Consider the following 114,329-nt stretch of genomic DNA (forward strand, 5'->3'; position numbering starts at 1 on the left):
CTCGTTGGCCCGTCTCACCTAAGTGTCGATTATCCGGTAAAACGCACCGGATGGTTTAATTCCCAAAAGTCCCTTATTGTGCTTGCCACAAACAGGGTAAATATCTGTTTAATGCTCGGCCTTAGGGCACGTATTATTCACTGTTGAAGTTGTCCTAAATATGAGCACACAAAAATTCCCGAATCTTATAAGAGAAAGTCTTGGTGATGTTGCCGAGATAGGCTAGATCGTTTTATTGTATGCCTCCCGTTTGAGCGGAGTGGTAATATTTGCTCTATATATATGTAATCCAACGAGGAACCTGAGATGTTTAAAGGATCAATTCCAGCACTTGTCACCCCTTTCAAGGATGGCAAAGTGGATGAGAAGGCCTTCCAGGAATTCGTGGATTGGCAGATAAAACAGGGCTCCCATGGGCTTGTGCCTGTGGGAACAACCGGAGAAAGCCCGACTTTGACGTTTGCTGAGCATAAGCGTGTTGTTCAGATGGCTGTTGAAGTCTCCGCTGGCCGTGTCCCGGTTATGGCGGGTGCTGGATCCAACAACCCGGTTGAAGCTATTGAATTTGCACAGCATGCTCAGGAAGTAGGGGCAGATGCGATTTTGTCTGTTACGCCCTACTACAACAAGCCTAACCAGGCTGGTTTGAAAGCGCATTTTACTGCAATTGCGAAGTCCGTCGACTTGCCAATTTTCATCTACAATATTCCTGGGCGCTCAGTTATTGATATGCAGAGCGAGACCATGGCTGAATTGTTCAACGAAGTTGACAATATTGTGGGTGTAAAGGATGCAACGGCGAACCTTGCTCGTGCATCTGAGCAACGCCACCTTTGTGGTCCTGATTTTATCCAGCTGTCTGGTGAGGATATCACAGCGCTTGGCTTTATGGCCCACGGTGGTAAGGGCTGCATTTCTGTAACTGCAAATATTGCACCAGCTTTATGCGCGCAGTTCCAGGAAGCTTGTATGTCTGGCGACTTTTCAACAGCGCTATCCATTCAGGATCGTTTGTCCCCACTGCATGAAGCTTTGTTCATTGAACCAAACCCAACAGGGCCTAAATATGCATTGTCCTTGCTCGGTAAAATGGAAAATGAACTGCGGGTGCCTTTGGTCACAGTCAGTGAACAAACGCAGGAAACCATTCGCAAGGCTATGGTCCATGCAGGCCTGATCAATTAATCTACCTGTTCCGCGTGGGCGCTGCAGTGCGCGCGGAACAACTTTAAAATGTATAAGGATAAGAAATGGCTGCCAAAAAAGGTGGCGTTCCCGGGCGCAAGGTTGTTGCGGATAACCGGAAGGCCCGTTTCAACTATGAAATTGAAGATGTTTTTGAAGCTGGTATTGAGCTGAGGGGAACTGAGGTTAAGTCTCTTCGCCAAGGCAAAAGCAATATTGGTGAAAGCTATGCTGCGGAATACCAGGGTGAGATGATGGTCTACAACGTCTACATTCCTGAATATACGCAGGGCAACCGCTTCAATCATGAACCGCGTCGCCCGCGGAAGTTACTTATGCATCGCCGCCAGTTGAACAAACTTTTCTCTGCTGTTCAAAAAGATGGCAAGACCATTGTTCCGTTGAGAGTTTATTTCAATGAGGATGGACGGGCGAAGATGGAAGTGGCTTTGGCTCGTGGTAAGAAAGATCATGACAAGCGCCAAACGGAGAAGACCCGTGACTGGAACCGCGAAAAGCAGCGGTTGATGAAGAACCGGGACTGATCCGGTTTGTGGAAGTAGTCGGAGTGTGTTGATGAAGGTTGTTGTTGCTTCCCAAAATCCAGTGAAAGTGAACGCGACACTTGAAGCGTTTCAGGCGCAGTTTCCGGCTGACGAGATTGAACTGATCTCGCAAGATGTCCTCTCCGGCGTTTCTGATCAGCCTATGAGTGATGAAGAAACGCGGAAAGGTGCTATGACACGCGCCGAAAACGCACTGGGCGCTCATACTGATGCTGACTTTGGTGTTGGGCTGGAAGGCGGCATTTGCGAAGTGAGCGGGATAGCCTACACATTTGCCTGGATGGCTGTCCTTTCCCGTGAGGGGCAGATTTCAGCTAACCGGTCCATGTTGTTGCCGCTTCCCGATAAAGTGATGGCGTTGGTGCGCTCTGGTGTCGAGCTTGGTCATGCACTCGATGAGATTTTCGGAACGCAGAATATCAAACAAAAGGGTGGAGCCTTCGGGCTGCTCAGCGGAGGGCGTCTAACGCGCACTTCAATCTATGTTGATACCTTATTTTGCGCTCTTCTCCCGTTTCGGTCTCCCGCTTTTATGTAGCTCGAGCCCATCTGGTTGAGTGAACAACATGTTCGGCTGATCTTCGGTGATCCCAGTATGATTGAGCAGTAAAGACAACTTGAATTCCACCGTTTTCCGGACAATCGAACATACTGACTTTGATAGCTTCAAGAGGTGGGAATAAGCACCAAATGGGGCAAGTGCAGGGACGCGTATAAAACGGCTTTATGAGCCAAGCGCATTGTTGAGCAACTTTGCATAGGAGCTTGGGCTGATGCCAACGTTGCCTAAGATGTGGAGGCTGGAAAGAAAAGTAGCGGGTTCACAGGAAGCCAAACGCCGTCAGTAGGCCGTTGCTGGCGAACTCACGCGGCTGCGCAAGGATAATAAGCGTTTGTAAGAAAACAAGATCTTACAAAAGGCCTCTGCTTTTTTCGACGCAAGGAAGCGGAAACAATCCAGGTCAAGCATATTTCATTAGCACCCGCGCCAAAGGCTGCATGGCTTGAACACTATGCCGTCTTTTCGACGTCTCCCATAGCTGGTTATACAGATGCAAATTGCAGAATCCTGAGCGCTTGACCCGGGCCGCCCGCAATGAAAACCACAGGTGGTTCTCAGCCAAACGGCGGCTGGTTCCTTTTCCACCAATCGCGCATGGCATAAAAGACGCTCTCTAGGTCTTGTGCCAACGGTGTGGCGCTATATTCAACTCGTGGTGGAACCTCAGCATAGATTTGGCGTGTGACCAGCCCGTCGCGTTCAAGCGCTCTTAGTTGGTTGGTAAGCATAGTCTGGGTAACGCCGTCAAGCTGACGCTTTAGCTCCCCGAACCGCTGGGTTCCATTGAAGATCAGAATTTGCAGGATGATAAGTTTCCATTTCCCTCCGATCAGAGTGACTATGTCTGGCATGGGACAGGGCAATTGACACATACCTGCAGCAGTCGCGGGTATCGGTGATGATATTCTATTTTCAGTCATCTTTGCTTTCTAACTCCATTAGTATCAAAAACGATACTACCCCAAAAAAAACTGCCTACTTGTGCATTGATACCAGTCGGTTAGGTTCCTGGCAATCATCGCGATTGAGCGTTGATAGGACCGGAGTTTGTTCCGGTGAGATGATTAGAGAGCGTAGACATGAACACTATCGATTTGGACATTGCGAACCGCGTTGAATGCATTCTAGAGACTTGGGGTACTACCGGGAATGGCATGCCGAGTGAAAAGACCTGGCAGATAATCGCAGGTACTTCACAAGACCAGCGGTTGACATTGGTAAACTTCTTCAAGTTTAGAGACCGTGCAGCCTATCCGGCGTCGTACACGGAAGGCGATACGGATATCAGCGGCGAAGAGGCATTTCAGCGTTATGCAAAAATCAGCATGCCCAGCCTCGAGCAAGTTGGCGGACGCTTCTTGATGGTGGCACCATTTTGTAAAACCTTCATCGGTGCGGATCAGGATTGGGATCTTGTCGCAATCGGCAGCTACCCCAGCCAGACAGCCTTGTTAGCGCTCTTTGAACTTGAAGAATATCGCAAGGCATATGTTCACCGCGTTGCCGCGTGTGCCGAACAAACGGTCTCCCTTTGTCTTGGGTGACGCATATTACAATCTAAAAGCGATGAGCTATTATACTGATCCATATCCGGAGGCACCGAAGTAATTTCAGCATTCTTGTGGCGTAAATAGTTCGTAGATTTCGCCACGAGCCTATATCAGGTGCTATCTCAATTGGGTTTCGGCGGGCGAGTAGGCCGGCAGGAACAGGAACCAGCACTGATGACGTTTGAGCGCGCGGCCGATCTGGCGACTTTGTAGGTAGAAAGGTTGTCCAGTATGACAACGGTGTATGGTGGCAGTTGCGGAGCACGCTGGGTCTCAATGTGGGTTGTGAAGGCCTCTTCATTTATTGGCTTTCCAATTACCACGGCTTGATCATTTCGTTTTAGGAAAGCTTGGCACTGAAGGTTTGCTCTTCCAGAATGCAAACCTAGGCTTGTCAAAGGCGCGTCTCCTTTTGGGGAGTGCGCCTATTTGAGCGTTAGATTGGTTTGAACGTGGTCCCGTCAATGTTTCCAAGCCTTGGAGGTATTCGCTGTATGACGGGATGACGCTGCTCAATCCGCTTTAGCCCTAGCTCGAACAAATCTGATTGGGTGAGAAACACTTCATTTTTTCAAATGGATTTTTTGCAATCAGATTTTAGTTTTTCGAGTTTGCACCTTTCACGCCTCTCCCGGTACTTCAGATCAAATGAGAGCATCAGTGTCGGGTTCTATTTGGTGTTTGTACGCGGTGAAACGACCGGAAAGGCCAGCATACTGGTGCTATCTGGTTAGCCATAAAAGAAAAGGCCCGGATAATGCCGGGCCTTTTGTGTTTTTAGATAGAGTTGCCGCCGAACTTGTTGGTTCTTGGGAAGCCATTTGGAGGCAAGCGTCCTGCTTGTCCTCGGTCTCCGCGCCAATCCTGCAATTCATCGAGTGTGCGTTTGAAAACGCGACCAGATGCATCAAGCCATGTCAGTCCTTCTTTTGAATCGAAGGTCTTAATGTCTGAAATGCCGCCATCTCTATAACGCTGAAGGCGCACGCCCCGGCCTCTGGTCATGACGGCGATCTGTGAGAGCGGGAAGGTGAGCAGCTTCCTGTTTAAGCCGATCACAGCTACATAATCTCCGTTCACCGGTACGCACAGTGTTGCTTTGGCGGGTGCTGTTACATTGAGCACCTGCTTGCCCTTTCGGGTTGTAGCAGTCACATCTTTTTCATGCACCACGAAGCCACGCGCTTCATCGGTAGAAATCAGCAGCTTACGTTCTGGGTCGTGCACAAAGGCGCTTACAACTTCCTGTGTTTCGTCCATATCCAGCATCAACCGGATCGGCTCGCCATGGCCACGGCCACCTGGTAGCTTATCAGCGCCGAGGGTATAGAACTTGCCGCCACTGGTGAAGATCAGGACTTTGCTGGTGGTTTCTGCATGGAAGGACATATGCAGCTGATCACCCTGCTTGAAGGTGAGGTTGGTGACGTCTTGTACATGCCCTTTTAGGGTTCTGATCCAACCTTTTTCTGAGATTACAACCGTGATCGGTTCTTTCTCAATCATAGCTTGGTGGATCTCTTCCAGATCATGGTCAGTTGCAGTGCTGAAGTCTGTTCTGCGCGCGCCGATTTCCGTTTCAGGGCCATAGGCTTTGCCGATCTCGCCTACTTGCTTGGAAACGCGGTTCCACAGTTTCTTTTCGGAGGAGAGGAGGGCTTCGAGGCCTGCTTTTTCCTTGGAGAGTTTGTCGTGTTCTTTCTTGATCTCGAACTCTTCGAGCTTGCGCAAGGAGCGCAGGCGCATGTTCAAGATAGCTTCCGCCTGAACGTCTGTCAGCTCAAACGCCTGAATGAGAGACGCCTTCGCATCATCTTCTTCGCGAATGATGCGGATGACTTCATCAATGTTCAGGTAGGCAACCAGATAGCCTTCCAGAACTTCCAGACGGTGGTTGATCTGATCAAGGCGGTGATTGGAGCGGCGGACCAGTACGTCTTTTTGGTGCTCAAGCCATTCCTGAAGAACTTCCTTCAGGTTCATGACCTTGGGGACGACACCTTTGGACAAAACGTTCAAGTTCAGAGAGAATCTGTTTTCCAGATCCGTCAGCTTGAACAGGGAGGCCATGAGAAGTTCAGGGTCAACGTTCTTGTTGCGCGGAACCAGAACCACGCGCACATCTTCAGCGGATTCATCGCGAATATCATCCAGCAGCGGCAGTTTGCGTGCCATGAGGAGTTCTGCGATTTTTTCGATCAGACGGGACTTTTGAACGACATATGGAATTTCGGTAACAACAATGTTGTAGGTACCGCGTGGGCCTTCTTCCTTGTGCCACTTGGCCCGGGTGCGGAAGCTGCCACGACCCGTTTTATAGGCTTCAAGGATAGAGCCTTTGTCGTTGACGATCGTACCGCCAGTTGGGAAGTCTGGTCCTTTGATGAATTCCAAGAGGTCTTCAACTTCGGCATCTGGATGTGTGATGAGGTGCTGGCTGGCGTTGCACAGTTCGTAAGCATTGTGTGGCGGTATGGAGGTTGCCATGCCAACGGCAATACCTGTTGACCCGTTTGCCAGCAGGTTAGGGAAGCACCCCGGCAGGACGACCGGCTCGGAATCCAGCCCGTCATAGGTTTCGCGGAAGTCGACAGCATTCTCGTTCAGCCCATCGAGAATGCGCGTGGCAACATCAGTCATGCGCGCTTCAGTGTAACGCATTGCCGCTGCACTATCACCGTCGATGTTACCGAAGTTGCCTTGCCCGTCTACCATCGGATAGCGGACCGAAAAATCCTGTGCAAGGCGGACAAGAGCGTCGTAAATAGCCCCATCACCGTGAGGGTGATATTTACCCATAACATCGCCGACAACACGCGCACATTTCTTGAAGCCCTGATTAGGATCGAGCTTGAGAAGGCGCATTCCGTATAAGATGCGGCGGTGTACGGGCTTGAGGCCATCGCGAACATCTGGAAGTGCGCGGTGCATGATGGTTGTCAGAGCGTAGCTGAGGTAACGCTCTTCCAGTGCATCTTTAAGATTGATTGTTTCTGGGCCATCATGGCCAATCACTTCTTGTCCCATGACACTTGGTTATCGTTCTTGGCTTGTTCTTGCAATGGCGAGGCCACGCTCTGCTCATGAAATCCTCAGAAAACAGCGCTTTTTAAAGCTGAAAAGCTGTTTGGTGAGCTTGTGTTTTGCGACTCACTATATGGATTACATAAATCGACGCAAACAACCTGTGATAGCAAGAGTTTCAGGATGGTATGGACACTAATCGAATTTTCAGCATTCGCTTAAGAAGGACTGATTAATGCTGAGCTAGTCTAAGGGATGCAGATGGCAGGAAATTGACACAGCTTGGGAGGAAAGACATTGAGTTACAGAAGGTCTCTCTTTTTATTTGCCGTCATTGCTTTGTTCAGCGTTGGTCAAGAATACACAAGCGCGTTTGCTTGTTCTGGAGCGTCTGCAACAGAACGTAGTTCTCAGCAACGCGTTGAAGATGGTGAGCGGGCAGGTGGAGAGCGCGTTGTTTTGGGGGAGCGGCCAAGCTTGTATCAGCCGCCTCCAGAAGATCAGCACCCTTATGTGCCGCTGCCTGAGAAGCGCTATATACCGCTTGCCGGTGATAGCACAGGGCCGGTGATCATTCTGCCTGGCGGGAACGGCCCGCAGCGCGATTAACGCTTACACGGCCCTACTGGTCATTGAGAGCAGGGGAGGCTTATTTTGACAGCTCTGCAAGGTCTTTCTTGAGCGCTGTCATGTAGTTGTCTCTCGCATCTGGCCATGAGATGTTGCGCGGTTCGTATATATATTTGAACAGGAAATACCCGGTCAGCGTGAAACCAGCTTCCATGTCTTTGGAGGAGATTTGGTTTGACGTTGCCAAGCGTGACTGGGGGGCTTTCATGAAATCCGGCAGTTTCAAGAGTTTGTCTGCATAGGGTAAGCCTGCCGCCTTGCTCACGGCGCGGCCAGACTTGGGAGAGACCCAGATGAGTTCGTCGGTTTCTCCTGTTGCCGCGCACTGCGATAAATCCAGACCAAATCCCAACTCATTGAGCAGTTCAAGCTCAAAGCGTAAGACCAGCGCTGCGCCGATTTGTGGGTCGTCGAGGTGATCCAGAATGATATCCAGGGCATGAAACAGGCTTGGGTGTGGGTCTCGCTCTGGAAGGAGGCGAGTTTGTGCGCACAGGCTTTGCAATCCGTGAATGGATCTTGCTGTTTGCATGAGGTGTGCGGCGCGCAGCTGGAGCGGTTCTACTGTGAAGAAACCCAGATGTTCATCGAGCCTGGCACGCCATGTGAGATTGAGATGGTTGCCAAGCTGTAGGGCAGGTTGCTGGCGGCGTGATCTGCCGCCACGAACCAGACCAAGGCAGCGGCCTCTGTCTGGTGTCAGAACTTCAAGCAGGATGTTGTTTTCACCCTGCTTGCGTGTTCCGATGACGATGCCTTCTGCCTGCCACTGCATAAAATTGCCTAGTGTGGGAAGTCCAGTCCCATGTTGCGATAGCGCTCTGGATCATCGGACCAGTTATCACGCACTTTCACAAATACAAAGAGATGGATTGTGGTCTCAAAGGCTTCTGTGAGCTCTTCACGTGCAGCTTTTGAGATCGTTTTGATGGTCTGGCCGTTCTTACCCAGAACGATTGACTTTTGACTGTCGCGTTCTACGAAGATTGTCTGTTCGATACGGATGGAGCCATCTTTCTTATCTTCCCACTTATCTGTTTCGACAGTGGAAATGTAAGGTAGCTCTTCATGAAGGCGCAGGTAAAGCTTTTCACGCGTGATTTCAGCTGCCAGCATCCGCAATGGGATGTCTGAAGCCTGATCTTCTGGATAGAGCCATGGGCCTTTAGGCATTTGCTCAGCAAAGTACTTCAGGATGTCCTTGGTACCAGAGCCATTGATAGCGGACACCATGAATGTCTGGTCGAACTTGGTGTACTCGTTGGCTTTTGCTGAAAGTGCCAAAAGTTGGTCGCGCTTGGTGATATCGATCTTGTTGAGGATCAGAACTTTCGGGAGTTTGATGTGCTCCAGTTCGTTCAAAATACGCTCGACAGACTCATTGATGCCTTTCTTGGCGTCGATGAGCACAGCGATCACGTCAGCATCCTTAGCGCCGCCCCATGCGGTGTCAACCATTGCACGGTCAAGACGGCGTTTTGGACGGAAGATACCTGGTGTGTCAACGAAGATAACCTGGCTGTCGTCTTCGATCGCAACGCCGCGTACGATCGCGCGCGTTGTTTGCACCTTGTGGGTGACGATTGAAACTTTTGTGCCAACCAACTGGTTCAGCAACGTCGACTTGCCCGCATTTGGCGCGCCAATCAACGCGACAAAGCCAGCGCGTGTGTTTTCGTTTAATTTGCCAAGGTTGAAGTTCATACCCTCTGGCAGGTCATTGTTGTTGTTTTCGTCGTTCATTTAAGACCTATTCGTTCCATACGCCTTCGCGGCGCAGGATGTTCTCGGCAGCGGACTGTTCTGCGATGCGCTTTGAATTTCCGACGGCTTCGCCGGGATCAACGCCTTCCACATTCACGCGGATCTTGAAGATCGGAGCGTGGTCCGGGCCGCTGCGAGCGACTGTTTCGTATAGCGGAGTAGGGCGTCCTTTAGACTGTGCCCACTCCTGAAGAGTTGTTTTAGCATCTCTCAACGGACCTGTGTAGGATACCATTCTTTCAGCAAAATAGCGCTTGATGAAACTTTCAGCTTCGTCAAATCCGCTGTCAAGGTAAATTGCTGCGATCAGGCTCTCGCACATATCTGCAAGAATAGCCGTTTTGGTTCGTCCGCCAGTGTGCGCCTCGGCTTCGCCAACGCGCATGTGCTGGCCAATATCGATTGCTCTGGAAACTTCAGCGCATGTTTCTCGCTTAACGAGCTGGTTCAGGCGACGTGCAAGTTCCCCTTCATCTGCTTTAAGGAAGTTCTCTTCCAACATTGTTGCAATAGCAAGGCCAAGCACACGATCGCCTAAAAATTCTAGACGCTGATAGCTTTGTAGCGATGCTTTTGCAACAGGAAGAGCGCTTGCATGGGTTAAGGCCCGTACAAGAAGCTCCTTGTTTTTGAAGTGATAACCGATGCGCTCTTCCAGAGCTGCGTCTGATACCGGTCTTTTTCTTCTGCTCATGTTCCGGCTAATTCCTTCAAAGGCTGCTTTGCAGGTGTGTTAGAGTACATCACCAATCCGGTCCCAACGAACAGTCCAAGGCCATTTCCAGAACATCCATGCTGGCTGGTTATCTTCTATAGAAAAGAAGATGATTTCTGCCCGGCCCATAAAGTTCTCAAATGGAACGTAGCCCACTTCGCTGAGAACGCGACTGTCTTGAGAGTTATCTCTGTTGTCGCCCATCATGAAATAATGGTCTGCTGGGACATGGTAAACTCTGGTGTTGTCCAAGCTTCCGTTTTTGGTCAGGTCCAGGGTCTGGTAAGAAACTCCGTTTGGAAGTGTTTCTATGTACCGTGGTACCTTATCGATGCCGCCGCGATTGTTTTTTTCAATAAAATCGTCGATGCGTTTACGCTCAACAGCTTCACCATTGATGTAGAGAACGCTGTTCTTAACCTGAATCTCGTCACCAGGCAAACCGATCACGCGTTTGATGTAATCAATTGAGGTGTTCGTTGGTAGCTTAAAGACTGCGACGTCGCCACGTTCTGGCGGTGAGCTCCATACTCGGCCAGTAAACGGTGCCAGGCCGAACGGGAAGGAGTACTTTGAATAGCCATAGCTGTATTTGGAGACAAACAGGTAGTCGCCAACCAGCAAGGTGTCTTTCATGGAGCCCGTAGGAATATAAAATGGCTGAAAAAGAAATGTTCTAACAACCAGAGCGAGCAGCAGTGCCTGAGCGATGACCTTAATGGTCTCATATACGCCGCCTTCCTGCTCCTTTTCTTTGGATTGGCTCATGTTCATCCTTCGTGGTAAGAGAATACTTGTTTGGTCCGGCGCCCATCACTTAGTTCAGTGCTGCAGTCCCTAGACAATAAAATTCATATATGGTGGTTCTATTAGCGCTTCACAGCCGCTTCTGCAATCCAGTTCATTTACGTTTTCACGGCTTGACGTGGGGCCAATCCTGCGGCCAGGCCGAAATTACGACGAATGCCTGAGCTAGTGGGTAATCATCGGTGATTGTAAGGTCAATTCGTGGCGAAAAGCCCTCTGGCACCAGTTTATCCAGTCTTTCTTTTGCCCCTGCAGTCAAGTTAAGTGTCGGTTTGCCACTTGGCAAATTGGTGACGCCCATCTCTTTCCAAGCCACACCCATTGAAAGCCCGGTCCCCAACGCCTTTGAGCAGGCTTCTTTGGCAGCAAATCGCTTTGCATAGGTGGCAGCTTTGTTGGCGCGCCCTTCAGCCTTTGCGCGCTCAACCTCAGTGAAGACACGCTTTGTAAAGCGCTCTGGAAAGCGAGAGAGTGTTTTTTCGATGCGACGGATGTCGCAAAGATCGCTTCCGATACCAATGATCATTTAGGCCTCGTTGCTTAGAGCTAGCTGCTTAGGTCGCATTTATGCATCATGCTCTAATTCATTGTTTGATGCGTATCGCCGTCTGAAAACCGGCACAGCTTTGGTAAATACCCACTCGCATCTATATTGGTGTGTGATGAGGGATATCACAAGGCTTTGGCGAAATCTGTTCATGCCCACCGACTGTCATAGAAGCAGTTCATGCCTTTTCAGTGATGATGGAAAAGGGAGCGCTGACAATCACGCGTTATTTGTTGTTTGAGGATTTTCTTGTTTTAGCGGACAATTTTCTCTTTAGGCGAAATCGGTGCTCGCGGGCCTTTTGGTAGGTTGAGACCGAGGCCAAAACGACAAAGTAGAAAAATATGCCTGAAGCCAGTGCAAGAGGGACAGAGCCGATGAGCATTGGTTTCAGGATCGGCCAGATTGTGTCGAGAGACTGGGATAGCATGGAGTGGTCCAGCTTCTGACTCAGGTCTGGAAGCGGGCGGTCTTCGCGGTCTAGAATATAAAGGCCAAGTTTGTAGGTGCTGGCCCAGATAAACGGGAACGTGAGCGGGTTGCCCACCGCTGTGCCCAAAGCTGCTGCGAGCAAGTTGCCGCGCAAAACATAGGCGAGAAAGAAGCTGAGAATAAAATGAAAGCCAATTAGGGGGGTAAAGGAGGCGGCAGCGCCCGCTGCAAAGCCAATTGCTATTTTCCTTGGGCTGGCAGAGAGGCGAAGGACCCGTTTTGAAAAGTACTTGAAAGAGCGTGACCAACTGTGACGCGGCCATACGGTCACGCGAATGCGTTCTATTCTCGTTGGTTTATCCCGCCGCTTAAAAATCATTTCGGTTCAAGTGCTTTGCTTATTTTTCTCGTGCCACCTAAATGGCGTGATCTGGGTTTGCTTGTATAGCCGGTATCTCAGCGAGTTCCTTTGGTACATTATCGGCTGAATACACCGGTAGTTTCAGTGGAGCAAGAGATATTAGCGGTACACCTAAGTCGGTATCCCTCAAGCTTCTGTCGATAAAACAGGCAATACCAACTGTATTAATGTTGAGTGACTGCAATGCCTGGATTGTGGATAAACACAGGTGGGTCGTCTCCACAACATCTTGAATTATAAACACATTTGACTTTTGGGGGATGCTAGCGTGACCCGTGGTGAGGTTGCCGCTTTCGCGCCTGATCCAGAGGGCACTCTTTTGCATGATCCTTGCAGTTTGGTGAGCAACGATCAAGCCGCCTAAACTGGGGGCAACGAAGTGAGTGAAATTGAGAAGCTCGTTTGCAGCAATTTTTTTCACCAGTTCGGAAGAGAGTATTTCGATCTTCTCTGGGTATTCCAGCAGCTTCTGTCGCTGTAGGTAAGCTGAGCTGTGCCATCCTGAAGGAAGGATGAAATGGCCTTCCTTCAGTGCTTTTGTTTCTCTGAAAACGTCTAGGACTGCGTTTGGCCCCATGGGTTTTCCTTTAGGTTCAGCCGTTAGCCATTTACCCTTTGTGCTTCTGAGACATTGGGTTTGGCACGCAGCTGGTTCAAGATCAGATTCAGGTGCTTTAAGTCCCATACCTCAAGATCAATTAGCATCTCGTGAAAATCGGAGGCTTTGCGGATCATTTTGATGTTATCGATGTTTCCGCGGTGGTCGCCAATTACCTTTGTAATGGCGGCAAGCGAGCCGGGTTCGTTGACTGCAAAGACGCTAATTTGTGCCGGGAACCGCTCTGGTGCATTTGGGTCAACATCCCAGCGCACATCAAGCCAGCGTTCCGGTTGGTCGTCGAATTCCTTCAAGTCTGGCGATTGAATTGGGTAGATGGTGATGCCGACGCCTTGTGTCAAAATGCCGACGATACGATCACCAGGGACTGCGCCGCCGCTTGGTGCAAAGCGTACGGGCAAGGAGCCGGATACGCCGCTGCGGATGGGCAGCGAGCCTTCGTTAGCGCCTTGCTGTGGCCCTTCGGGTATCTTGAACTTAACAGAGCTGCCCTTGTCCAGATCGAACCAGCCTTCAGAGGCTGTGCCTGCTGCTGGAGGCGAGCTTGGGTTCCTCTCGGCACTTTGAACGGGCGCGTAATCCGGGTAGGCGACTTCCATGACGGCGCCTGCCTGAATGTCCCCGCGTCCAACTGCGACAAGCAGGTCAAGAGTGCCTTCCATGTTGAACTTTTTGACGTGGGCCTCAAGAGCCGCCTCATCAAAGTCTTTTCCTGCATGGGAGAAGGCACGTTCCAGAATGTGTTTGCCGAGACCACCATATTGCTGGCGGGCGGACGCCTTTGTCGCCTTACGAATGGCCGAGCGCGCCTTGCCTGTTACGGCAATGTTTTCCCAAGCTGGCGGTGGTGTTTGGGCTTGCGAACGCACAATGTCGACTTCATCGCCGTTGGTTAGCTCTGTAACGAGCGACGAGATGCGACCGTTGATTTTACAGCCAACGCATGTGTTCCCGATGTCCGTGTGAACTGCGTAGGCAAAGTCAATCGGCGTTGCTCCGCGCGGCAGTGCAATTAAGCGCCCCTTTGGCGTGAAGCAGAATACCTGGTCGTGGAAGAGTTCCAGCTTTGTATGTTCCAGGAATTCCTCTGGGGATTCCCCTTGTGCAAGCAGGTCGATAGTGCCGCGCAGCCAGCCATAGGCGCGGGACTCCGCTGTCATTGACTGGATGTTGCGACCACCGGTGACGCCGTCTTTGTAGAGCGCGTGGGCTGCGATGCCGTTTTCAGCAATGCGGTGCATCGCATGAGTGCGGATCTGCAGTTCTACACGCTGGCGCTTGGGGCCAACAACGGTGGTGTGAATGGAGCGGTAGTCGTTCTGTTTCGGCGTTGATATATAGTCCTTAAACCGCCCAGGCACGCATGGCCAAGCGGTATGGATCACGCCCAGAACGTGGTAGCAATCTTCTGGCGTTGGAACGATCGCGCGGAAGCCGTAAATATCTGACAGCTGCTCAAACCCGAGGGACTTTTCTTCCATTTTGCGGAAGATTGAGTAGGCGCGTTTTTCCCTGCCACTGATTTTGGCTTTGATGCCTTGCTCAGCCAAGCGCTGGGTCAGGTCCTCTTCAATATCAGTGATCAGGCCCTCATTCTTGCTGTGCAAGATTGTCAGGCGCTCACGTATCGTCTCGCGGGCGTCCGGGTAAAGCGTCTCAAAGGAAATATCTTCCAGCTCGTCACGAATATCCTGCATACCCATACGGCCTGCGAGGGGCGCATAGATCTCCATGGTCTCTTCAGCAATGCGCAGGCGTTTGTCCTCGCGCATATGGTGAAGGGTGCGCATGTTGTGCAAGCGATCTGCGAGCTTTACCAGGAGGACGCGCACGTCATCTGCAATAGCCAGAAGGAGTTTGCGGAAGTTTTCGGCCTGTTTTGCTTTGCGTGAGACCAGATCCAGACGCTGAATCTTGGTTAGTCCCTCAACAAGCTTCCCGATTTCTTCCCCAAAGAGACGATCAATTTCTGTGCGTGTTGCATCTGTATCTTCAATGGTGTCATGAAGAAGCGCAACAGCAATGGTTGCATCATCCAACTTCATGTTGGTGAGGATGGCTGCAACTTCGAGAGGGTGGGATATGTATGGATCGCCAGACGCACGGGTCTGGGTGCCATGCTTTTGCATGGCGTAAACATATGCCTTGTTGAGCAGCGCTTCATCCGCATTCGGATTGTAGCTGGTTACTTTCTCAACAAGTTCGTATTGACGCATCATTTTCGGGCGGCCGCTTCACTTTAAAATAAGCTAAGGCCGAACCAGAAAATGCGAGGCGCCGGCACGGCCGACGCCGACATCTTGCAGAGGGCGGTTAGTAGTCGTCGGAGCGTTCCGGCGGTACTAGTCCTTCCAACCCTTTAAGCATTTCCTCTTCAGTTATGCGGTCAAATTCAATGTCTGTATCATCAACTGCATTGATCTGAAGTTGTTGTGGGTCGCTAGGAACCATTGGCGCTGCTTCTGCCTCCGGTTCGTCCACTTCAACGAATTTTTGAAGAGAGTGAATGAGGTCTTCTTTCAAGTCCTCTGGGCTCACTGTTTCTTCTGCAATTTCGCGAAGCGCAACAACCGGGTTTTTATCGTTATCGCGGTCGATTGTCAGCGGCGAGCCACTGGAAATCATCCGGGCGCGATGGCTGGCAAGCAGAACCAGCTCGAACCGGTTTTCGACCTTGTCGACGCAATCTTCGACGGTCACACGTGCCATTCGATCACTCCGTAATATCTGGGAATTCAGAGGCCACTCATAGAATGCTTCTTGTTTTATGGCAAGAGCCGATTCTGCATTTTCTGTGAAACTCCTTTACATCTTATTGTGGAAGGAGTGATTTGTACCTATTTACAGCTTAAGATTAAGCCAGAGAGAAATAGGGGCTTTTGGTCTTGCGAGCATGATTTACACTTAAACACTATTGCAAAAGTTTGCTTTAGTAGTTGGCTTTGTAGTGGGTTCGGCTGTCGGTTACTTTTTAGGGGATACAAGTTTTCGATTCTTCAGGTTTGAATTGTGGTCTAATTCAGAACTCCAGATTGGAATTGGAATAGATGAAAAAAAGTAAGGCAAAATTCTTAACTTATTTTTTTGACTGGCAATTCTTGGAGCGAGAATATCCGAAAATTTAGTAGGAAAGCTTGTTTTTATTGGAACTTTTAGTATCGATAACCGGAAGTTCCTTTAGTGCCTACCTTAAAATCACAATAAAAAATGGGAATATCTGGTGGGTTCCTGTTAATTTATGCAAGATGACATCTGTAAATTTCTTTCATCTTGTTTTAGTTTCTGAACGGTGAATCGCGCTGCATTGGTCGGCTATTAAATGGGCCAGTGCAAATTATACGCTGTGGGGCAAGGTTTTATGTTTGTCCGTAACGAATGTGTATCCGATTTAACGTAGAGTGCGACCGGGTCAATTAGAATGGCATACATTCTGGGCGTGTCACGACAGCAAATCGACATGTCTGGAAAGGGATTGCTTATAACAAGTTACTGACTTCCGCGTCCGTGCAGCGAAAAGGCTAAAAATAATATGTTTGATCCCCGCGAAAAGATTGCTTTATTCATTGATGGAGCTAACCTTTATTCGACAGCGAAAGCTATTGGCTTCGATATCGACTATAAGCGTCTCTTGAAAGAATTCCAATCAAAGGGCTATTTGCTACGCGCGTACTATTACACCGCGCTGGTGGAAGAACAGGAATATTCATCCATTCGACCATTGATCGACTGGCTGGATTACAATGGCTACAAAGTAGTCACTAAACCAGTGAAAGAATTTATCGATTCTGCAGGGCGTCGTAAGATTAAAGGCAATATGGATATTGAGCTGGCAGTTGATGCCATGCAGTTGATTGATCATGTTGACCATATCGTTTTGTTCTCTGGCGATGGTGACTTCCGTTCCCTTGTTGAGGCATTGCAGCGTCGGGGCCGTAAGGTTTCCGTTGTTTCAACGCTTCAGACGCAGCCTCCGATGATTGCTGACGATCTGCGTCGTCAGGCTGATCACTTCATCGAGCTTTCTACGCTTATGCAGCGTGTAGGGCGCGATCCTAATGAACGCCCGCCTCGCGTTGTTGAAGAAGAAGATGATGAGATCGGAGACGACGACTACTAAGATTCAAAGTAGTCGTACACGTTTTTACAAGCCGGTGAGGGAGCGTATGCACTCTCACCGGTTTTTTTACGTATAGAGTTGATTTTGCAGAACAGTGTAAACCGGAAAATGCGCCCACGGGTGATGCTTCTGCCTCAGACAGGATGCTGTGTGTGAGGACATAGAGGCTCGTGACTTATCGGAGCCTATCATTGCGACCTGAGGAGGTGAAGCTCTGGTGATGGGTGGTTGTGAGGTGCGCTCTGAGTTGGATCCTGCCCAGACCAGCAAGGTCCGAAGCGCAGCAGGGGTCCGTCTGGTTTTTACTCTTGGCTTACGGTTGCCGTTCCCAGCCTACTGATCCCAAGTGTTCTTGCGGCTTAAAGCGTTCTTTATATTCCATTTTTGGTGAGCCCTCGACCCAATATCCCAAATACACATAGGGAAGGCCAAGGTGCTGGGCTCTCATAATGTGGTCCAAAATTATGAACGTTCCAAGGCTTCTCGTTGTTTGGGTGTGGTCAAAGAATGAGTAGACCATGGAGAGGCCATCGCAAAGACGATCAGTCAGGGCGACGCCAATCAATGGCCCTTCGCCTTCGCGAGAAGTGGGGGTGTCTGGTTTTGAGCGGCGATATTCAATGACAGCTGTCTCTACGTGCGTGTCTTCAATCATCATTGAATAGTCAGTTGGAGACATTTGCGTCATGCCGCCATTGAGGTGCCGTGCTGTCAGGTATTCGTGAAAGAGATCAAACTGCTCTGTAGAGGGGCCGGGAGGGTGCTCGGCACCTATGAGGTCCTGATTGTCCTTCCAGACCCGCTTGAGAGATTTTGTCCATTGGAACTCCTGGGCGCAGACGCGTATGGAAATGCAGGCACGACATTCTTCGCAGGCTGGACGATAAGCGATATTCTGCGAGCGCCGGAAGCCTCCTTGTGTGAGCACATCATTGAGCGCAGCAGCGTTGGGCCCGACGAGATGCGTGAAGACTTTACGTTCTTTACGATGCGGCAGGTAGGGGCAGTCAGTTGGTGCAGTCAGGTAAAACTGCGGACTATCATAGGCTTGCCGTGTCACCTGGCGTGGCCCTCTTTCTCTATTTCCTACAGATTATAATAGTAAGGAGCCGCAAATGAGAAGGTCAACCATATGATTATGGCAAGAGGGGTGCCGGCAAACAGAAAATCTGAGAAGCGGTAATGCCCTGGGCCCATAACAATAAGGTTGGTCTGATAGCCAATTGGAGTTGCGAACGAGCAGTTTGCAGCAAAAATCAGGCAGACGATGAAGGGTTCAACGGGCACTCCTGTGCGATGCGCCATTTCTATTGCTATGGGTGTGAAAAGCACTGCTGTTGCGTTGTTGCTGAGTAAGTTGGTCAAAATGGCAACGACAGCAAATAGGAGCGAGAGAACAAAAGCAGGTGAGCGTCCATCGGCGATATTGAGGAGCGCCTGAGCGATAGCGTTGTCGCCTCCCGTTGCCTCAAGGGCGAGTGAGGCGGCGATAGAGGCGCCGATAAGCATGAATATTCGGCTATCGATTGTACGCAGCGTTTGGCGGATGTTGAGACACCCAAAGCTGACCATGGCGAATGTTGCTGCAACGGATGCGACCATAATAGGGACAAGCCCTGTGACAGCAACCGTGATCATGGCTACGAATATCGCAAGAGCACGGCGCGCGTATTGGCGCTGAGGGAGCTCTGCTGCGGACCAGTCCATGAGCAAGACATCGCGATTTCCGCGTAGGCGATTTATTTCTTCGCGGTTACCTGCAATCAGCAAAACATCACCAGATTCCATGCGGATATCGGTCATTGGCATGCGTGGCATACGGCTGCGTCGCTGTAAACCTGTTACCACACAGCCTGTGTCTGCGTGGAAGCTGGTCATGGAGAGCGTACGCCCAATTAAGCGAGAACCCGGGGCAATAACGGCTTCGGCAAGGGTTAGAGTGCCGGTCGGTGTTGCATGCTCAGCAGTGCTGGTGGGGCTTTCGTTTGCGTCTGCTGGTAAGAGGGGGTGGCGTTGGCTGATGGCTCGGGTGAGGATGTCTCGTGTTGCAGCGACGATGACGGTGTCGCCCGGTTGCAGCTGTACCTCCTCAAAGGGAGGCAGCAGGGGGCGTTCGCCGCGCTGGATCAGGCGGACTGTCATATCGCGCAGTGCTGGGAACATGCCAGCAACGGCCTTCTCTCCCACGAGCGGGTGCCCGTAAACTACTGGAATTTGTGCAATAAACTGGCGCCCATCTTTGCCGGTAAACTCTTCTGCCATGGTTTGGCGGGGTTTGAGAATACGCGGGAGAACCAGGAGAACATAAACGGCGCCAACGGCGGCCAGAATTGCTCCAAATGCGGTGAATGTGAAGAAGTTGATCTGAACTTCACCAGTTGCATTGGCGACGTTGGCTACGAGCAAGTTGGTGGAGGAGCCGATCATTGTCGTCATGCCGCCCAGAATCGTAATAAAGGAGAGGGGCATAAGAAATCGTGAGGATGAGGTGTTATGCGCGGCCGCCACGGTGGTCAAAATTGGAAGCGTGATCACAACAACGGGTGTATTGTTCAAAAACGCGCTCATAACGCCGACGATTATGAGCAGGGGGCCGGTGGCAAGCCAAAGGCGCTGTTTTGACAACTTCAGGATTGCCTGAGCTGGTTTATCCAGTGCATCCGTTTGAAAGAGGCCTTGTCCGACAATGAGTAGGCAGATGACGGTGATCAACGCCTGATTGGAAAAGCCGGAGAGGAAGTCCTCCGGTCTGATTTGAATTCCGTTCAATGTCTGGGGAAACGCCATGAAAATCAGCATGAGGGCTACAATTGAGCCGAGTGCTACGAGTTCGATGGCAATGCGTTCCAGCGCATAAAGGATAATTGTGACGCCGATGACCGCAAAAGTCAGGATCATCGGAATGTTCAGGTTCTCCATGCGCGTCCCCGCTCGTGTTTTCTTTTCACACGTTATTAGAGGGCCACGGCAGGTTCGTCACTCATCGTTGTGTCAGCGCTGAGCTATCGATGCAAACTATCCACCGGGGAATTCATAATAACGGCACCAAGTAGGATATCATGAAGCAGTCGCTTCTGGTCACTAAACAATGAGACCAAGAGGACAAAGGGGCTTAGTACTGTTACTGAAAAATAAAAGAGCAGGGCATGGATTGCTGCAAATAGCGGGTATGGACGAGACCCATTATTCAGGCGCATTTCCACGCCGAAGGCCCGCATTCCAGGGGTTGCACTATTAAATCCCCCTAAGGAAAATGCGGTGTAGGCGAGGGCAACAAGTGGCCAGATTGCGGGAAATAATAGCCATGCCAGGCCTAGTGTCAGGATTCCAAGGAAGCCGACGACAAAATAAGCGATGATCGATAGAATTGTGATTGCAACAATGTCGATCAAACACGCAAAAACCCGCTTCGTCCGCACACCGTCAAACAGTTGTGGATTAAGGTAGGGATCGTAGTAGGTGCTGGGTGGCGTGCTCACATCTTGGCTCATTCTTGCCTCGGTCGGGTTAAACTATGCTGGAGCCTTCCCCAGCGTCTCCCAATAGAGTTGGGTGTGCATTTTTCAAGTTTCAAGCGGGGGTAGTACACTATTTTATGCCCCTAGCTTGGGAGGAGAGCGGAATCTATATTCATGCTGCGTGTCCAGAGCAACCTTCGGCGGTTGCTGAGCATCCCTTGCGTCCTGTGAATTTGCTTTCACAGGACGGGTTTAAAATCTCATCTCTCCAGAAGACAGGTGAGAGACGTGAATATCCCGCTTTTCCAACGCTACAATAATCTCATCGGCATGTTTGCTGTCGCGTGTTTCAATGGCGACGTCCAAAGTTGCGCCTTTGACCGAAACATCAAGAAAGAGCCGGTGATGGGAGACTTCCAAGATATTTCCGCCAAGCTCACCGATCAGCGTTGATATTTCGCCGAGGATGCCGGGGTTATCAGGAATGGTGCACCGGATGTGAATGATGTTCCCAAGGCGGAGTAACTGACGCAACATAATGGAGGCCAGTAAGCGCGGGTTTATGTTTCCGCCGCAAAGAACAAGGCCTACTTTTTTGCCTGCAAAGCGCTCTGGGTGGGCGCAAATGGCAGCAAGGCCTGCCGCGCCTGCGCCTTCTGCAACGGTTTTTAGGCGTGTGAGGAAGACATTGATGGCTTCTTCTATCTGGCTTTCGGAGACCAGCAGGACGTCATTGACAAACTGTTTGCAGAGCTGCTGAGTAAGGGTGCCGGGCACCTTAACTGCGATCCCTTCTGCCAACGAGTTGCCGCCGCATTCCATTGACCGGCCACGAAGGGCTGCATACATGGAGGGGTACAGGTCACTTTCAACACCGATAATTTCAATATCAGGTTTGATCGCTTTGGCTGCCACTGCCATGCCGGAGATCATACCGCCGCCGCCAACCGGGACGACCAAGGTGTCCAGATCAGGCTGTTCGCGCAACATTTCCAGAGCAATCGTGCCCTGACCGGCGATCACTTCCAGATCGTCAAAGGGGTGCACCCAGGTGTAGTTGTGCTCTTGGGCAAGCCGGTCGGCTTCATTTTTCGCGTCGTCGACGGTTTCGCCTGCGAGAATGACTTTGGCGCCAAAGGCTTTGGTTGCTTCGACCTTCACATACGGCGTGCCATTTGGCATGACGATGAGTGCGGGAATGCCAAGGCGCTGTGCATGAAGTGCCACTGCCTGGGCATGGTTTCCAGCAGACATGGCAATGACGCCGCGGCTCTTTTCTGTATCGCTCAGGTGAAGCAGTTTATTAAGGGCACCTCGCTCTTTGAACGCATTGGTGACCTGCATGTTCTCGTATTTAACGAACACAGAGGCTCCGGTAGCAGCATCCAGTTGAATGGCAGGTAGGAACGGTGTTTTTAGCACCGCGCCCTTAATGTTGTTTGCAGCCTCTTCAATGTTTGAAAGGGTGAGAAGAGGTTGATCCACCTTTGGCATGTTTTTTCTCGCAGGTGTTTTGTGTTTGGCTTTATTTGCCGTTTAGCTTTTTCGCAATTTCAGGTGCAAAGTATGTTAAGACGCCATCTGCGCCTGCACGTTTGAATGCCATCATGCTTTCCATCATGGCTTTTTCTTTGTCCATCCAGCCATTTTGTGCCGCTGCGCAAATCATCGCATACTCGCCAGATACCTGGTAGGCGTAGGTCGGTGCGAGGAAGGTTTCTTTGATGCGATGCAAGATATCAAGGTATGGCATTCCCGGCTTCACCATGATCATGTCAGCGCCTTCTTCCAGATCCAGCTCGGCCTCTTTGAGTGCCTCATCCGTGTTGCCCGGGTCCATCTGGTAGGTGCGCTTGTCACCTTTCAGGTTTGCGTTTGAGCCAACAGCGTCGCGGAACGGGCCGTAAAAGGCAGAGGCATATTTTGCAGAATAAGCCATAATCTGAAGGTCGTCGTAGCTGTTATTATCCAGCGCGTTGCGAATTGCGCCAATGCGACCGTCCATCATGTCGGACGGGGCGATAATGTCAGAGCCTGCATCGGCCTGAATAAGAGACTGACGGCAAAGCTGATCGACGGTTTCATCGTTGACGATTTTGTCACCGACCATCAGTCCGTCATGCCCGTGGGAAGTGTAAGGATCAAGGGCGACGTCTGTCATCAGGCCAACAGGAAAGCCTTCAGCTTTGATCGCACGTAGGGCGCGGCAGGTCAGATTGTCTTCGTTCAGCGCTTCGCTCCCCATTTCGTCCCGAAGGTCGGGGTCTGTATTGGGGAACAGGGCGATGACCGGAATGCCTAGCTCGGCTGCCTGCTCGGCGGCGCGCACGGCTCTATCGACTGAGAAGCGCTCAACGCCTGGCATGGATGTTACCGGATCGGATTTATTTTCGCCGTCAATCAGAAAAATCGGCCAGATCAGGTCGTTAATGGTGAATGTGTTTTCACGGATCAAACGGCGAGACCAGTCGCTTGAGCGGTTGCGGCGCATGCGGCGACCGTTCAAAATCGGGTTCATATCGATGGAGGAATGCGATTTATTGGCAAACGACATGGTAACTCACTTGAATGACTGGTTGTTTGGCGCCGGGACTTTCTAACGCTCTGACTTAATTAGAACTACTAGGACATTTGATGTCAGATAGCACGGTGTGGTGGCTTGATAAAACTCAATTTCTTTATGTGTTCCATAGCTTCTTCAAAATTGCAGAGGGTTTTTAGGTTTTGTAGGCGAGTTTTTGGTGGATGGTGCTTTTATCCCCTCCGCACTTTCTTGTCGCAGCGGGAATAAGGTGAGAATCACTGCCACTTGTCAGACTGACCTTAGGTTTGCGTGGTTTTGTGCGTTGGTTTGAAAGGAAACGGTGCCGCGAACGTTGTTGTGTACTGTGTGCTGTTTGCTCTGAGTAATTGGTCTTATCTTGGTCTTTTCGAGAATTGACGCAGTTTTGGCGCGAAGGTACCGATTGACGCAACTACTTCAACACTGGGGCTTGCAGTTGCGGGAGGCTGTGAGCTGAGAGGACGGATTCCATGGAATTTGAACTGAACGAAGATCAACGTGCATTTGTCGATATGGCTGCTGGTTTCGCTCAAGAGGAGATGGCGCCGTTTGCAGCTGAGTGGGATGCTAACTCTCACTTTCCGCTTGATGTGCTTCGTAAGGCTGCGGCTCTCGGGCTGGGCGGGCTTTATGTTCGCGAAGATGTGGGCGGTTCTGCGTTGGGGCGTTTGGACGGGGCGTTGATTTTTGAGGAACTGTCCAAAGGGTGTGTGTCTACCTCCGCGTTTCTTTCCATTCACAATATGGCGGCTGGCATGTTGGACCGGTATGGGTCTGATGCATTGCGGCAGAAGTTTTTGCCTGATCTGTGCACTATGGAAAAGGTTGCAAGTTATTGTCTGACTGAGCCGGGCGCGGGCTCTGATGCGGCATCGCTGCGGACGCGGGCTGTGCGGGACGGGGACCACTATGTCCTGAATGGCTCTAAAGCCTTTATTTCTGGAGGCGGCGTTTCTGACATTTACGTGTGCATGGTGCGTACAGGAGAGGAAGGTCCAAAGGGGATTTCCTGCATTGTGGTTGAAAAGGACACTCCCGGGCTTTCATTTGGGGCAAACGAGCACAAACTTGGGTGGTGCAGTCAGCCAACAGCGCAGGTCAACTTTGAAGATTGCCGTGTACCGCTGGAAAATCTGGTTGGTCAGGAAGGGCAGGGCTTTTCCTTTGCTATGGCCGGGCTTGATGGCGGGCGATTGAATATTGGGGCTTGTTCTCTTGGGGGCGCGCAGTTCTGTTTGGAGCGGGCCTTGCAGTATATGGACGAGCGCAAACAGTTTGGGCGCCCGCTGGCGCAGTTTCAGGCCTTGCAGTTTAAGATTGCGGACATGGCAACGGAGCTGGAGGCCGCTCGTTTGTTGCTGCATAAAGCAGCTTACCTGCTTGATAAGAAAGACCCACAAGCGACACGGATGGCTGCAATGGCCAAACGACTTGCCACTGACACAGGCTTTAAGGTGGTCAATGAGGCACTGCAGATCCATGGCGGCTATGGGTACTTGAAGGATTACCCGCTGGAGCGCCACTTGCGTGATTTGCGCGTTCACCAAATCTTGGAAGGCACCAATGAAATTATGCGCGTTATTGTGGCGCGCGAGCTTATGAAGGCATGAGTTGAATACCGCTCGCGCCGATTGCCTTAACTGGAGGTGCTGAAGGCTCTTTAAGTTTTTGTATTGGTGCGTATTCTTGGTTTAAGGCCGGTATCAGTCTTATGGATTGTGCAACGTGCGAAGAACCGGCGCACTGCGCAACAGGACTATGTGGAGGAAAGTTTGTTGGAAGTTACTGATGTTCTCTTTGAGGAGAAGGGCCACGCTGGTCTTATCATTCTCAATCGCCCGAAAGCGCTTAATGCCTTAACGCATGAAATTGTTGTTGCGATGCACCGGCAATTGGAGCACTGGCTGGATAATGATCGAGTCAAGCACATCCTCATTAAGAGCAACAGCGAAAAGGCTTTTTGTGCGGGCGGGGATATCCGTCAGGTCGCCGAAAACGGGCCAGACAAGATTGACGAGAGCCTTCCGTTCTTCGCTGATGAATACCGGCTTAATGCATATATGGAGAGTTATCCCAAGCCATTGATTGCGTTGATTGATGGTATTGTGATGGGCGGAGGTGTCGGTATTTCTGTGCATGGTGCGTACCGGGTGGGCAGCGAAAAGACGCTGTTTGCCATGCCAGAGACTGCGATCGGTTTCTTCCCTGATGTGGGCGGCAGTCACTTCTTGCCAAAACTGGCAAAGCACACTGGAATGTACTGCGCGATGACGGGGGAGCGTCTTAAGCAGGCGGATTGTTACTCCGCCGGTATCTTAACGCATGCCGTTCATTCAAAAGATATGGCAGGTCTGGAGGAGGCGCTGTGTGCCACTGAGGACGTGAACCCTGTATTGGCGCGCTATGCGTTTGATCCGGGTCCTGCGCCGCTGGATGCTAAGGCGGATGTGGTGGATGCGTGTTTTGGTGCGCAAAGTACCTTGGAAGTCATTGATCGTTTGCAAAAACTGCTTGGCACCGAACATGATGAATTTGCCTCAGGTGCGTTGGAGACGATCAAGAAGCGGTCTCCGCTCAGCATGGAGGTGGCTTTTCAGCAGGTGCGGCGCGGTGCTGGGCTTTCCATGAAAGAGTGCATGGTGATGGAGCATCGCATTGTCTCTCAGATTTTGCTGGGTAAAGATTTCTATGAGGGCGTGCGAGCTGTGATTATCGATAAGGATCATACACCTAATTGGCAACATTCCAGCCTAAGCGAAATAAAAACAGTTGATGTAGAGGCCCATTTTATGCCACCGAAGGGGGGCGACCTCGTATTCTAATCGAGGTGTAGGACCTGCTGGCGTTGGTTGAGGTAGATGTGCAAAGTGGAGCTTTAGGTATGCCTGGCGTTTTTGTTGAACTGATGAAGAGGGTGCCCTCATTTCAGTTTTTGCTACATGCGTATATCCGGCTACTTGCTGTCTTGATGTTGTTTGCAGGGCTTAATTACTGGAGCGTCATTCTTGGTGCGAGCCTGATTGACGGTTTCCTGTTTGAGAATGTTGGCATTCAAGTTCAGTCGACTGTCGTCTGCTTTGCCATTCTTGACCTTGTGACAGCAATCGGCCTTTGGCTTCTCTCCAGCTGGGGAACGGTGATGTGGCTGTTTCGCTCTCTTGCGCAGGTGGTTATGTACTCCGTATTTCCGATGGTTTTTGGACGTAGCCCGGGTGAGGTCGTATTCTACATCAGTGCAATCGCGCTTTACCTCGTATTGCTCTATCTTGCCGAACGAGAGGAACGAGCCTGACTGACGCGAAAAGTTGCGTCAGCTTAGTAACTCGTTGAAATCTAAGGTTGTAGAAACAGTCGTTCACATGGAATTGATATGAGCGTGCCAGGGTCATCAGCTTCAGGCAAGTTTTGAATGTTCAAAATCCAAATGGACGACGATTTTCAGGAGGTTGCAATGGGAGAAACTGTTCTTCGCGTTGCTTTTGTCGGCCTCGGCAATATGGGCGGTCCTATGGCTGCAAATCTTGTCAAAGCCGGTCATGAAGTCGTCGGTGTAGATTTGTCTGAGGAGGCACGTGCTGCGTTTCAAGCTGTTGGTGGGCAAGTTGCCACATCAGCTGTGGAAGCCGTGCGGGAAGCTCAGGCCGTTGTTACGATGCTGCCAGCAGGAAAGCATGTTCGATCTGTTTATACGGGCGAGGGCGGAATTCTTGCGCATGCACCCAAAGGTACGTTGTTTATCGATAGTTCCACTATCGATGTTGACTGCAGCCGAGAGGTGGCAAAAGCAGCGAGTGATGCCGGTATGGACATGGTCGATGCTCCGGTTTCTGGCGGTATTGTTGGTGCCGCGAATGGCACATTGACCTTTATGGTTGGTGGGCCTGAAGGTGCATTTGAGCGGGCAAAATCGCTTTTGGATATTATGGGGGCCTCAATTGTTCACGCAGGTGAGGCAGGCGCTGGGCAGGCGGCAAAGATATGCAATAATATGTTGCTAGGTATTTCGATGATCGGTACCTGCGAGGCATTTGTTTTGGCTGAAAAGCTGGGTCTTGACCCACAAAAGCTCTATGACATTTCCTCTAAGTCCTCAGGTCAATGTTGGTCTTTGACCAGTTATTGTCCGATTCCCGGACCGGTCCCGACATCGCCAGCAAATAATGACTATACGCCAGGTTTCGCTGCGCCGATGATGCTCAAAGATTTATTGCTGGCTGAAGAAGCTGCAGATTCGAGTGGAGCCAACACGCCTATGGGTGAAAAAGCGGCTAGGCTCTATGAGGAATACTGTAACAATGGCGGGGAAAACGTCGACTTCTCTGGTATAATCCACTTGCTTCGAAAGTCAGGGTAAACAGAGGGTTAACGGAAAGCTCTACACGCTTGCTAGTAGTTAAGAAATAATTCATCGTGTCTCTTAAGCGGTTCTTAGAAGCGGTCGCGTAAATTTGCTTCAAGTGCTGATAAAAATACGAACGCACGAAAAATATGGACATGAGGCGCAACCAGATGATCAATACAAACAGGGCCGTTGAGGTCGTGGCGCAAGAAGAAACGGTAGGGCTCAAGCCCGCCTACCTTGAGGCACTGACGCTCATCGAGCGTTTGCATCGCCGACTCCTTGACGTCATTAAAGATGAGTTTGACCGGATGGGTCGTTCTGATGTGAACAGTGTGCAGGCACTGCTTCTGTTTAACATTGGCGACGCCGAGTTGACAGCAGGCGAGCTTCGAACTCGCGGTTATTATCTTGGTTCGAACGTTTCTTATAATCTGAAGAAACTGGTCGAAACCGGATACATCAATCATGAACGTTCTCAGATGGATCGTCGCTCCGTGCGTGTGAGCCTGACGGATAAAGGGCGTGAAATCGCTCAGATTGTTGACGACCTTTACAGTCGGCACATTCTTTCTGTTGAACAGGTTGGTGAACTTTCCACTGAGAGTTTTGAGGAGCTGAACCGGTCCCTGCGTCGTCTGGAGCGCTTCTGGACAGATCAAATCCTCTATCGCCTCTGATATTCTGGGCGAAACTAGACCTTCCAAAAAACACCGCTCCCTCGTCGGGAGCGGTGTTTTTGTATGTGCGCAGTCGTGGCCAGTCCCACGTAAGGTGTTTGTGAATAACTCTGCCCGTTTGTTGCTTTCTTGCACTAGGTCAGAGGGAAGGCGTTTTGTTACGTTACCTTTTTTCTGGCTGGGGTATATAGCCATTAAACGGACACATTAAGTGAGGAAGACAGCCGTTCACTTTTCGGGCTTAAAATTTCCGTTGGTTAATATACATGAGAGAGTTTCTTGTCTGCCGTGTGCAGGATGCAGGGCACTTTCATTAAATTTCCAGCAGAAGTTCCTCCATTAGATTTGGCAGAAGTATTGCGAGTTTGCGCAGATAATGTCATTTAAACTGCAGTGTTAAAGCTCTGTTAACTAAGTTTGCATGGAATCTTACCGGGCGACTGATTGCTAGGAGAATTTATTCGTGTTGGCACCTCTTTTGAACCGCAGCAAAGTTGGTCTTGCTCTTGTGGTGAGTACGGGCCTTTCTGCAGGTATGATGTCTGCACAGGCGCAGGTTCAGGTTCCTGAATTGCTTTCCTATAGTGGGAAGACCCAGCAAGCTGCCAGTCAGTCTGCGCCCATTGTCCCTGAGCAGCGCGTTGTCGTGCAGGGAACGGAGTGGGAGGACACTTTCGATGAAGGTGTTTCCTCTTTGGAGCAAATCGATTTCGTAGCGCCGATCATCTCAGAGCAAACCAGCCAATATATGATCGATGCGATTCTCGATTATGAGCGCATCGCGCTCAATGGTGGTTGGCCTGAGGTTTCCACTAAGAAGATTTTGCGCATTGGTATGCGTGCGCCAGCGATTGTAGCGCTGCGCCAGCGGTTGATTGCTTCTGGAGATATGGCTCAACATGCGGGCGTTTCAGATGTCTTTGACAGCTATGTTGATTCTGCTGTTCGTCGGTTTCAGTTGCGCCATGGTCTGACACCAGATGGTGTTGTTGGCCGGTCAACCGTGATCGCGATGAACGTGACTGTCGATGTGCGTTTGCAGCAATTGCGAACCAATCTTGAGCGCGTTTCTGATTTGGCTAAGGATGTTACAGACACCTATGTGAATGTGAATATTCCAGCTGCGCGCATTGAAGTTGTTGAAAATGGTCGTGTGCGGTCTCGCCATACCGCAGTTGTGGGCAAGAAGGATCGTCAATCACCGATCTTGAGTTCAACGATTTATGAAGTGAATTTCAATCCTTACTGGACTGTTCCCGTCAGCATTATTCGGAAAGATCTGATTCCGAAGATGCAGAAGGATCCAGAGTATCTGTCCAAAAATAACATCCATATCTACGACTGGTATGGCAAAGAAAAGCAATGGCAGGAGATTGACTGGAATACAGATGAGGCCACCCAGTACCGGTTCACACAGGATCCGGGCGATGGAAACTCCATGGGCAGCATCCGTATCAACTTCAACAATACCCATCAGGTTTACTTGCATGATACGCCAGAACAGTCTTTGTTCGGCGAAGGGTACCGGTTCCATTCCTCTGGTTGTGTGCGTGTTCAAAACGTGCGTGAGCTTGTCTCTTGGCTGTTGGGCTCTACGACACCTGAGTGGACGAGAAGCCGTGTAGATAGCGCCATTAACTCCGGTGAGCGGCTGGATGTTAAGATGAAAAGCCGTATCCCGTTGCATATGTCCTATGTCACAGCTTGGGCGCTGAGTGACGGCATGGTCCATTTCCGCGATGATATCTACGACAAGGACGGTCTGTATCAAGCCAGTGCTGATCCAACGGCTCAGGCCACGCTGCGTTAAATCTCAGTAGATTTAAAACTTTGAGGGCGTTTGTGATGTGATGTCATGAACGCCTTTTTCTTTGGGAAAGTCAGGCCAGGCGATGATGCGCAGACCCTGCGGAGCTGTTAAATAAACGGCATAAATTACGAATCTGTGAGATGCAGAGTGAGGAGCTGTATGTCTAAGCTGGGGCAGGTCTATTTTGAAATGCGCGTGATCGGAAACTCCGTGCGCATGACTGCAATTTGCGCAAAGACCGGTGTTGAGGTGTTTGTCGTGGGACCGCGCACTGCGCGCGATTCGCATCTGAAGCAACTGGCCCTTCGAAAGCTTGAACGTAAATTACAACTTCAGGATGCCTAATTGGGGTGTTTTGGCTTGTCTCCTAAGCACAATTGATCAATTCGATAGAACAACTCTTGGTTCGCTATGGCCTATATGTTAATGGGCTAAGCGCCCGCACCTACAATATGTCGGGATGGAATGCGAAACGCCACAAGGTCCGTTTCGTCAGTGTCTTGCTCCAACCTTGTGATGAGGTCCGCCTATGTCCGTATCGGATAGCCCAACTACGCAGCCGCTCTACCCAGAGTTCTTTACAGGTAGCCTGGCTTCTGGTGACCCAGATATTCTTGAGGCAATCAACAACGAGCTTTCTCGTCAGCAAAACGAGATTGAGCTTATTGCTTCGGAAAATATCGTTTCGCGCGCTGTGCTGGAAGCACAGGGCTCTGTTCTGACCAACAAGTATGCTGAGGGCTATCCGGGCCGTCGCTACTACGGCGGTTGTGAATATGCCGATGTTGTTGAGCGCTTGGCAATTGAGCGTGCAAAGAAAATGTTCGACTGTGATTTTGCCAATGTGCAGGCGAACTCAGGTTCCCAGGCCAACCAGTCTGTTTTGCTTGCTTTGGCCAAACCAGGCGACACTTTGCTCGGCATGAGCCTTGATGCAGGTGGTCACCTGACACATGGTGCTCGTCCAAACCTATCTGGCAAGTGGTTCAATGCAATTCAGTACGGTCTGAACACCGAAACTGGCCATATCGATATGGATCAGGTGCGTGAACTTGCAAAAGAACATAAGCCAAAGATCATCATTGCTGGTGGTTCCGCTTACTCCCGCGAAATCGACTTTGCTGCGTTCCGTGCAATTGCTGATGAAGTAGGTGCGTTCTTCTGGGTCGATATGGCTCACTTTGCAGGCCTTGTTGCAGGTGGTCAGCACCCAAGCCCATTCCCGCATGCGCATGTTGCGACCTCCACCACCCATAAGACCCTGCGTGGTCCTCGTGGCGGTCTGGTTGTCACCAACGACACTGACATTGCGAAAAAGATTAACTCCGCGATCTTCCCTGGTCTTCAGGGTGGCCCGTTGATGCATGTGATCGCCGCTAAGGCTGTCGCCTTTGGTGAAGCGCTGCGTCCTGAGTTCAAGACCTATGCAAAAGACGTTGTTGAGAATGCACAGGTGCTGGCGAAGACACTGCGTGAAGGTGGTCTTGATATCGTTTCTGATGGCACTGACACCCACCTGATGCTGGTGGACCTGCGCCCTATGAACCTGACCGGTAAAGACGCTGAGATTTCTCTGGGCCGTGCAAACATCACTTGTAACAAGAATGGTGTTCCGCTTGATCCTCAAAAACCAACCATCACCTCCGGTATTCGCCTTGGTACGCCAGCTGGCACGACTCGCGGCTTTGGTAAGGAAGAGTTCCGTGAAATTGGTCGGTTGATTACTGAGGTTTTGGAAGGTTTGCGCAAGACAAACTCGGTGGACGGCAACGAAGCTGTGGAAGCACAGGTCAAAGAGAAGGTACTGGCCCTTACTGCACGGTTCCCAATCTACACAAACTAATTTAAACGAGAAGAACCGCCGCATATCCCTTCGGCGGTTCTTCAGTGTTTGATTAAGGAGGCAGGCGAGATGCGTTGTCCATATTGCGGGGGTGATGACACCCAGGTGAAGGATTCGCGCCCAACCGAGGATAATACAGCTATCCGTCGGCGCAGAGTCTGCCAGACTTGTGGTGGTCGTTTCACCACCTTTGAGCGCGTTCAATTGCGTGAACTGACCGTCATTAAGCGGAATGGCCGGCGTGTTCCATTTGATCGTGAAAAGCTGATGCGTTCTGTTTTGATCGCAACCCGTAAGCGCCCTGTGGAGCCTGAACGTATTGAACGTATGGTGAGCGGGCTTGTTCGACAGCTAGAAAGTTCTGGTGAAAGTGACGTTGTGGCGGAAGATATCGGCCATTTGGTCATGGAGGGTTTAAAAACCCTTGACGATGTTGCTTATGTGCGGTTCGCTTCTGTTTATAAAAATTTCCGCGAAGCCAAAGACTTTGAGGCTCTGCTGGATGAGCTTTCCGATGCGGATGTGGATCCGCTAATGATGCCGCCACGGACATAAGTTCTGGTTTTGCAATAGCGCTGGCTAGGGGGGTGCTTTGTCTGGTCATACAGCATTAAATGCAAAAGAACGTTTTGAGCACGAGCGCTTTATGGCGGCCGCGCTTAGTTTTGGCATTCGCGCAAAGGGTCGAACATGGCCCAACCCCCCCGTTGGCGCAGTTTTGACAAATGATTTCGGCAATGGTCCCGTGATTGTAGGTCAAGGGGCAACACTGCCTGCTGGTGGCTCTCACGCCGAGGTGCTGGCGATCAAAGATGCTGGTGAATATGCGCGAGGGGCAACTGCCTACGTGACGCTTGAGCCTTGTGCGCATTATGGCCGGACCGGTCCTTGTGCGCGTGCTCTTGTTGCAGCTGGTGTGAAGCGCGTTGTGTATGGCACCGTAGACCCAAACCCAGCGGTTGCAGGTCGTGGTAAGCGCATACTGGAGCAGGGCGGCGTTGAGGTTATTGTTGGCATCTTGAAAAAAGAGTGTCAGCAAGCCGTTCGTGGCCATATCTGCCGCATCCTGAATGAACGCCCGTTTGTGCAGTTGAAAATGGCGGTATCTCAAGACGGCTTTATCGGTAAACGCGGTGCGGGTCGGATGGCGATTTCTGGTGATTTGTCGGTCAAGATGGTTCATGCCATGCGCGCGCAGATGGACGCAATCGTCATTGGAATTGGTACGGTTTTGGAGGATGATCCAGAACTTTCATGCCGCTTGCCGGGTATGGAGCGCTATTCCTCGCAACCTGTTGTGTTTGATAGCCAAGCGCGCATTCCCCTTGCTTCAAAGCTGGTTCGCAACGCGGAGGAGAACTCTCTTTGGATTATTGTGGGTGAGCATGCACCGGACCACCGCGTAAGTGCGCTGGAGCGGGAAGGCGTGACTGTGATTGTCAATGACAGCCTTAGAAATGGCAAGCTATGCCTTGATAAGGCATTGGAAGCCCTTTACATGCATGGTCTCTCTCAGATTATGGTAGAGGGGGGCGCAGAGCTTGCGCATAGCCTGCTTCAACAAGACCTGGTCGATGAGCTTTTAATCTTTCAAAGTAAAACCAAAGTTGGTGCAGATGGTATTCTACCCTTCGGGTTTGAAGGTCTGGACAGTTTGCGAGACGGCTATAACAAGCAGATGTTGCGCTTTGTTGATGAAGATCTGTTGTGGCGGTACACGCCAAAAGAGAGGTTTTAGGTGTTTACGGGCATCGTGAGTGACGTTGGTACAATTCTTCAGCTGGAGAAAATCGCGGCTGGCCAAAGAGCAAAGATTGGAACCGTTTACGATCCTGACGGGATTGAAATTGGGGCCTCTATTGCCTGTTCAGGTGTGTGCCATACTGTAGTGAGTAAGGGCCGCGACAAAGACCAGAACTGGTTTTGCGTTGAATCTGCTGCTGAGACACTGGCTTTGACCACTGTTGCAAATTGGCGTGTGGGCCAGCGGATTAATCTGGAACGTTCCTTGTCTATGGGTGCGGAATTGGGTGGCCACCTTGTTCTGGGGCATGCTGACGGCAAAGCGAAGATTGTGGAACACACCCAACACCCGGAAAGTGTTTACCTGAAGTTTGAGTGTGCTCCCGAGTTTGCGCGGTTTATTCCCAAGAAGGGTTCTGTTGCGCTTGACGGAACCTCGCTGACGGTGAACGAGGCTGAGGGAAATACGTTTTCTGTATTCCTTATTCCACATACTTTGGAAGTCACAACCTGGTCTGACAGGGCACAAGGCGATGAGGTAAATCTGGAAGTCGACATGATGGCACGGTACGTTGCGCGTCTTGCAGAGTTTCCAAGTCTTGCAGAAATTGCAAAATAGCCTTATAGCCAAAAAACACATCAGGAAATAGCTGGACATTTCGCTCGGGGCATGGTTCCTGAGCGCACATGCACGGGCACTGCTAGACCCGTGCCCGATACCTTTTTTATCTGACTGTTCAGGTGTAAAAGGCTCGGCTTTAGGAGAATAAAAATGAGCGCGGTTCCGCACATCCTTGTTATTGAAGCACGTTTTTACGATGATTTAGCTGACGCCCTGTATGAAGGGGTTGAAGACGTGTTGGAGCGGGAAGGTGCCCGGATTTCGCGTTTGGCAGTCCCTGGTGTATTGGAAATTCCTGCTGCCCTTTCCATGGCGTTAACCGCAATGGAAAACGGAGAAGCAGATTACGACGGTTTTGTATTGCTCGGTGTTGTAATTCGCGGTGAAACCACCCACTACGATATCGTTTCTAACGAGTCTGCTCGTGCCATCACAGATCTTTCTGTGGATGCAAATATTGCAGTTGGTAACGGTATTCAGACTGTAGAAAATAATGACCAGGCATGGGCGCGTGCAAGCGTTTCTAAAAAGAATAAGGGTGGGGGAGCTGCAGAAGCTTGCCTTGCTATGATTGACGTACGCGACCGGTTCGGTTTGTAAGGTTTAGAATGACAACTGAAAACAACAAGAAAAACGCTGAAGTGAAGCCTGCGAATAAACGTGGGGTTGCTCGTCTGGCAGCAGTTCAGGCCGTTTATCAAATGGAAATGACAGGGGCGCGTCTCAATGACGTGCTCAACGAATACGAAGCTTTCCGTCTTGGTCAGGATATTGATGGCGATCAGTATCGTGATGCAGACGCGTCCTGGTTCCGTGACTTGGTACAGGCTGTGTTTGAAGACCAGCTTCGTATTGATCCGCGTATCCATAGCGCACTTTCTGAAGACTGGCCACTGAAGCGTATCGACACCACTTTGCGTGCGATCCTTCGCGTTGGTTGTGCTGAGTTCCTGCGAAAGAAAGACGTTCCAGCCCGTGTGATCATCAATGAATACATTGATGTGGCGAAATCCTTCTATGAGGGGGATGAAGCAAAGCTGGTCAACGGCATTATGAACCGTTTGGCCCGCGAGCTGCGCCAGTCCGAATTCGAAGATTGATTGTATGAGCGAGAAGTCTGTCAGTTCCCGACCGGGAGAATTCTCGCTTATTGAACGCTATTTTGCGCCGCTTGCCACCAGCGCAGGCGCCGCACACTTGCAAGATGACGCCGCAGTCTTTGCCCCTGATCCTGGATGTGAATTGGTTGTTACCAAGGACATGCTGATGGCAGGGGTTCATTTTTTTAAGACTGACCCTCCTTTTGAAGTTGCGCAAAAAGCGCTGGGTGTGAACCTTAGTGATCTTGCTGCCAAAGGCGCGGAGCCCAAAGGGTATCTGCTGGGCCTTGGCCTTTCCAAAGACATTAGCGAAGAGTGGGTTGCTGAGTTCTGTCGTGGCTTAAAGCTGGTTCAGGACCAGTTTCAGATTGACCTTTTGGGCGGTGATACTATTTCGTGTCCTGATGGGCCGTTGCTTTCCATTACTGCGTTTGGGCAGGTGCCAACGGGCAAGGTTGTTCGGCGTAATACTGCTGTTGCCGGTGCGCATTTGTATGTGACAGGCACAATCGGTGACGCAGCGCTTGGCCTGAAGTTGCGGCTAGATGAGGAACTTTCTGCCAAATCCGGCCTTTCTGCTGAACAGCGTGATTTTCTGCTGAAGCGATATTTATTGCCAGAGCCACGCGTTGAAGCAGCACAAGCTCTGCGCGATTATGCCGTGGCTGCGATGGATGTTTCCGATGGGCTGATTGCTGACCTTGGGCATATGTGCGCTACCTCCAAGGTGCGTGTACAGTTGCGGTTGGACGATGTGCCGTTCTCCGCGGCAACTTCTGCGCTGATTATGGCGGATGCGGCGTTTTTTGAGGCTGCGATAACAGGCGGGGACGACTATGAGATCCTCGCTGCAGTGATGCCTCAAGATGCACATGGATTTGAAGAGGCGCTTCAGGCGGCTGGCTTGCAGTGCTCCCGGATTGGAGAGTTGCTTGCGCCAGACACATCTGAACCTGCGATCGCGCTGAGCTTGAACGGGAAAGCCTACGCGCTTGACGGGGCCGCTGGTTTTACCCACTTTTGATTGGGGTGGGCAGTCTTATTTTTTGCTGCCTTCAAGATTCTTTTGAGTTTTTGAAATGAGAGAACGCCCTGCTGCACGACTTTTTGGGCTTGATGAAGACAACCGCCTGCTTTTATTTCGTTATGACTGGACGCTGAGGGACCCTAAAGTTGTCACTCACTGGACCACGCCTGGCGGCGCGCTTGATGACGGAGAAACTTATGAGGAAGCTGCGCACAGAGAGCTTTTTGAGGAGACCGGCCTTAAAGTGACGGTTGGGGAGCCTGTTTTTCATCGTACAGCTCAGTTTCAGATGGGAACAGGAGAGTGGGTTAATGCAGAGGAGCGGTACTATATAATTCGAACGTCCTGCTTTGAGATCCCTCGTGAGCGTATCGATCACCCAACCAGTACGATTAAAAAGAACTACCGATGGTGGAAACTTGATGAACTTCAGCAAAGTGAAGATGTCATCTACCCTGAGCAACTTGCAGATGTGATTGTGCAGCTGTGCAGCAGGCCTGAGCATATGAATAAGCTAGGGCCCATCGTCTTTTCCTGAAACAAATTAAACTGACAAAGTTGATTTCAGATGTCTGTAAAACTGCAAGGCATAACATTAGCTGATAAGCCAATATTGGTGAGTTTGTTCCAGCTATATCTTTACGAAATGTCGAAATCCGTTGGGCTTGAAGTAGCTGATAACGGAAAGTTCGATTATGACCCTGAAATCATTAATGCCTATTTCAATAGGCCTGAACATCACCCGTATTTCATATTACACAACAATAGGCTGGCTGGGTTCGCGCTCGTAAGACGCTATCCTCACGACACTCGTTTGATCGATATGGGGCAGTTTTTCGTATTGAGAGCACATATGCGACAAGGTGTTGGGCGCGCTGCGTTCGATCTGTGTGTGAGAGCACACGCTGGCCAGTGGCAGGTGAGAGTCCTTCCCGAGAACGTACCTGCGCAGACGTTCTGGAAGAGCGCTGTGTCTGAACTGACTGGTGGTACGTATGCGCATGAGACATCGAGCTATCAGGGTAAAGACATGATCTTTATAACTTTCGCTTGCTAATTCGTCGGCGGATTTGTTTGAGGCGGACCCGAACAAATATTTTCAACAGCTAGCAAATGAACGTTTTGCGCGTCACGCATAATTGAGAGCATCAATGACGCATGACGTATTCTCATCTTATGATGCGTATATATCCTAAAGCCGATAGTGATATGACGGGTAAGGTGGTTGCTCATTGCGTAGAATTGATTAGGTTGGCGCTACCTACCTGCATTTGAAAGTACACATTATGGGAAATTCTGTCGCGGCTCCGTTTGTTGATGACGGTTTGGCAAAGCGTAACGCGCTGCTTTTGGCATTCACCCAATCGTTTGCAGGTGGTGTTCCTCCCATAATTTTTGCGACAACTTCCATCTTGGCCTCGACACTTCTGGTGGAAGATAAGTCCTTAGCAACATTGCCCGTGACAGCGTTCGTATTGGGAACCGCGATTGGTACCATGCCTGCCGGCATGTTGATGCGTGCCTTTGGCCGCCGCGCCGGGCTGGCTGGAGCCCTCATTTTTGGTATGTTATGCGCTCTGCTTGCATCTTATGCTGCGTATATAGGGAGCTTTTCGCTGCTTTGCCTCTCCACATTGGGGAGCGGGTTTGTGATGGCCTTTACTCAGCAGGCGCGATTTGCTGCAGCCGATACGGCCAGTCCTGCATTTAAGCCCAAAGCGATCTCCTGGGTTTTGACGGGCGGTATTCTTGCTGGTGTGGTCGGTCCTCAAACCGTCATTTTGACCCAAGGCATGTTTGAGCCGTTTCTGTTTGTCGGGACGTATCTGGCTCAAGCTGTTTTGTTGGCTATCGGCCTGGTTTTTGTCGTGTTTTTGAAAATACCACTGCCTGCAAAACTGGAAAAGCACGAACGTGGCCGTCCGCTACTGGAAATTTTGAAGCAAAAGAAGTTCTTTGTGGCTGTCACAACGGGCATGATCGGCTATGCGATTATGAACTTGATTATGACATCTGCACCACTGGCGATGGTGGCTTGCGGGTTGTCGACTGATGATGCTGCACTTGGTATTCAGTGGCATGTGATTGCCATGTTTGCACCTAGCTTTATTACGGGTAGTTTGATCGGTCGATTCGGCCATGGGCCTGTTATTGGTGCAGGTTTTGTACTCTACGCAATTTGTGCATTGGTCGGACTGACAGGATTAGAGCGCTGGATTTTTTGGAGTTCGCTTGTTTTACTTGGGCTTGGATGGAACTTTTCCTTTGTTGGAGCCTCTGCGTTGCTTACTCAAACCTATCGCGCAGAAGAACAAAACCGCATACAGGCGGTAAACGACTTCTTTGTCTTTGGTTTAGTTGCAGCTGCATCGTTTTCCTCAGGGAAATTATTGAATGTTTTTGGGTGGGAAACTGTAAATATGATGGTGTTCCCATTCGTTATCATATGTCTATTTCTTGTTATGTCACTGATGTTTACTGAGAGACGTGAAGTTAAAGTTTGAATAATTCCAAGTAGATTCAAGCCTCTCAACATACGTATTTCCTTCCTCTACCGTGTAAATGCAACTTGACGGATAGTGACATGTATATACCGTCATCGTGTTCGTTGATTTACACGATTGCAGTGCGGATTTTGCTACGAACACAAACATAAGTAGCAGGGTACCCTTAGGGGAGGAAATATGACTGAACTTATCGTTACCATCGCGTGCGGTTTGCTATCTGTCGTTTATGGCATTTGGGCAATTCAAAATGTGATGGCTGCTGACACCGGGTCTGCGAGGATGCAGGAAATTGCCGGTGCCATTCAAGAGGGTGCGCAAGCATACCTCACTCGTCAGTACACTAGTGTTGCACTTGTTGGCGTTGTTATCTTCGCCATAATCGCCTATTTGCTGTCCATCACAGTCGCCATTGGATTTGCTATTGGTGCCATTCTTTCTGGTGCTGCAGGTTTTATTGGAATGCTCGTCTCCGTACGGGCTAATGTTCGCACTGCGCAAGCTGCAAGTCAGAGCCTTGGGGCAGGCCTGTCAATCGCATTTCGCTCCGGTACAGTTACCGGGATGTTTGTTGCTGGCCTCGCTCTGTTGGGTGTTGCCGTTTATTATCTGATCCTCACCGGACCTATGGGTATTGACCCAACATCTCGCACAGTTGTTGATGCTCTGGTGGCTCTTGGCTTCGGGGCATCGTTGATTTCCATCTTCGCCCGTCTTGGCGGTGGTATCTTTACAAAAGGTGCTGATGTTGGTGGAGATCTTGTTGGTAAGGTTGAAGCTGGCATTCCTGAGGACGACCCGCGTAACCCAGCAACAATTGCAGATAACGTTGGCGATAACGTCGGTGACTGCGCTGGTATGGCTGCTGATTTGTTTGAAACCTATGCGGTGACACTGGTTGCCACGATGGTCTTGGCAGCTATCTATTTTGCAGGTACGGCTGAACTTCAGGCAGCAATGCTTTACCCAATGCTGATTTGTGGCGTTTGCTCTGTCGCATCCATTATCGGAACGTTCTTTGTTCGCCTTGGCGCTTCCAACTCCATTATGGGTGCGCTCTACAAGGGCTTTATTGCGACTGCGGTTGTCTCATTGATTATTCTATATCCGCTGACCTACTGGGTCTTTGGAGGGATGGATACACTGCTGACGATGAGTAACGGCGTCAGCTTTACTCCGTTGGATCTGTTCTTCTGCGGTGTTTCCGGCCTTGTGGTGACAGGTCTGATCATCTGGATCACCGAGTATTATACTGGTACGAATTTCCGTCCTGTGCAGGCGATCGCACGTGCATCTGAGACAGGGCATGGTACCAACGTTATTCAGGGTCTGGCGGTTTCCATGGAATCCACCGCGCTTCCAGCACTGGTTATCATTGCAGGTATTATCGTGACGTTTCAGCTTGCTGGATTGTTCGGTATTGCAATTGCAGTGACAACAATGCTGGCGCTGGCGGGTATGGTTGTGGCGCTGGATGCTTTTGGTCCTGTGACTGATAATGCTGGTGGCATTGCGGAAATGGCTGAGCTTCCTGCTGAAGTGCGTAGCACGACAGATGCACTTGATGCTGTTGGTAACACCACTAAAGCGGTGACCAAGGGCTATGCAATCGGTTCTGCTGGTTTGGGTGCCTTGGTGCTGTTTACAGCTTATACCGAGGATCTGAAGTTCTTCGTCGCCAACTCTGATCGGTTCCCTTACTTTCAGGGGATGACTGAAGCCTCTATCGATTTCTCACTGTCCAACCCGTATGTGGTGGTCGGTTTGTTCTTTGGTGGCCTGCTTCCCTTCCTGTTTGGCGGAATGGCTATGACAGCGGTTGGCCGGGCAGCGGGAGCCGTTGTTGAAGAGGTGCGTCGTCAGTTTAAAGAGCATCCAGGTATCATGAAGGGTGAGGTTCGCCCCGATTATGGCCGTGCAGTTGATATGCTGACTAAGGCTGCGATTAAGGAAATGATCATTCCGAGTATGCTGCCTGTGCTGTCTCCAATTGTTATCTACTTCTTGATTGAAGCAATTGCTGGCAAAGCAAATGCCTTTGCATCCCTAGGCGCTATGCTGCTTGGTGTGATTGTGACGGGCTTGTTTGTGGCGCTTTCCATGACCGCTGGTGGCGGAGCATGGGACAATGCCAAGAAGTATATTGAAGACGGTCATTACGGCGGTAAGGGCTCTGAAGCTCACAAAGCTGCTGTCACAGGCGATACGGTCGGCGATCCTTATAAGGATACTGCTGGCCCAGCTGTAAACCCAATGATCAAGATCACCAATATTGTGGCTTTGCTGCTCCTGGCAGTGCTGGCCCACTAATAGACTCTGGTTGATCCGATTAAAAACCCGGCGATGAACTCGCCGGGTTTTCTTTTAGCTTAGTTGGGGTAGAAGGGCTTCCAGCTTCGCGCGCAAATCTTGCGGAATCGGGATGGCCTTTCGTTTCTCCAAATCCATATGGACGCCAAGAAGTTGTACAGAGGCTACTTCTGTATGGTCTTGTGCCTTGTACATAATGTGTTGGAAGCGAACGGTCTTGTCAGAAACCTCCAAGAAGCCGGACTTGATGTAAAGAAGTTCGCCTGCGGAGACTTCAGCCATGAATTTTGTTTTGGCTTCCAGTGCAGCGACGGCTCTTTTTTCAGATTTAACCGTATCTTTAGAGAGGCCCACACTGGTGAACAGGTGCCAGCTTGCTTCATCAAACTTGGCTGTATACCACGTCACGTTCATGTGGCCTAAAACGTCTTCCTGGTGCGGGTCAACAAACCCTCGGTATGTCTCAATCATCTCAAATTCCTTAAAAATATTGTGGTTATCACTTTAGGAAGTCTGAGAGATCGCGTCATTTATACTGTGGGATATGTTTTTGCGAAATTGCAAAAAAAAAGGCCGATGTTCTGCGAGGAACATCGGCTCAAATTTGCATTTTCTACCTAATTTCTTAGGTCTCTAAGAGTTTTTACAGGCCAATCGATGGGTTCGCCGCACCGCGCAGAATCTGTGTCAACAGACCGTAATCGGCACCACCGGTGCGTGTCTTTCTACCAAGGTAATCAAAGACTTTTCCATCCTCAATGCCGTAATCGGCAACAGATTTAACGTAACCATCCCTATCAAAATAAACTGCGACAACACGCTGGTCTACGATAGATGGAGACCAGAATGCCACTGTTTCGCTCTTTTGCGAGATATAATAGTAAGCTTCGCCGTCCATGTTAGATGTGGTGGACGGGCTCCCAAGGAGAAGTTCCACCTGCTCTCGGCTGGAACCAACTTGAACATCTTGAATTGCATCAGGTGAAACGACCTGGCCATGCGTTAACGTCTGGGTGAAGCAGCCAGCCAGAGGCAGGCTCAAAAAAGCGAGGAACACAGTATGGCGTGCAAATGCGAACATTCCAAACATCCTGTTGGCTTGCATTATGCAGCAAAATGCAGCAAGCAAGCGGTTTAGATTCAGACTTGTGCTTATGGCATCCTCGTGGCAGGGACACAAGTAACTCGATAAGCTCAAGAGAGGTGCTATGATCTTCGGTTTTTTCCGTCGACGTAAAGACACATCCGTTAGAATAACATATGAGCGGATTGTCGCGCAGGCGCGGCAACCAGTTTTCTATGAGCGCTATGGTATACCTGATACGAGCGAAGGTCGCTTCGAGATGATCGTTTTGCACGCTTTTTGTGTCTTCCACCGGTTGCGGGAAGAAGATACGGTCGCACGAAAGTTTGCACAGGCTGTCTTTGATTACTTTTTTGAGGATATGGATCAGAGTATGCGCGAGCTTGGTATAGGGGACGAGGGCGTACGTCGGCGTGTTCGGGTTATGGTAGAATCGTTTTACGGTCGGGCTTCCAGTTATATGGAAGCTCTGGAAAACAAGGATGATACGGCTCTCTTTGACGCGTTTGAAAGAAACATCTATGGGCAAAGCTGCGAACCTGTTGCGGTCAGGGCGCTGGTTCATTACATGCATGAGGCGGTAGCAGGTCTTGCTGTCCTTCCTACTAAAGAAATTCTCGCGGGCGACATTGAGTTTGTGGCTCCAAAAACAGAACTAATAAGGGAAAGCGCCAGCGATGGCTGATACTGATTACCCGTGGGCTTATCTATTCGATGCGACAAGGCTTGGAAATAAAACCAAGCATCTTAAACTCACTTTGAACGAGAGTGATCGGGCGCAAATAGCTAAAGCCTATGACTTGATTGAGTTGATTGAGCTGGAAGTAGACCTTGATTTGCGGCCTTGGCGCCGAGACGGTCTGGCTGCGCGTGGTCACATTCGTGCAAATGCGGTACAGCGGTGTGTTGTAACGCTTGAGCCGGTTGAGTGCGTGATTAATGAAGAATTCGATCGTACATTCTTACCAGAACAAGATTCTCGAGGACGTCGTCGCCGTGACGACGATACCTTAGAAGTTGATCTGGACGTTAATGAAAGCGATCCACCGGATTATTTCGAGGGACCGCAGGTGGACCTTGGGGCCATCATTTGTGAACATTTTGCTTTGGGTTTAGACCCTTTTGCACGGGCGAAAGGGGTTGAAATGGACGAGAAATATGCTCCAAACCCAGAGGAAGAACAAAAACAGGATGAAGAGCAAAAACCTTCTCCCTTTGCTGCACTTGAAGCCTTTACTGGAAAAATAAATAAATCTTAGATTGCTGCAAAGGTTTTTTAGAGATGAGTGTTGCGAGACGTTTATGATTGAGTATCTTCGCGACACGCATTTCCATTGTACTTAGGAAAATGCTCTTAAATATTCCATGGTCTGCCTGTAAGCGGCCAGACTTTGTTGGGACAAGGCAAGAAGTTGGAAATGTCTAAAAAAATATGTATTTCTCTTGATGCTATGGGAGGGGATTACGGTGTCGACGTGGTGTTGCCCGCAGCTGATATGGTATTGCAACGCTGCCCGAGTATCGAACTCTTGCTTTTCGGGGACCTTAAAGTCATCGAGCCTATGCTTGAGGAATACCCTCGTTTGAAACAAGCTGCTCTACTGCGTCACTGCGATGTGTCCATTGGTATGGATGAGAAGCCAAGTCAGGCGCTACGCAAGGGCCGTGGCAAATCCTCCATGTGGCAGTCCATCGCGGCTGTGAAAAATGGTGAAGCTGATGTTGCTGTCTCCGCTGGTAATACAGGCGCGCTGATGGCTATGGCCAAGTTTTGCTTGCGCACCATGTCTGGAATTGAGCGGCCTGCACTGGCTGCGATATGGCCGACAATGCGCGGTGAATCCATCGTTCTTGATGTGGGCGCAACGATTGGTGCGGATGCCCAGCAGCTGATTGACTTTGCTATCTTGGGATGTGCAATGTCGCGTTCTATCCATGGTATCAATCAGCCAACTGTAGGTCTTCTCAACGTTGGAGTTGAAGAGGTAAAGGGTGTTGAGGAAGTGCGAACTGCCGGCAAGATGCTACGCAGCCTTTCTCCGCCAAACCTTGTTTACTCTGGTTTCGTTGAGGGCGACGATATCGGCAAGGGTGCTGTTGATGTTGTCGTAACTGAAGGATTTGCCGGAAATATCGCGCTCAAGACTGCCGAGGGTACAGTAAAGCAGTTTACTGGTTACCTGCGCGCTGCTATGAACCGTACCCTTATGTCTAAGATTGGTTATCTGTTTGCCCGTGGTGCGTTTGCACGCCTGCGTGCCAAGCTGGATCCTCGTAAAGTAAATGGGGGTGTGTTCCTGGGTCTGAATGGTATTGTGATTAAAAGTCACGGTGGATCAGATGCCGAGGGTTTTGCAGCTGCCGTTGAACTGGCCTACGATATGGCCAGAAATGAACTGATTAAAAAGATCTCAGACGATTTGGCAAACTACCATCGCGGTCGTTTCTCTGAAGCTGAAGATAATTGAAGGGTTTAAAGTGAAGGCACTTCGCTCTGTATTCTTAGGCTGCGGCAGCTATCTGCCGGAAAAACAAATCACTAACCAGCAGCTTACTGAGTTTGTTGACACGTCTGATGAATGGATTGTTCAGCGTACCGGAATCAAAAACCGATATGTTGCAGCGGAAGGAGAGTTTACCTCTCACCTGGCTGTGAAGGCGGCTCAAGCAGCCTTGGAAAGTGCTGGTGTAGATGCGCAGGACATCGATATGATTGTTCTGGCAACTTCGACACCTGATAATACTTTCCCTGCAACAGCTGTTGCCGTTCAAAACGCACTTGGTATCAATCACGGCTTTGCATTTGACGTGCAGGCCGTGTGTTCAGGCTTCGTTTATGCCGTAACTACTGCGGATGCGTATTTGCGTGGTGGTCTGGCAAAGCGTGCGCTCGTGATTGGTGCTGAGACGTTTTCTCGTATTCTTGATTGGGAAGATCGTACGACCTGTGTTCTGTTTGGAGACGGTGCTGGTGCTGTTGTGATGGAAGCGCAAGAAGGCGAGCCCTCTCTTGATCAGAGCGGCGTTCTTACATGTCACCTGCGTTCTGACGGACGTCATAAAGACAAGCTGTACGTTGATGGTGGTCCTTCCACCACCCAAACGACAGGTTACCTGCGGATGCAGGGACGCGAAGTCTTTAAGCATGCTGTTGGCATGGTTACCGATGTGATTGAAGATGCCTTTGACGCGACTGGTACCACCGCTGATGATCTGGACTGGTTTGTGCCTCACCAGGCGAACCAGCGTATCATTGATGCCTCCGCTAAGAAGCTCGGTATTGCACCTGAAAAGGTCGTGAAGACAGTTGCAGAACACGGCAACACTTCGGCTGCATCGATTCCTTTGGCACTGGACAGCATTGTTAAAGCTGGCAAGGTGAAAAAGGGCGATCTGATGATGTTGGAGGCCATGGGCGGCGGGTTTACCTGGGGTTCAGTGCTCCTTAAGTGGTAAAAAGCGACAAAAAACCCCAAAGGGTTGCAATTCTTAGCAAATGAGCTGTTGACGCTGACGTCGGTTGGCCATACCGTAACTTGTTGAAAGCAAGCTTTATTCTTACGGATCATGGCTTTACCTGAGGAGGGTGGAATGGGTAGTCACACTGTAACCCGCGCAGATTTGTGTGAAGCGGTTTATCAGAAAGTCGGCCTATCTCGGACTGAATCTGCTGAACTTGTGGAGCAGGTACTTGCAGAGATCTCTGCCAGCCTTGAAAAAGGCGATTCTGTCAAATTGTCTAGCTTTGGCTCTTTTATCGTTCGCTCGAAAGGTGAACGCATAGGCCGTAACCCAAAAACAGGCGAAGAAGTTCCGATTTCTCCTCGCCGGGTGATGGTATTCAAGCCAAGCAATGTTCTTAAGCAGCGCATTAATGATGCTCTGGTTGAGGGCGTCAGCTGATTTGCTGCCCCAAAATATTTAGGTTTAGAGGGTTTGCATCGTGGAGAAGAGCGCCGACGCGTTCCGCACAATTAGTGAAGTAGCAAGTGAACTGGATTTACCGCAGCATGTTTTGCGGTTCTGGGAAACACGATTTACACAGATCAGGCCTTTGAAGCGAGGTGGTGGTCGACGCTACTACAGACCTGACGACCTTGAGCTTTTGCGCGGTATCCGCCATTTGCTCTACGGGGAAGGCTACACGATTAAAGGCGTGCAACGTATTTTGCGTGAGCAAGGTGTGCGCGTCGTTATGGATGTCTGGAAAGAAGGGGCTGGTGTTGTAATTCCAGCCTCGGCGAGTACAGCTGTACCGGCGGGCGTTGCCCCAGATCCTTCCCTGGTTCGTGAGGGCTCAGTTCACAGCGCGGCAGAAGCTGTAATGGAACAAGCTGTTCTAGTGCCTGCAAGGCAGGTGTTTGAACCGCAGGAAAACTGGGTTGCTGACAGTTCAGGGGCTGACATGCAAGCGGAATTTCCGCTTGAAGATGAAACTGAACCTCAGATGCCATTGCCTTCCGGTTTGTTGCCGGATGACGAGCCTTCGACCCACGGGAAGAGTGGACATGGAGCCTTTGGCTTTATGGACCGTTTGATGGGCTCTGACAGAGATGAGGCTTCTGGCGCGAAAGGGTTGTCCAAGGACAATGTAGACCGGCTGCAATCCACGCTCTTTGAGTTGTTGGAATGTAAACGTATGCTAGATCAGGCGCGCTGATTTAATGAAATGTGAGACTCAGGTGATACAATATAAACACCTGAGTTCACGATACACTATGGTCAACCAGACCTGCTTTCCCATTGCATTTTATAGGTTTTGCTAGGGTTGCGTGATTGGTCAGGCTCCCTTGGTGGAGATTGCGCGTATATGACTTCACATAGGCTTTTGGCTTGTCGTCTCAGGGCATTGTCAGGTTGTTTGGAGTTCTGAACTTCTGTAAATGCATTCCAGCACTCTGCCTTGACGTTTTCCTCGGCTTGTAGGTGCGCACTTCCCACGTAATATCATTGGCGATGCAGGTGCAGGTATTACGCAGGCACGGTCAGATCTTGTGCAAACATCATCGCGTTGCCATCAGGGTCGTAGAAGGTTGCAGTGCTCACCATGCCTTCGATGGTTTGGGTTGCGCCATCAAACCTCACGCCTGCGGCCTCCAAAGAACTGCGCGCACTCTCAATGTCACCAATGCCAAAAACCGGAACCGTGTTGCCGGGAGTAGGCTTAGCCTGCTCGCCGAGACCAAGAGTAACGCCAGCCGTTTTGGTCTTCATCTCGCTCCAGCCGGCCTCATCAATGTGATGAACGAGCTCAAAGCCGAGCATGGCGGTGTACCACTCAGCGCTCACATGACGATCGCGAACAGAAATCGCGAGGGTAATTGTATTTTCCAAAGAAACCAGAGACATCATATTTTCCTTTTGCTGAAAAATAAAGTAACTATACTTTATGGACATTACGACACTTGTCAAGCTCACGTCTCGGGCTTGGTCTCTAAATATTCTGGCTCTCTTGCATTCCGGCGTTCCCGGCAGACAGGCACCGCTGCTGGCTGCATCGGGCGCTGGCCGCACGTCGTTTTCGGCAAGTCTTGAGCATCTGACCCAGCTAAAACTACTGGAGAGGAACCCTGGTCACGGTCACCCGCTGCGCCCCGAGTTCCGCTTGACCCCGGCAGGCATCAAGGCTGCCGAAATCGCCAGCAAGATTGTGACTGCAGTTCCGAATGAGAAGGAGTTCGCCCTGCTGCGCAAAAGCTGGACAGTTCCCATTTTAGCACTCACCGCTGCTCCGCAGCGCTTCTCGGGAATAAGAACGAACCTGGTACCAATCACTGATCGCGCGCTGTCTACCTCGCTGGTTCAACTGGAAGAACGAGAGTGGATCAAACGCGACATCAATACTGCTGCCCGCGTCCCATTCCCCACCTACTGTGCGGCAAACGCCGGACAGCAAATTAACTGTGCAATCGATCTACGGGTGTGAGGGGGCGAGTGAAATGCCGTGGCATGAACACCGCTCAGCCCAATCACGCTGGGATATCAAACTGTGCGACCCTTTTTGCTGCGTGACCCTTTGATAAATGAACTAAAAAGAGCGTTCGAGACCTTCATCAGAGCGACGTCACCAACGTCAATCAACTTGGCAATGCCCTTTCAATGTGAATACAGAGAGACAAGCGTGGTTGCGGAGGTTTTTCCTCTGTTCGTGCTCCGAATGATTCCTTCTGACAAGCTATGTAAAAATTGTGTTCTGTATATTTTGTATAGCTAACACGTGCGCAAAATAGGAACGAATTGGTGAAATCAAAAGATCGGCAATGGTTCAAAGGTTCGTGAGGGCGCAGTTCACAGTGCGGAATAAGCTGCAATGGAACAGGTGGTTTTAGTGCCTGAAAGGCAGGTGTTTGAACCGCATGAAGACTGGGCTGTTGACAGTTCAGGGACTGACATGCAGGCGGATTTGCCGCTTGAAGAAGAAGCTGAGCCTCAAATGCCATTGCCTTCCGGTTTGTTGCCGGATGACGAGCCTGCGACCCACGGGAAAAGTGGACATGGAGCCTTTGGCTTTATGGATCGTTTGATGGGCTCTGATAAAGATGAGGCGTCTGGCGCAAAAGGGTTGTCCAAGGACAATGTAGACCGGCTGCAATCCACGCTCTTTGAGCAGTTGAAGCTATCAGTGGTGCCTTAGAGAGGCACTAATCATTATTTTTTCTAAGGAAACTGGCAATTACTGACTGGACGTACTCGTTCACGCCACGAATGAGTCAATTTTTGCTCGCTAAACCATGTAAACTATCAAGAAGAAGCCAAAGTCTAGCCTTTTTTCACTGAAGAATAGGAGGGGATGGGCGAGTCCTCTCGGTTTGTTAGTGTTTCTAGGTTTTTGATTGATCGTGCTTTGATGAAGTTTATTCATGTTTTGCCGAGGATCATTTCTTACGCTTAAAGTGCGGGCTCTATCTGTTGTGTTGAGGTGATTTTTCTGTGGCACGGGGGGTTATTCTAATGGATCCGGCCTGGAATATAAAAGTGGGTGAATATGGTAACCATTGAGAGCAGTGCGAGCATTACCGCTTGGGGCGAGAGGACTTTTGGTCAGGTTTCTGATCTTACTGCATTAATTGAGCGGGCAAGGGAAGAGCTGGAAGCTTTGCAGGTGAGCGTGGAAAATGGCGATAGCACGCGCGACGTTGCATCTGAAGCAGCTGGTATAGCGATTTTGTTGCACCGCCTTGTGGGGCTGCATGGTGTTGAGCTTTCTTTCGCTATTGATGAAAAGATGGCGCGCAACCGCACACGCATCTGGTCTTTAGCCGGTGATGGAACTGGGCGCCACGTCGCTTAAGCTTTCAGGACTGAGTTCAGCATGCGTTTGATGTTTCGCCGCTTCTGGCGCGCTGCTTTGGGCATGTGCAAAGCAACATTGATGGCGGTTTTAAGGGCTTGGGTAGCTTAAGTCGCACCAAAATATGTTTTGGAAGATAATGGTCGGGTAGGCCGGATTTGAACCGACGACCCCTTCACCACCAGTTTAGGCTTGGTAGTCCAACCTACTGTTTTCATTGAAGTAAAACCCTCTATATCATCCCATTTTTCCCAATCAAACCAAGTCAACTAAAATCAGCTTGGGACGTATGTCCCAAACTCCAACGCCTCGGAAACTTTGGCAAGAACAAAAATGCCGATGCTCGGTAATCTCCTCGCTTTTCTGTCCGCTCTTTCAAAGGCCCTTTCGGGTCTTTTTTCATATCTGGAGCGACGCGACCTCAAGAAACTTGGGGCCTATGAGCAGCAAGAGCGGGCCAATGTGGAGGGGGATATAACCCTCTCCAGCATTGATGAGGCGGCAAGTGAAGTCGGCTCTATGACGCCACAAGAAAAGCTAGAGGAGGCCCTGAAGTGACAAGGTTTCTTCTGTGCTTTCTATTCGCTCTTGGGGGCTGTGAAAGCTTGAGAATTCCAGAACCCGTTCAGACTGAATGGTGCCAGGCAACCAAGCTTATTCTTGAGAGGTCAAAACATGATCTCAAATTCCAAAAGGATGAGTGGGTGCATATGAGGCCACCAACACAAGACATGCTCTTAATTACCAAAAAATCCTATCAGGAAAGATGCCCTCCATGAACAAGCCTACTGATCTGGCAACAATACCAATTGCGGGCGGGGCGGTTATGTCTGGCTTCGACGATTGGGCCTCATGGCTTGCGCTTGAGATCCAGCCATATGTTGCCTTGCTTGGCGCCGCGTGGCTGATTTTTAAACTTGCCACCGGAGTTTACGACCGGCTGAGCGGGCAAGATAAGCCGTGACAAACACACTCAATGGCCCGCTGCTGATTGCTGCGGGCTTTACTATTCTTCGCATATATTGAGGCGGTGCATGCCAGCAAATCCCGTACCAGACAAGATACTATTGGAAGCGGTTAAAGCGCTTAGATATAGGGTGTGTTAAAGATTTCATCTCAGTGGATTGCCGGAGGGTATGCGACAACTAATCCCTTTTCGATTGAAACAGCAGGATTCTAAGGTCAAAGTATTACTTGTAGAATTGGGTATGCAGATTCCGTTAGTCTCTTGCAAAACTAAGAGCGACGAAGTACCTTCACCGCTGCAAATCTGACTTCGATATTTACAAATTAATCGCGGCCTCTAAGGCTCAAATATACGATTTAGTCACAGGTAAAATGCTTTCAAAAATAGACAAAATTAAAGTTGATGATATCGACCAACTCCTGTTTACGAAGCACACGAAAGGTTCTAGCCGCTTGCTGATTTATTTCAGTTCGGCGGATGCGAAGAATATTCAGGGTGTATCAAAGTTCTCTCCCTACGATACTGATATTCTTTTTGTGCGTGACCCACGTCGCGGCTGGTACAATCTCCCGATTGATGGGCTATCGAGCGATGCAGACGAGTTGCATGATCAATTAGAACGCCGTATCGGAAATTATCCTAGGGGGAGTATCACTACATCAGGTAGCTCTATGGGTGGGTATGCGGCCCTTCTGTTTGGGATAAAGTTGGGTGTTGGCCGGATTGTATCAGTCGGTCCGCAGATTGTGCTTCATCCTGAGATACCGCACTCCCCTAAAATTCCGGTCAAATACAATGATCTATCGAAGCTTATAGAGACAAAGACTGAGAAAACGCAGATAGACATCTGGTACGGTGCTGAGAGCGGTCTTGACCTTTATAACATCCTGCGCGTCCGCAACACAGGTAGTGTTCGCCTTCATGCTGTGCCAGGCGCAATGCATAACATCCTTTCCACGTTCAAACGCCGTGGGCAGATGGAATCCTTTTTCGAACATACTGCCACTGGAAGTAATTTCAGTGTACCGGAACAGACAGTTAGAAACGCTGACATCATCGTTGAAGCAGCTCATAAGTTCTTTCGTGAGAAGAATTATCAAGATACGATTGATACTCTTTTGCCTGTGGCTGACGATATATGCTTGTCAGCCGTTTATTTTCTAATCGGCAATTCTCATTTTCGTATGGCGCAATACAAAAAGGCTCGCGTGTTTTTTGAGCGGGCGGCGACGGTCTCAACCAAGAATTATGATGCGCACTATTACTTAGGTTTGGCGCTAGTAAAGCTCGGCAAAGACGTGGCTGCAGAACGATCATTCGCACGTGGGCTTGAAACCTACCCCTCCCCGAATGGAGTTCGCCTTGCAAAACTAGCTTCAGCGCAGTATCGCATTGGCTCTTTCGAGGATGCCATAAATAACCATCTGAAAGTTGTTGAGTTGGACAGCCGTCAAACAAAATCGCACTTCGAACTTGGAGTGATGTTCATGAAGCTTGGCCGCGATCAAGAAGCGATGATGCACTTTAGTCACCACCATAAAAGTCAACCAGACTTTCTGCCGACAATAAGAAAGCTTACGCAACTTAGAAAGAAAATCGCGTCGGATGCATGAAAAGTTCTCAACTGCAGTTGCTCAGTAATAGTGCTGCTACTAAGGCCGAATAGCCTAAAGCCTGTATTGCGGGCGAATTATCAAGATAGGTGAGGGCGTCGAAACGAGCCCTGCCGTTAGACCTAAAGCAGCCCTGCCTAGAGCGGGGCTTTTTCATATCTGGTATATGGAGGCTCAATGCCTACACCTCCCTTAACGGACGAACTATGCCTTGAAACCGCAAGGGCTTTTGCGGAATACGGTAATAAGGCTGCTGCAGCAAAAGCCCTCGGGATTCCGCGCAGTACATTCAACAATCGCGTTAAGTCCGCTGCTTTGAGAGGGTTAGTTGACCTCTACCCCAATGTACCGGATGGCTTTGAAGTTTCCTCTCAGAGCGTCACAACAGACGGGCAGGGCACGGTTAAGGCTCGCAGTACCAGAGTAACCCGCTCCAGCGGTGAGCCGTTTGAATTACCCGCTGATATGGCGATTAAGGGTGTGTCTGCTCTTGTAGATGGTGACGGGAACCTCAAGCAAAAGTGGATCAAGACTGACCGCAAAGCCGAGGTTGCACATGCAGCACTCAAGGCCATGCTGGACGGGTTCAAAGATGAGGTTCCCAGAAGCGCCCCTTTGCCATTGCCAGAGAGCACAAATGATAAGCTTGTCTCAACCTACATCTGCACTGACTACCATATGGGTATGATGGCTTGGGGGGAAGAAACCCAAGTTGCAGACTGGGGCCTGAAACTAGCTGAAGAGTTGCTTATCAAGTGGTTTGGGTCTGCAATTGCATCGGCACCGGATTCACAAACAGCCATTTTTGCGCAACTTGGAGATTTCCTGCACTGGGACGGCATGGCAGCGGTAACGCCAACCAGTCACCACTTGCTAGACGCTGACACACGGTTTCAAAAGCTGGTACGGGCGGCAATACGGGTCCTTCGTCAAATTGTCTCCATGCTCCTGCAGAAGCATGAGCGTGTGCACTTACTCATGGTGTCCGGCAATCACGACATGTCCAGCTCGGTTATGTTGCGCGAACTGCTGGCAGCGCTCTACGAGAATGAGCCGCGTGTAACCGTAGACCAAACCTCAGACCTGTTCCATTGCTATGAGCACGGCAATACATCCCTGTTTTTTCACCACGGAGACAAGCGCGGTGTAGCTCAGGTTTCTACAACGCTTGCCGCAAAATATCGGGAAGTGTTTGGCCGGACCAAATACAGCTACGCGCATATAGGCCACTTCCACCATAAAGACGTGCTGAAGGCCAAAGAAGACAACCTGATGGAAAAGTGGAGCAGCACCGAACGCTTGCGCCACCAGACGCCCATTCTGCAACTTCTGGCTACGTCTCGGGAAGGTCAGCGCAAGTCATCACCTATCACGCCGATTACGGCGAAGCGGGCAGGGTTACAATTACACCGGAGATGGTTCAATGAAGCAGGATCAAACATTAAAGGCAGACGCCGGAAAGCTGCAAATGCGTTTGCTATTTGCCTATCTCTGGGGGCCGCTTGCTCAAGTGTGCGCTGTCCTGACTTTTGGTGCCCAAAAATACAGCGCCAACAGCTGCCAGAGCGTGGAGAGGGAAAGAAACTGGGATGCTCTTTATAGACACCTCAGCGCTTTTCATAGCGGGGTATGCAAAGACAAAGAAAGCGGGCTGCACCACTTGGCACATGCTGCCTGCAATATTCTTTTTCTCTTATGGTTTGAAACTAAAGATCAGACTTTAACAAGGTTCGATACGCCGCCAGTCGGGCGTAGAAATAAGCCGCAATGAGTTGTGGAAAATAACCGTTTGGGACAAACGTCCCGAGGAGCCACTTTACTTTTTATAGCTAACTCATTGAAATATTTGGTCGGGTAGGCCGGATTTGAACCGACGACCCCTTCACCCCCAGTGAAGTGCGCTACCAGGCTGCGCTACTACCCGAACCTTTAAGATACTTGCCCTGGATGCAAGACTGCATTTGCAAGTATTCTTTTTTAGAGAGCGATCTAAAGCTGCTCTCTACAACTTTCCTACCTAATTCACGGTGTCTGATCAAGGCTCAAATGAGTGTGGTCTTATCGTGCTGGTGGAAAACGCCTGTATCTGGAGATACCAGCTTCTGCTGAGATCACAGCCCATAATATACCAAGCAGCAAAAAGTAGTGACGCCAGTGGTCGCTGTCAATAATGAAGCTAACACAAGCATGTAGGAGGAAAGCAACATATGTACAGACGATGTATTTTTGCCAGGGAAGTGGTTTAAAGACCAACGGCGTTGCCTTAAAAACAGTCCAGAAAATAAGGGTAATATAAGAGAGTCCGCCGAGCCATCCATAGGTTGTAAAGGCTTTGAGGTAGGCGTTGTGCTCGTCCTCGGGAAAAATGCTGGAAAAGCCACCAGCACCCAGCCCCAATGGCGCTTCTGTGACGAGTGTGAAGCCTTCTCTCCAGCGTCCGAACCGCCCTAATCGTGCCCCATCATACTCCTGAACTAACTTTGCGCGCTGTGTGAACATCTCAAAGATGGAATCAACAGACAGGAATGCAAGCATCATGATGATGAACGCAACACCCGCCAGCCCAAACAAGCCCAGCAACTTCAGGCGTGAGTAGGATCTGCGCTCGTTGATGAACACGAGCAGGAAGACGAGAAGGCTTCCGCCAAGGGTCATGCCCCATGTTGCACGGGAAAACGAGAGGAAAGCACCGAGCAGTAGAATTAGGAGCAGGACCGCGCTCAATATGTTTTTGCACAGCGGTCTGGTTAGAATATCGTAGACAATAAAAAGGGTGGGGAGTAGCAGGAACGGGCCATATACGTTTGGGTCTTTAAAGGTTCCCTTGGCGCGTCCGTATAAAGTGAACTGATCGTACGCACCTGAAAAGAGGTTGAAGTATCCGGCCAGCGCTAGCAGTGTGGCAAACACTGCGGCAAGCATATAGCCTTTCTCAATCGCCTTGAGTCGTTCCATATTTGCAGACAAGGTTGCTGCATACAAAATGGATGAAAAGGCCAAGAAGACGGTGACTGCATAAAAGATCACGGCTTCTTTTGTGTTTGATGCTGCTGGCAGCGCCAAAATACCGCCCAGGATGTAGAAGCAGAGCAGAACCAGCAAGGGCAACTGATCTTTGCGCAACTCAAGCCCCGCGCAGGACCAGCCAATCAAAAGAGCGGCAATCAGAAGGTCATAGGGCGCTGGTTCAATCATGACCAGAGCGCTCACAGAAGCTGCCAGAAACAATAGTGACCTTGCTATGGTTTCTGTGCTGATGATCAGCGGAACATGCCAGAAGGGGCGAGTGTTCTTTACTGTGCTTTGTGAGCGCGGCAGGTCGGTCAATACGCGTTTTCCGTTTTCAGAAGGCTGAACGGTGTTTTAAGCAAGATATAAAGGTCAAAGAAAACCGACCAGTTTTCAATATAGTAGATATCGCATTCGACACGTTTCTGGATTTTGTCTTCCGTGTCAGTTTCTCCTCGCCAGCCTTTTATCTGCGCCCAGCCTGTGACGCCGGGTTTAACCTTATGGCGCGCAAAGTACCCATCCACGACGTTTTCATAGAGCCGGTTTTCGGCTTTTGCAGAGAGTGCATGTGGGCGCGGGCCGACAAGAGAGAGCTGGCCCATCAGAACGTTAACGAGTTGGGGCAATTCATCGATGGATGCTTTGCGGATGAAGCGGCCAACTCTGGTGACACGCGGATCATTCTTCGTCACCAACTTGGAAGCCATGCTGTCGGTTTGATTTTGGTGCATGGATCGGAACTTGAAGATATCTATAAGCTCGTTGTTAAAGCCATAGCGCTGCTGGCGGAAAATGACCGGTCCGGGGCTGTCCAGCTTGATGATAATCGCGGTGGCGATCATGACCGGGAAGAGGAGCAACAACGATAAGCTTGCAAAGAACAGGTCAAAGGCGCGCTTGGTAATTGTGTCCCAATCTGCAATTGGTTTTTCTAAAACATCAACAAATGGAACCGCGCCAACAAAAGAGGACGCTCTTTGGCGGAAGCGGAGCTTGTCGGCATGGGCAGACAGGCGAATATCAACTGGCAGCACCCAGAGTTTTTCTAGCAACTGCAGGATACGCTTTTCGGCTCGGATCGGGATCGTGACCAGCAGCATATCAATTTGTGCAATGCGGGCAAAATCGACGAGATCAGAAATGTTTCCGAGCTTTTGATAGCCAGAGACACTTGGGGGAGAACGGTCATTTGCGCGGTCATCAAATATCCCGCAAATCTCAATATCGTTGTTTGGCTGGCGTTCAAGCTCAGCGATTAGGTCAGCAGCTGACTGTCCCCCGCCAACAAGCACTGCGCGGCGACTTAATCGGCCAGTGCGGGTCCAACGCACGATGAAGCTGCGGATGATCATCCTGAAAATTATCAGTAGGATCGCGCCGGTGCTAAACCATTTTAGCAGGAACGTCTGCGGTATCTCTGCGGATGGAAGAAGAAGTAGCAGAGAGGTGATGAGCGCTGCAAAGACCAGTGCCCAGGCCGTGATCAGCCTCATTACCTGTGAGATGACTTTGTGGAGCGCGTTTGCCTGATAAAGGTCTGCCATTTGGAAGAGAATGACGCCAACTATGGCTGCCTCAAACATTGCAAATGTAAGCCAGAGCGGTGATATGTCGATCGGGGCGCCGCCCAGATATGCAAGAGTACCAGTCAACAGGATTAGGCTTGCATCCGCGCACCGCAAGACACCATCCAAGACCTTCTTGGAAATGGTGTTGGAGCGCAACATTTCAGCCACATCCTGCGCATCTCTGGAAAGACTGGTTTCTTCAACATCAGTGCTATGTGAATGGGAGGCAAGCTGTTCCTCTGCCTCGGAAATTCCGTCCAAAGAAGCATTGGTTTCAATTGGATTGAAGCGGTGTTTTACCATTGTGCTGTGCAACTAGTTGAGTTTGTTTTTTGAGTGCAAACAGGGCTGCTGCGCACGCTGGGAAGCGTTTGTCAGTTCTTCGTTTGCGCCCAAAAGAGGGTGGTAAAGATGGGTGATATCCTGCGCCATTTGCGCCAGTGTGAAATTTGTTTTGAGGTGGTTTTGCAGCTGCTGACTGAGCTGGGTCTGGTCCTCACTGTGAGCGAGAGCCCATGATATAGCGTTGACTAGTTCTTGCTGGTCATCTGGTGGGATAAGAGCGTCGCTATGCTCGCCAAAAATCTCCGGGATGCCGCCAACACGTGTGGTGATCAATGGTTTTTGCGCTGCAAGAAGCTCTAAAACAACATAGGGCAGGGCCTCTGCGCGTGAAGGAATAACTGCGATTTTGCCAAGGGGAAGGGCTTGTTCTAACGGCAAATGCCCATAAAAACGCACTGAGTCTTGTAGGCCGCTTGCATTGACCATTTGCTCAAACAAGAGACGGTCAGGTCCTTCGCCAACAATTGCCAGTTTGGGTTTGCTCTTGTTGGTCCTATGCAAGTCATCCAATGCGTTGATGAGGAGGTCTACCCCCTTCAGCTGCCGCAGCTCGCCGATAAACAACAGCTCCGCTGCATCCTTGTTTATTTCTGTGCGTTTAAACTCTGCTTGCAGTAGTCCGTTGTGGACGATTTTGTGACGGGGAGCGTTGCCGCCAAGGCCTACTTTTTGTTGGTAGGCGGCCTTTTCAAACGCGCTGGTAAATACAATCGTGTTCGTCAGCGGTCGCAGGAGTTTTTCAAGCGTAATATATACTTTGCCAGCTGGCGTTGTTGTATCATAGTGCAGGCTTCCGCCGTGCGGGCTGTAAATGCTCTGTGCTTTGCGGCCACTCAGACGTAGTGCTGCACTGATTGAGCGTGCCCAAGCGCCGCCTTTGGCTCCATGGCCATGGAGAACATCAGGTCTTGCTGGTAGCAGATGCCTTAGTAGCTTGTAAAAACTAACTATGTCCGTTGGTGAGAGCGAGCGTGCCATGGGAGCTGTTAGCAAGCTGAGGGTGAGCTGTGGTTTAAGTTTGTTCAGCTGCTGTAACGAGGACGGGGAGATGTCATTTGAGGCGCAGATGATCCCAAGCTCATGCCCCATACCGATTTGTTCTGTTGCCAGATCCAGCATATGGCGAAACGCGCCGCCGATTGGCGCGCGTATAAAATGAATAATTTTCAGCTTGCTCGTAAACATCTGCAACAAACTCCCCACCGCGCCTGCTTTTAAGATGCTCCCCAGCACAGACCGCTACGCAATTAAGTTTATTGTAAGCTTAAAATACTGTTTGACCTGTTAATCGACAGGGTTAATGAAGTTTAAACTCTAGATTTTTGATAAATAAAACGCAACTTTTGATTGGGTGCAGTGCGTAATTAGAAGAGTCTTTCATGCACATATAGTGTGTCGCCTGGGCGCACTGGGGCTGTAATGAGAACCCGGCCACTTTGGATTTCGCCGTTGATCTGACGTGTCAGGTCAACATCCTCCTGACGGGCCCTTGCTGTAAAGCCACCTGCTGTTGCAATGATGTTTTGAACAGTCATGCCAGGAAGAAAGGCATATTGGCCAGCGTTATTGACTTCTCCCATTACAAAAATAGGCCCGTACACCGCCACCTCAACAGAGACATCGGGGTCGCGGACAAAACCACCTTGTAAGCGAGAGCGGATTATATTGGCGAGTTCGTCTGGTGTTTGGCCGGTTGCACTGACCTGCCCAATCAGAGGAAACGCGAGGTTACCAGCCTGATCAATCTTGTATGTGTTTGACAAGTTGGCTTGTCCAAAAACGATGATACGGACTTCGTCGCTGGTCGCAAGTGTATAGGGCTGAACCAGCTCCTCATGAAAAGCAGGTGCTGGCTTTTTATAGGATGAACAACTCGTTAACAGAGTTAAGCCAGCAATAAGTGCCAATGAGCGGGGCCGCATTACAAATTCCCTCAAATTCTATTGGTGTATATTTCGTCTTACAAGGTTAATAGAGTATAAATATTGTAAATATCTTCCAATTAATTTTGACGAATTTGTTGGGTGCTATGTCAATTCTTTCCAGCATTTGATCGTCGTGCTTAATAACTTGGTTACCCTGTCTATGCATTCTTATGGATAGAAGTTTGTAATGTTCTTTGTGAGTCAATGGGGAAGCTGGCTGTGCCGCAAGAAGATGTCTTTCTTGATATGGGCGTGCTGTTTAAGAAAGTGCTGATAGGGCTGCTGTGGGTTATCCCGTTTGCCGCTCTTGTCGCCTTTGGCGTATTCTATTTCGCCAGCCAGCAAGCAGCCAAATACACCAGTGAATCCAAAGTTCTTATCGATACTGCGAAGATCGTGCTGCCCGGACAGGTCCGCAACAGCGAGCAAGAGCGCTCGTTGCTGGACAAGGAAGGTATTGCAAGCCAGGTGCAGTTGCTTCGCTCACGGGACCTAGCACGCCGGGTGGTGCAGAACTTACACCTTGAAAACAACAGGGTGTTCGCTGCAAAGAGCGAAGTGGGCCTTTTCGATCAGCTCATGACGTATGTGGGTCTGGAGCTGAACGTAAGCCAAATCAGCGAAGCGGAGTGGGTTTTAAACCAATTCACGCGAAACCTAAATGTGTATCAGGTTGATGGATCGCGTGTGATTGCGGTGCGCTTTTCCAGCAAAGACCCGGAGCTTTCTGCTCGCGTTGCGAACACGGTCGTTAGCGAGTACCGAATGTTGCAAGATGATGCAAAGCGGGCTGTAACCAACAACACGGCGGATGCACTTGCTCCTCAAGTTGATCGTCTTCAAAACGAGGTTGAGGCTGCACAGCAAAAAGTTGCGCAGTTTAGGGCTGGGGCTGATTTGTTGCTTGGCTCGGAGAACCGTACTTTGAATCAGCAGCAGCTTGCGGAGCTGAATTCTCAAGTCTCGGCTGCCATTGTGGCAAAGTCGCAGGCGGAAGCGCAAGCCAAGCAAATTAGGTCTTTGCTCAGCAATGGTGGGTCTTTGGAGACGGCGACCCAGGTGCTGAATTCCACGTTGATCCAGAGACTGCGAGAACGTCAGCTTGCGCTTGAAAACCGTATTGCTGAGTTGTCGACCACACTGCTGCCAAACCACCCTCAAATTAAAGCTCTGCGTTCCCAGCTGACCGGATATGACCGTCAGATTCGGACTGAAGCAGAGAAGATCGTTATTGGACTTGAGAACGATACAAAGATTGCCCAGGACCGCTATGTAACACTGAATGCTCAGGTGAATGAGCTGAAGAAAGAGGCTGCGCGCTCTGGGGCTGATCATGTTCGGTTGCAGGAATTGGAGCGGCAAGCACGTTCAAAAGAGGACCAGCTCAATCAATTGCTGGTCAGTCTGCGTGAAGCGGAAGTTCTGCAGGGTGTTGGGGTGCTGAATGCCGATTCCCGCGTTATTTCTCGCGCTTCCGTGCCAAGCGAACCATCCGGGCGCAAGCCATCCGCCCTTGCAGCAATTGCAGGTTTTGCCGCCTTCTTCCTTGGGGCCTTATGGAGCATTGTGCGCGCCCTGATTTCAGGCGAGGTGCTGCGCCGCGAGTCTTATCAGGCACCTGTTGCACCTGCTGCTAACCCGAAAGAATTTACCGGCACTGCGACGTCAAATGCGCTTGAAAGTGTGGTTGATGCAGCAACCCGCAGTCATGCAACAGCTGCTCCTGTTGTTGAGCTGAAACCTGCTTTTGAAGCTGAGCATGCTAAGAAGGTATCACCTGCTGATGTTCGTGGGGCTGAGGTTGTAAAAGAAAAGCTGTCTGCGCTTCGTGAACAAAAAGTGAGCGATCTGGACGCTGATGAGGTCAGCAAGGATACTGAGTTTGAAGATGAGTTTGAAGAGCATGAAACCTCCGCGCCTTCTTTAACGCTTGCAAAAGTTAAAGCGGACAACTCTCACCGGGCGGGTAAAGTTGGCCGTGTTGTTGTCTTAAGTGTTGAAGATGCAAGCCTTTCTTCTCGTGTTGCGTTGAGCTGTACGCGCAAGATTGCAGCAAAAGGCATTATGCCTGTGGTGGTGGAAGTGCGCTCGGAAGGCGGCGAGGGCGCTCAGTCTATCTTGAAAGAGACACCACTAGAGGATGTTGAGGGTGTTACCAGTGATGAGGAGAATATGAACCTGGAGAAGCCGGGGTTCTCTGAGTTGTTGGAGGGGGAGGCTGCCTTCACAAATGTTATTCACCGGGACCCTGTTTCTCGTGCACACGTGATACAGTCAGGTATTATTCCCATTCGCGATGAGGTGGTCTATGGCGGGCGGTATAACCTAATAATGGAAGCGCTTGACCTGACTTATGATGTGATTGTTGCTGATCTTGGACTGATTGACCCAAGTTTGATTTGCGCTCAAATGCTGTCTGAAGCCGATCGCGTGATTATTGCGACGGATGGATCACCAGCTGGCCCAGAACTGGAAACAGCACTGTCCGTTTTGGAAAAGCATACCAAAGCACCTGTTGAGGTGGAGCGCGTAGTCAGTGATGAGGTTGCTGCCTGGCATCAATTGGACATGGCAGCTTAACGGCTGTCTGTGTATCTCAGCCTCTCAACTTGCACTAGCTTTGCAAGCGAGCAATGAGGGCACGGATACGGCGGTAGAACTGCCAGAAACTATGGTTGCTTCTTAGCTTTCGTTTGGAATGAAGTTTGGCTCGCTCCCATGCAGCTGCAAGCTTGCCTTTGAGTGTGAGCGGTTCAATCCAGTCCCTCAGGTGCTCCGGTTGTGCCCATGTAAGTTTGAAGCTTTCTTCTCCAAGCCCAAAGTCAAAGACTTTCATTCCGTCCTCACACATCTGTTTAATGACGTGCTGCATGAGCAGATCGCCGGGGCTATAGCGCATTATGTCCCCGCTCGTGATGGAGGTGCAATAATAATAATAGCAATCACCTGAGATGAGCCCCAGGCACGTGCTAATGACTTCTCCATCCAGTGACAGGCTGTAAACGGGGCCTTTTGTCGGACTTTCTGTTTTTTGAAGGCTTGCGAAAGCGGTGTGTACGAACTTTTGGTATGCAGGCTGGGAAAAGGCCGTGGGAACGCCGGTTTTTGCTTGCCTGATCTCTCGTTGCACAATCATGGCCTGCACAGCTGTTACCGTGTCTTCCTGTGAGGAGTGGGCTTTGAATTCCAGCTTTCCCAGTGACTGGAGCTTGTTCAGTTTGCCGCGGTGCCTTTTGCGAGTGGTTTTTGAGCGTTTGGTTTTGACAAAATCCTCAAAAGGTCTCGCTAATTCAGCAGGGTAAGTCGCGTTTGTACTAAGGTTGTCATGTGGCCGCACCAAAGGATTGTCATAGATATCCAGGTGACATGCCATATTGCCAAGCTGGATGAGGTCGACGCCCCATGCTTTGAGTTCTTCGACCAGACGGTGACGCACTAAGTGGATGTGTGGCGCATCTAATAGTTCTTGAGACCAATAACCGGTGTTCTGGTTAGAAATAGCCTCTGCGAGCCAGCGTACTGTTTTGGTGCGCTTGTGTTGATGGAGCGCAAGCGGTAGCAAAATATGAAGCTTCCTATCAATGTGCCCGGTCAGGATTAACGCCGTTGCGTTCTCAAAAGGTGCTATATGCTCCGCCCAGCTTTGGCACCATTCATAAGCATGGTAAGCGCTTCCATAGGCCTGCTTTTCCAGCGCAAGCCAATCCGCACGAAGCTTTGTGAGGTCATTTCCTTTATAAATTTGAAGGGTGAGCTTTCCCGGGTCCAAGTCTCTATTGTCGCCAGCAGGTTGCGTGTTTGTTTTTTGTACCGTGACTTGGGAAAATGCCATTGGAAATGCCCTAATTAACTTGCAAGTAACGATTAGTGCCACTCTCTGAATGAACCATAAATAGGCAGATAAACCTAGATTGAAATTAATCGTAAATAATTGCCAGTTACAAATATAGTGAAATTTATTACGGATCTAGAGGTTCGCCGTGCGGATATCTTTGAAGCATTTTGTTATAGATTGCGCCAGCTACTTGTTCAGCAGCCGGGGACCTGCCAGACTCATCAAGGGTATGACAGCTGGCGATGGTGTCATCTTTACTCTTCATCGTGTGTTGCCTGCATCCGAACGCGCTTTTCAGCCCAACAAGCTGCTAGAGATCACGCCTGAATTTTTGCGGGCCGTTGTGTTGCAAGTACGCAGTGCAGGATACGAGTTTGTATCATTGGACGCGGCGTTGGAGCGCCTGCAAAATGAAGATAAGAGCGACAGAAAGTTTGCGGTACTGACCTTTGATGATGGCTACAAAGACATTCTTGAAGTTGCCTATCCTGTCCTGAAAGCCTTAGAAGTTCCGTTTACGATTTTTGTGACGAGCGAATACAGTAACCATCGCTCGGAGCCCTGGTGGGCAATTCTGGAGCAGCTTATTGCTGAAAATGAGCGGCTCACCCTTGCAGATGAGGGCAAGGTCTATGCTTTTAACTGCGGGACTTTAGAACAGAAAGAGGCCGCTTTTGAGGCTGCTCGTAAGGTTCTGATTAGCGATTTGTCAGAAAGAACACAGCGGCGTGTCATTCGTGATGCGGCGGACAAACATGGGCTGCATTGGCAAGAGCTGTGCCGTGAGCTCTTTTTGTCCTTTGAAGAGTTGAACGATTTGGCTGAAGACCCTCTTGTCAGCCTTGGTGCGCACACGGATACGCATCCAATGTTGGCACGCCTCTCCAGTACTGCGGAAATCAGGCAGCACATACTCTCTGGTATGGAAGAGATGAACGCACGGCTGGGCAGTCAGCCGACAGTGCTCGCTTACCCCTATGGATTTGCAGCAGCAGTTGATGAGCGCTGTGAAGGTGTTGCAGAGGAACTGGGGTTTAAAGCGGCAGTTACCACACAGCCAGGCACATTGACGACAGGCAGTCTGAAGCGCCGCTTTCGTCTGCCGCGTGTTTCCTTAAATGGCTTGCATCAAAATCCACGGATGGTTGATGTTTATCTAAGCGGTGCCGCCTTTGTGGCATACCATGCCTTTGCGCGCGTTCGCGCGCTTGTGAAGAGAACTTGAAAACCAGTTTCTCTAGCGTTTTTTGTAGGTCCAGCTGATAATCATTCCAGCTGGAACGATCCAGATCAGGCCTGCAATGGCGAAGAAGATTAGCTTTATAGACCAGTGTTTGCCTGCCATTGTCATGTCGCCGATGACCATCGCGATAAAGCAATAGACAAGAACAAACGTGACTAGAAATACCATGCCGATGAAACGGCGCGCTGGCGAAATCATATAGTTCTCCTTGAAGGCCTCTTTTGTCGACCTTTTTTTTCCGCGCAAGCCATAGTCCAAAATGCATATATATTTCAAGAGGATCTTGGTTGTAAAACCTCACTCAAGCTTGGCTCGTCTGCGATTTATCATTCTAAGTTCCTGACAGAACAACGCTATTGCTTTGGAGGTATGGGGCAAAAATTCTAGGTAATTTGTCTAGACTGCTGTGTGGATCTGCGTATTTTTCCTGATTTGGCCATCGATCTGGCCTATACAGGGGCAAACAAGTTCTACGAATAGGTGCTATGATTACTCCGTTCCACAGTTCAGGTCTTTCCCCTCAAGACCTTTCCAATCGCAGGCAAATTCGTGTGTGGTTGCTGTTTATCTGCTTTTTGATTTTAGCCATGGTTGTTGTTGGCGGAGCGACCCGACTAACGGATTCTGGCCTTTCCATCACAGAGTGGAAGCCAATTCATGGTGCCATTCCGCCATTGAATATGGCTGAGTGGGCGGAAGAATTCGAAAAATATAAACAAATCCCCCAATACAAACTTCTTAACGAAGGCATGACGCTTGAAGAGTTCAGAGGTATCTTTTGGTGGGAGTGGGGGCACCGGTTGCTGGGCCGTGTGATTGGTTTTGTTTTCTTCATTCCGCTGGTGTGGTTCTGGGCACGCGGGCAGGTCAGCACCTGGCTTAAGCCCCGGCTTTTGCTCGCGTTTGTGCTTGGTGGGTTGCAAGGCGCAATCGGCTGGTGGATGGTTGCTTCGGGCCTCGTCAACCGCGTTGATGTTAGCCAATATCGCCTTGCCGTCCATTTAAGTGTAGCTGCTATTCTTTTTGCTTATCTTTACTATCTCGCAGGTGTTTTAAAGCGTCGTCCAGAGTTGAAGCATGACGGTTGGAATGTGTTTGGCAATGGATTGTGGGCCGCTTACGGAATTGTGGCTTTGGTCCTGTTTCAGGTTTTCCTAGGTGCATTGGTTGCAGGTCTTAATGCAGGGCTGACATTCAATACATGGCCGCTGATGGATGGGCAGATCATTCCAGGTGGTTTGTTTGTCATGTCGCCTTGGTGGTCCAACTTTTTTGAAAATGTGATGATGGTCCAGTTCCAGCACCGGATGGTCGCCTATGCACTGGTTGTTGCTGTCTTCGCACAAGGGATCTCCCTGATGCGCGAAAACCGGGATGGCGCGCTTAAACGCAATGCGAGCTGGTTGATGGTCGCAATTATCCTGCAGGTTGGCCTGGGTATTGTCACGCTGCTCAGTATGGTTGCGATGGACCGCGCCCTAGCACATCAGGCAGTGGCACTAATTGTTCTGGCTCTTGCTATAGAGCAGGTTTGCCTGCTGCGCCGCGAAAAGGGTGAAGCGCTGAGGATGTGAATCCGAATGCGGGAATAAGTGTTTGAAATAATAGGAAAAAAGGCGCCTGACGGGCGCCTTTTTTGTCGCTTGTGGTGTGGTTTGTATGCTGAATCACATAGTGACTATAACGTATTGATTTATAAGATAATTACGTCTTTTCGAGTGCTTGTTTCAGGTCAGCGATAATATCTGCTGCATCTTCAATGCCAATGGAGACCCGAACGACGTCTGGCCCTGCGCCAGCTGCGATTTTGTGCTCATCTGTCAGCTGGCGGTGGGTGGTGGATGCCGGGTGTATAACCAGCGAGCGTGTGTCGCCAATATTGGCAAGGTGCGAGAACAGCTCTAGCGCCTTGACCAGTTCCACACCGGCCTCATAGCCACCTTTCAGACCAAACGTGAAGACTGCACCTGCACCTTTCGGGCAGTATTTTTGGTGAGCCATGTAGAATGGATCGTTGGACAGACCTGCATAGGAGACCCAGCTTACTGCCGGATGCTTTTGGAGGAACTGAGCAACCTGTAGAGCATTGTCACAGTGTTTTTGCATCCGCAGGGCTAGTGTTTCGATGCCGGTGATGAGCATGAAGGCGTTGTGTGGAGAGATTGCTGGACCCAGGTCTCGTAGACCAAGAACGCGGCAGCAAATTGCAAAGGCGATATTGCCAAAAGTTTCAAAGAGGCAAATCCCGTTATATTCAGGGCGTGGCTCTGTCAGCATTGGGTAGTTGCCAGATGCAGCCCAATCAAACGTGCCTGCGTCCACGATCGCGCCACCCATGGAGTTGCCGTGCCCACCCATGAACTTTGTCAGGGAATGTAGGACGATGTCGGCTCCGTACTTTATAGGCTGGCAAAGGTAAGGGGTGGCCATGGTGTTGTCGACGACGAGCGGGATGCCTGCTTCCTTTGCGACGGCGGAGATTGCCTGCATATCCATGACAATACCGCCCGGGTTTGCAAGGCTCTCAATGAAGACGGCACGGGTGTTTTCGTCAATCTGATCGGCGAAGCTTTGGGCATCGAGGTCTTCAGCCCACTTCACTTCCCAGCCAAAGCTTTTAAAGGAGTGGTTGAGCTGGTTGATGGTACCGCCATACATACGCTTGGAGGCTACGATGTTGCAGCCCGGTGTCATGATGGCATGGAAGGTCAGTAACTGTGCTGCGTGGCCAGATGCAACCGCCAGTGCCGCCGTGCCGCCCTCCAGTGCTGCCACTCGTTCTTCAAGAACAGCCGTGGTGGGGTTCGTTATGCGGGTGTAAATGTTGCCGAACGCCTGTAAGCCAAACAAAGAGGCAGCGTGGTCTACGTCATCAAACACAAAGGATGTGGTTTGGTAGATCGGCGTTGCCCGTGCGCCGGTTGTTGGGTCTGGTTGCGCTCCGGCGTGAATGGCAAGGGTATCAAAACCTGGTGTGGAATCGCTCATGAAGCAGTCCTTTTAATGCGCATGCAGAATGGAACGGTACTGCGCAAGTTGCTTGGAACTGCAACCTCTTAAAACAGGCGTTATTCTCTGCGGTTGTGTAAACAATTTCCCGTAATGGACTATGAGGGCACAACTTTAAGTTATCAAGCGCAGAAGGGCGAATGGGTCGGCCTCAAACTTGCAGAAAGCTCAAGGGTTGGATGGCGAAGGTAAAGTGTGAAACGGTGTTTTTCGCCGGGGGCTGTATGTAGGAGATTTTTTCAAGAAACAGTGGGAGTCGGCATCGCGTTGAAGTGAGTAAATTGGAATGATGGGGATGAGGTCAATCTCACACAAGATTTGTGTGCTAGCAGGCTAATGAATCTATTAGGGCACGCGGAGGCATTATGAGTCAGACAACTTTTTCCTTAGGTGCGCTCGAACGCAGCTATTCCAGTGGTAAACTTTCAGTTTCTAATAAGAAAATGCGAAAACAAATTAAGAAGCTGATTGACACACAAAACTTTGCAGGTGCCCTGGAAAAAGCGAATGCTTATTTGTCGGTCAAAGAAGATGATAGGTTGGTTCAGTTTTTCCAAGCCTTCTCCTTTTTCGGGGTCGGGGAAGGCAAACAAGCAATCAAAATCCTAGAAGAACTGACAATTCAGGTGCCAAATAACACCGAAATATGGCGTACTCTAGCGATAATCTACAACAAATACGGATCGTTCGCAAAAGAAGTTGATGCACGAGAAAAAGTGGTCAAAATCGATAATAGGAATGGACGTAGTTGGTTTGAACTGGCTGGCGCCTACAAAAGTGTATTGTGGTTGGAGGAAGAACAGCAAGCCTACCTGCAGCTGGTTAAGCTGGCTCCCAAACTAGCAGCTGCTTGGATCGGTTTGGGTAAATCTTATCGTACTTGTTTGAAAGTAAAAGAAGCGGCGGCTGCTTATGGAATTGCGCTTGAGCTAGAGCCGAACTCGCGTGGTTTGAAGATTGAATATGCGACAGCGATGGGCGAGATCGGACTTTTTAGTGAATCCGATGCAATGCTTAATAAACTGATAGAGGAAGAGTTTGAGGCAGGAGTTTTCTTCCAGCTTGCGCAGCGTAATCAAGTAAAAATTGGCGACGATCTTTATAACTCTGCTGTAAAATTCTTAGAGAGAAAAAACTCTGATAATGCACAGCGCTCTGCCACTCTTTCTGGGCTTGCCACCATTCATGAAAAAGAGAAGGAGTATGTAAAGTCCTCTGAGTTTTACCATGAGTCGGCGGTCGAGAAGAAGGGGGATTGTAAAACGCTACGCATTTTGGTGGACACTGATGTCCGCCAAACAAGACGAGCATTTACTGAGGAGTTTTGCAGTCAACTCAAAGGTGGTGCGCAAAGTAAGGCCCCTATCTTCATTGTAGGGTTGCCGCGTTGTGGTTCAACTCTCGTTGAACAGATAATTTCCAGCCATTCTGCAGTTGTTGGTGCCGGAGAGCTCAGTTACCTTAACCGTCTTACAATTCCGGTAAACAAAGAGCCGTTCTATAAAGGCTTTGCTCACAGTGATGCACGTCAGCACAGTGCGCTTGGCGCTCAGTACTTATCTCTGGTTCGCCGCCTTGAATCCTATAGTGATCGTTTTACCGATAAAGCACTAGGCAACTGGATACATATTGGTTTGATCAGGGCAATTCTTCCCAATGCGAAGGTTGTTCATGTTAAGCGGAATGTGAATGCTTCTAATTTTGCATTGTTTAAACAGAACTTTGGTCGCAACGTTCCCTACAGTAATACGGTTGAGGATATCTGGTGGTGGCGAGATCGCTATGAGAGCAGTGTGGCATTTTGGGAAGAACGTTTTCCTGGCTTTGTGCATAATGTCGCCTACGAGGATGTTGTCAGCGATCAGGAAGGTGAAACTCAAAAGTTGCTCGAATATCTTGAGCTGCCATGGGAAGATCAGGTGCTTGATTTCCACAAAAACGAGCGTTCGGTTTTAACGGCGTCTGTAAGTCAGGTGCGTAAGAAAATTTACAGCTCCTCGCTGGAAACCTGGAGGAATTATGAGGGGACAGCTATTGATGCTTTGTTCCATCGCCCGGATGATATCCCCCCGCTGTTTCTTCAGGAGCAAAACGCTCCATCCTGAGGGGAAGGTTACAAGAGGCGCTGTTTACAGCGCCTCGTTTGTTATGGGTAGCATCAGTGCGTAAAGAGGCCTAAGCGCGGTATTTCGATTTTGGGGCAGCGGTCCATAACTACTTTTGTCCCCTTTGCCTCTGCGCGGGCTGCTGCTTCGTCATTTATGATCCCCAGCTGAAGCCAGATCGCCTTGGGAGGTGTTGGCAGGGCTATGGCTTCGTCAATGATGCCTGCCGCAGCTTGGGAGTTGCGGAAAACGTCAACTAAATCGACGGGCTCTGGTAGCTCTGCAAGGGAGGCGTAAACCTTGGCGCCAGAGATTTCAGTTCCGGCTTGGCCCGGATTTATCGGGTAGACGGTGTAGCCTTGTGCGAGCAGAAAATTCAGGACCCGGAAACTTGCGCGTTCTGGTTTGTTGCTTGCTCCCACAAGGGCGATGGTTCTGGTGGTCTCTAGAATTTTTCGTAGATATGCATCCGAGTAGTGATCGTGGTTCATTCCGTTACTTGCTTTCTAACCTGTGCTCGATTGCTTTTGCCGGGCTCAGGACGCGTTTTGGCACCGTCCTTTATCAAACGCGCCCGGCAGTGTGCACTGTTTCGCGAAGTTTTATCAGGTATCTGTCCAGTCTGGCTTACGCTTTTGAAGGAAAGCGTTGATCCCTTCTTCTGCGTCATGCGCAAGCATATTTTCGGTCATAACCTTTGAGGTATAAGCGTATGCGTCTGCCAGAGGCATTTCGGCTTGCTTGTAGAAGGCTTCCTTGCCGGTTTTGACGGTCAGGGCTGATTTGGAGGCAATGGCTTCGCCGTATTTCTGCACGACGACTTCCAGATAGTCAGCCTGTACAACACGATTAATCAGCCCGTATTCTTTAGCGGTTGATGCGTCGATGCTCTCACCAGTCAATAGCATTTCCATGGCTTGTTTTCGGCCAATATTTCTGGTCAGCGCTACCATTGGTGTTGAGCAAAACAAGCCGATGTTTACGCCTGGTGTGCAGAAGGTTGCTGTATCTAATGCAATAGCTAAGTCGCAGGAGGCGACGAGCTGGCAACCCGCAGCAGTCGCAACCCCTGTGACAACAGCGATAACGGGCTTTGGCAGGTTCACGATTTTTTGCATGAGTTCAGCACATTGGTTGAACGTTTGCTGGTAGAAGGCTTTTCCGCCATCTTCTTGGGCCCGTGCAGCCGTGAGTTCTTTCAGATCATGGCCTGCGCAGAAGACTTTGCCTTCCGCTCCTAAAAGAACGACCCGCACTTCAGGGTTGGCTGCGGCTTCATCCAGTGCTGCGCACAACTCTTTCATCATCGACAAAGACAGGGCGTTCATGCGTTCTGGTCGTTGCATGACGATACGCTGAACACCGTTGTGCAAAAGGCTCCCAAGCATTGGGCGTTCTGCTTCACTTTGGTCGTTGGCGGTGCCTGCGTCAGACATGATGGTTCTCCATTGTGCAGTAATTAGTCGTTGAGATGGCTTTAGCAGGCTATCTCGTTTCAATTAAGTGTTAAATCACAGAGTGAACAAAAGGTGAGCCTAGCGCAACGGTTTAGTACTTTTGTTCAGCTGGTAAAACCAGATTTCCTCTATCAGTATGTGCGCTTGCTTGAGGAGGAGGAACTTCATGGCAAGTGATTTGGCGGCGCCAGATGTTAAATATAACGCAGCGGAGTTGACTGAATTTCTGGATAAGGCATTTCCGCAGATGCACGCATTGGGCCGTGTATATTTCATTGATGAAGTTCTGCCGGGAGAAGCGATTGTTAGGCTTGAGGCGGGTGAGCTTCAGCTGCGTCCAGGGGGGACTGTGTCTGGTCCCTCATTGATGGGATTGGTTGATTATGCTGCCTATGTTGTGCTTCTTGGAAATATGGGGCTGCACGCTCTCGCTGTGACTACCAACATCAATATTAATTTTCTGCGCAAAGCAGAAGCTGGAAACATGATTGCGACCTGCCGTATTTTAAAAGGTGGGAAGCGTCTGGTGGTGATGGATTGTGAGATTGTGCGAGAGGGCAGCGATGACCTGATTGCGCATGCGACGGCGACTTATTCTATTCCGCCGACATCTTTTAAGGGGTAGTCTGCCTGTTGTTTGCTGTCTAACTGTGTTGTTGGGCAGCCGTCTTGGATTTTTCGCCACATTGGATTGTTGAGAGCCATTTGGCACTGAGCCAGATAGGCGGTGCCGTCTACATACAGGCAGGAAAAGTCACCCAGCTCGACACGCAGGCCACGGTTGGTGCAATAGCAGTCTGGTTGTTTAAACAGACTGCGTGGGCGTTTGCGGAACTTAGCTTCTTGCGCTTGGGCATTCCATACCCATAGAAGCAAGAGTGATAGGGTGAACAAGAGATAACGATGCATTCCCTATGATAAGATGCAGGGCGTGCGTCGCTACCGCTGGTTTTCAGGGGGCTTGGAAGCTCACAGATAGATCAGCGTGCCCTGTGCACGTAAAGTCTCAAACCACTCAGGTTCTTTGGTTAGGCGTGTCCAGCGTAGGTCCAGTTTGCGCAGGTTTTTCAGGTTACTCATGCTGGAAGGCAGTTTTTCAAGCGGGTTTGCCCTGAGGTCCAACTGGTAGAGGTTCTTCAGACCTCCAATTTCTTCTGGGAGATGAGAGACCTTATTGTTGCGCAGATCTAGCACTTCGAGCTGGCGCAAATCCTTTATGTTATCGGGAAGCTTTGTGAGGGCGTTGTCACGTAAATAAGCCTCTCGCAAGGATGAAAGACCAGAAAAACTGATAGGTAATGCGTGTAAACCATTGCCGTAGAGCCTCAGCTCTTTCAGGTTTTGCAAATTTCCGAAGCTTTCCGGGAGGTGTGAGATGGAGTTGTCGGTGCAGCCTAGATACTCAAGTGCAGCAAGGTCGCCAATGCTTTTGGGTAGTTGTGTCATGACCGTGTTGCTTGCGTAGAGCACACGCAGTTTCTTCAACGCGCCTATCTTTGCCGGTAGAAACTCCAGTGCCTGATGACTGAGGTCCAGGATCTCTAAGTCTGCAAGGTCACAGAGGCTGGCTGGCAGTTGTTTCAGCTTGCATCCGTAGATATAGAGCTCCTTCAGCGCCTGTAGGTCGGAAATACTTTGCGGTAACTCGTTGATCGGGTTCTGTCCCAGATACAGGCTTCTTAAGGAGCGATGATGCATTAGCTCTTGTGGGAAGCTGTTCAACTCGCACTTTGTGAGCGCGATATCCGTCAGTAAACCGTTGGACTGGACTGAGCACGGGGTTCCGTCTTGCCGGTGCCTGATGCTTGTGAGCTGTTGATATTTAATTAAATCCTGCGTGATCATTGGGGCCCGAAATATGCTTAGTGAAGGTATTGCTGTTGTAACGTCGAAACGACTTTCTGTGAAAGCGTAGTTTTCAGGAGATCGATTGTGGCTGGCGATAATGTCGCATGATTTAATCCTGCTGGCTCTATTTGGGGGACAATCTTGTCGAGCGACGTGCCTGCTTTTTGCAGTTCTTGATCAACTGCCTGCCAGAATGCGGCGCCCTTGATATAGAAAAGGGGATAGTAGCTGGAGTTATTCTCTCGCGTTACTTTGTTGTGGGCTTCATACAGGCCGGTTGCTGCATACGGGTAGTGCTCTTTAAAATTTTGCCATTGCTCCATTGGCGTTTCGCTTGTTAAGCCAGCGCTCTCCAGTGATTTGTAGCCGTAATACTGAGCAAGGCTCTCAGATATCCAGAGCGGGTAGGGCTCCGGTGCGAGTAAATGAAACAGTTCGTGGGCGGAGACCCAATGAAGTTTTGCGATGCTATCATCTGTAGCTATGCCATCGGTCACTGCAAAGTTGGCAAGGAATGCTTGCTTGCCGGCCGCTCCGGCTGTTTGACCCAGTTCTTTGTTGATCGCGACCCAGATAAGGTCAATCTTGTTTGGCGCAATTTTTTCAGTGTTAAGTACCTTTTGCAGGTATTCAATTTGTCTTTGAAGTACGGGAATGTGATCTTCGTTCAACGCATCGGTTGGGTCGTCCTTGAAGAGGGTCAGAGTTGTTGCATTGGTGGTTAAAACCTTTGCGGCCTTTCCCCATGTGAGGATCAGAGGGGGATCACTTTTCTCTGGCAGTGGGCTGCACGTCATGTCTTGTTCGTTGCCAACAAGTTTGCCGCAGACTTTCATGTTTGAAATACCTCTCACACGAGGGATGTCGCTCCACTCTATCAGGCTCCACCAGCCCTGCGGGGAATACAGGTTTTGTTGGTCTGCGATGGCACGAGGTGTTTGGCGGGTACTCTGGAATGTGACGGTCCATTGCAGTTTGCTGCAAGACATGGTTGTTCCATACGATCCAATTTGTGGTTGGATGCCATCACATTTGAGTTGCGGTAAGTCTGTGTGCGCATTCCTTTGGAAGCTGCGCGGCCTTTGTAATGTGATTTCTTGTTTATGTGCAAAGTCTAGCGTTGCGGTTCCCTTCTCGGCGCGAGTGGGGGCCACCTCAATGATGATCTGGAGTGAGGAAGTATCAGCAAAGGCTGATGAGGCGCATAGCGACAACATAACCGAGATGAAGCTTGAGCGCATGGGGGTGTCCTAATCGATTGGAGAAGGGGAGCTGGGCATCATAATTGATTCGAAGAAGGCGACATATGGGAGACCTCATCCCGTGTTATCCAATGTATGAAACATGTGCCCTATAAAACAGCACTGCGCTAAAGTGCCTAAAACCACCAATTTATTGAATTCTTTGATTTAAATTTTCTGATATTTGAAATGTCAGTTGATCCAAAGAGGAAAATCCACTTAAAATTCAGGGATTAAAGCCAGAGGTCGTTTTTTGAGGGATGGGAGCCCTGGTAGGACGGCGGGTGTGGAGGGGCTTGTGTTTTATCGTGCGTTTTTCGGTTTCATTTTTGATTTTCTTTTGGTGCCATTTCGGTTTGCATCGTTGCTAGCCACTCTTGGTTATGTGGCTATTCTTGCCTTAAACATTATTCTGATCTTGGCAGTTCCGGCCTTTTTTGACCTGTATGTTTCTAGTGAACCTCGTGTTTTTGCAGAGTTTCGAGAGACTTTGTTTTATCAAGACACCGCTTTCATCGGGGACCCATTTGTCTTTACCAGCCTGGTTTTCTTTAATTTGTTGCTTGCCAACGCCACCCTTACGACCCGTTTGACCCGGAGCCGGTGGCGTTTCTTCTATCCAACCCATTATGCGCCGATTAATTTGCGCGAATACCGTGTGGCCTTTGCCGGTCTTGGTTATTACATTAGCTGTTACAGCGCTAACTGGGTCTTCTTTGAATTGCAGGTGGATGACCTTATTTTGACGGCGGCGCGTGCTGCCGGCGCGTCTTGAGCAATAAAACCAAAAGATTCATGCGGAAAAAGTGTGGTATTATAATACCTATTTTGTATCATATTGATTTTATTGAATCTTTTGCTTATGCGTGAATCTTTTTGCTCTTGACGTGGTGGCGAAGCTCGCGTATCTACCCGTTCCTAGACGGAGCTATTACGTTGTGCTGCTCATTCGGGCCCTAACGAATTTCTCCCAAGAATTTTAACCGTCAAACTACGGTAGATCTTATGAAGACTCATTCCACGAAGGTGGCTGAGGTCGAGAAAAAGTGGATCTTGATCGACGCAGAAGGTGTTGTTGTTGGCCGATTGGCTGCATTCATCGCTAACCGTCTGCGCGGCAAGCACAAGCCGACCTACACCCCACACATTGATGATGGCGACAACGTAATCATTATTAATGCAGACAAGGTTGTACTGACTGGTAAAAAATACCAGAGTAAAAAGTACTACTGGCACACTGGTTACCCTGGCGGTATCAAAGAGCGTACAGCTCGCCAGCTGATCGAAGGCCGTTTTCCAGAGCGTGTTCTGGAAAAAGCTGTTCAGCGCATGATGCCAGGTGGACCTCTTTCCCGTGCACAGCTGCGCAACCTGCGTGTATACGCAAGTGCAGAGCATCCACATGATGGCCAGACTCCAGAAGTCGTGGACGTTAAAGGCATGAATGCTAAAAACGCGAGAAGGGGTTAATTATGTCTGAGCTACAGTCCCTTGAGGAACTGGGCGGCGCAATCGCCCCTACTGAGAACGAAGCTCCTGTACATGTTCAGAAGCTCGATGCACAGGGCCGTGCATACGCAACCGGTAAGCGTAAAGACGCTATCGCACGTGTATGGATCAAGCCAGGCACCGGTAAAATCGTTGTAAACGGCAAAGAATACTCTGAGTACTTTGCTCGTCCAGTACTTCAGCTGATCCTGCGTCAGCCAATCATGCTTACAGAGCGTGATGGTCAGTACGACATCAACGTTACTGTTGCTGGTGGTGGTCTTTCCGGCCAGGCTGGTGCTGTTCGTCACGGCATCTCCAAGGCTTTGACTTACTACGAGCCAGTGCTGCGCGGTCTTCTTAAGAAAGAAGGCTTCCTTACACGCGATAGCCGTGTTGTTGAACGTAAGAAATACGGTAAGCGTAAAGCTCGTCGTTCTTTCCAGTTCTCCAAGCGCTAATACGCGATACTGGAAACAGTTTTACGAAAAAGGGCTGCCCGTTTGGGTGGCTCTTTTTTGTTTTGTGCGCTGGAGTGGGTTGCTGCTGTCGTTGTGCGGGGTGCGCATAAGGCGCAATGCGCGGGGCCTGTTTCTTGAAAGGCCGTCTTAACTCACTCATTTTTGATGAAATAGAAAGCTCTCGGCGAAGCTCCATAGCTACGAGATGAGGGGCTAAGAAGATTTGCCCGATCTTGCAAGTGCTGTTTGTCAGAAAGCTAGAGGCGCGGCTTGTATTCTCAATGATGAGCGCACATGAGTAAGGCTTCGCGGAGTTGGTGTGCGGTGCTTAGCCAGTTTTTACTTTTAGGTTGTTGTCGTTAACCGGAATATTGCGCCAGCTTTTGTAAAGTGGGTGCGCATTCTTCATGTGCTCAAAAATCTTAACCATCACAAATAGCGATGCAAATTTTGCGAGATAGGCAAGTAGGGCGCCGGTGAGCATTACGGGTAAGTTATTTGTGCTGGCCGCCCATATTGCAGCAGCGACGGCCAGAAGGCCGATGACGAGAAGTGCAAGGGCCTTTTGGTGATAGGGCGTTGGAATTGGAACAAATATCCGATTGAGCCACATTCGTTCGCCCAAAATTGCCTTTTGCAGCCAGGTTTGTGCGCCGGTGCTTTTTTTAGTGAAAGGCGGGATGAGCCAAACCCACGCCACGGCTGCAAGAGAAAGTGCAGCTGCCCAGAACCAGCCGAGCTGGGGCTGAAACCATAAGGGAGTGAGAAGGGCAGGCAATGCCAATGCCCTTACTATAAGGTTCTTGGGTTTGTTTAGGCGGGTTAATGCAGCGCTTTGCGTGTTCAGGTTTCGAACGTGCCGAGGATCCCAGCCGCCAATCTTTTGCGGCTGCATCTGTGAAAGCTTAGGATCTCCTGCCAACTTGACCTCCATTTACCCCGTGAGAACAGCAGGGCTTCAGGTGGACCGCTGCATATTCTCTTTATACGCGTACCTTAACATAACTGCCTGGTGCGTCTTCTATGATTTTTGTCCGGCGAGCGCCTGGTTTTCGTGCTTTTACCCGATTATCGTCCTGAGATGTAATCCACTTTTGCCAGTGTGGCCACCAGGAGCCGGGTGTTTCGGATGCGTCTTGCGTCCACTCTTCCAGTGAGCCCTCCGGCTTGCTCCCAGTCCAGTACTTGTATTTCTTGAGGTGAGGTGGGTTCACGACGCCTGCAATATGCCCTGATCCGCTCATAACGTATTCTACTGGTCCGCCAAAACAAGAGCACCCTTTGAAGACGGACTTTGCCGGTGCAATGTGGTCTTCTTTTGTCGCAAGGTTATAGATCGGGATTTCTACCTGATTGAGGTCAAGTTTTTCTCCGGCCAGTTCCATTTCCCCGCGTGCAAGCGTGTTATCCTGGTAGCAGTTGCGCAGGTAATAGGAATGGTTGGCTGCTGGCATCCGGGTGCTATCAGCGTTCCAGTAGAGCAGGTCAAAGGGGAAGGGCTCTTTTCCACGCAGGTAGTTATTGACGACATAGGGCCAGATGAGATCGTTAGAGCGCAGCATATTAAAGGCTGTCGCGATCTTTGATCCGTCTAGGTATCCCTTCTGTTCCATGCGGTGTTCAAGCAGTTCAATCTGCTCTTCGTCAACGAAGACTTTTAAGTCTCCAGCATGAGTGAAGTCGACCTGAGTGGCGAGGAACGTTGCTGACGCAATGCGGTCTTGCTCGCCGATCTTTGCGAGGTAGGCGAGCGTGGTTGCAAGCAGTGTGCCGCCGACACAGTAACCAATTGCATTGACAGTGGTTTGTTGTGTTGTTTTGCGTATGCGGTCGAGCGAGTTGAGAATTCCCTCACGCATGTAGTGCTCAAAGCTTTTATCAGCTTGCTTTTCGTCTGGGTTAATCCAGGAGATAACGAAGACCGTATGGCCTTGTTCTACAGCCCATTTGATGAAGGACTTTTCCTGGTTCAGGTCAAGAATGTAATACTTGTTAATCCAAGGCGGTACGATGAGCAGTGGGCGTTTTAAAACATCTTCTGTTGTCGGGCTGTACTGGATCAGTTGGCAAACGTCGTTTTGTTCAACGATCTTGCCTGGTGTTACAGCAACATTGACGCCAACTTGGAATTTGTCCGGGTCGGTTTGGCGAATGCGTAAGTCTCCATGACCGGCTTTTATGTCCTCTGCCAGTAGCTTCATGCCCTTTGCAAGGTTGCTGCCATTGGAGGACATTGTTTCGCGCAGGAGTTCTGGATTGGTCAGGACGAAGTTGGAGGGAGCCATCGCGTTAGAGATTTGCTTGACGTAAAAGCCAGCCTTGTGCCGCGTATGGTCGTCCAGATCTTCCGCATCTTCAACCAAGTCTTCTGCCCAGGTGCTGGTTTGCAGGTACATCTGTTTAATGAAGTCGAAGAAGTTGTTCTCTTCCCACTGGCTATCTTTAAAGCGTTTGTCGGAGCTGGAGGGGGCGATGATCGGTTCGCTTTCCTCTCCAGCCATACGCTTTAGAGTGGAGCTCCAAATACCCATGTATCCAGACCAGAGTTTTGTCTGGGCTTCAATTGCGCGGGAGGGGTCTTTCATCCAGTAATTGCCTACCTCAGCAAGGGTCTTAACGACAGCGTTCATCTCTTCACTGCCAGCCATTGCGGCTTCGCCCTTTTCGCGGGGCTCTAGATAGGCAGCTAAGGCCTTGCCGCCGTTCTCGGCAATTTCAGAAAGGTTCTTGGCAAATTCCTCTGGGTTATTGAGGATGTACTGCAACATTGGATTGGTGTCTTCACCGGTCATTTGCCTGCTCAGTCCTCGCATCACATATCTGGTTGAGGCTTATTAGCGTCAACTACATTCAAGGTGCGCCGTCAGCGCTCTAAACCTAAGGGTAGGTGCTGTCGGTGTGTTGTAACCTATAATAGGTGTGACAAGTATAGCCTAAGAAATTTGACAAGCACGTGAAAATTTACGTGCGTCGCCTTAGTCCTTAGGTGAATTCTTGATGGGTATTTAGCAATTATAGTAATCGTGGGGAACCGTGAGAAATATTGGGTTGATTTTATGCTTAACAGATGTGATTAGTTTTTGGGCATAACTTGAAATACTCTGATATGTTGTAATTTTTATTATTGATAATTGTTTGTTATGATTTGTCTGTATCAGTTGGGCGTTTACTTATTTGTAAGTGACTTAGCGTAAAAAGCTAAGTGTTGTTAATAGGGTAAAATATATGGACTACGGATCTCGCAACTGCTAAGTGCATTTTGAATAAAGTTATGTGCGCCGCTATTGTGTGGTCGACGGATCAAATACGAGGTATCAAATGTTGCTCAAGTTTCAACGAGTTTGCAGCGCTGTTGTGCTGGCAGGTTTTGTTGGAGGATGTGCCTTTGGTGAATCTTTGACTGTCTATGAAGCAATTGAAAAGGGCAGTGGCACCAAGCAAACTGGTATTGCCGAGCTGCCTCCAGAGAGTCAGAGCTCTTTGCTGTCCCCTGAACAGCGTGCTGCAATTGAGGCTAATTTATTGGCAATTTCCTCTGAAAGTAAGCAGAGAGCAGGCATCGGTGCCAATTTTGAAAGCAGTGCTGATCAATTGAAGTCTATTGCTGGTGAGCAGACGCAATAATTTCTTTGAAAATAGATGATGCCAGTGAAAGCTGTTAGTTGTGTATTTCCTGCAAGATGCTGTCTAAATTCTCAAGTTCCAAAATGATACTGAGCTATGAGCGGCAGAATGCTGCGCCTTTCGTGATGAAGCCGATGTTTCACGTCTCCTTTGAAAACTTTAAAAAAATCTCGGTTTTCCACCTGATGAATGATGCGTAAAATGTTCGCACCTGCTAAAAGGCCGTGGAAACTTGGCTGCGTTGACTCGTGGCCGTGTTTGAACCCTAATCTATTTATAGCTTGAAACGCTGAATTAAAGAAAGTGAGGCTCGCGTCATGGACGACTTTCACAAGACACGCCGGCTCCCGCCATATGTCTTTGAACAGGTCAATCGTCTGAAAGCCAAAGCGCGAGCGGCAGGCGCCGATATTATCGATATGGGTATGGGTAACCCTGATTTGCCTACTCCGCAGCATATCGTTGATAAACTGGTCGAGACTGTTCAGAACCCGCGCACGCACCGTTATTCCTCCTCAAAGGGGATTCCTGGACTGCGTAAGGCACAGGCTGGTTATTATGAGCGCCGCTTTGGTGTGAAGCTCAACCCCGATACTCAGGTCGTCGCGACGCTGGGATCTAAAGAGGGGTTTGCCAATATGGCGCAGGCAATTACTGCGCCAGGTGATGTGGTTTTAGTACCAAACCCATCCTATCCAATTCATGCTTTTGGCTTCTTGATGGCAGGTGGTTCGTTGCGGTCCATTCCAGCAACTCCAGGCCCTGAATTGTTTGAGGCACTGGAGCGGGCGGTTGTTCACTCCATTCCCAAGCCGATTGCGATCATCTTGTGCTTCCCGGCGAATCCGACTGCCAGCGTTGCAGAGCTTGATTTTTATCGCGATGTGGTCGCTTTCGCGCGTAAGCATGAAATCTACGTGCTTTCAGACTTAGCGTACTCGGAAATCTACTTTGGTGACGTGCCTCCACCAAGCATCTTGCAGGTTAACGGGGCGATGGATATTGCTGTTGAGTTTACTTCGCTTTCCAAAACCTTCTCCATGCCGGGGTGGCGTATGGGCTTTGCGGTTGGTAATGAGCGATTGATCGCTGCTCTTGCACGCGTAAAGTCCTATCTGGATTATGGTGCGTTTACTCCTATACAGGTGGCAGCAGCTGCTGCGCTGAACGGACCAGACGACTGCATTCGCGGAACGCGTGAGATTTACAAGAAGCGCCGTGATGTGCTGATTGATTCCTTCGGTCGTGCCGGGTGGGATATTCCAGCACCGGAAGCCTCCATGTTTGCATGGGCTCCGATCCCGGATCAGTTTAAACACCTTGGGTCCTTGGAGTTCTCAAAGCTGCTGATCGAAAAAGCCGATGTTGCGGTAGCGCCTGGCATTGGCTTTGGTGAGCATGGCGAAGGCTTTGTGCGTATCGGCCTGGTAGAAAATGAACAGCGCATCCGACAAGCCGCACGTGGCATTCGTAAGTTTTTTGAAGATACGGACAGCAATTCTAAGGAATTGAGTAAAACGGGCGCTTAGCGCCCGCTCTCCTGCAGATATTGGGTATTTATGACTGATATTTTGAAAGTTGGTATTGCTGGTTTAGGAACCGTCGGTACTTCGTTGGTTCGTATCCTAGAGGCGAAGGCGAATGTTCTTTCCAATCGATGTGGCCGACCTATCAAAGTAGTGGCTGTGAGTGCTCGCAGCCGCTCTAAAGATCGTGGTGTTAATCTAGATGGATTGGCTTGGTTTGAAGATCCCGTTGAACTTGCAAAGTTTGACGGGATTGACGTATTTGTAGAGCTGATTGGCGGCGAAAGCGGCCCTGCAGAAGCAAGCGTGCGGGCTGCGTTGAACTGCGGGAAACATGTTGTTACAGCCAACAAAGCACTCCTGGCCAAGCACGCGGTTGAACTCTCTCGTCTTGCAGATGAAAAAGGTGTGAGCCTCAACTATGAAGCTGCTGCTGCTGGCGGTATCCCGATCATCAAAACAATGCGTGAAAGCCTTGCTGGCAATGATGTGTCGCGGGTTTACGGCATCATGAATGGCACCTGTAACTACATTCTCACACGCATGGAGCAGGAAGGCTTGTCCTTTGCTGAGTGTCTTGCTGATGCACAGCGCCTTGGCTATGCAGAGAGCGATCCAACCTTTGATATTGAAGGGTATGATACGGCGCACAAACTGGCGCTGCTCACCAGCTTGGCCTTTGGGTGTGAAGTGAATGCGGACGCGATTTACGTGGAAGGCATTACATCTATTACGATCGCTGATATTCGTGCTGCCGACGAGCTGGGTTATCGGATCAAGCTGTTGGGTGTTGCGGTGCGTACCGATACAGGTATTGAACAGCGCGTTCATCCGACGATGGTTCCAAAATCCTCTGCAATTGCGCGCATTGATGGCGTACTCAACGCTGTTGCTGTTGATGGTGATGCTGTTGGAGAGGTGGTTCTGGTTGGGCCAGGTGCAGGCGGTGATGCAACCGCATCCTCTGTGATCTCCGATATCGTTGATATAGCCCGCGATGTGTCCATGCCAGTCTTCAGCCAAACAGCAGCTTCGCTGGAAAGTTATGTTCCAGCGCGCATGCGTGCTCACGAAGGTGGCTACTACATCCGTCTGGCAGTTTTGGATGTTGCAGGAACATTTGCTACAATTGCGAGCTGTATGGCGGACAAAGACATCTCACTTGAGTCTATTGTACAACGCGGACCGCGTTCCCGAAATGATAAGGATGGTGTAAGTGATCCTGCAGCACCACGAAGTGTCATCCTTATTACGCACGAGACCACTGAGCTGGCAGTGCGCGAAGCTCTGGATGCAATCGCTGCAGAAAATGTAACCTCTGGGAAACCGCAGATGTTACGAATTGAAAACTTGAAATAATACTTCCTTACGTTTCGACGTGACAACTTGACACCCGAGAGGCTTAAATGGCGGATAGTCATCAGGACGCAACTGACGTTCTTGACCGTATTCTGACACTGGAACTTGCACGTGTAACGGAACGTGCTGCTGTATCTGCAGCGCGTCTTCGCGGACGGGGTGATGAAAAGGCAGCTGACCAGGCTGCAGTGGACGCAATGCGCCGCGAGCTGAACCAACTCCCGATCGACGGTACAGTTGTGATCGGAGAAGGGGAACGTGACGAAGCGCCGATGCTTTACATTGGCGAAAAGGTCGGCACGAAAGACGGGCCAAAGGTTGATATCGCACTTGATCCGCTGGAAGGTACCACGATCTGCGCGAAGAACATGCCTAACTCCATTGCTGTTATTGCGTTGGCGCCGGAAGGTGGCCTGTTGAACGCACCAGACAGCTATATGGAGAAGATCGCGGTTGGCCCAGGCTACCCAGAAGGCACCATTGATCTGGATCGCCCAATTCAGGAAAATCTTGCAGCTGTTGCCGCGGCAAAGGGTTGTGAAGTTAAAGATGTGACAGTTTGTGTACTGGACCGTCCACGTCATGCTAAGCTGATCGACGATATCCGTAGCACTGGCGCCTCCATCTACCTCATTGGTGATGGTGATGTTGCTGGCATCATTTACACAACTGATCCTGATGAGACTGGCATCGACCTTTACGTTGGTATTGGTGGTGCGCCAGAAGGCGTGCTGGCTGCTGCTGCTCTGCGCTGTATTGGTGGCCAAATGCAGGGCCGTCTGGTTATCACTCGTGATGAGCAGGTGGAGCGTGCTGGCCGTATGGGTATTGACGACATTCACCGTAAATACACCATGGAAGAGATGGCAGGCGGAGACGTTTTGTTCGCTGCAACCGGCGTAACAACCGGTAACTTCCTGAAGGGTGTAAAGTTTGGGCGCAACAACATCACCACCCACACGGTTGTGATGCGTTCTACAACAGGGACTGTGCGCTTTATTGAAGCCCAGCATAATCAGCTGGAAAAGTTCCACCTGGATTGATTTGCAGTGCTTTGCACGATAGATCTGAAATTGGGCGGATGTGAAAAACATCCGCCCAATTTTGTATTTAAAGCACCTGCAGATCTTGATGCGAGATATGTGGCTTTAATTCTTGTTTTTTGCGCGTATTCTATCCTGAAAATTAGATCTCCTTTTTGGGAATACGCTTTATAAAGCTGGGCAGTTTCTTTCGATGGTTATGAAAATGGATGCGAGCAACGGTGAACGACGGGTTGTACTGGGCGTTCAAAAATCTCTTAGTGCGCGCATTTGGCGCGAGAGGCTCGACGATCAGGGGCTTTCACAGGCGCTGGCCATTACTCAAAGAACAGAACTGCCTGAAGTTGTGGGGCGTGTGCTTGCCGGGCGCGACGTGCCGCTGGAAGAAGCCGCTGGTTTTCTTAATCCTTCCCTCAAAGACCTGATGCCGGATCCTTCCAAACTGGTGGATATGGACAAAGCGTGTATGCGCGTTGCTGACGCGTTGCAGGCAGGGGTGAAGATTGCAATCTTTGGAGATTATGATGTTGATGGGGCGACATCCTCGGCCCTGCTCAAACGCTATTTGATGCAGCTTGGCGCTGTGCCAGACGTTTATATTCCAGACCGGATCATTGATGGCTACGGGCCAAACCCAACAGCAGTCAACCAATTGCATGCAGGTGGTGCGCGGTTGTTGATCACGGTGGATTGCGGTTCAACTTCGTTTGAGGCGTTTGAAGAGGCCAAGCGCATCGGGCTGGAAGTTGTTGTGCTGGATCACCACCAGGTGGATGAAAAATTCCCTGAGGTGCATGCACTGGTAAATGCTAATCGGCAGGACGACTTGTCGGGGCAGGGTCATCTGGCCGCTGTTGGCGTCACCTTCCTGTTCCTTGTTGGCCTCAACCGGGAACTGCGCCGCCGCGGTGCCTTTGCGCAGCGTGCTGAGCCCCGGCTTATGGATCTTCTTGACCTTGTTGCGCTTGGTACTGTTTGTGATGTGGTGCCGCTTAAGGGGTTGAACCGAGCCTATGTTGTGCAGGGGCTTAAAGTCATGGCACGGCGCGAGAACACAGGGCTTTCATGCCTTGCCGATATTTCTCGGCTGAGTGGAAAGCCCACTCCCTATCATTTGGGGTACATGCTCGGACCACGCATCAATGCAGGAGGGCGGATTGGGGATTCTGCTCTTGGCATGAAGTTGCTCTCTTGTGATGAGCGCGAAGAGGGGGAGCGGATTGCTGCCACTTTGGAGCGCCTTAACCAAGAGCGTCAGGCTATGGAAGCTTTGATGCTGGAAGAAGGTGAAGGGCAGGCCTTCCAGAAAATGGAAGGAAACAGCGCCCCTCCAGCTGTGCTTTTGACTGGTGCTGATGGGTGGCACCCTGGCGTTGTTGGGTTGATTGCCTCAAGACTGAAGGAGCGCTACCGCCGCCCAACATTTGCTATGGCGTTTAATGAAGAGGGTATGGGCACTGGTTCGGGGCGATCTATCATTGGTGTTGATCTGGGCTCTGCTGTACGGGAAGCTGTTGATCTGGGCTTGCTTGTAAAAGGCGGTGGCCACGCTATGGCAGCTGGTCTGAGCGTTCGCAAAGAAAAGATTGCTGAGTTTGAAACGTTCCTCAATGAGCGACTGGGTGAGGATGTTGAGCGAGCATCAGCTGATCATGAACTGACTGTTGATGGGGTTTTGACGCCAGCTGGTGCCAATCTGAGCCTTCTGGATAAGTTGGAAAAAGCGGGCCCGTTTGGTGCTTCACATGCGGAGCCTGTGTTTGCACTGCCCTCAGTTCCGATCAAGTTTGCCAAGGTGGTCGGTAAAGGTCATGTGAGCGTGACGCTTGGCGGGAATGATGGCACGAACCTCAAGGCGATTGCCTTTAAGGCAGAAGACCAGCCATTTGGGAAGGCCTTACTCAATGCGCGCGGAAAACCATTGCACATTGCTGGTAGTTTGAGTGTTGATACCTGGCAGGGCCAGGCAAAACCGTCTTTACGCATCATTGATGTGGCCGATCCGGCCAAGGGGCAGTTTGGCGCATAAGCCATAGTGCGCTGCTGTTTTACCCGAAGCATTTGCGAAAAATATCGACACCGTTCACGTTGGCTTCAATGCAATCCCAACCCAGATGCCTTCAGCTGCTGGTTTGAGGAAATGAGGTACGTGCCTTAAATCTGTAATGGTGAGGCTGTCTTGCATGATGGTTGATCCCCCCAGTGCTCTATCTAAAGTATTTGAGGGGAGGAGCGCCAATATAAAAAGGTATAGGTGCTATAACCTTAAAAATCCTAGTGGCTTTCCTATATGGAGTTGCAGCGCACACCAGGTTCGCGCAGTATGTGTTTGGAATAAACGGAGAAGGAGCTGGCAATGCCGGACAATGCAGGTGATGTGGCACACTCTGACGTGGTGCGCTTCAAATTCGGTCAAGGATTGGGGCTTGGTTTGGCTCTTGGCGGAATTTGCGGTGTTGTTGCTATTTTGTCCTCTGCCGCTGCTTCGCATGCAATCGATAACCAATATCTCATGACGATCTCACAAATCACCATGATGCATGCGGCTGCGTTTGTTGGGCTTGGTGTTGCCCATGGCATTACATCATCGCGTGGCATCTCCTTTGCCATGCTGCTGCTGTTTGCCGGAGTTGGTTTGTTTTGTGGTGACTTGGCTCAGCGTCTGTTCGTTGGCGAAAAGCTGTTTGACTTTGCTGCGCCAACGGGAGGGATGCTGATGATCCTTGGTTGGCTTACAGTGTTTTTGTGCGGGCTGAGCCGAATGATGAGGGGCTAGCCTTTCACGTTGCGGTTAAACCACAAAGGGCGAACCTGCTGGTCCGCCCTTTTATTGTTTGTCTATCGCGTGTTTAGTTCACCAAGCCACGGCCTTTGAGCAATGGCTCAATGCTTGGCATTTTTCCACGAAAATCCATGTAAGCTTTTGCGGGGTCCTGGGATCCACCGGCTGAGTAGATGAATTGCTCCAGTCGCCCAGCCGTTTTAGGGTCAAAGGCATCGCCAGTCTCTTCAAAGGCTTCAAACGCATCTGCATCCATCACTTCGGACCATAGATAGCTGTAGTAGCCAGCTGAATATCCGTCCCCTGCAAATGCATGAAGCAAATGTGGGGTGCGGTGGCGCATAATGATCTCTTTAGGCATGCCGATATCCCCAAGGATTTTAGCTTCCACTTGTTCTGGATCGAGGTCACCCAGATCGCCTTGTTTGTGGATCGCCATATCAACGATTGCAGTGGCAAGATATTCTACCGTGGAGAACCCCTGGTTGAAGTTTGCTGATGCCAGCAGGCGGCTGAGCAATGCTTCTGGGATGGCATGACCACTTTGATAATGGCGGGCGTATTTCTTCAAGATTTCCGGTTGTTCCAGCCAGTGTTCAAAGAGTTGGGATGGAAGCTCAACAAAATCTCGTGCCACGCTTGTCCCGGAGATCAATGGGTAAGTGACGTTGGACATGAGACCGTGAAGGCCGTGACCAAACTCATGGAACAGGGTACGGGCATCATCAAAGGTGAGAAGGGTTGGTTCGCCCTCAGGTGCCTTTGAAAAGTTCATGACGTTGACGATGATTGGACGGATGTCACCTTTGAGTTTTTGTTGTGCGCGGAACGCACTCATCCAAGCACCAGAGCGTTTGGAGGCGCGTGCAAAATAATCGCCCAGGAAAAGACCAAGGTGATTGCCATTCCTATCAAGAACCTCAAAGACACGCACGTCTGGGTGATAGACATCATGACCTTGCAGCTCTTTGAATGTCAGGCCAAACAGCTTGGTGGCCGTGTAAAAAGCGGCCTCAATCATTTGATCTAGCTGGAAGTAAGGTTTGATCTCGGCTTCATCTAGATCATGCTTGGCACTGCGAACTTTCTCAGAATAATAGCGCCAATCCCATGGAGCGATTTCAACGTTGTCGCCTTCTTCCTGCGCCATTGCTTTAAGATCTGCAGCTTCTTCCAGCGCACGCGTTTTTGCAGGTGTCCAAACGCTGTTGAGCAGGTCTTCCACGGCTTCTGTGTTCTTGGCCATTACATCGTCAAGTTTGAAGTCTGCAAAACTTTGGAACCCAAGTAAGGCAGCCTTTTCGCGGCGAAGCTGAACAGTTTCTTTGATGATAGCAGCGTTGTTTGTCTCGCCAGGGTTTTCGCCTCGCTTTGACCATGCTGTGAATGCTTCTTCTCGCAGATCACGGCGCTTAGAGAACTGGAGGAACGGCTCGATTGAAGAGCGTGACAACGTGATGGCGTACTTGCCTTGTTCTCCGCGTTCTTCCGCTGCAGCGCTTGCTGCTTTAACGAGAAAGTCCGGTAGACCATCCAGATCGCGCTCGCTTTCCAAAACAAGGTTATAGGAGGCTTCGTCGGCTAATACGTTTTGCGCAAAACTGGTGCCCAGCGTTGCAAGGCGTTCATTGATTTCGGCGATGCGGGCTTTGCCGTCTTCACCAAGGCCTGCTCCTGCTCTTTGGAAGATGGTGTAATAGCGCTCAAGCAAACGGTTTTGTTCTGCCGTCAACCCAAGCTCGTCTTTCTTGGAGATCAAGGTTTCGAGGCGGGTAAACAGATCCTGGTTGAGGAGTTTTGTGGTGTTATAAACCGCAAGCTTTGGCGAAACGTCGCGCTCGATTTTCTGTAGCGTATCATTGGTGTGGGCAAGCGAAAGGTTGAAGAAGACAGCACAAACTTGTTCAAGGGCTTCTTCTGCCAGCTCCAGCGCTGCAACTGTATTTTCAAAAGTTGGCTCTGTGGGTGCTTTGGCAATGCGCTCAATGTTCTGTTCGCCTGCTTTGAAAGCGTCTTCAAAAGCAGCTTCGAAATCTTCTGGTTTGATCTGAGAAAAAGGTGGAAGACCAAACGGGGTTTGCCAGTCTTGCAGAAGGACCTTTTCAGTCTTGCTCATTTTAATTCTCTCCGATGAAACGTTCAAAGCAGGCTGACTAAACGTAGAGCTGACCCGCTTTAACCAAATGCTGTCATTTATTGTTTTTGCGATAAATATAGCGCCTGTTGCGGTGCCGTAATTTTGTAACTTGAATATGGGTGTTATTTGCAACTGGGTAAAGGAAGTGAGGGGGAAATACCCCCAGTCAATTCCGAAGTGGTGGCAGCTATTGGAGCGCTGGCATCATGGTTGTGGTTGAATAGTCCGCAGCAGCCCTAGCGTTTTGTGGGGCGGCGAGTGTCATGACCCAGAAATTACGATAGGTTCCATCGGCTCTGTTCGTGCGGGCTATGCCCATGTGGGTGACATTCTTATTAAGCAGGTTTTTGTTATGGTCTGCTGAGTTCTTCCAGCCTGTCATTGCAGCTGAGATGCTTGCGTAACCTGCACCCAGGTTCTCCGCTCCAGCATAAGACTTGTAACCGTTGGTTTGGGTTCTGCGGATCAAGCTTGCAGAGGAATGACGACTGGTCTTCAAAGAGTCGCGCCGTGCGATGTGATCCGCCATATCCTGAGACACCTGATTGAGATGAGGGTCCAGCTTAATGGGGGGGAGAGAATGTTTCTTGCGCCAGTCATTGGTTTGGCGAAGCGCCTCTTGTTTGTTGATCGCAATTTGTGTCAGCTCACCCTCACCAGAGGGGCTTGTGCCCAAATTCACGCAGCCAACCAGGCTCACAGCCAGTAACAGGGGGGCTGTTCCCTTAAAATTCAGAGTCACACGTTTATTCCCGAAATGCACATTTAAGTCCTGTTAGTTTAGGTCGTGAATGGGGCCGAAGCTTTACGCTTCCAATTTAATCCCCGCAATTCCCAGATCATCATAGGAGCCAGCGTGATTGACCTTTTGTGTCATGGATACTGAACAGCTCTGTTTAGCTTGTGCTCCAAACAATTAGGGATCCATGCATTTGAGTGGGGAGTTCTGGGGAATGTGTTCCTCATGGGGAGCTGCTTATTGTTTCGAGGTAACAATTGGCTCTCAGCTCTGGGTTCTCTTAGGAGCATGGAGGGCATCGGGGCGGTCATGTCTGAGCAAATGAACACTGCTATGTCCCTTCGCGGGGAAGAGGGGGAGCCGCAAGAAGCGCCGGCTCTGTGGCTTCGCGTAGCTGGGCATGACTGGTTGGCCCCTTTTGTTCTCCTCCTGGTGTGTTTGTGTCTTTACTTGCCGGGGTTAACCTCCGTTCCGCCCCTGGACCGTGATGAACCGAGGTTTGCGCAGGCCTCCAAGCAGATGATGGAAACGGACAACTACGTTTCTATCCACTTTCAGGATCTTGCACGCAATAAAAAGCCGATTGGCATATACTGGTTACAGGTTGGGGCTGCCAAGCTTCTTGGTTATGACGGGGCGGCACCTATTTGGGTATATCGGTTGCCCTCTGTGATCGGTGCGATCGTAGCTGTGTTACTGACATACTGGACGGCGCGGGCTTTTTTACGGGAACAGGCTTCCTTTCTTGCAGCACTATTGGTTGCCTTTGCCCTTATCTTGAATGCTGAAGCGCATCTGGCAAAAACGGATGCGGTTTTACTGGCGTGTGTCATGCTTGCGCAAGGTGGGCTTGCACGGGTGTGGCTTGCACAGCAAAGGAGCGCTCTTTGGGCGCCTGCTTTGATCTTTTGGGTCGGTCTTGCGCTGGGCGTTCTGATCAAAGGGCCCATCATTTTATTGGTGTGTGGCCTTACGGTCTTGTCGCTCTCGTTGTGGGAGAAGCGTTTCGTCTGGCTTGGAGGGCTGGCCCCTGTTACCGGACTTGTGCTTTTTCTAGCGATAGTCTCCCCCTGGCTGGTTGCCATTTATATCGAGACCGATGGCACGTTTTTTAAAGACGCACTTGGGGGGGATTTATGGGCCAAAGTTGGTTCCGGGCAAGAGTCCCATGGTGCGCCGCCACTCACTCACCTTCTGGTTAGTCTTGTTATATTTTGGCCAATTCCGTCGTTTTTTCTTTTAGGGTTTAAAGAGATTTGGCGTGCTGTGAACAGCACTTACTCTCGTTTCTTACTGTGCTGGTTGATCCCTTCCTGGCTGGTATTTGAGCTGGTTTCAACAAAGTTGCCTCACTACACCTTGCCAATGATGCCGGTACTGGCATTGCTCACGGCAGGCGTCATGGTGAAACCTCTGGATGCGCGGGCAGGGGTATACTTGCGGTATTTTTCTGCCTTTTTGCTCTGGTTGGTGCCGCTGGGCATCTTTTTCGCTGTGCTGGCGGCCCCGTTGTGGCTTGAACTCTGGCCGTCGCCTCCCGCTGCGGTTTTGTGTGGTTTGTCGGTCATTGTTGCCGTTTCAGCAGGCAGGAAGCTGGTTGCTGGTGAATTCGTTTCGGTGGTGCCAGCAGCAGGACTTTCCGCGCTGTTGATGTTTGTCGGTTTTTGGGTGTTTGCCGCACCTGCCAAGAGCCCTATCTGGGTGTCTTCACGTTTGGTTGAAGCGGTTGATGGGGTGCCTGGTTGTGAGAGCAAAGAGGTTGCCGCTGCTGGCTTTCACGAGCCCAGCCTTGTGTTTTTGCAGGGCACGCAGCTCAAGCTTCTTGGCGCAGAAGAGGCTGCTCGTTTTCTGGCAGCAGACCAGCAGCAAGCCACGGCGGCCACTGGAGCGTGCAAAGTGGCGCTGGTGGAAGGGCGTCAGCTGCCTCGTTTCGATGCTGAGGCTCATCGTTTGGGGTTGGAGCCAGCGGTGCATCCTCGCGTGTCTGGCCTCAATATTAACGGGGGCAAGAAGTTGCAGGTTCACGTCTTCTCAACGGGGGGCGCTGCGCAATGAATGATGACGGCTACGCGGACACATTAGAGCGCCCGGTTCAAAAGCCTCACATAAGTGACGATGCGCCAGCTGTAGAGCTGGGCTTAGAGCAGGATAGGGGAAAAGACGCGCCAGCAGGCAACAGGACTGCGGACGATGATTTTCGTTTTTCTGATGATCAAGGCAGTGCTGCTTTTAAGAGGCTCAAAGCCGGTTTGCGAGCAGTACTTGATAATGCGCAGTTGCATTTTGTGAAGCTGCGGATCATCTTGCGAAACCGCAGAGCACGCAGGCTTGTCGGGGTTCCGGCACTTCCTGCGGTGCTGAAGTTTCAAAATATTGCCGCACTCCTTCTTGCCTTGTGTGGAATCGCGATGGTTTTTTTAGACCACAGCAGTCCAATTTGGGCGCGCCAGCTTCCCGTTGCCTATCACAATATCTTTGAGGGGATCACTGATATTGGCAAATCAGACTGGATCCTTTTTCCCACCGGCCTATGGATTTTAGCCATGACCTTTGGTGATTGGCAGCGCCTTCGGTTTCGTAGGAAAATGATATTGTCCTCAATGACGCTTTACGGTGCGTTCTTGTTCTTTGTTGTCGCTGTGAGCGGCTTGCTCGCTATTTTGCTGAAGTGGAATATTGGCCGGGCTCGTCCAATCTTATTTGATGAGAAAGGGCCAATGGCATTTGACCTGTTTGCATGGCAGGCAAAGTTTTCCAGCTTGCCAAGCGGTCATTCAACAACCGCTGGCGCATTGATTGTTGCGCTGGCTCTGCTTGCTCCCAGGTACAGGTGGCTCTTTTTGGTTGCTGGGAGCTGGGTGGCTATGAGCCGGATAATTGTTGGCGCGCATTACCCCAGCGATGTGATTGCAGGCCTCGTCGTGGGAGGTGCCTTTTCGTATTTGTGCGCCCGCTGGATGGCACGGCGACGGCTTGGGTTCAAATATGCGCGCGACGGCAAAATTGTGCCAACTGGGGCCATTAAGCTGACCCAAGGCTGGCGCGCCTTTGTCAACGCAGACAATGCCCGCACGAGGAATGTGTATGGACGCTCTCACAAGCCCTGAATTCCCAACGGACGTCTTTTAAGGGTTGAGACCAACGGGAAGATAATTAAATGAACGCCGATCATGCTGTACAAGACATCGACATCAGTGTCGTTATTCCTGCCAAAAACGAAAGAGATAATCTTCCGGTCTTGCTGGACGAAATTGCTGAGGCGTTGAAGGAGTACAGGTTTGAAGCTGTGGTCGTTGACGATGGGTCTAGCGATGATAGCCTTGAGGTGCTGGAGGCCTATGCCAAGCAAAACGGCTTTCTCAAAGTGGTTCATCATCAATGCTCGGCGGGGCAAAGTTGCTCTGTTCGCACTGGCTTATTGCATGCGCGTGGCACTTATATCGGCACTATTGATGGTGATGGTCAAAACAACCCCGCCTATTACCGGCAGATGATCGCAGCGGTGGAGGATGGCGGCGAGCGTGTGGGGCTTGCAGCAGGGCAGCGTTTGGGGCGCAAGGCCAGCGTGTTCAAGCGCTACGCATCTAAAGCTGCCAACAAATTGCGTGGCGCGCTTTTAAAGGACAACACGCGCGACAGTGGGTGTGGTTTGAAGCTTTTGCGCCGCGATGTGTTTTTGAAGCTTCCCTATTTTGATAGCTGGCACCGGTTTTTGCCCGCGCTTGTTATCCGCGAAGGATATGAAGTCGTTCATGTGGATGTGATTGACCGTGAGCGGGAACATGGCGTGTCAAAATATGGCATCTTTGACAGAGCGCTTGTTGGTATCCTGGATCTGTTTGGGGTTTGGTGGCTGCGACGCCGCAGAAAAGTCATTCCTGAGGTGGTTGTATTGACGGACTGTGACGTGAGTTCGTCCAAGGAGGATCACTGATGTTTGTTGGCCTGTATGAATGGTTTTACGACGTGTTCGTCGCCCAATGGGATTTCTGGGTGCTTTGGGGGTTTGTGGCGCAGTTCATGTTTATGATGCGCTTTATGATTCAGTGGATCGCGTCTGAGCGGGTGGGGCGATCTATCGTGCCAGTGGCCTTCTGGTTCTTCTCAATTGGAGGAGGATCGCTCTTATTGACGTATGCAATTGTGAAGAAGGATCCCGTTTTTATTGCCGGGCAGGGGCTCGGACTGATCATTTATTTCAGAAATTTATGGCTTATCTACAAAGAAAATCGACAGGATCCGAATTTCTAGGAGATTTATCCGCAATAAATGCAAATTGCATGCTCTTTTTTCGCTGAACTCTATTTGGTCATTGCGGAAATAGAGTTCCACGTAGTTTTTTCGTAAAATTGCGTATATTTTGTGCAATTCGATTGTAAACGTTAGTGGGAAATACGTAATTTTGAAGAAAATTGCTCTCAATTTGCACGCAGTTTACAAGATTAGTTTTTTCATTGCGCCCTTAATCCAAGTAATATTTAATCTCTGTATTAGTATTGTTTGGATTATTTTGTTTGCTTGCTTATAAGTCGAATATATTTATCATTTTATTTTATGGTTAAAACCTGTGCAACTCAGATATAATTTGCATAGAAACTTTGCATTCGATGGCAAATATGGCTTTGTAGACTAACTTATTAATAAAAACCTCTTGACGTTTTTAGAGAAATATCATCGAATGCTTGATGAGAAGTGGTTGAAGCCAATAGGGGGGCTTTAAGGGTATGCGCTGACATGCCTGTCCTGGCTGTTTTCCTAGGAGAAGGGGAATAGCCTGCTACTTCCGGTGATGAATTTAAAAATTGGACAAAAAAGAGGCTCCAATTCTATGAAAAAAATGATCCTTCCAGTTGCGCTTGGTGCAGCGTTCGCAGCGGCTTCCTTTTCAGTAGCTTCTGCTGGTACTCTTGAAGATGTGAAAGAGCGCGGCAAACTGCGTTGTGCTGTTTCTACCGGCCTTGCAGGTTTTTCCTACACTGACGAAAACGGCAAGTGGCAGGGCTTTGATGTTGACTATTGTCGCGCGGTAGCAGCAGCTGTTCTTGGTGATGCGGATGCCGTGGAGTTCTCTCCTGCAACCGGCAAGACCCGCTTTACAATGCTGGCTTCTGGTGAGGTAGACATCCTGTCGCGTAACACCACCTGGACCTTCTCGCGCGATGTTGACCTGAAGTTCACCTTCCTGGGTGTTAGCTACTACGATGGTCAGGGCTTCATGGTGAAGAAATCCCTTGGCGTTAATTCAGCTAAGGAACTGGACGGCGCAACTGTATGTATCCAGACAGGTACCACCACAGAGCTGAACCTGTCTGACTACTTCACAGCAGAAGGCATGTCTTACGAGCCGCTGGCTATTGAGACAAACACTGAAGGTCGTCAGAACTACCTTGCAGATGCTTGTGACGTTTACACAACTGATGCGTCCGGGCTGGCAGCTTCGCGTGCGACTTTCGAAAACGCGGCTGATCACATTATTCTTCCTGAAATCATCTCTAAAGAGCCTCTTGGTCCGCTCGTACGCCACGGCGATGATCAGTGGGCAGACATTGGTCGCTGGGTTCTCAATGCGATGAAGATTTCTGAAGAAAAAGGCATCACGGCTGCGAATGTAGACGATATGGCTGCAAACTCTAAGGACCCGGAAGTGAAGCGCTTGCTCGGTGTTTCTGGTGAGATGGGTGCATCCATCGGCCTAGATAATGACTTTGCACTTCAGGCGATTAAAGCGGTTGGTAACTACGGTGAAGTGTTTGAGCGTCACCTGGGTACAGAAACCAAAGTTAATCTTGCTCGCGGATTGAATGCTTCGTGGACTGAAGGCGGTCTGCAATACGCTCCTCCATTCCGTTGATCTGAACTGGATCTAACGAAAGGGGCGCTGTTGCAGGTAACAGCGCCCTTTTTTTGAAAGTATAATAAATAAGGCGGGCTACTTATGAGCGCTTCAACCGTACCAGCCGATAATAGCTTCCAGTTTTCGCAATTGTGGCGAGACGCACGATACAGATCCTACACGATCCAGATTATCGCGCTTGTCGTTGTTCTGTCAGTTGTGATGATGCTCATCAGCAATGCTGTAGAGAACCTCGAAGCACTTGGTAAAGATTTTAATTTCGGTTTCCTATCCGAACCAGCAGGTTATGACATTGGTCAGATGCTTGTTGAGTACTCTGCCGCCTCAGCGCATTGGAAAGCTGCTCTTGTTGGCTTGTTAAACACGCTGCTTGTTGCTTTGCTTGCATGTGTGTCGGCCACCGTTTTGGGTGTCTTTGCAGGGATCCTGCGCCTTTCCAACAACTGGGTCGTGTCCCGGTTGATGGCAGTATACATTGAAGGTGTTCGTAACGTACCTCTGTTGCTGCAGATCTTGGCTTGGTATGCTGTCTTCATTCACGTTTTGCCAACTCCTAAACAGGCTCTTAAAGCTCCTGTTATTGAGGGCGCAGTATACGCGACCAACCGTGGTTTTTATGTTCCAGGCCTGACTTTAAGCAATGGCTACCTGTTTGTGGTGGGTGCTTTGCTTGCTTCAGTTGCTGGTATCTTTGTATTTCGCAAATGGGCGCGCAAAAGGCAGGAAGAAACTGGTCAGATCTTGCCATTGGGCCTTATCAGTCTTGGTCTTTTGATCGTGCCTGCCGCGCTGGTTTATTTTGCAGTTGGTATGCCGATTGCGCTGGATTATCCGATTGCTGGTCGCTTTAACCTGCAGGGTGGTTTGAAAGTTGGTACGCCGTTGATCGCGCTGTGGTTTGCGCTCTCTATCTACTCGGGTGCCTTTATTGCTGAGATCGTTCGTGCGGGTATCATGGCTATTAGCAAGGGCCAGAGTGAAGCTGCGTCTGCTCTTGGGTTGCGTCCTAACCGGACGATGAGCCTTGTGGTGTTGCCGCAGGCGCTTCGGATTATCATTCCGCCAATGATCTCCAATTACCTGAATATTACCAAGAATTCCTCGTTGGCGATCGCTGTTGGCTACATGGATCTGACCGGCACGCTTGGTGGCATTACGCTGAACCAGACCGGCCGTGAGATGGAATGCATGTTGCTGTTGATGGCGACATACCTGGTGATTTCACTTTCGATCTCCGGTGTGATGAATGCTTACAATGAATCCGTAAAGTTGAAGGGGCGTTAGGATGAGCGATAATTCTGTTGCATTTGTTGCGACCTCCGACAAACCGCAATTGCCAGCTCCGCAAGGAACAACTGGTGCTGTTGGCTGGGTTCGCCAGAACCTGTTTTCATCTTCCTTGAACACAGTTCTGACTCTGCTTTCTATCTTCGTCGTCTTTTCAGTTGTTCCTGGTATTGTGGATTGGGCATTTGTTAAATCTGTCTGGAATGCGAATTCGCTTGATGAATGCCGCCAGATAAGTGACGGAGCCTGCTGGGCGGTTGTTCGCGAGCGCTATAACCAGTTCCTGTTCGGGTTCTATCCGACTGAGTTGTACTGGCGTCCTATACTGGCTTTTGTGCTTTTGTTTGTGGCACTGGTGCCAGCGCTTTGGGATAATATGCCAGGGCGTGGTAAAGCGCTGATCTTTTCGATGGCTTATCCGTTTGTCGCCTTCTACCTTATCTGGGGTGGTTTTGGCGGACTGGAGTATGTGTCATCAAGCCAGCTTGGTGGCCTGTTGCTCACCATGATTATTGGTGTAGCGGGCATTTCGTTCTCGCTTCCAATCGGCATCATTCTGGCGTTGTCTCGGAGCTCTAACCTACCAATCGTGAAATCGCTGGCGGTTATCTTTATCGAGTTCATTCGCGGCGTGCCGTTGATCACCTTGCTGTTTGTTGCGCACGTGTTGCTCAACTACTTCCTGCCTAAGGGTGTGAATTTTGATATTGTGCTGCGCGTGGTCATCATGGTGACGCTGTTTGCCAGTGCTTATATGGCAGAGGTTATTCGTGGTGGATTGGCAGCGCTGCCAAAGGGGCAATATGAAGCTGCGGATGCGCTGGGTCTTGGATACTGGCAGAGCATGCGTTTGATCATTCTGCCGCAAGCACTCAAGATTTCCATTCCAGGTATCGTGAACACGTTTATCGGCTTGTTTAAAGATACCACGCTGGTTTTGATTATTGGCCTTATGGATCCTCTCGGATTGGTTGCGCCAACACTTGGAGACCAACGCTGGAATGGTATTGTTGTTGAGCTTTATGCGTTTATCGCGTTCATGTTCTTTATCTTCTGCTTTGCAATGTCCCGATATTCGATGTATCTGGAACGCAAACTGCATACCGGCCATCGCTAGTCGCCTGGCACAAGCCAAGAGAAACTCGGAGAAATAAAAAATGAGTGACGCAAATCTCGCTGATGTTCAGGCAGACCGCTCAAAAATGCAGATTTCAGATACCGATGTGGCTATCGAAATCAGCGGCATGAATAAATGGTATGGTGACTTCCATGTGCTGCGCGATATTAACCTTAAGGTTATGCGCGGTGAGCGGATTGTTATCTGTGGGCCATCGGGCTCAGGTAAGTCCACCATGATCCGTTGTATCAACCGTCTTGAAGAGCACCAGAAGGGGCGTATCGTTGTTGACGGTATTGAGCTGACCTCCGACCTCAAGAAGATTGATGAAATCCGCCGTGAAGTTGGTATGTGCTTCCAGCACTTTAACCTGTTTCCGCATCTGACCATTTTGGAGAACTGTACACTTGCTCCAATCTGGGTTCGCAAGATGCCTAAGAAACAAGCTGAAGAAATTGCGATGCACTACCTTGAGCGTGTGAAGATTCCTGAACAGGCCAACAAGTACCCAGGTCAGCTTTCTGGTGGTCAGCAGCAGCGTGTGGCGATTGCCCGTTCGCTGTGTATGAACCCGAAAGTGATGCTGTTTGATGAGCCGACATCTGCGCTTGATCCTGAGATGATCAAAGAGGTGCTCGATGTTATGATCGGTCTTGCTGAAGAAGGTATGACCATGCTTTGCGTGACCCACGAAATGGGTTTTGCACGGAAAGTGGCAAACCGCGTGATCTTTATGGATCAGGGCCAGATTGTTGAACAAAATGAGCCTGAGCCGTTCTTCACTAACCCACAGCACGAGCGTACACAGCTGTTCCTCTCTCAGATCCTCAATCACTGATCTGAGCAGAGTTACCGATATAAAGCCCCGCTGTTTTAGCGGGGCTTTTTTGTTTCTGTCCGTCGTCCCTGAGGTATGCTCTTTGACTCGGCGTTGTTGGGTTTAAACGGCGAGGGAGCTCCTGACTGCTGCACGTAGGCCTCTGGTGTGGGCGCCGGGTCTGGCCCAGAAGTTCAAAAGGTTATCCCTCGTTTCAGCGTGGCTGGGCTTCTCAAAATCTGCGGCCTCAAGTGCGCTTACAATTCGGGATGTGCGAATGCCTTCGTTGGCGGCGTACGCAATCAAATGCGGGGAGTGGCGGGCAATTTCTTTTGTGATTGGGTTGCCGTGCTTGTCGAGTACTTCGCCTGCAGTGTTGGTCTTGGGTACGGCCATATGATGGACAGCCACCACTTCCCAGTGGTTGTTGAAGACCGGCGAGCCAGAGGCGCCTTTTTGAGTGTCCCCTGAATACCAGCAGAACATGTGTGCATCAGTCTCATTTTCGATGTGCAGGAGGTGACTGTTGTGAACAACAACAGCCTTGTTGCGGCCAAGCGGGTGCTGGATGATATTGACCGGATCTCCCTTCTTGATCATGCCTTGCTGGCGCGTAAGTACATGCCAGCCATAATGTTCAAGCGGAATGAAGCTGGGGTCTTCATCCACGACAGCAACGATCGCGACATCCAGCTCTTCGTTCGCCCAAAAGAACTTCTCAGGATGAATAGAACAGATTTTCGATGGCGTCTGGTTCCCGATCCGGTTGGCTTCTGCGCCAAGTTCGAAGAAGTGGGATCGTGCGTCCTGCGGGGTTTGCAGGACGTGATGGTTGGTCATCATCAGGCCTTGTCCAACCAGAAAACCAGTCCCGAACTTTAGTCCCTCACTATGCTCTAGTCTGCCAACGGAGCGGGCGGCGTATAGGCCGTACTCAAAGAACTCAATGGGCAGTAGGTCATTCTTAAGGCCGATGAGTGCTTCTTTGCCTATGGTTGCAAGGTCAGGGATTTCCTCTTCGAACAGGGCGGTTTGGGCCGCAATGGGCAGGCCTTGGGATAGCGCTAGCGATGCTTCTCGTTTTTCGTAGAGCGCTAGGCGCTCCTTGCTATCGGTTTCATTTTGTGTGCCCGCTAAAATTGCATTTTTAGTCTCTGTAATCTGCTTTCGTCTTTTGTGCAGTCTTTTGGCGGATTTTTGAAGTAGCACGCTGTTTAAATTGTCTAATTTAAGGGTCATGCAGTGTACCTTTAAATTTATGCCAGGTTGTGGCAATCTTAATAGTAAAAGTTGGTGTTGTGTGAATTTTAATATTTGAAACTGGAGGGGCTTTTATGAAAATTACGTATGATGAGTTTTTAAATATTGCTCGCGATCCAAATGTTTCCGAGCAGGAGCTGCTAAAATACTGCGATGTTGTTGAGCATACAGGTGCGTTCGACATTCATTTTCGCGTTAAGCCAGATATGGTCGAGATGACAGGGGTCGATGAGGAGTTCGAGAGCGCTCTTCAAATTGGCAACTGGGCCTCTCGCATTCGGCGCTACTGGCGCTTTAAAGAGGCGCTCAAGGATCACCCTGATCGACCAATGTTGATCTCTGAAGGTGATAGCTGGTTCCAGTTCCCAATTCTCATTGATGATGTGGTCGATCATCTAAGTGCACACTACAACATATATTCGCTCGGAGCGGCGGGGGATACGGCGCAGAATATGGTCTTTGGTGCTAATCGTGCACGCCGACGTGAATACCTAAGTGGGCTGAAAAGCTACAAGGATCAGGTCTCGGGTTTTCTTTTCTCTGCTGCGGGTAATGACATTATCGGCGAGGACCCCGATACCGGTGTTGCTGCGCTCTATAGTATCCTGAAGGACTTTAATGGTGATATTCAAGATGTTGCAGGCCATATAGATCGTCCTGCTTTTGATGAGAAGTTGCGGTTTTTGAAAGAAGCTTACGGACGCGTGCTCAGCGATATTCGCGGTATCGATGAGCTAAGGAACATGCCTGTGTTTGTCCATGGCTACGATTATGTGTTTCCCTATAAATGGGAGGGCGATACGCGCAGTCCTCTCCACGCAGCAAAGGATGAATGGTTGGGCGAGCCGCTTTCTGAGCGCAATATTCCAAGTGTCTTGGGCCGGAAAATTATCAGCAAAATGCTCGATGAACTCTATGAAATGCTTCAGGGGCTGGCAGCTCGTGATGACAATGTGATTGTGGTTGATTGCCGGGGGGCAATGGCTAACCTGTCAGATTGGATCGATGAGATTCATGGAACCTCAGCAGGGTTTGCCAAGGTTGCAGGCCGGTTCAAAACGGCGATTGATAGAGCGCTGGTGGCTCAAGGTGCGCTGACTTAGGTGCTCTGGTAGCACCCATATGTGCATCGGCTATGGTCGGTGCACAGCTGCTTTTGGTCGGTGACTGAACTTGTAAGAGGTTTACTGTTTGATATTCGCCTTTGAAGGGGAATTCTTATATTTTTCAATGTGTTACGGGCCTGTCGTGAGAGGCTGATTCAATGCGTGCTCAAGTTTAAGATCGAGTTACAGTTCTTTCACAGAGAAGAGTTCAAATGAGAAAAACCCCTGCATATCAATGTGTTGCAGGGGTTCTTTGTGAATGTGATTCTGGTTTAAGCTAGGCTTCTTCGCTGATGACCTCAGTTTGTGGGCTGGCGCCCCATTCACTCCACGACCCATCATAAAGCGCGGTTTTGGTGTAGCCGACTTTTTCCAGTGCAAGGGAAATGACAGCTGCGGTCACGCCAGAGCCACAGGACGTGATGACGGGTGTATTGGCATCCACGCCTGTTTGGTGGAAGATGTCTTTCAGGTCTTCATTTGAGCGCAGCTTACCTTCTTCTAGGAGTAAGCCGAATGGAAGGTTGAGGGCACCCGGCATGTGACCTGCACGTACGCCTTCACGCGGTTCTGGTGCTTGTCCCATAAAGCGCTCTGGAGAGCGGGCATCGAGTACCAGTTGTTGGCTGGAGTTTAAAGCTTCTTGAACTTCGCTCAGATTGCGCACCATGTCGTGGTTTAGTATCGCCGTAAAATGGCGTTCCATACGCGGTGGTTGATCGTCGGTGAGTGGGTACCCTTTGGCCTTCCATGCAGGCAAGCCGCCGTCCAGCACGAATACGCTTTTGACGCCAAAGGCACGGAACATCCACCACACGCGGGCGGCGGAGAAGATGCCCATTGCGTCATAAACAATGATGGTCTGCCCGTCGCCTATGCCCATCCTTCGCATTTTTGAGGAGAATATATGCGGCTCTGGCATCATGTGCGGGAGCGTGGAGTTTTGATCGCTGACTTCGTCGATGTCCATGAATAGTGCGCCTGGAATGTGCTCTTGTGCATATTCCTCTTTTCCATTGCGTTCCATGGCTGGCAGGTACCAGGAGGCGTCGATAATAACTACATCGGGAGCATCAAGGTGTTCCTTGAGCCAGTCTACCGAAACAATAGGTTCCTGTACCATGTCTTAGTCCTCCAACTGGATGCGAACACGCCTGTTCTGGCGGCCTTTGTTCTCAATCTTGGTGATTATAGCTTTGCCGATCTGCATGGTTTGAGATACATGCGTTCCCCCACAAGGCTGTAAGTCTATGTCTGGTCCAATTCTTACCAGCCTTATGCTGCCGGTGCCCATAGGTGGTTTTACGCTCATCGTTTTTACAAGACCTGGATTGGCTTCCAGCTCCGCATCTGTAATCCACTCGTGTATGACGGGATCATCATTTGCAATGAGTTGGTGCAATCTGTCGGTCAGGTCCTGTTTGTCCAGCGTTGCTTCTGGAATGTTGAAGTCCAGACGGCCAGTGCCTTCGCTGATTTGCCCGCCGGTAACAGGAAAGGGCAGCACGACAGACAGGAGGTGAAGAGCGGTGTGCACGCGCATGCGTTTGTAGCGGGTCTCCCAGTCAATGTGAGCTGTTAATTTCGCTCCGGGGCTTAATCCATCTGGCAGCTGCGTGCCTTCTTTGGGCTGGTGTATAATCTGGCTGCGGTCTTTGGAGTACAGAGCTGTTTGGATGGGGAGGTGCGTGCCGTCCTCAAACTCAAGGACGCCGCTGTCGCCTGGCTGTCCGCCGCCATTGGGGTAAAAGCACGTACGGTCCAGTACGATGCAGCCTTGCGGTGTGATGTGGCTGAGCGTGGCCTCACAACTGCGCAGGTAAGCATCCTCTTGGTATAAATGTTCGGTCATCAAATAATCTCGAATATAAGAAGGGAGACAGGCGCGTTGTTCTAAATGTGCGTTGCTCCGCTTTTTTATGTTGGTCAGGCGGTTGAGCGTGTGCTGAGGAGTTTAACAGCGAAGGCAGCCATAATGCTTGCGAACGAATAATCCAGCAGGCGCATGACGCGCGGAGAGCTGCGCAGGAAACGAGAAAAGGCCGATGCGCCAAGAACCATCAGGACACAACTTGGGACGCTTAGTAAAATGAAGAAGAAGCCGAGAAAGAGGAGCTTGGCTGTCGCGCTGGGGTCTGTTGCGGATACGAACTGGGGGAGGAAGCCGACGAAAAACAGCACAATTTTCGGGTTGAGGAGGTTTATTGTTACTGCCTTAGCCCAGATAGAGTGAACAGGCTCCTTTGCAACCATGCCTTTTTCCAAGGTGAGGGCGGAGCCGTTGCGCAAAATTTGAACGGCAAGGTAGCCCAGATAAAGCGCCCCTGCTGTTTTGAGTATTTGAAATGCGAGCTCGGATGCAGCCAGCAGCGCGGAAATGCCAACTGCTGCGAAAACTGCGTGAACCATGATGCCGCTGGTTGCGCCGACATTGCTACCAGCCCGGCTTTGCGACCTTGAGTGAGCGTTTTGCTCATAAAGAAGGTCATGTCAGGGCCAGGTGTCAGGGACAAGATGAAGGAGGCGAGCGTGAAACCAGCCAGCACACTTAATTCAGGCATGAAAAACATACAGGAAGCCTCCAGTGTTATTCTTTTCAGTTCAGACCTAAACAATTTTGTTGGATTTTTGCAAGTCTACTGAAGTGGACTAGCCTGCGTTAAAGCACTGGGGAGAAAAGACGTGCTGCTTGTGCCAGAACACGGAAGGCATAGCGGCGGTTGTTGAGTTCTGCGCGATCTGTACGGCGGGCGCCTTCAAAATCACGCAGTAGCATTTTTTCGGTTTGTTGCACCATGTTTTTGCCTGTGAACCAGAGCGTGATCTCAAAGTTGATGTTGAAGGAGCGATTATCAAAGTTCACGGTGCCAACACCGGCCAGTGCGCTGTCGACGAGAATCACTTTCTCGTGCAAGAAACCTTCCAGATAGCGGTACACTTTGATGCCATGGCTGGCCAGATTATCTGCATGTGCATAGCTTGCAAGCCACACCAGCCAGTGATCTGCTTTTTCGGGAAGCAGGATACGCACATCAACGCCGCGTAGTGCAGCTGCATATAATGCGGTGAGCACCTCAATGCCGGGGACAAAGTAGGGGCTAACGATCCAAAGGCGCTCCTTGGCCCGGGAGATGCTTTCCACAAAGCTGATGGCGCAGTCCTCCTGAACGTCGGCAGGGCCTGTGGGCATGACCATCACGTTTTCGCCGCCCGCTTTAGGAAAGCTTGCGGGAAGCTCTAACTGCAATGTATTTCCGGTTGCAAACTGCCAGTCTTCGCTGAATGAAAGCGTGGCTGCCAAAGCTGCAGCACCGGAGACTTTCACATGAGTGTCGCGCCAATGGCCAAACTCTTTGGAGAGGCCAAGGTACTCTTCGCCAATGTTGTGTCCGCCAATCCAGCAATGCTTGCTGTCTGTTACGACCACTTTGCGATGATTGCGGTAGTTTAGGCGCATTGGCCCGAGTATGCGCATGAGGCGGTGGCGCTTATTGAAGCCACTAACGTTTACTCCTGCCTCTTCCAGGCGGCTTAGGTACTGGGTGGAGAGCGCGCGCGAGCCGATGTCATCGTAAAGAAGGCAAACGTGCAAGCCTGCCTTGGCGCGCTCGATTAGCACATCGGCAAGTTCCAGTCCTATGCTGTCTTCGCGGATAATGAAGAACTGCACCAGAATATGTTTTTCGGCAGTGCGAATGCCCTCAATGATCGAGGTAAACATGGCTGGCCCGTCGATGAGCAAGCGGCACTGGTTGTGTTGCAGGAAGGGAATGGAGGCAATGCGGGTGTGTACCGGCCACCTGCTGCTGGCAGTGCCATCTACATAGGGCGTATGAAGGTTTAAGACATCTGTTTCGATCTGTGAGATGTCATCACGCACCTCAATATAGTCATCAAGTCGCTTCCAGGCAAAAATGAAATAGAGGAAGACCGTTGGCATAGGCAGAAAAAACAGGGATAGCAGCCAGGCAATGCTGCCTTGCGAGGTGCGCGAGTACATGATCTCGCGAATGGCGCAAATTACAGCCAGTGCATAGAAAAAGATACTGGAAATGGCGAATAAGTGGAGTAGGTTAATTGAAGATTCCAAGCGTTCCACTCCTGTGATGCGAGCGCTCACTTATAACTGTCGTAAGAGCTTTGGTCAAAACCTCTTACGACAGATTTTTGGGCCTTATGAATTATCAGGCTGCTTCAAATGGAATGGAGATGTTGGACTTGCGTTCCATCCATTGCGGAACCGGCAGGCCTTTTTCTCTCAGGAAGTCAGGGTTGAACATTTTCGCTTGATAGCGTGTGCCGTAATCGCACAGTATGGTCACGATGGTGTGGCCGGGGCCAAGGTCCTTAGCAAGGCGCATTGCACCTGCCACATTGATTCCTGATGATCCACCAAGGCAAAGGCCTTCATGTTCCAAAAGCTCAAAGTTGATCAGCAGGCCTTCCTCATCAGAAATGCGATAGGGGAAGTCGATCGGGGCGTCTTCTAGATTCGCGGTGATGCGACCCTGACCGATGCCCTCAGTGATTGATGAGCCTTCTGATTTTAATTCGCCATTGGCATAGTAGTTGTAAAGCGCTGCTCCGTGTGGGTCAGCAAGACCGATTTTAATGTTCGGGTTCTTTTCTTTCAGCCCCATGCCTGTGCCTGCAAGGGTGCCGCCGGTGCCAACTGCACAGATGAAAGCATCAACTTTGCCATCAGTTTGCTGCCAGATTTCCTGTGCTGTGGTTTCTTGGTGGCCCCGACGGTTTGCAACATTATCAAACTGGTTGGCCCAGATTGCACCTTGCGGGTGCGAGGCGTTGAGTTCCTGCGCGATACGCTGGGAGACTTTGATGTAGTTGTTCGGGTTTTTGTAGGGTACTGCGGGAACTTCGACCAGCTCAGCGCCTGCAATACGCAACATGTCTTTCTTTTCCTGGGACTGGGTTTCAGGAATGACAATTACAGAGCGGTAGCCCAGAGCGTTGCCGACAAGTGCCAGCCCGATGCCGGTGTTGCCAGCGGTGCCCTCTACAATAATGCCGCCCGGTTTCAACGTGCCGCGTTTGACAGCATCACGGATAATGAACAAAGCTGCGCGGTCTTTGACGGATTGACCAGGGTTCATGAACTCAGCTTTCCCGAGGATTTCACAGCCGGTTCTTTCTGAAGGGCCCTTCAGGCGGATAAGGGGGGTGTTGCCGATGGCTTCGATGGTAGAGGCGCACGTGTCCATAAGTTCTCTCAAATAATTCGTGTGACCATGACTATTAAAATACGGGTGTGATCCCTTTTAGAACCACGCTACTGTGCCGGGTGGTTAAGAACAAGAAATGGCCTGCCAAAGGGTGCGTCAGACTAGGATATTGTTCCAAGCAGGATCGAAGATATGAACGAAATTGCTCAGCTGGTGCTCTGATGTCGAATGAGTGCGTTAAATGCGAAATGAGAGAGCATTGATTTGCGCGTGGCGCTCTGTGTTCAGGATTTGCTTTCCAGCCATGTGATGGCGTCTTTGGTCGCCTTCCACAGGATTTCGCCGTTGTCACCTGCGCGGAACATGAAGGAGTTATGGACTTCCTTTTGAACCGGCTGCACTTCGAGCAGTTTTACCTGTGTGTCCATGGATGCTGAGAAAGCTGTTTTTTGCGTTACCACAAAGCGCTCATCGGTTGGCACGCGGGCCTGATCTTTAGGAAGATCTGCCCTTTGCAAAGCTTCGCGATGAGATTCAGGCTGCATGAGCGTCACTGCGATCGCTCTGCCGTCTGGCAAAAGGTGGGTTTCGTTTGGTTGGACCTCGGAATTGTAAATGACCTCCCCATATGAATCGATCAGCTCGACCCAAAGGGTTTTGCGTCCCTGAATCTCTACTTCACCAACCCAGATGGACAGGTCGCTCTTGAGCGGGTCGGCATAGGGGGTGTTTGAGGGAGGAACCAGCGTAACGGCCAGATAGTCCTCTGGCATGGCGTAGGTGCTGCCGCTGCTTGACTTATCTATCAACCGCGGCCCCGGAGTTTCGGGCGCGCTCGTTGCTGGCGGTGTTTCTGCAAGGGAGGGCGTTGCCATAGCGAGCGGCAGTACAGTCAAGGCGGCAAGTAACCCAAGCTTTGCAGGGGTAAGCTTGAAGGTCCCTAAAAGGTTATAGGGTGATAAATGAACACTCATAAATGGCTCCCTGACTTTCACGCAGCAACTTTCCCAGAAGGGGCGCCTTATTGCGTGCAACTCCTTAGTCATCCTCTAGTAACGACTATGGTGATATGCACTACATCTTTTATAGGTATATGTATTTACTCAGGGTATCTATGGCATAATAATTGTATATAAATTATGTTGCTCGTATTTATACTTTCATCCTATTTGGTTGTTATTATGTAAAATTTTCAATGTATTGATTTACTATATGTATTTCATGGAAATATGCCGCGTTATCTATTTTTTTAACTATCACAAAATTGCCGATTATTTCTGATGGAGATCTTAAGTTTTTGAGGTAATGGTGCTTTTTTGTCGAGAAGCTGAGGGTTTAGGAGTGGTAGGGGGCTTGTGTCGCAGCGAGCGACAGTCTCCACAATTCACCTGGGGTTGGGTGCCTACTAAAAATGAGGGGTGTTATCGTCAGACCATACTGAGAAGGAGGGTCAGTTTTGCCGCAAAGCGCAGCGCCTCGGTTTTTGTGCGAAAGAGGGTTCTGCCCAGATGAGCGCCCTTGCGACGGCCACCAGCGCTTGCAAGTGCTGCTTGTTCGCTTCGTGTAAACATGGTTTTCTACCCATTATTTTTTGTTATTTTATGGATAGACGCATACACGCACATATTGTGAAGCGTGTCGTTATATAAAGGGTTTTAAATTTGGGGAATTTAGAAAGAAGTGGCTCCCCGGGCCGGATTCGAACCAGCGACCAAGCGGTTAACAGCCGCTTGCTCTACCACTGAGCTACCGGGGATCACGGTATTTTGCCATTGGCTGCAATCAAAGAAGTGGCTCCCCGGGCCGGATTCGAACCAGCGACCAAGCGGTTAACAGCCGCTTGCTCTACCACTGAGCTACCGGGGATCACGATGATCTTGCCGTTATGGCTGCAAACGAAAAAGGATGGCTCCCCGGGCCGGATTCGAACCAGCGACCAAGCGGTTAACAGCCGCTTGCTCTACCACTGAGCTACCGGGGATCATAACACCCTTGCGAGTTTGCCTCGCCGTTTGCGTGAGGAGGCTTTTACAGAGGCATGGTGTGTTTGCCAAGTCGTTTTTTGCTAATTTTTCGATTTGTGGACAGTTTCTCATTTCTTTTATTGAGATTTCCAAGGGGGTTAGCCAGAAATCTCGGAAAACCGGTGATTTTAAGGGTTGGAATGTCTGCTGGTGTTGGAATTCTAACAAATGCAATTGACAGGGGAGCGGATTGGGACCAACACTTAGCGCCAGAACTCCAGTATCTTTTCATCGTTTGCCTCGGCATCGCTGAAAGGATGAAACGGGAATGCGGTTCCGTATTATACGGAAATAAGCCGCAGCTGCCCCCGCAACTGTGTGTGGCGAGACTATAGCGATAATCCCACTGGCCTTTCCAGGCTGGGAAGGGGCTATAGTCGGTTGAGCTGCAAGCCAGGAGACCGGCTGGAGATATGATTTGACATAGAACGGCTGTCGGGTGGACGGCGAGAGGTGCTCATGACACATATACCCCTGTCTCACGGTGAGACAGCGGATGTCCTTCGCTATAACCTTCCTGAAGTTTCGGCTTCTGCTTGCGTGCTGGTCAGCTCAAAATGATGGCTGAACATTCCAAGGACCTATGCACACGCCATTGTCTTGTGACGGGCGGAGCGCGTTCCGGGAAAAGCGCATATGCGGAAAAGCTTGTCTTGCGTAGCGGACGACGTGCGACTTATATCGCCACTGGCCAGGCCTTTGATCTGGAGATGGAAGAGCGTATCACGCTTCACCAGACACAGCGTGGAAGCGACTGGGATACAATCGAAGAGCCCTTGGAACTCGTCAGCGCGCTGGAGCGGTGCGCTGGTGCGGAGCGCGCCATCCTGGTCGATTGCCTGACGCTTTGGCTTTCAAACCTTATGCATGCAGAACGAGACTGGACGCGCGAGCTTGAGAAGCTTCAGCTGGTTCTGGCGCAGCTTCGGTGCCCCGTGGTGTTTGTTGGCAATGAGGTGGGCATGGGCATTGTGCCTGATAATGCTATGGCCCGCGCCTTTAGAGATGAAGCTGGACGCCTTAATCAGCGCATTGGCGAGCTTTGTCATTTTGTTATGTTTGTAGCTGCTGGTCAGCCTTTGCAGCTGAAGCCTGCCGTTCATCCGGAGATTTATCTATGACTATTTCTTTCTCTGCTGCCCCAAAAAAAATCCCTGCTGTGATTATCACGGGTTTCCTGGGCGCTGGAAAAACAACCCTCGTGCGTAACTTGCTGATGAAAGCAAAGGACAAGCGCATTGCGTTGATTGTGAATGAATTTGGTGAAATGGGCTTTGACGGGTCTTTGGTAAATGGCTGTGCTGACCCGGACTGTTCAGCTGATGAAGTGGTTGAGCTGGCGAACGGGTGTATTTGCTGCACCGTGGCGGATGATTTCTTGCCGACAATGGAAATGCTGCTGGAGCGTGATCCGGCCCCGGATGCCATTGTTATTGAGACTTCCGGCCTTGCGTTGCCGCAGCCTTTGGTCCGTGCATTCAACTGGCCTTCTGTTAAGCCACGCGTCACCGTTGATAGCGTGGTAACCGTGGTGGATGCGCCTGCTGTGGCCGCAGGAAAGGTGGCTTCAGATGAAGAGGCTGTGGCTGCACAGCGGGCGGCGGATGAAGCGCTGGACCATGAGAGCCCGGTAGAGGAGCTGTTTGCCGATCAGCTGACATGTGCCGATCTGGTTGTGCTTTCCAAAGCTGACTTGCTGGATGAGGCTGAACTGGCTGCCGTGAAGAAAACAATCAAGGGTCGCTTGCGCGATGGTGTTGAGATTGTTGTTGCCTCGCACGGTGAGCTGGCTCTTGATGTTTTGCTGGGCCGCGATGCTGGTGCAGAAGATGACATGGACTTGCGTCTTTCCCACCATGAAGCGCAGCATGCTCACGACCACGACCACGACCACGACCACGACCATGATCACCACCATCATCACGATCATTCGCATGATGACTTTGAAAGCTTCATTTTGCCGACACGGTGCTTTGCTTCGCTTGAAGAGGTAAAAGCGCAAGTGGAAGCTGCAATGAAAATTTCTGGTGTGTTGCGGATCAAAGGCAGTGTTGTTGTGGAGGGAAAAGCCGCACCGGTTCTTGTGCAAGCTGCTGGTCCGCGCGTTGAAGCGTGGTTTGCTATGGGCAGTGAAAGCCATTCCAAACTTGTTGTGATCGGCCTTGCCGGGCTGGATAAGCAGGCAGCACAGTCTGCGCTTGGCGAAGTGGAAACGGTGTAAATTCCATGCATTTACTTGTCGGACAATCGCGCCGATTGGATGAAGGGGAAGAGGCCGTCGATCTGGGCCAGACGCCTGCTGATGTGGTGTTTTTGAGCGCTGCTGACACAGAGTTGGCTGGGCTTGCTTCTGCCCATGCTCAACATGATGGCTATTCTCTTCGCCTTGCTAGTTTTCTTGCCTTATCGCATCCGTATTCGGTCGACCTTTATGCTGAGCAGACAATTCAAGCTTCGAAGCTGGTGGTTGTTCGGCTGCTGGGCGGCGTTGAATACTGGCGCTACGGGGTTGAAAGACTAGAGGCTATCGCTCGCGCTGATGGCGTTAAGCTGGTTTTGTTGCCCGGTGATGACAAGTGGGATGAGGAACTGGCTGCGCGTTCCACTGTGCCTTTGCCGGTTGCACACCTGTTATGGCGGTACCTGATTGAGGGCGGTGCTGAAAACCTGTCCAGCGCTTTGCTGTATGCTGCGCACATTACGGGCCTGCCGGTTGAAGCTCCTGCCGAGCCGACGCCATTGCCGCGGGCAGGGTTGGTTTTACAGGGGCATACGCTTCCGTCTCTTGATGATGTTCGTGCAAGCTGGAGTGATCCAAACCGACCGGTTGCCGCCATTGTTTTTTACCGCGCTTTGTACCAGAGCGGCGCGATTGAACCTGTTCAAGCATTATGCCATGAGCTTGAGGCGCAGGGGATAAATCCGCTTGTTATTTATGTTGCCAGCCTGAAACAAGCAGAATGTGCAGCCGTAGTTTCCAACGTATTTGACCAATGCCCGCCCGACATTGTTTTGAATGCCACAGCGTTTGCCTTGTCCAATGCTGGCTCGGTCCATTCGGGAACGGTGCTTGATAAGAACGGTGCATGTGTTCTGCAGATTGTACTGTCCTCGTCCTCTGAAGAGGGCTGGAGCGATAGTGATCAGGGTTTGTCTCCCCGCGACCTTGCGATGCACGTGGTTCTTCCTGAAATTGACGGCCGGCTTTTGACGCGCGCGATCTCCTTTAAGGAAGAAGGCGGGCAGGACCCTAAAACACAATGTCCACTTGTTCGGTTTGTTCCAAAACCGGACCGGGTTCGGTTTGTTGCGGAGCTGGCGGCCAATTGGGCGCTGCTGAGACGAAAAAACGCAAACCAACGCAAAGTGGGCGTTATCCTCGCAAACTATCCCAACAAGGACGGGCGCATCGCAAACGGTGTGGGGCTGGACACGCCAGCCTCCTGTACTCTCTTACTTTCTGAAATGAAATCAGCAGGTTATGAGGTTGATGCCGGTGCACCGCAAAGTTCGCAAGCTCTCATAGATGACCTGCTTTCAGGCCCGACAAACGCGTTGGACGCCACAAAACCACGCAAAGGCGGCGAGGAACTACCTGTTAGCCGGTATAAGTATCTGTTTTCAAAGCTACCTTTAGCGGTTCAACAGGGTGTTATAGAGCGTTGGGGCGAGCCGGAGGCTGATCCACATATTGCTGACGGGTGCTTTCAGCTGGCTTTGAAGACCTATGGAAATGTGACTGTTGGTATTCAGCCTGCACGTGGCTACAACATTGATCCAAAAGAGACTTATCACGATCCTGCGCTTGTTCCTCCGCATCATTACCTGGCTTGGTATATGTGGCTGCGCGACAGCTATGATGCAGATGCACTTATTCACCTTGGCAAGCATGGAAACCTGGAATGGCTTCCTGGAAAAGCCCTAGCTTTGTCAGAGGCTTGTTACCCTGAGGCGGTGATTGGGCCACTGCCAAATATCTATCCTTTCATCGTTAATGACCCGGGCGAAGGCTCTCAAGCCAAACGACGGTTATCCTCGGTCATTATTGATCATCTTACCCCTCCCTTAGCCCGGGCTGAAAGCCACGGTTCCGCTTTGGAGCTGGAAGCGTTGCTGGATGAGTATTACATCGCTGCCGGTGTGGACCATCGCCGACTGAAAGCGCTTGGAAAAGAGATACTTGGCGTTGCTGCGCGCGAAGGTATGGACAAGGATATCGGCCTGACTTCCGACATGGATGAGGATACCCGACTGGCGCGGCTGGATGCCTATTTATGTGATCTGAAAGAGCTTCAAATCCGCGATGGGTTGCACATTTTGGGGCTGTCGCCCACAGCGGGGCAGCGCAGTGAACTTCTGGTGGCCTTGCTGCGTGTTCCACGCGGAGAAAAGCCTCATGAAATCAGCTTGTTACGAACGATTTCTGAGGATTTGAATTTGGTTGGTTTTGACCCGCTCGATTGTGCTTTTGAGCAACCTTGGACTGGTGAACGCTCTATGCTTTTGGATGGTCTGGTCCAAGCGCCCTGGCGTAGCTGTGGTGACACGGTGGAGCGTCTTGAAGCGCTGGCACTTGCCTTCGTTTCTGGTGAAATGCAAGTTCCTGCTGGATTTACAGCGACTTATGCAGTTTTGGAAGCGCTTGAGCAAGACATTGCACCTGCGGTTGATGCCTCTGGTACTGCTGAGGTTGAAGGGGTGTTATCCTCCCTTGCTGGACAGTTTGTGCCCCCCGGGCCATCTGGTGCACCGTCTCGCGGACGCCCGGATGTGTTGCCAACTGGTCGTAACTTCTACTCCATTGACGTTCGCGCCGTTCCAACCAAAGTGGCTTGGAAGTTGGGTGAAAAGAGCGCTAGTGCGCTGATTATGAGACATTTTCAGGATCATGGCGAGTGGCTGCAAAGCATCGCTATGAGTTGCTGGGGAACCGCAAATATGCGCACCGGCGGGGATGATATCGCCCAAGCGCTCGCCCTTATTGGCGCACGTCCTGTTTGGGAAGAGGCTTCTGGCCGTGTCACAGGTTTTAAAGTGGTCCCACTTGCAGAGCTCCAACGGCCTCGGGTTGATGTAACCTTAAGAATTTCCGGCTTTTTTCGCGATGCATTCCCACAGCTCATACATTTGTTCGACGCAGCAGTTGCAGCAATTGCAGAGCTTGATGAGCCTGAAGACGCCAACCCGCTTGCAGCGCGGTTTAAAGCGGAGTTTGCAAGTCTGCTCGCCAAAGGTGTTGAAGAAGGTCAGGCGCACAAACGCGCCTCATCGCGAATTTTCGGAAGTAAGCCAGGTGCTTACGGGGCTGGCCTTCAGGCAATGATCGATGAGAAACTATGGGATAAGCGCTCTGATTTTGCGGAGAGTTTTCTGGAGTGGGGTGGCTATGCTTACGGTCGATCTCAGGACGGAGATCTGGCCAAGGATGATTTGAAGACCCGTCTTCTTCATACTGATGCTGTGGTTCATAATCAGGATAACAGGGAACATGATCTCCTTGATTCTGATGACTATTATCAGTTTGAAGGCGGTCTGGCTGCCACTGTTGAAACTTTAAAAGAGAGCGCTCCTCATATCTATCATAACGATCACTCGCGTCCTGAACGACCAGTGATCCGGATGCTTTCAGAGGAAATTGGCCGCGTTGTTAGAGGCCGGGCTGCGAACCCCAAATGGATTGCCGGTGTTATGCGGCACGGGTACAAAGGTGCCTTTGAAATGGCAGCAACGCTCGATTATTTGTTCGCATTTAGCGCAACGACCAATGCGGTATCGAACCATCATTTTGATCAGCTTTATGATGCATATCTTTATGATGATGAGGTGCGAGAGTTTATCGCGGACAAGAACTCCGCTGCGCTTTTGGAAATGACTGAACGGTTCTTAGAAGTAATTCAAAGAGATATGTGGGTACCACGGCGCAATAGTGCCTTTGATGATTTGTTAGAGCTGCGTCACGCGCTCATGGATGGAGGGGAATAATATGGTAACCAAGAGTGAAATGAGCGACGCGGATCTTGATGCACGCCATGCCGAAAAGATGCGTAAGAAGAAAGCTGCGCGGGACAAGATCATGGCGACCAAAACGGTCGAAAAGGGCTTGCTCATCGTACACACCGGCAAAGGCAAGGGAAAATCTACAGCCGGATTTGGTATGATTTTCCGCAGTTTGGGTCATGGTCACAAGGTTGCTGTTGTTCAGTTTGTAAAAGGGCGACTGGAAACAGGAGAGCGCATGGCGCTTGACCGGTTCTCTGACCTTGTCACCGTTAAACGTATGGGCGAAGGCTTTACGTGGGAAACGCAGGATCGCCAGCGTGACATTGCTGCTGCGCGCGCTGCTTGGGATGCTGCTAAAGAGCTTATCAGTTCTCGTGATTATAAGATGGTTCTGCTTGATGAGCTGAACATTGTATTGCGCTATGATTACATCCCTCTCGATGAGGTAGTTGCATACTTGCGAGATGAAAAACCTGATGATGTTCATGTGGTTATTACAGGTCGCAATGCAAAGGAAGAGCTGATTGAAATCGCTGATCTGGTGACCGAGATGGGGCAGATCAAGCACCCGTTCCGCTCAGGCGTTAAACCGCAAAAGGGCGTTGAGTTTTAATTGTGACTGACCCTGCTTTGCAAAAACGCAGACCGGCGCTGATGATCCAGGGCACCGGTTCTAATGTTGGTAAGAGCGTACTTGTCGCCGGGCTTGCGCGCGCTTTTACACGCCAAGGGCTCTCAGTTCAGCCTTTTAAGCCGCAAAATATGTCCAACAACGCTGCGGTCACTGCTGATGGAGGGGAAATAGGCCGGGCACAGGCCTTGCAGGCCTGGGGCGCGAAAGTTCCGACAAGCGTGCATATGAACCCCGTTCTGCTGAAGCCGGAAAGCGACAGTGGTTCACAAATTATCGTGCAGGGTAAGCGATTTGGTAGCGTGCGCGGTGCTGAGTTTGGAAAGCAAAAGAGCAGGCTTCTTCAGTATGTTATGCAGAGCTTTTCTGAGGTCGAACGCAAAGCGGATCTGGTTCTGGTGGAAGGGGCT

The 114,329-nt window shown here is 50.4% G+C and carries 108 protein-coding genes, 4 tRNA genes and 1 riboswitch (1 of these 113 only partly in view); of the genes, 66 read left to right on the forward strand and 46 right to left on the reverse strand.

Translation table 11 applies throughout. From position 1 onward, the window contains the following. Nucleotides 1-306 precede the first annotated feature (306 nt). The 3 genes from dapA to yjjX all read left to right on the forward strand — a co-directional run bounded on the left by dapA (nt 307) and on the right by yjjX (nt 2,289). Nucleotides 307-1,185: a 4-hydroxy-tetrahydrodipicolinate synthase gene (dapA, locus tag BMZ51_RS10875; RefSeq protein WP_068008463.1), complete on the forward strand. Its 879-nt coding sequence runs from the start codon at nt 307-309 to the stop codon at nt 1,183-1,185. Between the two features lie 65 nt (nt 1,186-1,250). Then, nucleotides 1,251-1,730 carry an SsrA-binding protein SmpB gene (gene smpB, locus BMZ51_RS10880; RefSeq protein ID WP_068008459.1) on the forward strand — a complete coding sequence of 160 codons (480 nt, stop codon included), beginning with the start codon at nt 1,251-1,253 and terminating at the stop codon, nt 1,728-1,730. Between the two features lie 31 nt (nt 1,731-1,761). After that, on the forward strand, nt 1,762-2,289 hold the full coding sequence (yjjX, locus tag BMZ51_RS10885) for an inosine/xanthosine triphosphatase (RefSeq protein WP_068008457.1): 528 nt from the start codon (nt 1,762-1,764) through the stop codon (nt 2,287-2,289). A gap of 578 nt (nt 2,290-2,867) precedes the next feature. Here yjjX and BMZ51_RS10890 read toward each other — a convergent pair. Next, entirely contained in the window at nt 2,868-3,164 is a 297-nt protein-coding gene (locus tag BMZ51_RS10890; RefSeq protein ID WP_244271404.1) for a winged helix-turn-helix transcriptional regulator, read from the reverse strand. 228 nt (nt 3,165-3,392) lie between these two features. Here BMZ51_RS10890 and BMZ51_RS10895 point away from each other — a divergent pair, with 228 nt between their 5' ends. Further along, the gene (locus tag BMZ51_RS10895) at nt 3,393-3,857 is read left to right on the forward strand and encodes a DUF1330 domain-containing protein (RefSeq protein ID WP_068008453.1); all 465 of its coding nucleotides are present in this window, start codon (nt 3,393-3,395) and stop codon (nt 3,855-3,857) included. A gap of 783 nt (nt 3,858-4,640) precedes the next feature. Here the strand turns inward: BMZ51_RS10895 and parC are convergent. Continuing rightward, complete coding sequence (parC, locus tag BMZ51_RS10900; RefSeq protein ID WP_068008450.1) at nt 4,641-6,890, reverse strand: DNA topoisomerase IV subunit A; 2,250 nt, start codon at nt 6,888-6,890, stop codon at nt 4,641-4,643. Between the two features lie 294 nt (nt 6,891-7,184). Between parC and BMZ51_RS10905 the strand changes: the two genes are divergently transcribed. Further along, nucleotides 7,185-7,496: a hypothetical protein gene (locus BMZ51_RS10905; protein WP_068008447.1), complete on the forward strand. Its 312-nt coding sequence runs from the start codon at nt 7,185-7,187 to the stop codon at nt 7,494-7,496. A 40-nt stretch (nt 7,497-7,536) separates the two neighbouring features. Here BMZ51_RS10905 and recO read toward each other — a convergent pair whose 3' ends face one another. From recO to rpoZ, 9 genes are all read right to left on the reverse strand, one after another. Beyond that, nucleotides 7,537-8,292 carry a DNA repair protein RecO gene (recO, locus tag BMZ51_RS10910; RefSeq protein WP_068008445.1) on the reverse strand — a complete coding sequence of 252 codons (756 nt, stop codon included), beginning with the start codon at nt 8,290-8,292 and terminating at the stop codon, nt 7,537-7,539. 8 nt (nt 8,293-8,300) lie between these two features. Beyond that, complete coding sequence (gene era / locus BMZ51_RS10915; RefSeq protein WP_068008528.1) at nt 8,301-9,221, reverse strand: GTPase Era; 921 nt, start codon at nt 9,219-9,221, stop codon at nt 8,301-8,303. Nucleotides 9,222-9,267: 46 nt separating this feature from the next. Then, nucleotides 9,268-9,975, reverse strand: a complete 708-nt coding sequence (rnc, locus tag BMZ51_RS10920; protein ID WP_068008442.1) for a ribonuclease III — start codon at nt 9,973-9,975, stop codon at nt 9,268-9,270. 39 nt (nt 9,976-10,014) lie between these two features. Then, the gene (gene lepB, locus BMZ51_RS10925; RefSeq protein WP_203416192.1) at nt 10,015-10,764 is read right to left on the reverse strand and encodes a signal peptidase I; all 750 of its coding nucleotides are present in this window, start codon (nt 10,762-10,764) and stop codon (nt 10,015-10,017) included. A gap of 145 nt (nt 10,765-10,909) precedes the next feature. Next, on the reverse strand, nt 10,910-11,329 hold the full coding sequence (gene acpS / locus BMZ51_RS10930; RefSeq protein WP_068008438.1) for a holo-ACP synthase: 420 nt from the start codon (nt 11,327-11,329) through the stop codon (nt 10,910-10,912). Nucleotides 11,330-11,576: 247 nt separating this feature from the next. After that, a complete protein-coding gene (locus BMZ51_RS10935; RefSeq protein WP_068008435.1) occupies nt 11,577-12,161 on the reverse strand; it encodes a DUF2062 domain-containing protein in 585 nt (194 codons plus the stop codon). Between the two features lie 37 nt (nt 12,162-12,198). Then, nucleotides 12,199-12,780, reverse strand: coding sequence for a type I phosphoribosyltransferase (locus BMZ51_RS10940; protein ID WP_074882035.1), 582 nt, complete (start codon nt 12,778-12,780; stop codon nt 12,199-12,201). A gap of 23 nt (nt 12,781-12,803) precedes the next feature. Then, nucleotides 12,804-15,041 carry a RelA/SpoT family protein gene (locus BMZ51_RS10945; RefSeq protein WP_068008433.1) on the reverse strand — a complete coding sequence of 746 codons (2,238 nt, stop codon included), beginning with the start codon at nt 15,039-15,041 and terminating at the stop codon, nt 12,804-12,806. 94 nt (nt 15,042-15,135) lie between these two features. Next, nucleotides 15,136-15,531, reverse strand: a complete 396-nt coding sequence (gene rpoZ, locus BMZ51_RS10950) for a DNA-directed RNA polymerase subunit omega (protein WP_068008430.1) — start codon at nt 15,529-15,531, stop codon at nt 15,136-15,138. An 820-nt stretch (nt 15,532-16,351) separates the two neighbouring features. Between rpoZ and BMZ51_RS10955 the strand changes: the two genes are divergently transcribed. Further along, the gene (locus tag BMZ51_RS10955) at nt 16,352-16,939 is read left to right on the forward strand and encodes a LabA-like NYN domain-containing protein (protein ID WP_068008427.1); all 588 of its coding nucleotides are present in this window, start codon (nt 16,352-16,354) and stop codon (nt 16,937-16,939) included. Between the two features lie 313 nt (nt 16,940-17,252). Here BMZ51_RS10955 and BMZ51_RS10960 read toward each other — a convergent pair whose 3' ends face one another. From BMZ51_RS10960 to hemB, 5 genes are all read right to left on the reverse strand, one after another. Beyond that, the gene (locus BMZ51_RS10960; RefSeq protein WP_068008425.1) at nt 17,253-17,999 is read right to left on the reverse strand and encodes an arginyltransferase; all 747 of its coding nucleotides are present in this window, start codon (nt 17,997-17,999) and stop codon (nt 17,253-17,255) included. A gap of 26 nt (nt 18,000-18,025) precedes the next feature. Then, nucleotides 18,026-19,858 carry an SLC13 family permease gene (locus tag BMZ51_RS10965; RefSeq protein ID WP_068008422.1) on the reverse strand — a complete coding sequence of 611 codons (1,833 nt, stop codon included), beginning with the start codon at nt 19,856-19,858 and terminating at the stop codon, nt 18,026-18,028. A gap of 83 nt (nt 19,859-19,941) precedes the next feature. Beyond that, complete coding sequence (locus BMZ51_RS10970) at nt 19,942-20,430, reverse strand: RDD family protein (RefSeq protein WP_068008420.1); 489 nt, start codon at nt 20,428-20,430, stop codon at nt 19,942-19,944. 219 nt (nt 20,431-20,649) lie between these two features. Then, nucleotides 20,650-21,891 carry a threonine ammonia-lyase gene (locus tag BMZ51_RS10975; protein WP_068008417.1) on the reverse strand — a complete coding sequence of 414 codons (1,242 nt, stop codon included), beginning with the start codon at nt 21,889-21,891 and terminating at the stop codon, nt 20,650-20,652. A gap of 31 nt (nt 21,892-21,922) precedes the next feature. Beyond that, entirely contained in the window at nt 21,923-22,951 is a 1,029-nt protein-coding gene (hemB, locus tag BMZ51_RS10980; protein WP_068008413.1) for a porphobilinogen synthase, read from the reverse strand. Nucleotides 22,952-23,430: 479 nt separating this feature from the next. On the opposite strand from hemB, the gene BMZ51_RS10985 reads away from it, so the two are divergent. The 18 genes from BMZ51_RS10985 (at nt 23,431) to BMZ51_RS11070 (ending at nt 40,938) form a co-directional block, all read left to right on the forward strand. Then, the gene (locus tag BMZ51_RS10985; protein ID WP_068008411.1) at nt 23,431-24,570 is read left to right on the forward strand and encodes an isobutyryl-CoA dehydrogenase; all 1,140 of its coding nucleotides are present in this window, start codon (nt 23,431-23,433) and stop codon (nt 24,568-24,570) included. Nucleotides 24,571-24,735: 165 nt separating this feature from the next. Beyond that, nucleotides 24,736-25,782 (forward strand): enoyl-CoA hydratase/isomerase family protein, encoded by a 1,047-nt coding sequence (locus tag BMZ51_RS10990; RefSeq protein WP_208979428.1) that lies wholly within the window; start codon nt 24,736-24,738, stop codon nt 25,780-25,782. A gap of 59 nt (nt 25,783-25,841) precedes the next feature. Continuing rightward, nucleotides 25,842-26,252: a DUF6163 family protein gene (locus BMZ51_RS10995; protein WP_068008408.1), complete on the forward strand. Its 411-nt coding sequence runs from the start codon at nt 25,842-25,844 to the stop codon at nt 26,250-26,252. 117 nt (nt 26,253-26,369) lie between these two features. After that, the gene (gene mmsB, locus BMZ51_RS11000) at nt 26,370-27,314 is read left to right on the forward strand and encodes a 3-hydroxyisobutyrate dehydrogenase (RefSeq protein ID WP_244271403.1); all 945 of its coding nucleotides are present in this window, start codon (nt 26,370-26,372) and stop codon (nt 27,312-27,314) included. A 155-nt stretch (nt 27,315-27,469) separates the two neighbouring features. Continuing rightward, complete coding sequence (ldtR, locus tag BMZ51_RS11005) at nt 27,470-27,979, forward strand: transcriptional regulator LdtR (RefSeq protein WP_068008404.1); 510 nt, start codon at nt 27,470-27,472, stop codon at nt 27,977-27,979. Nucleotides 27,980-28,442: 463 nt separating this feature from the next. Continuing rightward, nucleotides 28,443-29,789: a L,D-transpeptidase family protein gene (locus tag BMZ51_RS11010; protein ID WP_068008402.1), complete on the forward strand. Its 1,347-nt coding sequence runs from the start codon at nt 28,443-28,445 to the stop codon at nt 29,787-29,789. A 159-nt stretch (nt 29,790-29,948) separates the two neighbouring features. Then, nucleotides 29,949-30,134 carry a DUF6898 family protein gene (locus tag BMZ51_RS11015; protein WP_068008399.1) on the forward strand — a complete coding sequence of 62 codons (186 nt, stop codon included), beginning with the start codon at nt 29,949-29,951 and terminating at the stop codon, nt 30,132-30,134. A 184-nt stretch (nt 30,135-30,318) separates the two neighbouring features. Further along, the gene (glyA, locus tag BMZ51_RS11020) at nt 30,319-31,632 is read left to right on the forward strand and encodes a serine hydroxymethyltransferase (RefSeq protein ID WP_068008397.1); all 1,314 of its coding nucleotides are present in this window, start codon (nt 30,319-30,321) and stop codon (nt 31,630-31,632) included. Between the two features lie 69 nt (nt 31,633-31,701). Continuing rightward, entirely contained in the window at nt 31,702-32,187 is a 486-nt protein-coding gene (gene nrdR, locus BMZ51_RS11025; RefSeq protein WP_057464295.1) for a transcriptional regulator NrdR, read from the forward strand. 37 nt (nt 32,188-32,224) lie between these two features. Continuing rightward, nucleotides 32,225-33,370, forward strand: coding sequence for a bifunctional diaminohydroxyphosphoribosylaminopyrimidine deaminase/5-amino-6-(5-phosphoribosylamino)uracil reductase RibD (gene ribD / locus BMZ51_RS11030; protein WP_068008394.1), 1,146 nt, complete (start codon nt 32,225-32,227; stop codon nt 33,368-33,370). Beyond that, entirely contained in the window at nt 33,371-33,994 is a 624-nt protein-coding gene (locus BMZ51_RS11035; protein WP_068008391.1) for a riboflavin synthase, read from the forward strand. It abuts the gene before it with no gap. Nucleotides 33,995-34,147: 153 nt separating this feature from the next. Beyond that, nucleotides 34,148-34,597: a 6,7-dimethyl-8-ribityllumazine synthase gene (gene ribH / locus BMZ51_RS11040; protein ID WP_068008390.1), complete on the forward strand. Its 450-nt coding sequence runs from the start codon at nt 34,148-34,150 to the stop codon at nt 34,595-34,597. Nucleotides 34,598-34,605: 8 nt separating this feature from the next. Then, on the forward strand, nt 34,606-35,097 hold the full coding sequence (gene nusB / locus BMZ51_RS11045) for a transcription antitermination factor NusB (RefSeq protein ID WP_068008387.1): 492 nt from the start codon (nt 34,606-34,608) through the stop codon (nt 35,095-35,097). Nucleotides 35,098-35,101: 4 nt separating this feature from the next. Beyond that, nucleotides 35,102-36,121: a thiamine-phosphate kinase gene (thiL, locus tag BMZ51_RS11050; RefSeq protein WP_068008383.1), complete on the forward strand. Its 1,020-nt coding sequence runs from the start codon at nt 35,102-35,104 to the stop codon at nt 36,119-36,121. Nucleotides 36,122-36,176: 55 nt separating this feature from the next. Then, on the forward strand, nt 36,177-36,662 hold the full coding sequence (locus BMZ51_RS11055) for an NUDIX hydrolase (protein WP_068008381.1): 486 nt from the start codon (nt 36,177-36,179) through the stop codon (nt 36,660-36,662). A 30-nt stretch (nt 36,663-36,692) separates the two neighbouring features. Continuing rightward, on the forward strand, nt 36,693-37,181 hold the full coding sequence (locus BMZ51_RS11060) for a GNAT family N-acetyltransferase (RefSeq protein ID WP_068008377.1): 489 nt from the start codon (nt 36,693-36,695) through the stop codon (nt 37,179-37,181). A gap of 229 nt (nt 37,182-37,410) precedes the next feature. After that, nucleotides 37,411-38,628 (forward strand): MFS transporter, encoded by a 1,218-nt coding sequence (locus BMZ51_RS11065; protein WP_068008375.1) that lies wholly within the window; start codon nt 37,411-37,413, stop codon nt 38,626-38,628. Nucleotides 38,629-38,808: 180 nt separating this feature from the next. Next, nucleotides 38,809-40,938, forward strand: coding sequence for a sodium-translocating pyrophosphatase (locus tag BMZ51_RS11070; RefSeq protein WP_068008372.1), 2,130 nt, complete (start codon nt 38,809-38,811; stop codon nt 40,936-40,938). A 54-nt stretch (nt 40,939-40,992) separates the two neighbouring features. Here BMZ51_RS11070 and BMZ51_RS11075 read toward each other — a convergent pair whose 3' ends face one another. Both BMZ51_RS11075 and BMZ51_RS11080 read right to left on the reverse strand, forming a co-directional pair. Next, complete coding sequence (locus BMZ51_RS11075) at nt 40,993-41,409, reverse strand: acyl-CoA thioesterase (protein ID WP_068008369.1); 417 nt, start codon at nt 41,407-41,409, stop codon at nt 40,993-40,995. 172 nt (nt 41,410-41,581) lie between these two features. Further along, nucleotides 41,582-42,019 (reverse strand): outer membrane protein assembly factor BamE, encoded by a 438-nt coding sequence (locus BMZ51_RS11080; protein WP_068008522.1) that lies wholly within the window; start codon nt 42,017-42,019, stop codon nt 41,582-41,584. 127 nt (nt 42,020-42,146) lie between these two features. Between BMZ51_RS11080 and BMZ51_RS11085 the strand changes: the two genes are divergently transcribed. The 6 genes from BMZ51_RS11085 (at nt 42,147) to BMZ51_RS11110 (ending at nt 46,682) form a co-directional block, all read left to right on the forward strand. Beyond that, nucleotides 42,147-42,707, forward strand: a complete 561-nt coding sequence (locus tag BMZ51_RS11085) for a ubiquinol-cytochrome C chaperone family protein (RefSeq protein ID WP_074882038.1) — start codon at nt 42,147-42,149, stop codon at nt 42,705-42,707. After that, nucleotides 42,700-43,281 carry a DUF177 domain-containing protein gene (locus BMZ51_RS11090; protein ID WP_068008366.1) on the forward strand — a complete coding sequence of 194 codons (582 nt, stop codon included), beginning with the start codon at nt 42,700-42,702 and terminating at the stop codon, nt 43,279-43,281. Before BMZ51_RS11085 ends, BMZ51_RS11090 begins: the two co-directional genes overlap by 8 nt. A gap of 159 nt (nt 43,282-43,440) precedes the next feature. Beyond that, nucleotides 43,441-44,490: a phosphate acyltransferase PlsX gene (plsX, locus tag BMZ51_RS11095; RefSeq protein ID WP_068008364.1), complete on the forward strand. Its 1,050-nt coding sequence runs from the start codon at nt 43,441-43,443 to the stop codon at nt 44,488-44,490. 10 nt (nt 44,491-44,500) lie between these two features. Then, nucleotides 44,501-45,478: a beta-ketoacyl-ACP synthase III gene (locus BMZ51_RS11100; RefSeq protein ID WP_068008361.1), complete on the forward strand. Its 978-nt coding sequence runs from the start codon at nt 44,501-44,503 to the stop codon at nt 45,476-45,478. A 135-nt stretch (nt 45,479-45,613) separates the two neighbouring features. Beyond that, entirely contained in the window at nt 45,614-45,925 is a 312-nt protein-coding gene (locus BMZ51_RS11105) for an integration host factor subunit alpha (protein WP_068008359.1), read from the forward strand. 40 nt (nt 45,926-45,965) lie between these two features. Further along, entirely contained in the window at nt 45,966-46,682 is a 717-nt protein-coding gene (locus BMZ51_RS11110; RefSeq protein WP_068008356.1) for a MerR family transcriptional regulator, read from the forward strand. Between the two features lie 311 nt (nt 46,683-46,993). Here the strand turns inward: BMZ51_RS11110 and BMZ51_RS11115 are convergent, their stop codons facing one another. Continuing rightward, a complete protein-coding gene (locus tag BMZ51_RS11115; RefSeq protein ID WP_068008516.1) occupies nt 46,994-47,371 on the reverse strand; it encodes a VOC family protein in 378 nt (125 codons plus the stop codon). 40 nt (nt 47,372-47,411) lie between these two features. On the opposite strand from BMZ51_RS11115, the gene BMZ51_RS11120 reads away from it, so the two are divergent. From BMZ51_RS11120 to BMZ51_RS24730, 7 genes are all read left to right on the forward strand, one after another. Next, complete coding sequence (locus BMZ51_RS11120; protein WP_068008354.1) at nt 47,412-47,948, forward strand: winged helix-turn-helix transcriptional regulator; 537 nt, start codon at nt 47,412-47,414, stop codon at nt 47,946-47,948. Between the two features lie 384 nt (nt 47,949-48,332). Then, nucleotides 48,333-48,656, forward strand: coding sequence for a hypothetical protein (locus BMZ51_RS11125; RefSeq protein ID WP_068008350.1), 324 nt, complete (start codon nt 48,333-48,335; stop codon nt 48,654-48,656). A 351-nt stretch (nt 48,657-49,007) separates the two neighbouring features. Beyond that, a complete protein-coding gene (locus BMZ51_RS11130) occupies nt 49,008-49,313 on the forward strand; it encodes a nucleoside triphosphate pyrophosphohydrolase family protein (protein WP_068008347.1) in 306 nt (101 codons plus the stop codon). A gap of 333 nt (nt 49,314-49,646) precedes the next feature. Further along, a complete protein-coding gene (locus BMZ51_RS11135) occupies nt 49,647-49,871 on the forward strand; it encodes a hypothetical protein (RefSeq protein WP_068008344.1) in 225 nt (74 codons plus the stop codon). 217 nt (nt 49,872-50,088) lie between these two features. After that, the gene (locus BMZ51_RS11145) at nt 50,089-50,277 is read left to right on the forward strand and encodes a hypothetical protein (RefSeq protein WP_068008338.1); all 189 of its coding nucleotides are present in this window, start codon (nt 50,089-50,091) and stop codon (nt 50,275-50,277) included. Between the two features lie 374 nt (nt 50,278-50,651). Next, complete coding sequence (locus BMZ51_RS11150) at nt 50,652-51,893, forward strand: tetratricopeptide repeat protein (protein ID WP_068008334.1); 1,242 nt, start codon at nt 50,652-50,654, stop codon at nt 51,891-51,893. Between the two features lie 1,468 nt (nt 51,894-53,361). Next, nucleotides 53,362-53,664, forward strand: a complete 303-nt coding sequence (locus BMZ51_RS24730; protein ID WP_425287457.1) for a dATP/dGTP diphosphohydrolase domain-containing protein — start codon at nt 53,362-53,364, stop codon at nt 53,662-53,664. Nucleotides 53,665-53,740: 76 nt separating this feature from the next. Here BMZ51_RS24730 and BMZ51_RS11165 read toward each other — a convergent pair. From BMZ51_RS11165 to BMZ51_RS11185, 5 genes are all read right to left on the reverse strand, one after another. Continuing rightward, nucleotides 53,741-53,817, reverse strand: a tRNA-Pro gene (locus tag BMZ51_RS11165). A 134-nt stretch (nt 53,818-53,951) separates the two neighbouring features. Beyond that, on the reverse strand, nt 53,952-55,220 hold the full coding sequence (locus BMZ51_RS11170; RefSeq protein ID WP_208979429.1) for an O-antigen ligase family protein: 1,269 nt from the start codon (nt 55,218-55,220) through the stop codon (nt 53,952-53,954). Beyond that, nucleotides 55,217-56,776, reverse strand: coding sequence for an undecaprenyl-phosphate glucose phosphotransferase (locus BMZ51_RS11175; RefSeq protein WP_068008327.1), 1,560 nt, complete (start codon nt 56,774-56,776; stop codon nt 55,217-55,219). Before BMZ51_RS11175 ends, BMZ51_RS11170 begins: the two co-directional genes overlap by 4 nt. Nucleotides 56,777-56,788: 12 nt before the next feature. Further along, entirely contained in the window at nt 56,789-58,003 is a 1,215-nt protein-coding gene (locus BMZ51_RS11180) for a glycosyltransferase family 4 protein (RefSeq protein ID WP_068008325.1), read from the reverse strand. Between the two features lie 179 nt (nt 58,004-58,182). Continuing rightward, nucleotides 58,183-58,740: a polysaccharide biosynthesis/export family protein gene (locus BMZ51_RS11185; protein WP_068008323.1), complete on the reverse strand. Its 558-nt coding sequence runs from the start codon at nt 58,738-58,740 to the stop codon at nt 58,183-58,185. Nucleotides 58,741-58,962: 222 nt separating this feature from the next. Between BMZ51_RS11185 and BMZ51_RS11190 the strand changes: the two genes are divergently transcribed. Further along, complete coding sequence (locus BMZ51_RS11190; protein ID WP_068008509.1) at nt 58,963-61,323, forward strand: GumC family protein; 2,361 nt, start codon at nt 58,963-58,965, stop codon at nt 61,321-61,323. Between the two features lie 34 nt (nt 61,324-61,357). Here BMZ51_RS11190 and BMZ51_RS11195 read toward each other — a convergent pair whose 3' ends face one another. Next, on the reverse strand, nt 61,358-62,575 hold the full coding sequence (locus BMZ51_RS11195; protein WP_068008319.1) for a GNAT family N-acetyltransferase: 1,218 nt from the start codon (nt 62,573-62,575) through the stop codon (nt 61,358-61,360). Nucleotides 62,576-62,807: 232 nt separating this feature from the next. Between BMZ51_RS11195 and BMZ51_RS11200 the strand changes: the two genes are divergently transcribed. Continuing rightward, nucleotides 62,808-63,803 (forward strand): polysaccharide deacetylase family protein, encoded by a 996-nt coding sequence (locus tag BMZ51_RS11200; RefSeq protein WP_068008316.1) that lies wholly within the window; start codon nt 62,808-62,810, stop codon nt 63,801-63,803. 12 nt (nt 63,804-63,815) lie between these two features. Here BMZ51_RS11200 and BMZ51_RS11205 read toward each other — a convergent pair whose 3' ends face one another. Beyond that, entirely contained in the window at nt 63,816-64,019 is a 204-nt protein-coding gene (locus BMZ51_RS11205) for a DUF2842 domain-containing protein (RefSeq protein WP_068008506.1), read from the reverse strand. A gap of 287 nt (nt 64,020-64,306) precedes the next feature. On the opposite strand from BMZ51_RS11205, the gene BMZ51_RS11210 reads away from it, so the two are divergent. Further along, nucleotides 64,307-65,395, forward strand: a complete 1,089-nt coding sequence (locus BMZ51_RS11210; protein WP_068008313.1) for a COX15/CtaA family protein — start codon at nt 64,307-64,309, stop codon at nt 65,393-65,395. Nucleotides 65,396-65,525: 130 nt separating this feature from the next. Here the strand turns inward: BMZ51_RS11210 and BMZ51_RS11215 are convergent, their stop codons facing one another. Next, nucleotides 65,526-66,809: an O-acetylhomoserine aminocarboxypropyltransferase gene (locus BMZ51_RS11215; protein WP_068008311.1), complete on the reverse strand. Its 1,284-nt coding sequence runs from the start codon at nt 66,807-66,809 to the stop codon at nt 65,526-65,528. Between the two features lie 386 nt (nt 66,810-67,195). On the opposite strand from BMZ51_RS11215, the gene BMZ51_RS11220 reads away from it, so the two are divergent. Further along, on the forward strand, nt 67,196-68,935 hold the full coding sequence (locus BMZ51_RS11220) for a tetratricopeptide repeat-containing sulfotransferase family protein (protein ID WP_068008308.1): 1,740 nt from the start codon (nt 67,196-67,198) through the stop codon (nt 68,933-68,935). Between the two features lie 53 nt (nt 68,936-68,988). On the opposite strand, the gene BMZ51_RS11225 is transcribed toward BMZ51_RS11220, so the two are convergent. Both BMZ51_RS11225 and BMZ51_RS11230 read right to left on the reverse strand, forming a co-directional pair. Beyond that, entirely contained in the window at nt 68,989-69,426 is a 438-nt protein-coding gene (locus tag BMZ51_RS11225; protein WP_068008305.1) for a CoA-binding protein, read from the reverse strand. A gap of 114 nt (nt 69,427-69,540) precedes the next feature. Continuing rightward, nucleotides 69,541-70,371 (reverse strand): enoyl-CoA hydratase, encoded by an 831-nt coding sequence (locus BMZ51_RS11230; protein WP_068008302.1) that lies wholly within the window; start codon nt 70,369-70,371, stop codon nt 69,541-69,543. A gap of 187 nt (nt 70,372-70,558) precedes the next feature. On the opposite strand from BMZ51_RS11230, the gene BMZ51_RS11235 reads away from it, so the two are divergent. Both BMZ51_RS11235 and BMZ51_RS24085 read left to right on the forward strand, forming a co-directional pair. After that, the gene (locus BMZ51_RS11235; protein ID WP_068008299.1) at nt 70,559-71,017 is read left to right on the forward strand and encodes a PaaI family thioesterase; all 459 of its coding nucleotides are present in this window, start codon (nt 70,559-70,561) and stop codon (nt 71,015-71,017) included. A 44-nt stretch (nt 71,018-71,061) separates the two neighbouring features. After that, entirely contained in the window at nt 71,062-71,262 is a 201-nt protein-coding gene (locus tag BMZ51_RS24085) for a hypothetical protein (protein ID WP_161941232.1), read from the forward strand. A 99-nt stretch (nt 71,263-71,361) separates the two neighbouring features. Here the strand turns inward: BMZ51_RS24085 and BMZ51_RS11245 are convergent, their stop codons facing one another. Both BMZ51_RS11245 and BMZ51_RS11250 read right to left on the reverse strand, forming a co-directional pair. Continuing rightward, nucleotides 71,362-72,090 carry a leucine-rich repeat domain-containing protein gene (locus BMZ51_RS11245; RefSeq protein ID WP_208979430.1) on the reverse strand — a complete coding sequence of 243 codons (729 nt, stop codon included), beginning with the start codon at nt 72,088-72,090 and terminating at the stop codon, nt 71,362-71,364. A 164-nt stretch (nt 72,091-72,254) separates the two neighbouring features. Next, nucleotides 72,255-73,481, reverse strand: coding sequence for a hypothetical protein (locus BMZ51_RS11250; RefSeq protein ID WP_068008294.1), 1,227 nt, complete (start codon nt 73,479-73,481; stop codon nt 72,255-72,257). A gap of 298 nt (nt 73,482-73,779) precedes the next feature. On the opposite strand from BMZ51_RS11250, the gene BMZ51_RS11255 reads away from it, so the two are divergent. The 3 genes from BMZ51_RS11255 (at nt 73,780) to rpsI (ending at nt 75,430) form a co-directional block, all read left to right on the forward strand. After that, entirely contained in the window at nt 73,780-74,256 is a 477-nt protein-coding gene (locus BMZ51_RS11255; RefSeq protein WP_208979431.1) for a hypothetical protein, read from the forward strand. Nucleotides 74,257-74,486: 230 nt separating this feature from the next. Further along, nucleotides 74,487-74,951, forward strand: coding sequence for a 50S ribosomal protein L13 (gene rplM / locus BMZ51_RS11260; RefSeq protein WP_068008289.1), 465 nt, complete (start codon nt 74,487-74,489; stop codon nt 74,949-74,951). Nucleotides 74,952-74,953: 2 nt separating this feature from the next. Then, nucleotides 74,954-75,430: a 30S ribosomal protein S9 gene (gene rpsI, locus BMZ51_RS11265; protein ID WP_068008286.1), complete on the forward strand. Its 477-nt coding sequence runs from the start codon at nt 74,954-74,956 to the stop codon at nt 75,428-75,430. Nucleotides 75,431-75,758: 328 nt separating this feature from the next. Here the strand turns inward: rpsI and BMZ51_RS11270 are convergent, their stop codons facing one another. Beyond that, the gene (locus BMZ51_RS11270; RefSeq protein ID WP_208979432.1) at nt 75,759-76,352 is read right to left on the reverse strand and encodes a DUF6653 family protein; all 594 of its coding nucleotides are present in this window, start codon (nt 76,350-76,352) and stop codon (nt 75,759-75,761) included. Nucleotides 76,353-76,413: 61 nt separating this feature from the next. After that, the gene (locus BMZ51_RS11275) at nt 76,414-78,222 is read right to left on the reverse strand and encodes a PHA/PHB synthase family protein (protein WP_068008278.1); all 1,809 of its coding nucleotides are present in this window, start codon (nt 78,220-78,222) and stop codon (nt 76,414-76,416) included. A 526-nt stretch (nt 78,223-78,748) separates the two neighbouring features. On the opposite strand from BMZ51_RS11275, the gene BMZ51_RS11280 reads away from it, so the two are divergent. From BMZ51_RS11280 to BMZ51_RS11305, 6 genes are all read left to right on the forward strand, one after another. After that, a complete protein-coding gene (locus BMZ51_RS11280) occupies nt 78,749-79,054 on the forward strand; it encodes a hypothetical protein (RefSeq protein ID WP_208979434.1) in 306 nt (101 codons plus the stop codon). 317 nt (nt 79,055-79,371) lie between these two features. Then, on the forward strand, nt 79,372-80,583 hold the full coding sequence (locus tag BMZ51_RS11285; RefSeq protein ID WP_074882044.1) for an LL-diaminopimelate aminotransferase: 1,212 nt from the start codon (nt 79,372-79,374) through the stop codon (nt 80,581-80,583). Nucleotides 80,584-80,613: 30 nt separating this feature from the next. After that, complete coding sequence (locus BMZ51_RS11290) at nt 80,614-81,939, forward strand: homoserine dehydrogenase (RefSeq protein WP_068000872.1); 1,326 nt, start codon at nt 80,614-80,616, stop codon at nt 81,937-81,939. 47 nt (nt 81,940-81,986) lie between these two features. Then, nucleotides 81,987-82,982 (forward strand): class II fructose-bisphosphatase, encoded by a 996-nt coding sequence (gene glpX, locus BMZ51_RS11295; RefSeq protein WP_068000874.1) that lies wholly within the window; start codon nt 81,987-81,989, stop codon nt 82,980-82,982. A gap of 205 nt (nt 82,983-83,187) precedes the next feature. Then, complete coding sequence (gene recJ, locus BMZ51_RS11300) at nt 83,188-85,011, forward strand: single-stranded-DNA-specific exonuclease RecJ (protein WP_420848449.1); 1,824 nt, start codon at nt 83,188-83,190, stop codon at nt 85,009-85,011. Between the two features lie 327 nt (nt 85,012-85,338). Then, the gene (locus tag BMZ51_RS11305; protein WP_068000881.1) at nt 85,339-85,758 is read left to right on the forward strand and encodes a DUF423 domain-containing protein; all 420 of its coding nucleotides are present in this window, start codon (nt 85,339-85,341) and stop codon (nt 85,756-85,758) included. 73 nt (nt 85,759-85,831) lie between these two features. On the opposite strand, the gene BMZ51_RS11310 is transcribed toward BMZ51_RS11305, so the two are convergent. Then, nucleotides 85,832-87,880 (reverse strand): M3 family metallopeptidase, encoded by a 2,049-nt coding sequence (locus tag BMZ51_RS11310; RefSeq protein ID WP_068000882.1) that lies wholly within the window; start codon nt 87,878-87,880, stop codon nt 85,832-85,834. Nucleotides 87,881-88,088: 208 nt separating this feature from the next. After that, the gene (locus BMZ51_RS11315; protein WP_208979435.1) at nt 88,089-88,643 is read right to left on the reverse strand and encodes a CAP domain-containing protein; all 555 of its coding nucleotides are present in this window, start codon (nt 88,641-88,643) and stop codon (nt 88,089-88,091) included. Nucleotides 88,644-88,949: 306 nt separating this feature from the next. Here BMZ51_RS11315 and BMZ51_RS11320 point away from each other — a divergent pair, with 306 nt between their 5' ends. The 8 genes from BMZ51_RS11320 to BMZ51_RS11355 all read left to right on the forward strand — a co-directional run bounded on the left by BMZ51_RS11320 (nt 88,950) and on the right by BMZ51_RS11355 (nt 97,736). Then, complete coding sequence (locus tag BMZ51_RS11320) at nt 88,950-90,695, forward strand: ArnT family glycosyltransferase (protein ID WP_208979436.1); 1,746 nt, start codon at nt 88,950-88,952, stop codon at nt 90,693-90,695. Next, entirely contained in the window at nt 90,692-91,747 is a 1,056-nt protein-coding gene (locus BMZ51_RS11325; protein WP_068000886.1) for a phosphatase PAP2 family protein, read from the forward strand. The genes BMZ51_RS11320 and BMZ51_RS11325 overlap by 4 nt, the downstream gene beginning before the upstream one ends. A 50-nt stretch (nt 91,748-91,797) precedes the next feature. After that, the gene (locus BMZ51_RS11330; protein ID WP_068000888.1) at nt 91,798-92,574 is read left to right on the forward strand and encodes a glycosyltransferase family 2 protein; all 777 of its coding nucleotides are present in this window, start codon (nt 91,798-91,800) and stop codon (nt 92,572-92,574) included. Next, nucleotides 92,574-92,891 carry a lipid-A-disaccharide synthase N-terminal domain-containing protein gene (locus BMZ51_RS11335; protein ID WP_068000891.1) on the forward strand — a complete coding sequence of 106 codons (318 nt, stop codon included), beginning with the start codon at nt 92,574-92,576 and terminating at the stop codon, nt 92,889-92,891. Before BMZ51_RS11330 ends, BMZ51_RS11335 begins: the two co-directional genes overlap by 1 nt. Nucleotides 92,892-93,468: 577 nt before the next feature. Continuing rightward, nucleotides 93,469-94,491, forward strand: a complete 1,023-nt coding sequence (locus BMZ51_RS11340; protein ID WP_068001181.1) for an amino acid ABC transporter substrate-binding protein — start codon at nt 93,469-93,471, stop codon at nt 94,489-94,491. Between the two features lie 84 nt (nt 94,492-94,575). Then, nucleotides 94,576-95,778 (forward strand): amino acid ABC transporter permease, encoded by a 1,203-nt coding sequence (locus BMZ51_RS11345; RefSeq protein ID WP_068000895.1) that lies wholly within the window; start codon nt 94,576-94,578, stop codon nt 95,776-95,778. Between the two features lies 1 nt (nt 95,779). Beyond that, nucleotides 95,780-96,898: an amino acid ABC transporter permease gene (locus BMZ51_RS11350; RefSeq protein ID WP_068000898.1), complete on the forward strand. Its 1,119-nt coding sequence runs from the start codon at nt 95,780-95,782 to the stop codon at nt 96,896-96,898. 40 nt (nt 96,899-96,938) lie between these two features. Continuing rightward, a complete protein-coding gene (locus tag BMZ51_RS11355) occupies nt 96,939-97,736 on the forward strand; it encodes an amino acid ABC transporter ATP-binding protein (protein ID WP_068000901.1) in 798 nt (265 codons plus the stop codon). A gap of 102 nt (nt 97,737-97,838) precedes the next feature. On the opposite strand, the gene BMZ51_RS11360 is transcribed toward BMZ51_RS11355, so the two are convergent. After that, the gene (locus tag BMZ51_RS11360) at nt 97,839-98,954 is read right to left on the reverse strand and encodes a trypsin-like serine peptidase (RefSeq protein ID WP_068000904.1); all 1,116 of its coding nucleotides are present in this window, start codon (nt 98,952-98,954) and stop codon (nt 97,839-97,841) included. A gap of 95 nt (nt 98,955-99,049) precedes the next feature. Here BMZ51_RS11360 and BMZ51_RS11365 point away from each other — a divergent pair, with 95 nt between their 5' ends. Further along, on the forward strand, nt 99,050-100,078 hold the full coding sequence (locus tag BMZ51_RS11365; RefSeq protein ID WP_068000907.1) for a hypothetical protein: 1,029 nt from the start codon (nt 99,050-99,052) through the stop codon (nt 100,076-100,078). A gap of 280 nt (nt 100,079-100,358) precedes the next feature. Here the strand turns inward: BMZ51_RS11365 and sseA are convergent, their stop codons facing one another. The 10 genes from sseA to BMZ51_RS11410 all read right to left on the reverse strand — a co-directional run bounded on the left by sseA (nt 100,359) and on the right by BMZ51_RS11410 (nt 107,245). Continuing rightward, nucleotides 100,359-101,204, reverse strand: a complete 846-nt coding sequence (gene sseA / locus BMZ51_RS11370; protein WP_068000910.1) for a 3-mercaptopyruvate sulfurtransferase — start codon at nt 101,202-101,204, stop codon at nt 100,359-100,361. A 3-nt stretch (nt 101,205-101,207) separates the two neighbouring features. Continuing rightward, nucleotides 101,208-101,933 (reverse strand): alanyl-tRNA editing protein, encoded by a 726-nt coding sequence (locus tag BMZ51_RS11375; protein WP_068000912.1) that lies wholly within the window; start codon nt 101,931-101,933, stop codon nt 101,208-101,210. Between the two features lie 74 nt (nt 101,934-102,007). Next, nucleotides 102,008-102,490, reverse strand: a complete 483-nt coding sequence (locus BMZ51_RS11380) for a LysE family translocator (RefSeq protein ID WP_338061171.1) — start codon at nt 102,488-102,490, stop codon at nt 102,008-102,010. 250 nt (nt 102,491-102,740) lie between these two features. Further along, a complete protein-coding gene (gene cls / locus BMZ51_RS11385) occupies nt 102,741-104,180 on the reverse strand; it encodes a cardiolipin synthase (RefSeq protein WP_420848451.1) in 1,440 nt (479 codons plus the stop codon). A gap of 85 nt (nt 104,181-104,265) precedes the next feature. Then, a complete protein-coding gene (locus BMZ51_RS11390) occupies nt 104,266-105,303 on the reverse strand; it encodes a cysteine synthase A (protein WP_068000915.1) in 1,038 nt (345 codons plus the stop codon). A gap of 245 nt (nt 105,304-105,548) precedes the next feature. Next, nucleotides 105,549-106,238 (reverse strand): hypothetical protein, encoded by a 690-nt coding sequence (locus BMZ51_RS11395; RefSeq protein WP_068000918.1) that lies wholly within the window; start codon nt 106,236-106,238, stop codon nt 105,549-105,551. 453 nt (nt 106,239-106,691) lie between these two features. Next, nucleotides 106,692-106,835: a hypothetical protein gene (locus BMZ51_RS24090; protein WP_175485019.1), complete on the reverse strand. Its 144-nt coding sequence runs from the start codon at nt 106,833-106,835 to the stop codon at nt 106,692-106,694. A 110-nt stretch (nt 106,836-106,945) separates the two neighbouring features. Further along, nucleotides 106,946-107,020: transfer RNA gene (locus BMZ51_RS11400), tRNA-Asn, on the reverse strand. Between the two features lie 35 nt (nt 107,021-107,055). After that, a tRNA-Asn gene (locus tag BMZ51_RS11405) sits at nt 107,056-107,130 on the reverse strand. A 40-nt stretch (nt 107,131-107,170) separates the two neighbouring features. Beyond that, a tRNA-Asn gene (locus BMZ51_RS11410) sits at nt 107,171-107,245 on the reverse strand. Between the two features lie 258 nt (nt 107,246-107,503). Then, nucleotides 107,504-107,699: riboswitch (cobalamin riboswitch) on the forward strand. Between the two features lie 149 nt (nt 107,700-107,848). Between BMZ51_RS11410 and cobU the strand changes: the two genes are divergently transcribed. The 5 genes in view from cobU to BMZ51_RS11435 are tightly spaced (at most 41 nt apart) and all read left to right on the forward strand, a layout consistent with a single transcriptional unit that may run on beyond the window. Beyond that, nucleotides 107,849-108,409, forward strand: coding sequence for a bifunctional adenosylcobinamide kinase/adenosylcobinamide-phosphate guanylyltransferase (gene cobU, locus BMZ51_RS11415; RefSeq protein ID WP_068001187.1), 561 nt, complete (start codon nt 107,849-107,851; stop codon nt 108,407-108,409). Continuing rightward, nucleotides 108,406-109,509 (forward strand): cobalamin biosynthesis protein CobW, encoded by a 1,104-nt coding sequence (cobW, locus tag BMZ51_RS11420; RefSeq protein ID WP_068000920.1) that lies wholly within the window; start codon nt 108,406-108,408, stop codon nt 109,507-109,509. Before cobU ends, cobW begins: the two co-directional genes overlap by 4 nt. A gap of 5 nt (nt 109,510-109,514) precedes the next feature. Then, nucleotides 109,515-113,270, forward strand: a complete 3,756-nt coding sequence (cobN, locus tag BMZ51_RS11425; protein WP_068000924.1) for a cobaltochelatase subunit CobN — start codon at nt 109,515-109,517, stop codon at nt 113,268-113,270. 1 nt (nt 113,271) lies between these two features. After that, on the forward strand, nt 113,272-113,901 hold the full coding sequence (gene cobO, locus BMZ51_RS11430; protein ID WP_082825538.1) for a cob(I)yrinic acid a,c-diamide adenosyltransferase: 630 nt from the start codon (nt 113,272-113,274) through the stop codon (nt 113,899-113,901). Between the two features lie 41 nt (nt 113,902-113,942). Further along, nucleotides 113,943-114,329, forward strand: partial view of a cobyric acid synthase gene (locus tag BMZ51_RS11435; RefSeq protein ID WP_068001190.1) — the 5' portion only. 1,056 nt of this gene lie beyond the right edge of the window; 387 of the gene's 1,443 nt are visible here — the first part of the coding sequence; the start codon lies at nt 113,943-113,945; its stop codon lies off the right edge, out of view.

Origin of the sequence: Pseudovibrio axinellae (assembly GCF_900110875.1) — a bacterium.
Classification (GTDB): Bacteria; Pseudomonadota; Alphaproteobacteria; order Rhizobiales; family Stappiaceae; genus Pseudovibrio; species Pseudovibrio axinellae.

Excerpts from the sequence above, each read along its gene's own strand:
- sseA (WP_068000910.1), bottom strand. The coding sequence starts at position 101,204 with ATGGTACAGGAACCTATTGTTTCGGTAGACTGGCTCAAGGAACACCTT.
- BMZ51_RS11185 (WP_068008323.1), bottom strand. The coding sequence starts at position 58,740 with ATGCGGCCCCGCTCATTGGCACTTATTGCTGGCTTAACTCTGTTAACG.
- BMZ51_RS11250 (WP_068008294.1), bottom strand. The coding sequence starts at position 73,481 with ATGCGCTCAAGCTTCATCTCGGTTATGTTGTCGCTATGCGCCTCATCA.
- parC (WP_068008450.1), bottom strand. The coding sequence starts at position 6,890 with ATGGGACAAGAAGTGATTGGCCATGATGGCCCAGAAACAATCAATCTT.
- BMZ51_RS11060 (WP_068008377.1), top strand. The coding sequence starts at position 36,693 with ATGTCTGTAAAACTGCAAGGCATAACATTAGCTGATAAGCCAATATTG.
- BMZ51_RS11080 (WP_068008522.1), bottom strand. The coding sequence starts at position 42,019 with ATGTTCGCATTTGCACGCCATACTGTGTTCCTCGCTTTTTTGAGCCTG.
- rplM (WP_068008289.1), top strand. The coding sequence starts at position 74,487 with ATGAAGACTCATTCCACGAAGGTGGCTGAGGTCGAGAAAAAGTGGATC.
- cobW (WP_068000920.1), top strand. The coding sequence starts at position 108,406 with ATGACTATTTCTTTCTCTGCTGCCCCAAAAAAAATCCCTGCTGTGATT.
- BMZ51_RS11200 (WP_068008316.1), top strand. The coding sequence starts at position 62,808 with ATGACAGCTGGCGATGGTGTCATCTTTACTCTTCATCGTGTGTTGCCT.
- nrdR (WP_057464295.1), top strand. The coding sequence starts at position 31,702 with ATGCGTTGTCCATATTGCGGGGGTGATGACACCCAGGTGAAGGATTCG.
- ldtR (WP_068008404.1), top strand. The coding sequence starts at position 27,470 with ATGATCAATACAAACAGGGCCGTTGAGGTCGTGGCGCAAGAAGAAACG.
- BMZ51_RS11335 (WP_068000891.1), top strand. The coding sequence starts at position 92,574 with ATGTTTGTTGGCCTGTATGAATGGTTTTACGACGTGTTCGTCGCCCAA.
- BMZ51_RS11235 (WP_068008299.1), top strand. The coding sequence starts at position 70,559 with ATGGCAAGTGATTTGGCGGCGCCAGATGTTAAATATAACGCAGCGGAG.
- BMZ51_RS11090 (WP_068008366.1), top strand. The coding sequence starts at position 42,700 with ATGGCTGATACTGATTACCCGTGGGCTTATCTATTCGATGCGACAAGG.
- BMZ51_RS24090 (WP_175485019.1), bottom strand. The coding sequence starts at position 106,835 with ATGTTTACACGAAGCGAACAAGCAGCACTTGCAAGCGCTGGTGGCCGT.
- smpB (WP_068008459.1), top strand. The coding sequence starts at position 1,251 with ATGGCTGCCAAAAAAGGTGGCGTTCCCGGGCGCAAGGTTGTTGCGGAT.
- BMZ51_RS11305 (WP_068000881.1), top strand. The coding sequence starts at position 85,339 with ATGCCGGACAATGCAGGTGATGTGGCACACTCTGACGTGGTGCGCTTC.
- BMZ51_RS24730 (WP_425287457.1), top strand. The coding sequence starts at position 53,362 with ATGCGTTTGCTATTTGCCTATCTCTGGGGGCCGCTTGCTCAAGTGTGC.
- BMZ51_RS11135 (WP_068008344.1), top strand. The coding sequence starts at position 49,647 with ATGCCGATGCTCGGTAATCTCCTCGCTTTTCTGTCCGCTCTTTCAAAG.
- BMZ51_RS11320 (WP_208979436.1), top strand. The coding sequence starts at position 88,950 with ATGTCTGAGCAAATGAACACTGCTATGTCCCTTCGCGGGGAAGAGGGG.
- glyA (WP_068008397.1), top strand. The coding sequence starts at position 30,319 with ATGTCCGTATCGGATAGCCCAACTACGCAGCCGCTCTACCCAGAGTTC.
- BMZ51_RS10975 (WP_068008417.1), bottom strand. The coding sequence starts at position 21,891 with ATGCCAAAGGTGGATCAACCTCTTCTCACCCTTTCAAACATTGAAGAG.
- BMZ51_RS11205 (WP_068008506.1), bottom strand. The coding sequence starts at position 64,019 with ATGATTTCGCCAGCGCGCCGTTTCATCGGCATGGTATTTCTAGTCACG.
- BMZ51_RS11350 (WP_068000898.1), top strand. The coding sequence starts at position 95,780 with ATGAGCGATAATTCTGTTGCATTTGTTGCGACCTCCGACAAACCGCAA.
- BMZ51_RS11150 (WP_068008334.1), top strand. The coding sequence starts at position 50,652 with ATGCTTTCAAAAATAGACAAAATTAAAGTTGATGATATCGACCAACTC.
- cobU (WP_068001187.1), top strand. The coding sequence starts at position 107,849 with ATGGCTGAACATTCCAAGGACCTATGCACACGCCATTGTCTTGTGACG.
- BMZ51_RS11395 (WP_068000918.1), bottom strand. The coding sequence starts at position 106,238 with ATGAGTGTTCATTTATCACCCTATAACCTTTTAGGGACCTTCAAGCTT.
- BMZ51_RS11365 (WP_068000907.1), top strand. The coding sequence starts at position 99,050 with ATGAAAATTACGTATGATGAGTTTTTAAATATTGCTCGCGATCCAAAT.
- BMZ51_RS11130 (WP_068008347.1), top strand. The coding sequence starts at position 49,008 with ATGGTAACCATTGAGAGCAGTGCGAGCATTACCGCTTGGGGCGAGAGG.
- nusB (WP_068008387.1), top strand. The coding sequence starts at position 34,606 with ATGACAACTGAAAACAACAAGAAAAACGCTGAAGTGAAGCCTGCGAAT.
- BMZ51_RS11245 (WP_208979430.1), bottom strand. The coding sequence starts at position 72,090 with ATGCATCATCGCTCCTTAAGAAGCCTGTATCTGGGACAGAACCCGATC.
- cobN (WP_068000924.1), top strand. The coding sequence starts at position 109,515 with ATGCATTTACTTGTCGGACAATCGCGCCGATTGGATGAAGGGGAAGAG.
- thiL (WP_068008383.1), top strand. The coding sequence starts at position 35,102 with ATGAGCGAGAAGTCTGTCAGTTCCCGACCGGGAGAATTCTCGCTTATT.
- BMZ51_RS11120 (WP_068008354.1), top strand. The coding sequence starts at position 47,412 with ATGGACATTACGACACTTGTCAAGCTCACGTCTCGGGCTTGGTCTCTA.
- BMZ51_RS11070 (WP_068008372.1), top strand. The coding sequence starts at position 38,809 with ATGACTGAACTTATCGTTACCATCGCGTGCGGTTTGCTATCTGTCGTT.
- era (WP_068008528.1), bottom strand. The coding sequence starts at position 9,221 with ATGAACTTCAACCTTGGCAAATTAAACGAAAACACACGCGCTGGCTTT.
- BMZ51_RS11275 (WP_068008278.1), bottom strand. The coding sequence starts at position 78,222 with ATGACCGGTGAAGACACCAATCCAATGTTGCAGTACATCCTCAATAAC.
- BMZ51_RS11065 (WP_068008375.1), top strand. The coding sequence starts at position 37,411 with ATGGGAAATTCTGTCGCGGCTCCGTTTGTTGATGACGGTTTGGCAAAG.
- BMZ51_RS10945 (WP_068008433.1), bottom strand. The coding sequence starts at position 15,041 with ATGATGCGTCAATACGAACTTGTTGAGAAAGTAACCAGCTACAATCCG.
- BMZ51_RS11310 (WP_068000882.1), bottom strand. The coding sequence starts at position 87,880 with ATGAGCAAGACTGAAAAGGTCCTTCTGCAAGACTGGCAAACCCCGTTT.
- BMZ51_RS11055 (WP_068008381.1), top strand. The coding sequence starts at position 36,177 with ATGAGAGAACGCCCTGCTGCACGACTTTTTGGGCTTGATGAAGACAAC.
- BMZ51_RS11325 (WP_068000886.1), top strand. The coding sequence starts at position 90,692 with ATGAATGATGACGGCTACGCGGACACATTAGAGCGCCCGGTTCAAAAG.
- BMZ51_RS11285 (WP_074882044.1), top strand. The coding sequence starts at position 79,372 with ATGGACGACTTTCACAAGACACGCCGGCTCCCGCCATATGTCTTTGAA.
- hemB (WP_068008413.1), bottom strand. The coding sequence starts at position 22,951 with ATGTCGTTTGCCAATAAATCGCATTCCTCCATCGATATGAACCCGATT.
- dapA (WP_068008463.1), top strand. The coding sequence starts at position 307 with ATGTTTAAAGGATCAATTCCAGCACTTGTCACCCCTTTCAAGGATGGC.
- BMZ51_RS11015 (WP_068008399.1), top strand. The coding sequence starts at position 29,949 with ATGTCTAAGCTGGGGCAGGTCTATTTTGAAATGCGCGTGATCGGAAAC.
- BMZ51_RS10955 (WP_068008427.1), top strand. The coding sequence starts at position 16,352 with ATGTTTGATCCCCGCGAAAAGATTGCTTTATTCATTGATGGAGCTAAC.
- BMZ51_RS10940 (WP_074882035.1), bottom strand. The coding sequence starts at position 12,780 with ATGGGGCCAAACGCAGTCCTAGACGTTTTCAGAGAAACAAAAGCACTG.
- cobO (WP_082825538.1), top strand. The coding sequence starts at position 113,272 with ATGGTAACCAAGAGTGAAATGAGCGACGCGGATCTTGATGCACGCCAT.
- BMZ51_RS11180 (WP_068008325.1), bottom strand. The coding sequence starts at position 58,003 with ATGTTTACGAGCAAGCTGAAAATTATTCATTTTATACGCGCGCCAATC.
- BMZ51_RS11330 (WP_068000888.1), top strand. The coding sequence starts at position 91,798 with ATGAACGCCGATCATGCTGTACAAGACATCGACATCAGTGTCGTTATT.
- BMZ51_RS11280 (WP_208979434.1), top strand. The coding sequence starts at position 78,749 with ATGTTGCTCAAGTTTCAACGAGTTTGCAGCGCTGTTGTGCTGGCAGGT.
- rpoZ (WP_068008430.1), bottom strand. The coding sequence starts at position 15,531 with ATGGCACGTGTGACCGTCGAAGATTGCGTCGACAAGGTCGAAAACCGG.
- BMZ51_RS11085 (WP_074882038.1), top strand. The coding sequence starts at position 42,147 with ATGATCTTCGGTTTTTTCCGTCGACGTAAAGACACATCCGTTAGAATA.
- BMZ51_RS11225 (WP_068008305.1), bottom strand. The coding sequence starts at position 69,426 with ATGAACCACGATCACTACTCGGATGCATATCTACGAAAAATTCTAGAG.
- rpsI (WP_068008286.1), top strand. The coding sequence starts at position 74,954 with ATGTCTGAGCTACAGTCCCTTGAGGAACTGGGCGGCGCAATCGCCCCT.
- BMZ51_RS11375 (WP_068000912.1), bottom strand. The coding sequence starts at position 101,933 with ATGACCGAACATTTATACCAAGAGGATGCTTACCTGCGCAGTTGTGAG.
- BMZ51_RS10935 (WP_068008435.1), bottom strand. The coding sequence starts at position 12,161 with ATGATTTTTAAGCGGCGGGATAAACCAACGAGAATAGAACGCATTCGC.
- BMZ51_RS10985 (WP_068008411.1), top strand. The coding sequence starts at position 23,431 with ATGGAATTTGAACTGAACGAAGATCAACGTGCATTTGTCGATATGGCT.
- BMZ51_RS11360 (WP_068000904.1), bottom strand. The coding sequence starts at position 98,954 with ATGACCCTTAAATTAGACAATTTAAACAGCGTGCTACTTCAAAAATCC.
- glpX (WP_068000874.1), top strand. The coding sequence starts at position 81,987 with ATGGCGGATAGTCATCAGGACGCAACTGACGTTCTTGACCGTATTCTG.
- yjjX (WP_068008457.1), top strand. The coding sequence starts at position 1,762 with ATGAAGGTTGTTGTTGCTTCCCAAAATCCAGTGAAAGTGAACGCGACA.
- BMZ51_RS11230 (WP_068008302.1), bottom strand. The coding sequence starts at position 70,371 with ATGTCTGACGCAGGCACCGCCAACGACCAAAGTGAAGCAGAACGCCCA.
- BMZ51_RS10895 (WP_068008453.1), top strand. The coding sequence starts at position 3,393 with ATGAACACTATCGATTTGGACATTGCGAACCGCGTTGAATGCATTCTA.
- BMZ51_RS11145 (WP_068008338.1), top strand. The coding sequence starts at position 50,089 with ATGAACAAGCCTACTGATCTGGCAACAATACCAATTGCGGGCGGGGCG.
- BMZ51_RS11075 (WP_068008369.1), bottom strand. The coding sequence starts at position 41,409 with ATGATTGAGACATACCGAGGGTTTGTTGACCCGCACCAGGAAGACGTT.
- BMZ51_RS11355 (WP_068000901.1), top strand. The coding sequence starts at position 96,939 with ATGAGTGACGCAAATCTCGCTGATGTTCAGGCAGACCGCTCAAAAATG.
- BMZ51_RS11380 (WP_338061171.1), bottom strand. The coding sequence starts at position 102,490 with ATGGTTCACGCAGTTTTCGCAGCAGTTGGCATTTCCGCGCTGCTGGCT.
- ribH (WP_068008390.1), top strand. The coding sequence starts at position 34,148 with ATGAGCGCGGTTCCGCACATCCTTGTTATTGAAGCACGTTTTTACGAT.
- BMZ51_RS11115 (WP_068008516.1), bottom strand. The coding sequence starts at position 47,371 with ATGTCTCTGGTTTCTTTGGAAAATACAATTACCCTCGCGATTTCTGTT.
- BMZ51_RS10890 (WP_244271404.1), bottom strand. The coding sequence starts at position 3,164 with ATGCCAGACATAGTCACTCTGATCGGAGGGAAATGGAAACTTATCATC.
- rnc (WP_068008442.1), bottom strand. The coding sequence starts at position 9,975 with ATGAGCAGAAGAAAAAGACCGGTATCAGACGCAGCTCTGGAAGAGCGC.
- plsX (WP_068008364.1), top strand. The coding sequence starts at position 43,441 with ATGTCTAAAAAAATATGTATTTCTCTTGATGCTATGGGAGGGGATTAC.
- BMZ51_RS11175 (WP_068008327.1), bottom strand. The coding sequence starts at position 56,776 with ATGGTAAAACACCGCTTCAATCCAATTGAAACCAATGCTTCTTTGGAC.
- BMZ51_RS10965 (WP_068008422.1), bottom strand. The coding sequence starts at position 19,858 with ATGGAGAACCTGAACATTCCGATGATCCTGACTTTTGCGGTCATCGGC.
- BMZ51_RS11215 (WP_068008311.1), bottom strand. The coding sequence starts at position 66,809 with ATGAGCGATTCCACACCAGGTTTTGATACCCTTGCCATTCACGCCGGA.
- BMZ51_RS11290 (WP_068000872.1), top strand. The coding sequence starts at position 80,614 with ATGACTGATATTTTGAAAGTTGGTATTGCTGGTTTAGGAACCGTCGGT.
- BMZ51_RS10995 (WP_068008408.1), top strand. The coding sequence starts at position 25,842 with ATGCCTGGCGTTTTTGTTGAACTGATGAAGAGGGTGCCCTCATTTCAG.
- recO (WP_068008445.1), bottom strand. The coding sequence starts at position 8,292 with ATGCAGTGGCAGGCAGAAGGCATCGTCATCGGAACACGCAAGCAGGGT.
- BMZ51_RS10970 (WP_068008420.1), bottom strand. The coding sequence starts at position 20,430 with ATGAGCCAAGATGTGAGCACGCCACCCAGCACCTACTACGATCCCTAC.
- BMZ51_RS11220 (WP_068008308.1), top strand. The coding sequence starts at position 67,196 with ATGAGTCAGACAACTTTTTCCTTAGGTGCGCTCGAACGCAGCTATTCC.
- acpS (WP_068008438.1), bottom strand. The coding sequence starts at position 11,329 with ATGATCATTGGTATCGGAAGCGATCTTTGCGACATCCGTCGCATCGAA.
- BMZ51_RS11210 (WP_068008313.1), top strand. The coding sequence starts at position 64,307 with ATGATTACTCCGTTCCACAGTTCAGGTCTTTCCCCTCAAGACCTTTCC.
- lepB (WP_203416192.1), bottom strand. The coding sequence starts at position 10,764 with ATGAGCCAATCCAAAGAAAAGGAGCAGGAAGGCGGCGTATATGAGACC.
- BMZ51_RS11125 (WP_068008350.1), top strand. The coding sequence starts at position 48,333 with ATGGAACAGGTGGTTTTAGTGCCTGAAAGGCAGGTGTTTGAACCGCAT.
- BMZ51_RS11345 (WP_068000895.1), top strand. The coding sequence starts at position 94,576 with ATGAGCGCTTCAACCGTACCAGCCGATAATAGCTTCCAGTTTTCGCAA.
- BMZ51_RS11105 (WP_068008359.1), top strand. The coding sequence starts at position 45,614 with ATGGGTAGTCACACTGTAACCCGCGCAGATTTGTGTGAAGCGGTTTAT.
- BMZ51_RS11340 (WP_068001181.1), top strand. The coding sequence starts at position 93,469 with ATGAAAAAAATGATCCTTCCAGTTGCGCTTGGTGCAGCGTTCGCAGCG.
- recJ (WP_420848449.1), top strand. The coding sequence starts at position 83,188 with ATGGATGCGAGCAACGGTGAACGACGGGTTGTACTGGGCGTTCAAAAA.
- BMZ51_RS11390 (WP_068000915.1), bottom strand. The coding sequence starts at position 105,303 with ATGGACACGTGCGCCTCTACCATCGAAGCCATCGGCAACACCCCCCTT.
- BMZ51_RS11195 (WP_068008319.1), bottom strand. The coding sequence starts at position 62,575 with ATGGCATTTTCCCAAGTCACGGTACAAAAAACAAACACGCAACCTGCT.
- mmsB (WP_244271403.1), top strand. The coding sequence starts at position 26,370 with ATGTTCAAAATCCAAATGGACGACGATTTTCAGGAGGTTGCAATGGGA.